The sequence below is a fragment of the Micromonospora sp. WMMA1998 genome, from assembly GCF_027497375.1.
Lineage (GTDB): Bacteria > Actinomycetota > Actinomycetes > Mycobacteriales > Micromonosporaceae > Micromonospora > Micromonospora sediminicola.
In genome coordinates this window covers 6,104,096-6,219,438 of sequence record NZ_CP114911.1, presented here as the reverse complement: position 1 = coordinate 6,219,438, position 115,343 = coordinate 6,104,096, and the positions used below count along the sequence as shown (strand labels likewise).

The window sequence follows — 115,343 nt, the reverse complement described above, 5'->3', positions numbered from 1 at the left end:
GGCGATCACGGAGCGGATGTGGGCCCGGTTCGCGGTGGGCGGGGCCGAGGCGATGAGCAGCGAGCCGGTCGACTGGGCCGGCCAGTTCCGGATGGATCCGACCGACACGCTGGCCGGGCTGCTCGCCGAGTTCGACCGGGTGGCCGCCGGGACCGACGCCCTGGTCGCCACGCTCGACCTGGACGAGGCGCACGCCCTGCCCGACCAGCCGTGGTTCGAGCGCGGCGCCGCTTGGACGGTGCGCCGAGTGCTGCTGCACCTGGTCGCCGAGATCGCCCAGCACGCCGGCCACGCCGACATCATCCGCGAGTCCATCGACGGGGCGAAGACGATGGGCTGACCGGCGACGTGACCCACCTCACGGTCCCGGCGCGCCCGGTGGTGTGACACCGGGCCAGGTGGCGGCGCTGAGGGTCACGAGATGGACGCACCCCGCCTGGACCAGGAAACCGTCGAGCGGCTGCTCGTCGGTTCCGCCGACGGCCCGCGGGCGCTCACCCGTCTCCTCGACGCCGTCCGGGTCCCGCCCGGCACCGGCGAGGTCAGCGGTGAGGCCGCCGCGGTCACCGCGTTCCGGGAGGCGCGGGCCGGCGCGGTCGTGGCGGCGCGGCCGGCCGATCGGCCGCCGATCGGCGTGCCGCGCGCGGCCCGGCCGACCGGCGGCTCCCGGCCGGTGGACCGGCGGCGGGCGGTCCCCCGGGGCGACACCGGGCACCGGCCCGCACGACGGTTCGCCGGGTTGCTCGGCGGCAAGCTCGCGGTCGCCACCGTGCTCGCGTCGCTCGGCGGCGGCGTGGCACTGGCCGCCGCCACCGGGAACCTACCCGGGCCTGGCGGCGACCGGACGCCGGTGGACGGCGCCTCCGGCGGCAGCCGGCCCGTCGCCGGACCGCTACCGGCGACGGGCCCGCGCGGCCGGACCGGCGAGCCGACGCCCACGGCGGCCGACCCGCTCGCGCCGGGGCGGCTCTGCACCGCCTACCACCGCCTGGCGGAGCCGGAGCGCGGGCCCGCCCTGGACACCCCGGCGTTCGCCGGCCTGGTCGCCGCCGCCGGCGGCCCCCGCCGGGTGCCCGGCTACTGCGCCGACCTGCTCCCCGGGGCGGCCGGTCCCGACGAATCCCGCCCGCCCGTCGGCTCCGCGGAACCCGGACCCGACGGCTCCGGACCACCGGGTCCCGCGGGCTCCGGGCCCCCGGGACCGGACGGTTCGGGTCCGCCGCCGCAGCCGACCACCGCCGGCTCCGGCCACCCGCTCGGCCCGGCCGGCCCGCCGACCGGCCGACGCCCGGGCTGACGACCGGCTGCTAACGTGCCCCGGTGACCCCCCGGCGTCGCCGACTGGCGATCCTCCTGCGCCTGGCCGTGGTGCTCGGCGTGGTGGCCGGCATCGTGCTGACCGCGCTCGGCCCGGCCACGATCACCGGCCTGCTGCCCTACTTCACCATCCAGAGCAACGTGGCGGTCGGCGTCTTCGCCGGCTACACCGCCTGGTGCGCGCTGCGCGACCGGCCGGAGCCGCCGAGCGTGCTCAAGGGCGCGGTGACGCTCTACATCACCATCACCGGCACGGTCTACCACCTGGTGCTGGCGAACCCGGCCAGCCCGTTCGCCATGGTCCAGCCGCACCGGGAGCCGGGCGAGTGGTGGGGCAACCAGTTCCTGCACACCGTGGTGCCGCTGCTCGCGGTCGCCGACTGGGCGCTGTTCGACAGGCGCGGGCGACTGCGCCCCCGATACGCCGCCTGGTGGCTGGTCTTCCCGCTGGCGTACCTCGGTTTCGCGCTGGTGCGCGGGCTGGTCGTGCACCGCTACCCGTACCCGTTCCTCGACGCGGGACAGCTCGGCTACGACGGCGTCGGTGTGAGCGCGGTCGGGTTCGCCGTCGTGTTCTGGCTGTTGGGTCTGCTCTTCGTGGGCGTCGACCGGCTGCTCGCCCGACGCCGGGGCGCCGCCCCGGCGCAGGCGGCGCGGGAAGACCCGGCGGTACGGCAGCCCACCGCGTCCGGCTGAACCCCGACCGGTCAGGCGGCACGCCGCACGCCCGTCTCGTCACCGACCCGGGCCCGCCGGCCGCCGCCCCGCTCCCGGCCGAACGTGTCCGTCCGTCCCCAGCGACCCGGCACGTCGAGCAGCTCGATCCGGCCGTAGCCGGCCGGGATCACGGGGTCGACCAGCAGGTTCTCCCCGCACGGCCGGAGCCCGAGCATCGTCGACAGCAGCAACAGCAGGCCGCCGGAGGCCCACGACTGGGGGCGGCCGGCCGCCGGCAGCTGGACCGGGTACTTGGTCAGCCCGCGCGGGTAGCCGGCGATCACCTCCGGGACCGAGCCGCCGAGCGTCTCGGCCGCCTCGAACACGCCGGCGGCGATCTGGGCCGCCTCCGCGTCGAAGCCGTACCGGCGCAGGCCGGCCGCGACGAGCGCGTTGTCCGACGGCCAGACCGCGCCGAGGTGCGCCCCGACCGGGTTGTACGGCCGCTGGCCGTCGGCGTAGGTGCGTACCCCCCAGCCGGAGAAGAGGTCCGGCCCGCACAGGTGCGCGGCCAGCGCGTCGGCCCGGTCCGGCTCGACGATGCCGCTCCACAGCAGGTGCCCGAGACCGGAGGTGAGCGCGTCGACCGGCTGGCAGTCCGGGGTGAGGGCCAGCGCGTAGTAGCCCCGGTGCGGCAGCCAGAAGTCCCGGTTGAACCGCTCGCGCAGGCGCGCCGCGTCGGCCTCCAACCGCTCGGCGTACTCCGGGTCGTCCCAGACCTCCCGGGCCAGCCGGGCGCCCCGGATCCGCGCGTCGTACCCGTACCCCTGAAGTTCGCACGTGGCGCGGGGGTAGGGCGGCACGACGCCGTGCCGGTCGACGATCGCGTCGGGCGAGTTCCGCCAGGTCTGGTTCGCCACCCCGTTGACCGTGTTGCGCGGCTGGTAGCGCAGGTAGCCGTCGCCGTACGGGTCGCCGTAGTCGGTCAGCCAGTCCAGCGCCATCCGGGCCGGGTGCCGCAGCTCCCGGACCAGGTCGGCGTCGCCGGTCCACCGCTCGTACTCGTCGAGCAGCACGACGAAGAGCGGGGTGGTGTCGGCCGCGCCGTAGTAGAGCGCGGTGGGCTGCTCGCCGAACGCGGCCGCCTCGCCGTACCGCAGCTCACAGAGGATCTTGCCGGGTTCCTCGTCGTGGTAGTCGTCGAGCCGGCCGCCCTGCAGCAACGCGAGCATGCGCAGCGTGGCCGGCGTCAGCTCGGGCGTGAACGCCAGCGTCTCCAGGCAGGTGACCAGGGCGTCGCGGCCGTAGAGCGTCATCGCCCAGGGCAACCCGCCGACCGGCACCCGGTCGGTGTACGCCAGCGGCGTGTAGCGCAGCGCGGCCAGATCGGCCAGGGCCTGCCGGTAGGCGGCGCCGAGAGCCTTGCGGTCGGCGACGAGGTGCGGCGCCTGGTCGAACCAGTGCGCGAGGTCCGCGCGCATGTCCGCGCGGACCCGCTGGCGGTGGGACTCGATGTCGGCGCGCAGGTCGCGTCCGCCGGCGCCCTGAATGACCATGGCGACGTGCAGGTCGGTGTGCCACTCGCCGTTCGGCTCGACCCGGATCCGGAACGTCATCCCGCGCCCGTCGACCTCCGCCGGAGCGGTGCTGGTGACGTCCGTCTGCCGGGTGAACCGGTCCCGCTCGTAGCGGATCCGCAGCTGGCGCCGGTCGGTGTCGGCGACGACGACCGGTTCGCGTGACGCGGGTCGCAGGACCTCGGCGGTGTCGGCGAAGTCGCTGCCGATCTCCATCCGCACGGTGAACTCGGCGGGCTCGGCGGAGTGGTTCAGCACCGTGAGTCGCTCGTGGAACGCCTCGTCGACGGAGCGGTGCCGGATCACCGAGACGTCCGCGTCCACGTAGTGGCTGGCGGCGCCGGGGACGAGCACGAAGCGGGTCTCGAAGTAGCTCAGCTCGTCCCGGGACAAGGCGTGCAGCCGCTCCCCGTCGATGGTGAGCACCCACCGGGACAGGAACCGGGTGTCGAAGGAGAACAGGCCGATCGGGGCGGACGGGTCGGGCTCCATGTCGCCCTGCGCGTCGCTCATCGCGAACGCGTTACCGGCGAGGACGTTGACCAGCTCCTGCCTCATCGGGCGGCCCCCCGGTAGGGGAAGCCGGCCACGTCCCGCGGGTGCCGGGCGTCCGGCGGGCCGGGAAAGATCCGGCGCAGGGTCAGCAGCAGCTTCAGCTCGCCCTGCACGGTGAGGTCGTTGCGCAGCAGCGCGGCAGCCGGGTGCAGGCGCCCGGCCGCGATCCGGTCGAAGACCTGCCGGTCGGCGCGGACCACCAGGTCCGCCTCCTCGGCCAGCCGGGCCACCCGGACGTCCTGCCGGTCGATGGTCAGGTACCAGTGCTCGGTGTGACCACCGTCCCGCAGGTCCAGGCGGATCGTGCCGGAGGTGGTCTCGGGCAGCTCCGGGTGCCGGCCGGCCGCCCCTCGGGCCAGGTGCTCCGCGGCGGAGACGCTCATCCGGTCCCCTTCCTCGTCGTGCCGTTCCCGCAGCGTCCCCGGGAGTCGGGTGAGGCGAACTCACCCGGTCCGGGTGAGTCGGGCGGCCGCACCGGGTACCGGACGGGCATGTGGACGACCGGGGACGCCACCGCCGACCGGGTGCTGCTCGCGCTGCTGACCATGCAGCGGGAGTCCTGGGAGCAGGGCATCACCGGGCAGGCGCTGCTCGACCTCGGGCTGCCGGAGGCGGCGGTGCTCGTCGCCGACGCGGCGGTGACCCGCCGGCGGCCGGACGGGCGGCTCGGCGAGTGGGCCGGCTCGGTGGGCGCGGTGAACGGCGCCGCGTGCGGCGAGGTGGTCCGGCACGCCGCCGTCACGACCGGGGACCCGAGGTACGCCGCCGCGTTGGACGCGCAGCTCGACTGGCTGGCGCGCCGGGCGCCCCGGGCCGCCGACGGCACGCTGTTCCACCTGCTCGACGGCCGTCAGGTGTGGGCCGACACGGTCTACATGACGGTGCCGCTGCTGGCCCTGACCGGTCGGACTGAGCTGGCCACCGCGCAGGTGACCGGGCACCGCCGGCGGTTGCACGACCCCCGCACCGGCCTGTACGCGGCCCGCTGGGACGAGGACCGGGGCGAGCTGGACCGGCCGGAGCCCTGGGGCACCGGCAACGGCTGGGTGGTCGCCGGGATCGCCCGGGCGCTGCGCCCGGCGAGGGCCTGGCCGGCCGGGCTCCGCGCCGAGCTGGCCGGGCACGCCGAGGAGGTGCTCACCGCCTGTCTGGCGTACCGGACCGACGACGGGCTCTTCCCCGACGTGCTCGACGACCCCGGCACGTTCCGCGAGGCGAACACGGCCCAACTTCTCGGGTACGCGGCGCTGACCGGGGTGGCCGACGGCTGGCTGTCCCGCTCGTGGCTCGACGTGGGGGCGGACCTGCTGGCCGCCGCCGGCCGCCGCGTCGACGGGTCCGGACGGGTGACCGGGGTCAGCGGCGCGCCGGACTTCGCCGCCCCCGGCACCTCACCCGAGGCGCAGGCCGGTCACCTGCTCGGGCACGCCGCGCTGCGCCGGGCCCGGGACGCGGTCAGCCCAGGATGAGCCCGCGCACGTACGCGGCCTGACCGACGTGCTGGAGGTCGTCGTCGAGCACGCTGACCAGCCGTACGCCGAGGGTGACCGGCGGGTCCCAGTTGTCGTCCACGACCCGGTCCAGGTCGGCCGGCCCCAACCCGCGCAGGTAGGCCAGGCTGCGGTCCACCACCGCCCGGTGGTAGTCGAGCAGCACGCCCCCGTCGTCCGGGCGGACCCCGGCGATCTGCTCGGGGCCGTGGCCGTAGCCGGTGTCGTCCGGGTCGGAACGCAGGCCGCACCGCCGCGCCCAGTCGCCGCCGACCCAGAGCTGCTCCTTGCCCATCACGTCGGCGACGTGGTGGTCCTGGATCCGGGTCAGGTGCCAGACCAGCCAGCCGACCGGGTTCGCCCCGTCCGCCGGGGCCTGCCGCAACTGCTCCGGGCCGAGCCCGTCGAGCGCGCCGGCGACCAGGTCGGGCAGCCGCCCGTACCCCTCGGTCAGCAGATCGTTCACGTCCATGTGCGCCTCACTCCCCGACCGTCTCGCACCGTCTCCCGGGCAGTACCGCCCAGCGGGCGGGGCAAACCTCCGCTCTAGGGTGATCGGGTGGTCGCGGCGCTGGAGCTGTATCTCGACACCGACGCCACCCGGCGGGTCCGGGTGCTGTGGGACCTGCTGGAGTCCGAGGGGGTGCAGAGCATGCGCTCGCTGCTGGCCCAGCGGCACCGCCCGCACGTCTCGCTGGCGGTCGCGCCCCGTCTGGACCCGCGGCAGGTGGCCGAGGCGCTCGCCGGGACGGTGGTCGCCGCGCCGCTGCGGTTGGAGTTCCAGCACGCCGGCCAGTTCGTCGGACGCGTGCTGTGGCTCGGGCCGGCGCCCACGCCGGAGCTGCTGGCCCACCACGCGGACGTGCACGAGCGGCTGGCCCGGGCCGGGGTCGGCGTGGTGGAGCACTACCGGCCGGGCCGGTGGGTGCCGCACTGCACGCTCTCCATGCGGGTGCCGAACCCGCTGATGGGCGCCGCGGTGCGCCGCTGCCTGGAGATCCTGCCGCTGACCGCCACCGTGGTCGGGGCCGCGGTGACCGACCACGCCCGCGACATCTCCCACCCGCTGCCCTGACCGCGACGGCCGGCCGCCCGGCACGGGGCCTAGACTGGGCGGATGAGGTGGAGCCGGTGACCGGCGGGGACGCGACAGGACCCGGCTACGGTCACGGCTGCCTCGCCTACGCCGACCCGGCCGCGCTGCACGCGCTGGAGGTCGACCAGGTCACCGCCGGGCTCGCCGCGGGCGAACAGGTCTGGCTGGTCGGCCCGGAGGAGCCCGAGGTGACGGCCCGGCGGCTGACGGCGGTGCCCGGGTTCACCGCCGCGCGGCGTCGCGGCGACGTGCGGCTGCTCGCCGTCGGCCAGGCCTACCGGCACGACGAGGTGGTCGATCCCGGCACGCAGGTCCGGGCGTACGTGCGGGCCACCACCGAGGCGTTGACCGCCGGCTACACCGGCCTGCGGGTGGTGGCCGAGGCGACCGGCCTGGTGCGCACCGCCGCCCAGCGGGACGCCTTCGCCCGCTACGAGCACCGCATCGACCACTGGATGCGGCACCGGCCGATGTCGGCGGTCTGCGCGTACGACCGGCGGGTGCTGGGCGACGCGGCGATCGCCGAGCTGGCCTGCCTGCACGCGCAGACCAACGCCGAGGTGCTGTTCCGGTTGCACGCCGGCGGCGACGACGCGGCGGTGGCGCTCGGGGGCGAGCTGGACCCGTCCAACCACCTGCTCTTCGCCACGGCGTTGGAGCGGGCCGACCCGCGTCCGGAGGCGGGCCGGCTGGTGTTCGACGCGTCCCACCTGCGCTTCGTCGACCACCGCGGCCTGCTGCGGCTGCGCGATCACGCCCGCCGGCACGACGCCGTGGCGGTGTTGCGCACCCGTCACTCGGCGCCCGCCCGGCTGGTGGAGCTGCTGCGCCTGACCGGGATCCGGGTCGAGGTGGTCCGATGAGGACCGGCGCGGCCGCCGGCCACACCGGCTACTTCCACGAGGCGCTGCTCTACGAGTCCGACGACGAGCTGCTGGCCGTCGTCCTGCCGTTCCTGCGCGGCGGCGTCGAGGCGGGCGAACCCACGGTGGTGGGCCTGGGTGGGCGCAACGCCGACCTGGTCCGCCGGGCGTTGCCCGCCGGCGCCGACGTCACGTTCCTGCCCGGCGGGGACGTCTACGCCCGGCCGACCGGCGCGATCCGCGCCTACCGCGAGTTGCTCGGCTCCTACGTGGCGGCCGGCGCCCGGCAGATCCGCATCGTCGGCGAGCTGCCGGCGGTTCTGTTCGGGGCGACCTGGGACGCGTGGGCCCGCTACGAGTCGGCGATCAATCACGCCTACGACGACTTCCCGCTGTGGAGCATGTGCGCCTACGACCGTCGGGTCGCGCCGCCGCACGTGCTGGCCGACGTGGCGCGGACCCATCCCCGGGTCGCCACCCCGGACGGTCGACACGAACCGACCGGCGTCTACACCGAGCCCGCGACCTACCTGTCCGAGTGCCGTCCCGCGCCGCTCGACCCGGTGCAGCACACGGTGCCGGAGGTCGAGCTGTCCGACCCGACGCCCGCCGGGGCCCGTGCGGCGGTCCGCGCCGCCGACCGGGGCCTGCTCCCGCCCGACGACCTCGACGACCTGGTGATGGCGGTGAGCGAGGTGGTGTGCAACGCGCTGCGGCACGGCACGGCCCCGGTGTGCCTGCGCCTGTGGCGCGCCCCCGACCGGCTGGTGGTGACCGTGCACGACCGCGGCCCCGGTCCGAAGGACCCGTACGCCGGGCTGCTGCCGGCGGGCGACGGGAGCGAGGGCGGCCTGGGCCTGTGGATCAGCCACCAGAGCTGCGACCACGTGACGCACCACCGGGACGCCGACGGTTTCACCATCCGACTGACGGTCGGGAATCCCCACTTCCCGGTCTGACTCGCGGATCAGCGGGCGGGGCGGGGCGAGACGCGCGCGCGGACACGGTACCGTAGCGCCTCATCGTGCCCTGCGGCCTGGCGCTGGCGAACCGACGGAGGATGGCGCATGTCCAACGGTGAGGAACCGTTCGCACCCCACGACGACGTGTCCGCACGCCCCCGGTTCGCTCCGGGGCTGCGCGGCTACGACAAGCGTCAGGTGGACCGGTACGTCGAGCAGATGGACGGCGAGGTGAGCGCGCTGACCGCCGCCCGGGACCGAGCGTACGCGCAGGTGCGGGAGCTGACCGCGCAGGTGCAGCGGGCGCAGGCCGAGGCGGTCGAGCTGCGGGACCGCCCGACGGCGGTGGACCGGGCCTCGTTCCGCGACCTGGGGCCGATGGTCGACCAGATCCTCGACCTGGCCGAGAAGCAGGCCGGCCAGATCACAGAGATGGCTACCCGACGCGCGGAGGACCACCAGGCGCAGGCGGAGAAGGTGCTGACCGCCGCCCAGGAGCAGGCCGCCCGGGATCGGCGCGAGCTGGACGAGGAGCTGTCCGCCCGCCGGGCCGAGCAGGAGCGGGTGGACGAGGAGCGGCGGGCCGCCGCGCAGGCGGAGCTGACCGCCGTGCGCGAGCTGGCGGAGAAGCTGCGCACCGAGGGCCAGGCCGCGCACGACCGGGCCCAGCAGGAGGCGAAGCGGATCACCGAGCAGAGCGCCCAGCAGGTCGAGCAGGCCCGGTCCGCGTCCGAGGCGCTGGTGAAGGCCGCGCGGACCCAGATCCAGCAGGAGGTGCAGGCCACCCGCAGCAAGGCGCAGCAGGAGCTGGCCCAGTGGCAGGCCACCATGGCGCGGGAGCTGGACGAGCGGCGGGCCGCGGCGGAGCAGGAGCTGGCCGACCGGGCGAGCGCCGCCGAGCGGGACATCGCCGCCCTGGTCGCCGAGGCCCAGCAGTACGCCACCGAGGTGCGGGAGCGGGCCGACGAGGAGACCGCGGCGCACCAGGAGCAGCTCGCCACCGTCCAGCGGGAGGTCCAGCAGCGGCAGGAGGCCCTGGCCCGGCTCACGTCCGAGCTGGAGACGGTCGGCACGCAGTTGGAGGAGACCCGCGGCGAGATCGCCGCGATCGAGCGGGCCGGCGCGGAGCTGGAGGAGCGGCTGGTCGGCGTACGCCGGGACCTGGCCGCCGAGACCAAGCGGCTGGACGAGGCGCGGCGCGCGGCGGAGCTGGCCGAGCAGCACGCCAAGGAGACCCGGGCCCGGGTGCAGCGGGAGGCCAAGCGGGTCGCCGACCTGGCCGCGGCGGCGGTGATGGCGGCCGCCGCGGGCGGCGGGGAGACGGCCGAGTACCCGCAGGTGGGCGCGCGTCCGGCCGCCGTCCCGGTGGTGGCGGCCGAGCAGGCTCCGCGCGTCGACGCCGAGCGGGCCGAGGCGGACCCGGGGGACACCGATCGGCCGACCGCCGAGCCCTTCATCGAGCGGCTGGACGGGCCGAGCTTCGACGCCTTCGCCGTGCGGACGCCGGCGCCGCGCCCGGTGCCGGAGGCGGAGACCACCGGTCCGGAAACCGGGGTGCGTGCCCCGGCCTGAGCGGGACGTCGGACCTTGCCACCATCCGTTGCCATATGCAAATATCTGCATCGATGTGTAGGGCAGGATTCGATCCTTCACGGGGGTTGGTGGACATGCGAAAAGCATCCTCGATCGGCGCGGCCGTCATCCTGACCGTCGCCGCGGCGGGTGTCGCGGTGGTCGGTTCGGCCGCACCGGCCAGCGCGAGTTGCAGTCACTCGCACTCCAACGTGGACCCGAAGTTCGGCCAGCTCTTCAACGCCACCAACGTCAACATCCGCACCGGCCCGCACACCACCTGCTCCTCCCGCGGTTACGGCCAGCTGAGCCACAGCGTCGACTTCCACTGCTTCGCCAGCGGCGACCGGGTCAGCGCGAACGGCCACACCACCTACACCTGGACCTATCTCAAGGACACCACCACCGGCGTCTCCGGCTGGGTCGCCGACGCCCTGCTCGACAACCTCGGCGGCAACGTCGCCTGCTGACCGGCCCGCGCGGCGCGGGCCGGGCCGGCAGAATCAGCGGGCATGACCGGAGTCGGCCTGCACCCGCCCGTCGAGCCGTACGCCGTCCACCGCGTGCCGGTCGGTGACGGCCACGTCCTGCACGTGGAGGAGGTCGGGCCGCCGGACGGCGTACCGCTGGTCTTCCTGCACGGCGGGCCGGGCGGCGGCCTGGTGCCGGCGGCCCGGCGGTTCTTCGACCCGGCGCGCTACCGGGCCGTCCTGTTCGACCAGCGCGGCGCGGGCCGCAGCACCCCGTTCGGCGGGCTGGCGGCCAACACCACCTGGCACCTGGTGGCCGATCTGGAGACGATCCGGCGGCACCTCGGGATCGCCTCCTGGATGGTCTTCGGCGGGTCGTGGGGGGCCACGCTCGGGCTGGCCTACGCCCAGACCCACCCGGAGCGGGTGACCGGTCTGGTCCTGCGCGGCGTGCTGCTGCTGCGCCGCGGCGAGCGGGAGTGGTTCTACCAGGGCGGCCTGCGCCACCTGCAACCCGAGGAGTGGGACCGGTTCGTCGCCCCGATCCCGCCGACCGAGCGGGACGACGTGCTGGCCGCCTACCACCGACGGCTGCACGGCCCGGACGAGGCGCAGGCCCGGGCCTGCGCGCGGGCCTGGGGGCGGTGGGAGGCGGTCAACTCGTCGCTGCGGCCCGACCCGGAGCTGCTCGCCCACCTCACCGCCGACGAACAGGCGCTGCCGATCGCCCGGATCCTGTCCCACTACGCGCACAACGGCGGCTTCCTCGCCGAGGGGCAACTGCTCGACGGGGTGGACCGGATCCGCCACCTGCCCGCCGTGATCGTCAACGGCCGGTACGACCTGTGCTGCCCCCCGGTGTCCGCGTACGACCTGGCCCGGCGGTGGCCGGAGGCGGAGCTGCGGATCGTGCCGGACGCCGGGCACTCGGCGGCGGAGCCGGGCATCGCCCGGGAGCTGCTGCGCGCCACCGACCGGATCGCCGACCTGATCGCTGGTCATTCCGAACCGCCGCTGGCAAGATCGGCCGGGTGACGGGTGCGCTCTACGCGGTCAGTGACCTCCACGTGTCGTACGCGGAGAACCGGGCCGTGGTGGACGGCCTGCGGCCGGAGACGGCGGACGACTGGCTGATCGTCGCCGGTGACGTCGGCGAGGTGTTCGCCGACGTCGAGCGGACGCTGCGGCTGCTGCGCGACCGGTTCGCCACGGTCATCTGGGCGCCCGGCAACCACGAGCTGTGGACCCATCCCACCGACCCGGTGACGCTGCGCGGGGTGGCGCGCTACGAGGCGCTCGTCGGGATGTGCCGCGACCTCGGCGTACTCACCCCGGAGGACGACTTCCCGGTGTTCCGGGGCGTCGGCGGGCCGGTCACCGTGGCGCCGCTGTTCGTGCTCTACGACTACTCCTTCCGCGCCCCCGGCACCACCACGAAGGAGGACTCGCTGGCCGCCGCCTACGCCGCCGGCGTGGTGTGCACCGACGAGATGCTGCTGCACCCCGACCCGTACCCGGACCGGGAGTCCTGGTGCCGGGCCCGGCTGGCGGTGACCGAGCGGCGGCTGGCCGCCACCGACCCGGCGCTGCCGACGGTGCTGGTCAGCCACTGGCCGCTGGTCCGCCAGCCCACCGAGGTGCTCTGGTATCCGGAGTTCGCCCAGTGGTGCGGCACCGACCGCACCGCCGACTGGCACGTGCGGCACCGGGCGGCCGTCGCGGTCTACGGGCACCTGCACATCCCCCGCACCACCCGGTACGACGGGGTGCGCTTCGAGGAGGTGTCGCTGGGCTACCCGCGCGAGTGGGGGCGGCGGGGCGGCGAGCCCCGGCCGATGCGACGCGTCCTCGGCGACGACACGTGATCGAGGCGCTGCTGCCGGCCGGCACCGTCGCGGTCGAGGCGTACGCCGACGTGCCCGGCGAGCCGCCGTACCCCGGCGAGGAGGACCTGGTCGCCCGCGCGGTCGACGGCCGCCGTCGGGAGTTCGTCACCGCCCGGCGCTGCGCGCGGGAGGCGCTGGCCGAACTCGGGTACGCCCCGGCGCCGATCCGCCCCGGTCCACGCCGGGAGCCGCTCTGGCCGGCCGGGGTGGTGGGCAGCATCACCCACTGCGCCGGCTACCGGGCGGCGGCGGTGGCTCCGGGCGCCACGCTGGCCGGGCTGGGCATCGACGCCGAACCGCACGAGCCGCTGCCCGACGGGGTCGCCGGCGCGGTCACCACCGCCGGCGAGCCGGAGCACCTGACCGGCCTGCGGGCCGCCCACCCGACGGTGCACTGGGACCGGCTGCTGTTCAGCGCCAAGGAGTCGGTCTACAAGGCGTGGTACCCGCTGACCGGGCGCTGGCTCGGCTTCGAGGACGCGGAGCTGACCATCGATCCGGGCGGCCGGTTCGTCGCCCGGGTGCTGGTCGGCGGCGCCCGCGCCGACGGCGGCCCACCACTGCGCGCGCTCGCCGGCCGTTGGTTGGTCGCACGCGGACTGGTGGTGACCGCCGTCGCGGTGCCCGCCGGTTCGTCCTTGTTTGCCCGGCCCGACCCGGGGTAGGGGCCTGAGGACCTGGTCATTTCGCCGCAGGGAGGACAGGTCCTGATGGAATCCAGCAAGCCCGCCCAGGTCGTCAAGGGTGTCGTCGAAGCCGCCGTCGAGAAGGTCGGCGACGCGCTGACCCCGGACGTGCCGGGCGCGCCGGGCAGCGCGCCGCCGTCGCTCGACGAGCCCACCGCGCCGCACGGCCCGCTGCCGCCCAAGGACGAGCAGGGCGCACCGGAAACCCGCACCCCGACCGGCGCCGAGACCGGCGTCCCGAAGATCGCCAAGGGACAGCAGGGGGCGTATCTCACCACCGCCAACGGTGCGCGGCTGCGCGACACCGACCACTCGCTGAAGGCCGGACCCCGCGGTCCGGTGCTGTTGCAGGACCACCACCTGCGCGAAAAGATCATGCACTTCGACCACGAGCGGATCCCGGAGCGGGTGGTGCACGCCCGGGGCGCCGGCGCGCACGGCGTCTTCGTCGCGAACGGCGCCGCCGAGGAGGTCACCCGCGCCGGGTTCCTGAAGAAGGGCCGGGAGACGCCGGTCTTCGTCCGATTCTCCACCGTGCTGGGCTCGCGCGGGTCGGCCGACACGGTGCGCGACACCCGGGGCTTCGCCACCAAGTTCTACACCGACGAGGGCACGTTCGACCTGGTCGGCAACAACATGCCGGTCTTCTTCATCCAGGACGCGATCAAGTTCCCGGACATCATCCACGCCGGCAAGCCGCACCCGGACCGGGAGATCCCGCAGGCGCAGAGCGCGCACGACACGTTCTGGGACTTCGTCTCGCTGCACACCGAGGCGCAGCACCACACCATCTGGAACATGTCCGACCGGGGCATCCCGCGGTCCTACCGGACCATGGAGGGCTTCGGCGTGCACACCTTCCGCCTGGTGAACGAGGCCGGCGCGACGGTGCTGGTCAAGTTCCACTGGAAGCCGAAGCTCGGCGTGCACTCGCTGGAGTGGGAGGAGGCGCAGCTGATCAACGGGATCGATCCGGACTTCCACCGCCGCGACCTCTACGACGCCATCGAGGCCGGCGCGTACCCGGAGTGGGAGCTGGGCATCCAGGTCTTCCCGGACACGCCGGAGGAGACGTTCGCCGGGATCGACCTGCTCGACCCGACGAAGATCGTGCCGGAGGAGCTGGCGCCGGTGCAGCCGATCGGCCGGCTCACGCTCAACCGGACCCCGCGCAACTTCTTCGCCGAGACCGAGCAGGTGGCGTTCCACGTGGGCCACCTGCCGCCCGGCATCGACGTCACCAACGACCCGCTGTTGCAGGGCCGGCTCTTCTCGTACCTGGACACGCAGCTGACCCGGCTGGGCGGGCCGAACTTCACCCAGATCCCGATCAACCGGCCGCACGCCGACGTCAACGACATGCTCCGCGACGGCTTCCACCAGCAGGCGGTGCACGCCGGGGTGGCGCCGTACCGGCCGAACTCGCTCGACGGCGGCAACCCGTTCCCGGCCGGCGACCGCGAGCACGCGTTCGTCGACGTCCCGGTGACCGTGGCCGAGGCGCCCAAGGTCCGGGCCGCCCCGGCGTCCTTCGACGACCACTTCAGCCAGGTCCGGCTCTTCTGGGCGAGCATGTCGCCGGTGGAGAGGGAGCACATCGTCCGGGCGTACACGTTCGAGCTGGGCAAGTGCTACCACCAGGCGATCAAGGAGCGGCAGCTGCAGAGCCTGGCCAACATCGACCCGGTGCTGTGCGAGCAGGTCGCCACCGGTCTGGGCCTGCCCGCGCCGCAGCCCACCGTGCCGCTGGCGGAGGTGCAGCCCAGCCCGGCGCTGTCCCAGGTCGGCCGGGAGTGGCCGGCCGACGGCCGGATGGTCGGCATCGTCGTCGACGCGGACGGCGACCTGGACGACGTCGCCGAGGTCCAGCGTGCGGTGTTCGCCGCCGGCATGGTGCCGCTGCTGGTCGCCGCGCACGGCGGCACGGTCGGCGGGCTGCCGGTGCAGCGTACGTTCGCCACCGCCCGCTCGGTCGAGTTCGACGCGGTCCTGCTGGCCGGCGCCCCGGCGCCGGCGCCGGACGCGCTGCCGGCCCGCGACGCCAAGGCCGGCGCGGCGGGTTCACCCACCGTCGACCCGCGGGTGCTGCTGCTGGTCGAGGAGGCGTGGCGGCACGCCAAGGCGATCGGCGCGTGGGGCGCCGGCGCGGAGGCGCTGCGGCAGACCGGGGTGGCCGGCTCGCCCGGCGTGGTCACCGGGGACTCCGGCGCGGAGGTGCTCGCCGCCGTGCAGGGGTTGATGGCGGCGCACCGGGTCTGGGAGCGGTTCCCGGCCTCGGTCGCCTGACCGACGCACCGGCGAGGGGCGGTCCGCCACGGGCGGGCCGCCCCTCGCCACTTTTTTCATTGATCTGTCTCACTATTGCAGCACAACATCGCCTAATGCCATGATGGCCGTCGATTTCTTCCCCCTCTTTCGAAGGAACGGTCCCATGGCGCCCTCCCGCCGCACCCTGATCCGGTCCGCGCTCGCCGGATCCGCGCTCGCCGCCCTGCCCGACCTCGCGCTCTCCCCCGCTCCGGCCGCCGCCGCCAGCCCGCCGGGCGACGTGGTCGGGAAGGTCACCGTCGGCTACCAGGGCTGGTTCAGCTGCCCCGGTGACGGCGCCCCGATCGGCGGCTGGTGGCACTGGAGCCGGGACCGGTTCCAGTCCCCCTCACCGGCCAACACGACCATCGTCTCCTGGCCGGACATGCGCGAGTACGACCGCGGCTACGCCACCGCGTACCCGAACCGCGGCGACGGCCGGCCGGCCACGCTCTTCTCCTCCTACGACCAGCAGACCGTGGACACCCACTTCCGCTGGATGCGGGAGCACGGCTGCGACACCGTCGCGCTGCAACGGTTCAACCCGTTCGGCGACGAGGGGCCGACCCGCGACGCCATGGCGGCGAAGGTCCGGTCGGCGGCCGAACGCTTCGGCCGCACGTTCTACGTCATGTACGACGTCACCGGCTGGACGGCCATGCAGTCACAGCTCAAGGAGGACTGGGCCACCCGGATGTCGGCGCACACCGCGTCACCGGCGTACGCCCGGCAGAACGGCCGGCCGGTCGTCTGCGTGTGGGGATTCGGCTTCGCCGACGACGGCCGCCCCTTCGCCCCCGCCGCTTGCCTGGACGTGGTGCGGTGGCTCAGGGCGCAGGGCTGCTACGTGATCGGCGGGGTGCCCACCTACTGGCGGCAGGGGATCAACGACTCCCGCCCCGGCTTCGGCGACGTCTACCGGGCGTTCGACATGCTGTCGCCGTGGATGGTCGGGCGCACCGGCACGCTCGACGGGCTGGACTGGTTCCACGACAACGTCAATGTCCCCGACCTGGCCGACTGCGCCGCCCACGGCATCGACTACCAGCCCTGTGTGATGCCCGGCGACCTGTCCGCCGGGCACCGCCGGCACGGCGACTTCTACTGGCGGCACCTGTACAACATGGTGCGGCTGGGCGCCCACGGCCTCTACGTGTCGATGTTCGACGAGTTCAACGAGGGCAACCAGATCGCGAAGACGAGCGAGACCGGCGCGACCACCCCGGCGGGCGTGGGGATCCGGGCCCTCGACGAGGACGGCACCGCCTGCTCGGCCGACTACTACCTGCGGATCACCGCCGATGGCGGCCGGATGCTGAAGGGACAGTTGGCGCTGACCGCGACGCGCCCCACCCCGCCGGTGGTCGGGGGCGGGCAGCCACCCGCCGGGGACCTGGCGGTCGGTCGGCCGGCGACCGCGAGCAGCCAGCAGAACGGCCCGTACGGCGCCGGCAACGTCGTCGACGGCGACCGGAGCAGCTACTGGGAGTCGGCGAACGGCGCGTTTCCCCAGTGGTGGCAGGTCGACCTGGGCGCGAGCCACCCGGTCACCCGCCTGGTGCTCGCGCTGCCGCCCGGGTGGGAGGCCCGGACCCAGACGCTGTCCGTGCAGGGCAGCGTCGACGGCGCCGACTTCGCCACGCTCACCGGGCCGACCGACGTCCGCTTCGACCCGGCGACCGGCAACGAGGCGACGGTGACGTTCTCCGCCACCTCCGTCCGGCACCTGCGGGTGCGGTTCGCCGCCAACACCGGCTGGCCGGCGGGGCAGCTCGCGCACCTGTCCGCGTACGCCGCGTAGTGCATCGACGCACATCGTTGACGGCTTAGTTAATACTCTTTAATATTTGGTCCACCTCGAGGAAGACCCCTGTCCACCCCCGTCCCCCGGGAAGGCCCCTCGATGCCCAGACCCCACCTCCGGCGCCGCCTCGCCGCCGGTGCGCTCGCGCTGGCCACCACCGCCGCCACGCTCACCCTCGCCCCGTCCGCCGCCGAGGCGGTCGTGCTGCCGAACAACTTCAAGAGCGTCGGCTACCTGCCGTCCTGGAGCGGCAGCGTCAACACCGTCCAGTACGGCAAGCTCACCCACATCAACTACGCCTTCGTGCTGCCCAACGGCGACGGCAGCCTGCGCGCGGTGGAGAACCCGAGCAAGCTCTCCTCGCTGGTCTCGCTCGGGCACGCCAACAACGTGAAGGTCTCCATCGCGATCGGCGGCTGGAACGACGGCGACGACTCCGCGTTCGAGGCGCTCGCCGCCAACTCCGGCGCCCGCGGCGCGTTCGTGAACAACGTGGTCGCCTTCGTCAACCAGTACAACCTCGACGGCGTCGACATCGACTGGGAGTATCCCGACCCGGGGGCGTCGGCCAACAACTACACGCTGCTGATGCAACAGCTCGGCAGCGCCCTGCACAGCCGGGGCAAGCTGCTCACCGCCGCGGTGGTCGCCGAGGGCTACTACGTCACCGGCGTCCCGACCGCCGTCTTCGGCTCGGTCGACTGGCTCAACATCATGGCGTACGACGGCGGCAGCCCGCACGCCAACTACGACTGGTCGATCGCCGCCGTCAACGGGTGGAAGGCACGCGGCCTGCCGGCGGCCAAGGCGGTGCTCGGCGTGCCGTTCTACAGCCGGCCCGGCTACTACACCTACGCCGCGCTGGCCGGGATGGACCCGGCCAACGCCAACCGGGACTGCACCACGGCCGGTGGCGCGCAGCAGTGCTACAACGGCGTCCCGACTGTCAGGCGCAAGACGCAGTGGGCCATGGCGAACGCCGGCGGCATGATGAACTGGGAGCTGTCGCAGGACACCACCGGCTCGACCTCACTGGTCGGCGCGATCTACGACACGGTCACCGGCGGTGGCACGCCGCCCCCGTCCGGGCGCACCGGGCCGATCACCGGCATCGCCGGCAAGTGCGTCGACGTCGCCGCCGCGGGCACCGCGAACGGCACCGCGATCCAGCTCTACGGTTGCAACGGCACCGCCGCGCAGAACTGGACCGTGGCCGGCGACGGCACGCTGCGGGCGCTGGGCAAGTGCCTCGACGTGACCAGCGCCGGCACCGCGAACGGCACGAAGATCCAGCTCTGGGACTGCAACGGCACCGCCGCCCAGGTCTGGCAGGCGCAGAGCAACGGCACGCTGCGCAACCCGGTGTCCAACCGGTGCCTGGACGCCACCGGCAACAGCTCCGCCGACGGCACCCGGCTGCAGATCTGGGACTGCTTCGGCGGCGCCAACCAGGTCTGGCGGCTGCCGGCCTGACCACCCGGCAGGCGTCCCCGCCGCACCGGCGCGGTGCGGCGGGGACGCCTGTCACCAGCGGTTGCGCGCCTCCTCGGCCCAACCGGTCAGGCCGTCGAGATCGACGCGCTCGCCGTCGTCGGTGGCCGCCCAGCCGGTGAAGTGCCCGAAGCACTGGTGCGTCTCCCCGGCCAGCACGAGCAGGTTGGTGCGCGCCACCCGCTCGTGGAACGGGTGGAACGTGACGTCCACCCGGTCGCCGGTGATCCGCCACGGCCGCAGCCAGTCGGACCGGTCGTAGCGCCAGGTGAGATCGGCGCCGATCTTGTGCAGCCGGCCGTCGACGAAGACCGCGTTCTCGGTCGAACCGGTGCCGTCGGTCCACTTCCCGCCCACCTGGATCGCCCGACCCGGGCCACAGCCGGCCGCCCAGTTCCAGCGCACCGCGTAGGGCCACTTGCCGCGCCCGTGGTCGAGCACCGCGAACGAGTCGGCGCCGACCGGGTGGTCCGTGCCGTCGACGCGGATCGAGCCCCGCACCGGGCGGCCGACGTCCTTGACCGTGTACTGGAACCGGCGGGTGCTCCACGGCACCACCACGCCGAGCGACTCGTGCCCCGGCGGCAGCGGCACCACCAGGTCGACCTCGACGTCGGGCGCCGTGGCCCGCACGGTGCTGCCGTCGGCCCCCTGGTCGATGTCGATGGTCAGCCCGCCACCGCGGGCCCGGACCAGACCGGCGCCGCTGACCGGCGGGAACTCCGTACCCCGGGCGAACGGCACGACCGCCTCGGCGACGGTCTCCCGCCGGGTGCGCCGGTCGAGCAGGTAGAGGCTCTGCACGCCGGCGTAGTCCAGCGAGGACGCGACCAGGCCGAGGACGTGTGTCGGGGTGACCACGCCCCAGTGCTCCCACCGCTTGGCCCGGCCCCAGCCGCGCAGGTGGGACCGGTGCAGGGGGCGCCGGCTCCAGCCGACCGCCGCCGGGTTCAGCCGACCGTCCGGCCGGCACAGGTCGACCGGCTCGGTGATCTCCCGCTCGTGCGTCATTGCCGCAGGCTACCGGGCGGCCCGGCGGATCGGCGTCGGCCGTCCCGCCGGGCCACCGGCGGTCAGCGGCCCCGCTTGGCCCGGCAGATCTCCACCGGCAGGGCCGGCGCGCCGTCGACCGGCGCCGGGTCCTCCGGGGTGGCCGCGATGCCACCGGCCGCGATCCGGTCCAGCGTGGCCAGCCCGGCCGCGTCGATCTGCCCGAAGACGGTGTAGTTCGGGCGCAGCGCCGAGTCGGACTGGACCAGGAAGAACTGGCTGCCGTTGGTGTCCGGGCCGGCGTTCGCCATGGCCAGCGTGCCGCGGGCGTAGAGCCGGCGGACCCCGGTGGGGTCGGTCGGCGCCGGCGGCAGGTCCGTGGGCAACTCGTCGCGGTACCGGTAGCCCGGGCCGCCCTCGCCGGTCCCCGACGGGTCGCCGCACTGCAACACCTTCAACGTCGGGTACGCGGTGAGCCGGTGGCAGGGCGTCCGGTCGTAGAACCGGTGCCGGGTCAGGTGCAGGAAGCTCTGCACCGTGCAGGGGGCCTGCTCGCGGTCGAGGGTCAGCCCGATCGGGCCCTGGTTGGTGCGCAGGGTCACCCGTACCGTCCCCCGGTCCGGCGTGCGCCGCGGATCGGGCGGCAGCGGCACCGGCCGGGCGGCCGGCTCGTCCGGCGTCGGCGTGTACGCGCACGGCCCCTTGGTCGGCGCGGGGTCGGCGGCCGGGGCCGCGACGGCGGCGACACCTCCGGCGGCGACCAGCGCGGCGGCGGTCACCGCCACCCCGGCGAGGCGGGCCAGCAGCGGTACGGCGACGTGCGGTCGGGTTTCGCTCGACACGTGGGTCCTCCCTGGACTCGTGGTACCAGAAAGACCGGAGTCTATGGATCCGGTGGCCCGATGTCGACGGTGCGAAAGTCGGTTGCCGGTCCGGCATCGGATCCGGGAGGGTGTCGGCATGACGTTCTGACGGACCGCACCCCGCCCGCAGGCCGAGCCGCCTGCCGTTCGCCGCTCTCCGCCTCTCCCAGAAACGAGCGTCTGTGTCCGTGCACCCCTCCGGGCGGGCCGCCGTGCCCGCCACCGTCTCCGTCTTCTCCTCCCCCGGCAGCTGGATCGAGTCCGCCGCGCTGGACCAGTGCCACCAGGTCGCCGCGCTGGACGGCATGACGCACGTCGCCGCCATGCCGGACCTGCACCCCGGCAAGGGCGCGCCGATCGGCGCCGCGATGGCGTCGACGGTTCTCTACCCGTTCCTGGTCGGCTCCGACATCGGGTGCGGCATCGCGGTGTTCCCGATCGCGCTGCGGCGGGCCGTACCCGAACGGCTGGCCGCGCGGTTCCCCGACCTGGACCGGGCGCTCGACCCGGACCGGGACGCCGAGGACCCGGCCTGGTCGGTGCTGGACGGGGACGTGCCGGCCGGTCACCTGGACGGGCTCGGCACGGTCGGGCGCGGCAACCACTTCGTCGAGCTGGCCCGCGTCGGCCCGGTCCTCGCGCCGGAGCACGCCGACCGGCTCGGCCTGGCCACCGGCGACCTGGTGCTGGTGGTGCACTCCGGGTCACGCGGGCTGGGCGAGCGGATCCTGCGCGAGCACACCGAGCGGCACGGGGCGGGCCCCGCGCCCGACCCGGACGCCTACCTGGCCCGGCACGACGCGGCGGTCCGGTGGGGCTCGCTCAACCGGCGGCTGCTCGCGGCCCGGGTCGCGTACGCGCTGGGCGCCGAGCCGACCGAGCCGGTCGTCGACCAGTGCCACAACCTGGTCGAGATCCGCGACGGGCGCTACCTGCACCGCAAGGGCGCGGCCCCGGGCGACGGCCGGGACGTGCTGGTCGCCGGCACCCGGGGCACACCGTCCTACCTGGTGGCCGCGCACGCCGGCGCGGACGCCAACCACTCGGTCGCGCACGGCGCCGGCCGGAAGATGTCCCGCGCCGACGCGCTGCGCCGCGGCCGCGCCAAGCACACCGTCGAGGAGCTGCGCCGCACGCCGGTCGGGTCGCTGGTGGTGTGCGGCGACCGTCAGCTGCTGTTCGAGGAGGCGCCGACCGCGTACAAGCGCATCGAGCAGGTGATCGGGGACCTGGTGGCGCACGACCTGGCCACGCCGGTCACCACCACGGTGCCGCTGGTCACCTACAAGACCCCGGACGTCGGCGCGGGTCGCCGCCGGAGCCGGCGATGACGGAGCTGTTCCTGTCCGCCGGGCGTGGGCCGCAGGAGTGCGCGTGGGCGCTGGGCCGGCTGCTGTCCCGCCTGGAGGCCGACGCCGCCCGGCGTGGCCTGCGCGTGGTCCGGGTCGAGACGGTGCCCGGTGAGCGCCCGGGCACCCACCGGTCCGCGCTGGTCCGGATCACCGGCGCGGGCGCCGACGAGTTCGCCGTCGGCTGGACCGGCACGCTCTGCTGGCAGGCGGCCAGCCCCTACCGTGCGGGGCACGGGCGGAAGAACTGGTACGTCACCGCCCGGGCGCACCGGGCCGACGTGGCGGCGACCCCGTTCCGCGAGGCGGACGTCGCGATCGTGCCGTGCCGCACCGGCGGGCCGGGCGGCCAGCACCGGAACAAGGCCAGCACCGCGGTCCGCGCGACCCACCGCCCATCCGGCCTGACCGTGGTGGTGGACACCGAACGGCACCTGCACCTGAACCGGCGGATCGCCGTCGACCTGCTGCGCCGGCGGATCGCCGAGGGCGACGACGCGGCCCGGCGCGCCGGCACGACGGCGCGTTGGCGGATCCACGACGAGCTGGTCCGGGGCGACCCGGTCCGGGTGGAGCGACCGTGACCCGGGCGTTCCTGCGGCGGGACGACGTCCGCGACCTGGTCCGCGACCGGCTGGGCCGGGACCGGCGGGTCACCGCGCTGGACCGGCTCACCGGTGGGACCCGCAAGGGCGTGTACCGGATCGGGCTCGACGACGGCGGGTCGGTGGTCCTCTACGTCTGGTCGGCGGCGGAGAACTACTGGCCGGAGTCGGTGACGGTCCCGGACGATCCGTTCACCGAGGCGTCGGGCGCGGACCTGTTCGCCACCAACCACGCCGCGCTCACCGCCGCCGGGGTGCGCGTGCCGCACCTGATCGCGGTGGACCTCGCCGGGCGTCACCTCGACGCCGACGTCGCGCTGGTCGAGGACGCCGGCGGGGTGACGCTGGAGGCGTTGCTGGCCCGCGACCCGGTCCGGGCCGCCGCCCCACTGGCCCGGCTCGGGGACGCGTTGCGGCGGATGCACACCACGGCCGGTCCCCGGTACGGCCGGCTCACCGACGCCCCGGGGGCCTCCGTCGCCCGGGCGGCGGAGGAGGTCGTCCTGGACCGGGCGTTGGCGCACCTCGACGGGGCCGCGGCCCGGGACCCCCGGCCGGCGGCGGCGCGGGACCGGATCGCCGCCCACCTGCGCGAGCTGCGGGAGCGGGTGGCGCCGCGACGGGCGTACGCGCTGGTGCACGGCGAGTTGGGCCCGGACCACGTCCTCGTCACCCCGGCCGGCGAACCGGTGATGATCGACTTCGAGGGCCTGACCTGGTTCGACGTCGAGTGGGAGCACGCCTGGCTCCGGCTGCGCTTCGGCGGCGCGTACCAGGCGCTGCGGCCGGTCGCGCTCGACGCCGACCGGCTGGAGTTCTACCGGTACGCGCAGGTGCTGTCGTTGATCGAGGGTCCATTGCGGATCGCCGGGACCGACTTCCCGGACCGGCGGTGGATGCGCGAGCTGGCCGACCGGAACATCGCCGCGGCGCTCGCCGTGCTCTGAACCGCTCACGCACGGTGAACCGCAGGTCACGGCGCCGTCTCATTTCGCACCGATGAACGCCTGATGAACGGTTCGCCTCTTGACGACCGGGCGGCCCGGTCATTGAATTTCGACGTGGCGAGCTGCCCCGCGCGCGTGTCGTCCACACCGGCCGTCAGCGGGGGCGGGCCGGTCGCCCGAGCCCGTGCCCGCACCGGGGCGCCCGGCCGACACCCGCCCCGGCGGGCCGTCCGATGACCGAGCGACGCCGACGCACACTGCTCAGCGCGGCGCTGCACGCCGTGTCGCACGCCGTCGCCGTCGTCTACTGCCTGACGACGCTCGCCGAGCCGCACCGGCCGCTGATGCTCGGGGCGTACGGCTCCGGCCTGGTCGCCGGCGTCGCCGGCTCGTGGGTCGCGACCCGGGTGACGTCGAAGACCTGGAGCTACCGGGTCTCCTCCACGCTGCTGCTGATCACGCTGGTGGTGGCCGCGGTGGGCGCGCTCGGCGACGGCGGGGTCTCCTCCCCCGCGGCGCTGGGCTTCGTCACCACCGCCGTCTTCGTCGCCAGCTACACCCCGCAGCTGCGCCTGATGCTCGGCTTCGAGGTGCTCATCCTCGGCACCTACCTCCTGGTCGCCGTCGCCGGGCCACCCGCGCCGCGCGGGCACGTCTTCGTCTATCTCGCCGGCATGCTGGTGCTCGTCTCGGTCTGCTCCACCCAGACCCGGGCGCTGGCCCGGCAGCGGTCCCAGCTGCGGGCGCTGGCGTCGCTGGACCCGCTCACCGGCGCGCTGAACCGGCGCGGCCTGGCCGAACTGGCCCGCTTCCTGTTCCGCGCGGGCTGCCGGCCCGGCCCGTCGCTGCTCTGCCTCGACCTGGACGACTTCAAGCTGGTCAACGACCGTCTCGGGCACGCCGCCGGGGACGACCTGCTGCGTCGGGTGGTGGCCGCGACCCGCGAGGTGCTGCGCGGCGGGGACGCCATCGCCCGCATCGGGGGCGACGAGTTCGTGGTGGTGCTCGCCGACGCCGACGCGGAGGCGGCCCGCTCGACGGCGGCGCGGATCGAGGCGACGCTGCGCCCGCTCACCTCGGTCAGCGTCGGCACCGCCACCGCGCCCTTTGACGGCGACACCCTGGACCGGCTCCTGCACGCCGCCGACCAGCGCCTCTACGAGGTCAAGCAGCAGCGGCGACGGCTCATCGCCGACCGGGGCGGACGCGGCTGACGGACGGCGACCACCGGCGCCCGTGGCCGGCGTCCCGGTCCAGGCGTCCGGAGCGCGGCCGCCCGAGGTCCGAGCGTCCGGGGGGTACGGGTCAGGGTCAGGCGACGAAGACGCAGAACGGGTGACCGGCCGGGTCGGCGTAGACCCGCAACGGCTCGTCCGGGTCGTCGACGCGGTCCAGCAGCAGCCGGCCGCCGAGCGCGAGCACCCGTTCGTGCTGCCGGTCCAACTCCGCCACCGACGGCACGGTCAGGTCGAGGTGCAGCTGCTGCGGCACCTCCCCCTCCGGCCAGGTCGCCGCCGGCAACCGCTCGACCTGCTGGAACGCCAGCTGCGGGGCGCCCTCCGAGGTCCGCAGCACCAGCCAGTCACGGCCCCGCCCGTCGGGCTCCCCGGCCGCCCGGGGTTCGTCCCCGGGCCGGTAGACCAGGCCCAGCAACGCGCGGTAGAACTCGGCCACGGCCCGTGCGTCGGTGCAGTCGAGCACCACCTGGCACAGCCGCAGACCCGGTCCGTCGGTCACGGTGACCACCTCCGGACCTCCTCCTGCCCCGGGCGGGCCCGGCCCAATCCGCCCGCCGGGCGTCCGGATACGGTGGGCGCGGCTGCGACGCGGCGAGGGAGGACACCGGATGCGCCTGCACGTGGGCTGTGCGATGTGGACGCACCGGTCGTGGTCGGGGCGGTTCCTGCCGCACCCGCTGCCGGCCCACGAACGGCTTCGCGCGTACGCCGGCTGGTGCGACGCGGTCGAGGGCAACACCACGTTCTACGCGACCCCGAGCCGGGAGACCGTCGCGTCCTGGGCGGAGCAGACCGACCCCGACTTCCGGTTCCTGCCCAAGCTGCCGAAGGCGGTCACGCACGGGCACCGGCTCACCGGCGGCGAGGGCGACCTGCTGGCGTTCCTGGACGCGATCGAGCCGCTCGGCCCCCGGGCCCACATGCTCTGGGTGCAGCTGCCCGGCGCGTTCGCCCCCGACGACGTGCCCGTCCTGGACCGGTTCCTGCGCACCCTGCCCACCACCCACCGGTACGCCGTCGAGGTCCGCCACCCCGCCTTCTTCACCGATCCCGGCGCGGTGCGGGCGCTGGAGGACACGCTCGGCCGGCACGGCGCGGAGTGGGTCCCGTTCGACACCACCGCCTTCTTCCGCACGCCGCCGACCAGCGACGCGGAGCGGGAGGCGTGGACCCGCAAGCCCCGGCTGCCGCTGCGGACCCGCGCGCTGACCGACCGGCCGGTGGTGCGCTACCTCGGCCGCGACGACCCGGCCACCACGGTCGAGGGCTGGCAGCCGTGGCTCGACGTGGTCGTCGCCTGGCTGCGCGAGGGCCGCTCGCCGACCGTGTTCGTGCACACGCCGGACAACGCCGACGCCCCGGAACTGGCCCGACGTTTCCACGACCAGGTGCGCGCCCGGGTGCCCGGGTTGGCGCCGCTGCCCGAACCGGCCCCGGTCGGCCCGGCGACACTGTTCTGACCGCCCGAACCGGTCAGGCCGGCCCAGCCGGTCAGGCCGGCGTCAGCGGCAGCAGCACCTCGAACCGGGTGTCCCCCGGCTCCGACCGCACCCGGATGTCGCCGTGGTGCTTGTTGACCACGATCCGGTACGAGATGTCCAGGCCGAGACCGGTGCCCTCACCGACCGCCTTGGTGGTGAAGAACGGCTCGAAGATGCGCGGCCGCACCTCCGGCGGGATGCCCGGACCGGTGTCCCGGACCTCGACGGTCAGCCGGTCCTCGGTGCGCCCGGTCCGGACCGTCAGCGTGCCCTCGCCGGCCATCGCGGCGAGCGCGTTGTCGATGAGGTTGGTCCACACCTGGTTGAGTTCGGCGGCGTACGCCGGCACGACGGGCAGGCTCCGGTCGTACTCCTTGACCACCCGCACGCCCGCCGGCACCTTCGCCTGGAGCATGACCAACGTGGCGTCGAGCAGGTCGTGCACGTCCACCGTCTGGTAGGGCGCGCGGTCGAGTTGGGAGTACTGCTTGGCGGCCCCGACCAGCCCGGAGACCCGGGTCACCGCGTCGTCGATCTCGCCCATCAGCAACTCGGTGTCGATGGTGTAGGTGATCCAGTGGACCGCCGACTCCAGGTCGTCGCCGCCGACCGCCGCGTCGACCTGGGCGAGCCACCCGCTGTCGATGCCGCCGGCGACCAGCGTCGGGGCCAACTCCCAGGCCCCCCGTACGCCGTGGTCGTCGAGCCAGTCGGCCAGCTCGTCCTCGGCGTCGCTGGCCGCCAGCGGCGACAGGCCCGGCGCGGCGGCGGCCCGCTTCACCGCCTCCTCCTGGAGGGCGACCAGGTCGTGCAGCCGCCGCCCGTCCAACCGCCCGTCGGCGATCATGGCGAGCTTGTGCCGCATCTTCGCGACCCGCCCGCGCAGCGCCGAGGTGGCCCGCACGGCGGCCGCCGCCGGGTTGTTCAGCTCGTGGGTGAGCCCGGCCGACAGCGCGCCCAGGGCCAGCAGCCGTTCCCGCTCGCCGACGATGGTCTGCGTGTTGCGCATCCCGACGAACAGCCCCTCCAGCAGGTGGGTGGCCATCGGGAACCAGCCGCGCATCGCATCCGCGATGATCACCGCCGGCAGGGCGAACACCGCGCAGTCGGTGACCGCGCGGAGGCTGTTCAGGTAGCGCTGCTCGGCCGGGTCCCCGACGTACGCCTGCATCGCGCCGCCGTAGACGCCGGGCTGGCTGGTCCGGCTCAACTCCACCTCGTCGCCCTGGACCCGGCGGTGCATGGCGACCGTGCCGTCGAGCAGCACGTAGAAGCAGCTCGCCGGCTCGCCCTCGACGTAGACCGGCTCGCCGGCGCGGCGCCGCTCCACCCGGCCGTGCTCGGCCAGGTGGGACAGCTGCTCCGGGGTGAGCGACTCGAACAGGAAGAGCCGCCGCAGCTCGTCGACGGTCAGTCGGTCCGTGGTCACTGGGCCTCCTTCGTTCGCGACTGCGGGGCTCGCAAACCCGGCTCACTCCTCGCGCTCATTGCGCCTCCAGGTAGCGGTGCACCAGCGAGACCGCCATCGCGCCCTCGCCCACGGCCGAGGCCACCCGCTTCACCGAGTCGGCCCGCACGTCCCCGGCGGCGAACACGCCCGGCATGCTGGACTCCAGGTGGTAGGGGTCGCGCGGCAACGCCCAGCCCGGCGGCCGGCGCCCGCCCCGGGTCAGGTCCGGGCCGGTGAGCACGAAGCCCCGGCCGTCGCGGGCGACCGCGCCGCCGAGCCAGTCGGTGCGCGGCTCGGCGCCGATGAACACGAACAGCCACGAGGTCTCCACCTCGCGGGTCGCGCCGGTACGCACGTCCCGCAGCGTCACCCGTTCCAGGTGCTCGCCGCCGGCGCCGCCGACCACCTCGGTGCACGGGTGCACCTCGATGGTGTCGATCCGGGCGATCTGCTCGATCAGATAGCTGGACATCGACCGGGTCAGGTCCTCGCCGCGGATCAGCAGGTGCACCCGGCGGGCGTAGCGGGAGAAGTGCACGGCGGCCTGGCCGGCCGAGTTGGCCCCGCCGACGATGTAGACGTCCGACCCGGAACAGCTCGGCGCCTCGCTGGCCACCGAACCGTAGAAGCAGCCCCGGCCGGTCAGCTCGGCCAGCCCGGGCGCCGGCAGCATCCGGTAGGAGACACCGGTGGCGAGCACCACGGTGTGCGCGGCGACGCTGCTGCCGTCGCTGAACCGCAGCACCCGCGCCCCGCCCGCGTCCTCCAACGACACCACCTCGCGCGCGCTGAGCAGCTCCGCGCCGAACCGCAGCGCCTGCCGGCGGGCCCGGTCGGTGAGCTGGGCGCCGGAGACCCCGTCCGGGAAACCGAGGTAGTTCTCGATCCGGCTGCTCTGCCCGGCCTGCCCACCGGTGGCCCGCCGCTCGATCAGCACCGTCCGCAGCCCCTCGGAGGCGCCGTAGACGGCGGCGCCGAGCCCGGCCGGGCCGGCGCCGACCACCACCAGGTCGTAGAACTCGGCCGCCGGCGTGGTGGCCAGCCCGACCTGCGCGGCCAGGTCGGCCGCCGACGGCTGCACCAGCGACTTGCCGTCCGCGGTCACCACCAGGGGTACGTCGTTCGCGGTGACGCCCGCGGCGGTGAGCAGCCCGGCGCCCTCCGGCTCGTCGGCGGGCACCCAGCGGAACGGCACCAGGTTGCGGGCCAGGAAGTCCCGGGCCGTGAACGACGGCGCCGACCAGCGGTGCCCGACCACGCGCAGCTCGGGGGTGGCGGTGGCGCCGTCGGCCGTCCACGCCTCCAGTAGCTGGTCCAGCACCGGGTAGAGCTTCTCCTCCGGCGGGTGCCACGGCTTGAGCAGGTAGTGGTCGAGGTCGACCACGTTGATCGCGTTGATCGCGGCGTCGGTGTCGGCGTACGCGGTGAGCAGCACCCGGCGCGCGGTGGGGAACAGGTCCATCGCGGCCTCGAGGAACTCGATGCCGTTCATCTGCGGCATCCGGTAGTCGGCGATCAGCACCGCCACCTGCTCGCCGCGCAGCCTCAACTCGCGCAGCGCGTCCAGGGCCGCCTCGGCGGAGTCGGCGCGGACCACCCGGTAGCGGTCGCCGTAGCGGCGCCGGATGTCGCGGGCGACCGCCCGGGAGACGGCCGGGTCGTCGTCGACGGTGAGGATCGCGGGGTTGGGCATGGCCCCCACTTAAGCACCACCGGCGGCCGACCCGCACCACCCGCCCGGACGGCCGCCCCTCCCTCACCTCGGTGATCAAGGAGTTCGCGTCGAGCGGAGGCGAAGGGTGTGCGGGGGCGGCGGGAGGTGTGAGGATCGGCGAATGCGTGCGGTGGTGGTCGAGGAGTTCGGGGTGGCGCCGGAGGTCCGGGAGGTGCCGGATCCGGCGCCGGCGCCCGACGGGGTGGTCGTGCGGGTCGGTGCGACCGGGCTCTGCCGCAGCGACTGGCACGGCTGGCAGGGCCACGACCCGGACATCCGCCTGCCGCACGTGCCCGGGCACGAGTTCGCCGGCGTGGTCGTGGCCGTCGGCGCGCAGGTGCGCGGCTGGCGGCCCGGCGACCGGGTTACCGCGCCGTTCGTCTGCGCCTGCGGGCGCTGCCCCTCCTGCCTCGCCGGCGACCAGCAGGTCTGCGAGCGGCAGACCCAGCCCGGCTTCACCGGATGGGGGTCGTTCGCCGAACACGTTGCCGTGCGCGACGCCGACGTCAACCTGGTCCGGCTGCCGGACGACCTGGACGACCTCACCGCCGCCGCGCTGGGCTGCCGGTTCGCCACCGCGTTCCGGGCCGTGGTCGGGCAGGGCCGGGTGGCCGGCGGGGAGTGGGTGGCCGTACACGGGTGCGGTGGGGTCGGCCTGTCCGCGGTGATGATCGCGGCGGCGAGCGGCGCCCGGGTGGTGGCGGTGGACGTGGCGCCCGCCGCGCTGGAGCTGGCCCGGCGCTGCGGGGCCGCGGTCTGCCTGGACGGCGACGCGCTGGGCGGTCCCGGCGAGGTGGCCGCCGCGGTCCGCGAGGCGACCGGCGGCGGCGCGCACCTCTCGCTCGACACGCTGGGCAGCCACGCCACCTGCGTCGCCTCCGTCGAGAGCCTGCGCCGGCGGGGTCGGCACGTGCAGGTCGGGCTGCTGCCCGCGGCGCAGGGCCGGCCCGCGCTGCCGATGGACCTGGTGATCGCGTACGAACTGGAGCTGCGTGGCAGCCACGGCATGCCGGCGCACGCCTACCCGGAGATGCTGCGTCTGGTCAGCGCCGGGGTGCTGCGCCCCGGCGAGCTGGTCACCCGCACCATCGACCTCGCGGCGGCGCCGTGGGCGTTGGCCACCATGGACCGTCCGACCGTCGCCGGGATGTGCCTCATCCGTCCCTGACACGGCAGCGGGCCGGCCCGACGTCGGGAGACCCCGACGCGGACCGGCCCGCGACCGACCGGCTCAGTCCGCCACGGTCACCAAGACGGTACGGGGCGGCTGCTGGTACTGCCCGTGGTTGTCCATGCCGCGGATCGTCACCGTGTACGTGCCGGCCGGGATGACCGGTGACGTGTACGCGAAGTTCGACCCCGGCGAGCCCGGGCTGGTGAGGAACGCCGCGATCCACGGGTAGTTGCCCGCCGTGCCCGGCTTGCTGAACGTGCCGGAGGAGTTCATCCCCTGCCCGGCGCTGTTGGAGATCTGCAGCTCCACCCGCTGCATTCCGACGTCGTCGACCGCCCGGCCGCTCACCACGATCCGGCCGCCGGTGTAGGCCTGCCCCTCGACCGGGGTGACGCTCGGCTCCAGCCTCGGGTCGAGGTCACCCGGGTAGACGAGGTACCGGGCGGTGGCGCCGGTGGTCGACCCGTCCTGCTGCCCCGCCGTGTCCACGGCCCACGCCTCCACGGTGAACGTGCCCTTGGTGGGCAGGTCGATCGCGAGCGTGAACCCGGTGCTCGTCGCGCCGGGCGCGGCCAGCGTCGCGTCGACGGTGGCGAACGCCGCCGCCATCGTGCCGTTGGGCTGCACGTACCGGCCGGTGTCCAGGTCGCGCAGCGCCACCCGGACCGCCCGTACGCCCTTGTCGTCTGTGGCGGTGCCGCTCAGGTCGAGGTGCAGCCGGTCGATGTCCTGGTTCACGCCGGTGAAGCTGAGCAGCCCGTTCGGGAAGGCGTCGCCGGGCACCTGGGCGGTGACGGTGAGCCGGCCCAGGTTGCCGGTGGACGTGGTCAGGCCCAGTTTGTCGGTGGCGCGTACCCGGAAGTCGTAGACGCCCGGGGTGAGCGGCACGGTGGTGAAGGACCAGTCGATCGTCGCCGCGTCGAGGTTCAGCGGGGAGATCCGGTGGTACGCGGCCACCGAGTCGGCCCCCCAGGTGCCGTCCGCCGCCAGCGCCTCGCGGGTGGTGTTGTTGCGCAGGTAGATCTCGACCGACTTCAGGGCGTCGTCGTCGCTCGCCCGGCCGGCGAACGTGACCGTGGCGCCCGGTGCCACGGTCAGCGGCGCGGCGGCGGTCGGCGGGGTCATCGCCACCGGCGCGGTGATCGCCACGGTCGGCGGGACGCCGGTCGCGGAGACCGTCCAGTCCCGGGTGTCGCCACGCAGGTCACTCTGCCCGGCGTTGTCGACGGCGGTGGCGGCCATCCGCCACTGCCCCTCGGCCGGGAGCGTCACCTCGAACTGCCACGTGGTGGAGACCGCGCCGATCACGTCCGGCTCACCCCGGAAGGTGTTGTAGACCGGCGCCACGGTGCCGTCGTCCTGCAGGTAGCGGTTGTCCGAGGTGCGGAACGAGTAGACCAGCGCGTTGACGCCCTTGTCGTCGGTGGCGGTGCCGGTGGCCACGAAGCTCTTCGTCGCGAGCAGGCCGGCGGCCGGCGAGCTGATCCGGGTCGACGGCGGCAGGTCGTCGAAGCGGAACGCCTCGATCTTCTTGATCGCCTTGGTGGTGTCGCCGGCCTTGTTCCGGTCGAACGTCTTCGCCTGCAACTGGTATTCGCCGGCGGGCAGGGACACCGGCAGGGTCCACGTGGTGGAGGTGGCGTTCGGGCTGGCCAGGGTCGCGAGGACGCTGTTCGACGCGCCCCAGGTGGTCAGGTCGTCCTGGAGGTACTTGCGGCTCCTGCGGTCCAGGATCTCCACCTGGACCTTCGCCACGCCGGCCGGGGCGAGCGCCTGGCCGCCGATGGCGAAGGACTCGCCGGCCTGCTTCACCGCGCCCTCGATCGGCGTGGTGATGGTGGTGTCCAGCGGCGACGGTGCGGGCTCCTTGGAGAGGTCGAAGAACGCGACCCGGCCGGTGGTCTTGCCGCCCTTGGTGTTGCCGTCGCCGCCGACGAGCAGGCCGCGCGAGGTGGCGAGCATCGCCTTCTCCCCCTCGTACGAGTTGGAGCCGGGGTTCCACTCCAACGCCGTGCCGGTGATCGGGTCCAGCGCGCCGAGGTGGTCGCGGCGCACCACCTGGTCGCCCAGGCCGTAGCCGCTGAGCCCCTGACCGGTGCCGTAGCCGACGTTGTCCAGCCCGGGCCACGGCACGTTCGAGGTGGGCGACTCCTGCCAGCTGAAGTGCCCGCCCACGTAGACGGCGGTGGCGGTGATCGCGACGGAGTAGATGCTGTCGAAGTGCCGCGAGATCCAGAGCGGTTCGACGTGGTCGTTGCCGGTCAACGGGTACGCGATGGCGGTGTCGTTGATCGGCGGCCGGTCGCCGCCCGAGCCGCTGGTGACCACGAAGTACGAGTCGTCCGGCGCGATGTCGCCGCCGAAGACCCGCTGGATCCCGCCGACGAAGGACAGGTTGTCCTCCCACAGCCGGGTACGCCACGGCAGCAGCGCCTTGCTGGCCGTGCCGATCAGGGCCACGCCGTAGCGGTCCTGCCCGGCGATCTGCCGCCCGGTGTGCACGACCAGCAGCTTGCTGCGGTCGTGGGTGAGCTTGAGCTGCTGCACGGTGAGCATGCCGCCGACCCCGATGCCGCCGGTGAGCGGCAGGTTGAACGCGGTGTCGACCGCGCCGCTGGTGGGGTTGAGCGCGACCAGGCCGCTGCGGGCGACCCCGTTGACGGTGGCGAACTGACCGCCGACGTAGACGGCGGTGGGGCTGACGGCCAGCGCGGTCCCCCGCGCGTTCGCGTTCGCGGTGAACGCCGCGACCGGCGCGCCGGTGGTCGGGTTGAGCCGGGCGATCTTGCGCTTGGTGATCCCGTTGATCGTGTTGAACGAGCCCGTGATGTAGAGCGAGGACCCGTCCGGCGACGCCTCCACGGCGGCGACCGCGCCGTCGATGGTCGGCCGGAAGCCGGTGTCCACCTTCCCGGTGTCCAGGTTGTACGAGGCCAGCGACTTCTGGGCGATCGCCGTCCCGCCGACGTTCGCGATCGAGGTGAAGGTGCCCGCGATGAAGACCCGGTTGCCGATCACCTCGATGTCGGTGATCTCACCGTTGGTGATCTGCGGCGTGTCGGTGCGGGGCGTGGACGGCACCAGCCGGGTGTCCCCGGGGGTGACCTGCGCCCTGGTGGCGACCGTACGGGCGGCGCCGATCGCCGCGCTGCCACCCAACGTCTCCGCGCCGCCGCGCCCGGTGGCTCCGGCGTCCCGGACGGTGACGGTGCCGGCGATCGCCGGCACTCCGGCCACCACGACCGCGCCGGCGGCGAGCACCGCGACCGCGCGACTCCAAACTCGCATCGAGACAACTCTCCCTGTCCGCCGGGACGGCGGCCCTCGGGTGGTTCCCGAGTCCGTCCGTCCGCGTGCCGGACGTCACCGTAGGAGGCAAGGACTTCTCGCGATACGCCGCCGCACCGGTAATCGACCGCCAGACATCAATTCCGCCCACACCGGTGGCCCCCCTCCACCGATCGGCCACCCCCACCCCCACCCCCACCCACCCCGTCGATCATGAAGTTGACCGCTCGATCCGCCCGTTTTGTCACCGCCAACCTCATGATCGACGCCGCGGTGACGGGTGAGGTGGCGCGGCCGGGGGTCGGGGGTCTCCGGCGGAGACGAGCGAGGGCCTGCGGGGGCGACGGGCAGACGACTGACGGAGTGTCAAATGTCGACCGAAAACCTCGGCGGAAAGCGCTCCGAGGAGGGCGCGGATATCCGACCGGGCGGCGCGCGCGCTGCGCAATTGTCGACACAATCGCCGGAGAACGGCGTGATCGGCTCCGGCACGCAGATCACGGGTCGGGCCGTCGGGACGGGACGAGGATTCCTCGTGACGGTATGCCATCGAAGATCACCCTGTCAACGATCCACACCGGACGCAGGTTGAGCTGCGGAAACATACTTCAACGCGCCCACATAGACGTCATCGCCGCACGCATCAGGCAAATCCCTCCACAGTGCGGTGGAGGTGGCGGGAAAGGCGATGACCGACACGGGCGACATCACGGCGGTGGGCGACACGGGCGGCGACCGGGCCGGGCCGCAATCGCATTTCTTACCGGCACACGGGAATTGGCCGAACGTGCCGCCCCGGCCACCGAACGCATCGACTGCCGACACGATTCGGGGATCGGCGGGTGAAGATCGACGGTGACATGATGGGCGAGGTTCCCATCGAGGAATCCTGATCTTTTCCCACCATCCGGCTGACCGCACGGTTCGGCGCGGCGGCTGCCCGCGCCCGGACGCGGCCACCTCACGGCCGGGCAGCGACGAAGGCGGAGGCGATGACGGACGTCCTGCGGACCCGGCGACCGGTGCCCGCCCCACCGGCACGGCCCGACTCCGACCGGCCCGCGCCGGCCACGGCCGCCCAGCGCCAGATGTGGCAGTTGGACCGACTCGACCCGGGCTCGGCCGCCTACCTGGTGCCGCTGGCCTACCGGCTGCACGGCCCGCTCGACGTGGCGGCCCTGTCCGCCGCGCTCGACGACCTGGTGGCCCGGCACGCGGCGCTGCGCACCACGCTCGCCCGGCCGCAGGCACACGCCGGCCAGCCGACCGGGCCGGGCGACGACGATCCGACCCGGGTCGTCCAGGTGGTGCACGCGCCGCGCCCCGGGCTGCTGCGGGTGCACGACCTCAGCGGGCTGCCGAGCTGGCAACGCGACCGGGAGGTCGAGGCCCGACTGCGGGCCGCCGCGCGCGACCCGCTCGACCTGGTACGCGGACCCGTGCTCCGGGCCGACCTGCTGCGGTGTGCGCCGGAGGAGCACGTGCTCCTGCTGACGGTCCACCACGTCGCCGTCGACGAGTGGTCGCTGGGCATCCTCCACGAGGAGTGGGAACGGCTCTACGCCGCACACCGCGCCGGGGTGCCGGCCGGACTCGACCCGGTCACGCACGACTGCCGCGACCACGCGCGGCGGCAGCGGGACTGGCTCGCCGGGGCGGAGGCGGCCGAGCAGCTCGACTACTGGCGCGGGCAGCTCGCGGGCGCCCCGGCGGCGCTGGACCTGCCCGCCCGGGGGCCACGCCCGGCCGTGCCGTCCGACGCCGGCGCCACGCTGAGCGTGCCGCTGGACGTACCGGCCGAGGCGCTGGCCGCGTTCTGCCGGCAGGCGCGGGTGTCGCCGTACATGGTGTTGCTGGCCGTGCTGCACGTGCTGCTGGCCCGGTGGACCGGCGAGCGCGACGTGGTGGTCGGCACGCCGGTGGCCGGCCGGCGCGGCCCGGAGACGCGACAGCTCGTCGGCCTGCTGCTCAACACCGTGGCGATCCGCGCCCGGCTGGACGACGACCCGTCCTTCGCCACGCTGCTGGAGCGGGTACGCACCGCGGTGCTGGACGCGCTGAGCCGGGAGGAGCTTCCCTTCTCCACGGTGGTGCAGACGCTGCGCCCACCCCGACGGGCCGGCTTCAGCCCGCTGTTCCAGGTGATGTTCGTCCACGGCCGGGAGGCGACCCCGCCCCGCCTGGACGGTCTCGAGGTCAGCGCCGTGGAGGTGCCGCCCGCCACCGCGAAGTTCGACCTCACCGTGGCCGTACGGGAGAACGAGCAGGGTCTGCGGACCGTGCTGGAGTACCGCACCGAGCTGTTCGACGACGACGCGATGGCCCGACTCGCCGGGCACTTCCAGACGCTGCTGGCGTCGCTGCTCGCCGACCCGGGGGCGCCGGTCGGCTCGGCCGCGATGCTCACCGCCGGGGAGCACCGCCGGCTGGTCGAGGAGTGGAACCGCACCGCCACCCCGGACGAGCCGGACGAGCTGGTCCACACGCTGATCGAGGAGCAGGCCCGGCGTACCCCCGACGGGGTGGCGGTGACCGACGGCGAGGCCGCGCTGAGCTACCGGGAGCTGCACGACCGGGCCGAGTCGCTGGCGGAGACGCTGCGCGGCCGCGGCGTGGGCGTCGGCAGCCTGGTCGGGGTGCTGCTGCCGCGCGCGGCGCCGTTCACCGTGGCGGTGCTGGCGGTGCTGCGGGCCGGCGCCGCCTACGTGCCGCTGGACCCGGCCAACCCGCCCGCCCGGCTGCGCCACCTGATCGGGGACACCGCCGCCGCGGTGGTGCTCACCTGCGCCGAGCTGGCACACCTCGTACCCGGGGACGTGGCGCTGCTGGTGCCGGGGCCGGCGGAGCCGGTGCCGGCGGCGCAGTCGGTGCGCGGTGGCGGGCCACGACGGCGGGCGCGTCGCCGGCCCACGCCGTCGGCGGACGAGCTGGCCTACGTCATCCACACCTCCGGTTCGACCGGCCGCCCCAAGGGCGTGATGGTCACCCACCGGGGCGTGGTGAACTACGTGCGCTGGGCCGCGCAGGCGTACCGGCTGCGGCCGGGCGACGTCGTCCCGCTGCACTCCTCGGTCGGGTTCGACCTCACCGTGACCAGCCTGCTGGTGCCGCTGGCGGCCGGCGCCACGGTCCGGATGATCGGCGAGCACCTCGGCCCGGCGGCGCTGGGTGAGGCGCTGCGCGACACCACCACGCCGTTCGGCCTGGTCAAGATCACTCCGGCCCAGTTGGAGCTGGTCACCCACCAGCTGCGCCCGGACGAGCTGGCCGGGCGGACCCGGTGCTTCGTGATCGGCGGCGAGAACCTGCGCGCCGACCAGCTGGCGCCGTGGCGGCGGCACGCGCCGGAGACCACGCTGGTCAACGAGTACGGCCCGACCGAGACGGTGGTCGGCTGCGCCGCGTACGAGGTGGAGCCGGGCACGCCCGAGAACGGTTCGGTGCCGATCGGCCGGCCGATCGCCAACACCACGCTGCACGTGCTCGACGCGTGGGGCAACCCGGCGCCGGTGGGCGTGGCCGGCGAGCTGTACGTGGGCGGCGCCGGGGTGGCGCGCGGCTACCTCGGCCAGCCGACCGTCACGGCCGAACGGTTCCTTCCCGACCCCTTCGCCGAGACGCCGGACGCGCGGCTGTACCGCACCGGCGACCTGGTCCGCCGCCGGCTGGACGGCGTCCTGGAGTACCTGGGCCGCACCGACCGGCAGGTCAAGGTGCGCGGCTACCGGGTGGAGTGCGGTGAGATCGAGGCGGCGATCCGGCGGCACCGGCCGGACGTCGACGTGACCGTCCAACTGCGCCACGACGACCCGGCCGACCCCCGGTTGGTCGCGTACCTGGCCGGCGGCGACGGAACCGGTCCGGCGGACCTGCGGGCCGCGCTCGCCGCCGAGCTGCCCTCCTGGCTGGTGCCGGACGCGTTCGTCCGGCTCGACGCGCTGCCGCTGACCGGCAACGGCAAGGTGGACGTCGACGCGCTGCCCGCGCCCGGCCCGGCGGCGGCCACCGCGCCCGCATCCCCGCGACCGGCCGCCGCCGCCGGAACCGAGACCGTCGAGCCGGTCCCGCCCGTCCGGTGGGACGGCGACCGGGTACGCCTGGAACGGCTGGTCGCCGAGGTGTGGCGCGACGTGCTCGGCGTCGACGAGGTGGGGCACCGGGACAGCTTCTTCGACCTCGGCGGGCACTCGATGCGGCTGCTGGCCGTGCTCGACCGGCTGCGCGCCCAACTCGGTGACGTGCTCACCGCCACCGACCTGTTCCGCCACCCCACCGTCGAGTCGCTGGCGGCGTACCTGGTCCCGGTGACGACCGGGGCGGAGCCGGGACCCGCGCCGCAGGCCCCGCCGCGCGCCGGCGCCGCGGTGGCCGCCGGCCCGGCGGAGGCGCTCGTCGCCGTCGTCGGCATGGCCTGCCGGTTCCCGGGGGCGCGCACGGTCGCCGAGTTCTGGGCCAACATCCGCGACGGGGTGGAGTCGGTCCGCGAGTTCACCGTCGAGGAGATGCTCGCCGACGGCGCGGACCCGGCCCGGATCGACGACCCGGCGTACGTGCGCGCCGGCACCCACCTGCCCGGCATCGACGAGTTCGACGCGGCGTTCTTCGGCTTCACGCCCCGGGAGGCGGAGACGCTCGACCCGCAGCACCGGCTGCTGCTCGAGTGCGCCTGGCACGCCCTGGAGCACGCCGGGCACGACCCGTCGCGGCACCCCGGCCGGGTCGGCCTGTTCGCCGGCTCGGGCCGCAGCTCCTACCTGCTCGACCACCTCAACGGCCGGCCGGAGCTGACCGGCGCGCTCAGCGAGCACCAGATCTCCCTCGGCAACGACAAGGACTTCCTGCTCAGCCGCGTCGCCTACCAGCTCGACCTGACCGGTCCGGCGGTCACCGTGGCCACCGCCTGCTCGACCTCGCTGGTGGCCGTGCACCTGGGCCGGCAGAGCCTGCTGGCCGGCGAGTCGGACGTGGTCCTGGCCGGCGGTGTCAGCGTCTTCCCGGCCCAGCGGCGCGGCTACCTGCACCACGACGGCGGCATCTACTCCCCCGACGGGCACTGCCGGCCGTTCAGCGCCGACGCGCGCGGCAGCATCGAGTCCAGCGGCGTGGGCGTGGTGGTGCTCAAGCGGCTGGCCGACGCGGTCGCCGCCGGCGACACGGTCTACGCGGTGATCCGCGGCTCGGCGATCAACAACGACGGGGCCCGCCGCACCGGCTACACCGCGCCGGGCGTCGCCGGGCAGGTCGAGGTGATCAGCAGCGCGCTGGCCGCCGCCCGGGTGGATCCGCGCTCGGTGGGCTACGTGGAGGCGCACGGCACCGGCACCACGCTCGGCGACCCGATCGAGGTGGCCGCGCTGACCGAGGCGTTCCGGCGCGGCACCGACGAGCGCGGCTTCTGCGCGCTCGGCTCGGTCAAGGCGAACATCGGCCACACCGACGCCGCGGCCGGGGTGGCCGGCCTGATCAAGACCGTGATGGCGCTGTGGACGCGGACGCTGCCGCCGACGATCAACGTGGACCGTCCCCACCCGGGCATCGACTTCGCGTCCGGCCCGTTCCGGCTCGACGGCACGGCCCGGCCGTGGCCCGGCGACGGTCCGCGTCGGGCCGGGGTCAGCTCGTTCGGCATGGGCGGCACCAACGCGCACGTGGTCCTGGAGGAGCCGCCGGCGCCGCCGGTCGCGCCGCCGACCCCGCCCGCGCCGGGGCCCCGGCTGCTGACGCTGTCGGCGCGTACCCCGGCCGCGCTGGAGAGCGCCACCCGGCAGCTGCGCGACCACCTCGACGCCCACCCCGGGGTGGCGCTCGCCGACGTGGCGGCGGCGCTGGGCCGCCGGGCGGCGATGCCGCACCGCCGGTACGTGGTCGCGGCGGACCGCGCCGACGCGGTGGCCGCGCTCGACGCCCCGCAGCGCCGCCTCACCGGCGTCCACCCGGGTGGCCGGCGCACGCTGGCGTTCGCCTTCCCCGGGCACGGCGCCCAGCACGTGGCGATGGGCGCCGGGTTGTACCGGGCCGAGCCGGCCTACCGGGCCGTGGTGGACGAGTGCGCCGAGCTGCTCGGCGGGGACCTGGCCCGGGACCTGCGGGCCGTGCTCTGCCCGGAGCCGGGCGGGCACGCGGCGGCGGAAGAGCTGCTGGCCCGCCCCCGGCTGGTGCAACCGGCGCTGTTCGTGACCGGGTACGCGCTGGCCCGGACGCTGCTGGCGCGCGGCGTCACGCCGGACGTGATGGTCGGCCACAGCCTCGGCGAGTACGTAGCCGCCTGCCTGGCCGGGGTGTTCTCGCTGGACGACGCGCTGCGCCTGGTGCGGGTCCGCGGCGAGCTGGTGGACCGCACGCCGGTCGGCGCGATGCTCGCGGTCGCGCTGCCCGAGTCGGCGGTGACCGCGCTGCTCGCCGAGGGCGTGTCGCTGGCCGCGGTGAACGCCCCGCAGCTGTGCGTGGTCTCCGGCGACCCGGCGGCGGTCGGCCGGGTGCGGGAGCGGCTCACCGCCGACGGGGTCGTCTGCCGCCCGCTGCGGGTGGCCCGCGGCTACCACTCGGCGCTGCTCGACCCGGTGCTCGACGAGTTCGCCGCGCACGCCGCCCGGGTCCGGTACGCCGAACCCGAGCGCCCCTACCTGAGCAACCTGACCGGCGGTCCGGTCACCCCGGGGCTGGTCACCGACCCGGCGTACTGGGTGCGGCACCTGCGCGAGCCGGTCCGCTTCGCCGCGTCGGCCGCGTTCCTCGCCGAGCAGGACGCGACGGTGGCCGAGGTGGGGCCCGGGCACGCCCTCGGCGGCCTGGTCCGGCTGGCCGGGCTGCGGCCGGCGCAGGCGGTGGCGATGATGCGGCACCCCCGCGCCGAGGCCGACGACGTCGACACGCTGCTCGACGCGGTGGGCCGGCTCTGGCTGACCGGCGTGCCGGTCGACCGGGAGCGGTTCCCCGGCGACGGGGACCGGCGGCTGCCGTTGCCCGGCTACCCGTTCGAACGGCACCGCTACTGGATCGCGCCGGCGCCCCGCCCCGGCGCGGTCGCCCCGACGCCGCTCGCGACGCCGGCCGAGGCACCGGTGGCCGCACCGGCGGACACCGGCAACCGGCCGGAGCTGGGCACCGCGTACGTCCCGCCGGCCACGCCCGCCCAGGAGTGCGTGGCGGAGATCTGGTCGGACCTGCTCGGCATCCGGCCGGTCGGCGCGCACGACGACTTCTTCGCGCTGGGCGGGCACTCACTGCTCGCCACCCAGGTGGTGGTGCGGCTGCGGGACCGCCTCGGCGTCGCGGTGCCGCTGGAGACGGTCTTCGCCCGACCCACCGTCGCGGGTCTCGCCGCGGCGTTGCCCGCCGGCACGGCCCCCGTGACCTCCGCGCCCGCCGAGGACGGCGCCGCGGCCGGGTCCGCGACCGGGGCCGGCGGCGCGGCAACGCCACCGGCGCCGGTCGCCCCGGCGGCGGCGGCGCTCGCGCGCATCCCCCGCGCCGATCCGGACGCCGGGCCCGCGCCGCTCTCCTCCGGGCAGCACCGGCTGTGGTTCCTCGACCAGGCATACGCGCAGAACGCCTACACCGTCGGCACCACGCTGCTGCTGGAGGGCGCGCTCGACCGGGACGCGCTGCGCACGGCGCTGGCCGGGCTGGTGCGCCGGCACGAGGCGCTGCGGACCGTGTTCCCGACCGGGCCGGACGGCGACCCGGTGCAGCGGGTGCTGCCGGCCGGGCCGGTGGAGCTGCCGGTCGTCGAGGCCCCGGCGGAACCGGACACGTCGGCGCCCGTCAGCATCGTCGAGCCGGCCGTGGCCGAGGCGGTGCCCCGCTGGGTCCACGCCGCCCTCGCCGCCGACGTGCGGCGACCGTTCGACCTGGCCACCGGCCCGCTGTTCCGGGCCGTGCTGCTGCGCGTCGCCGACGAGAAGCACGTGCTGTCGCTGACCATGCACCACGCGGTCTCCGACGGCTGGTCGCTGGGCGTGGTGGCCCGGGAGGTGGCCGCCGGGTACGCCGCCGCCCGCGCGGGACGGCCCGACCCGCTCCCCGAGCTGGCCGTCCAGTACGGCGACTACGCGCGCTGGCAACGCGACCGGCTGGCCGACCCGGACAGCGCGGACCTGCGGTACTGGCGCGCGCAGCTCGACGGGGTGGCCGCCGTGCTGGAGCTGCCCACCGACCGGCCCCGCCCGCCGGTGCAGACGTTCGACGGCGCGGTCCGCACGCTGGTCCTGCCCCGGGAGACCGCCGACCGGCTGCGCCGGTTCAGCCAGGAGCACGGCGCCACGCTGGCGATGACGCTGCTCGCCGCGTACAAGGCGGTGCTGTGGCGCTGGACCGGCCAGCGCGACGTCTGCGTCGGCATGCCGGTCGCCGGCCGGGTCCGGGCCGAGCTGGAGCCGATGGTCGGCTTCTTCGTCACCATGCTGCCGCTGCGCACCGTGCTCGACGGCGAGTGGACCTTCACCGAGCTGCTCCGGCAGGTCCGGCGCACCGCGCTGGGCGCGTACGACCACCAGGAGGTGCCGTTCGAGCGGCTGGTGGACCTGGTCGACGCGCCCCGGGACCTGAGCCGCAACCCGCTGTTCCAGGTGATGTTCAACCTGCTCAACGTGCCCGAGCAGCGGGACGTGGACGCGGCCGGGGTGCGGATGACCCCGTTCGCGGTGGAGCCGGGCATCGCCCAGCAGGACCTGGCGCTGTACGCGTACGAGGTGGCCGAGGGGCTGCGGTTCCGGCTGGAGTACAACACCGCGCTCTTCGACGCGAGCACCGCCCAGCGGATGATCGGCCACCTGGACACGCTGCTCGCCGCGGCGGTCGCCGACCCGGGCGCCCGGCTGGCGGAACTGCCGGTGCTGACCGCCGCCGAGCTGGCCCGGTTCGCCGAGTGGAACGACACCGCCACGCCGGCGGCGTGGGACGCCGCGCCGGACCGGGTGCCGACCCTGGTCGACCTGTTCGCGCACCAGGTGGCCACGAACCCGGACCGGCCGGCCGTGACGTTCGGCGGGACCACGCTCAGCTACGCCGCGCTGGACGCCCGGGCCAACCGGCTCGCGCACCGGCTGCGCCGGGCCGGCGTCGGGCCGGACGTACCGGTCGCGGTCTGCCTGCCCCGCTCGGCCGAGCTGCCGGTCGCGCTGCTGGGCGTGCTGAAGGCGGGCGGCGCGTACGTCCCGGTCGATCCGGAGTATCCGGTGGAGCGGCAGCGGTACGTGCTGACCCACAGCGGCGCGACGGTGCTGGTCACCGACGCGGCCCTGGCCGACCGGTTCGCCGGCTTCGCCGGCGCGGTGGTGACCGCCGGCACGGCCGACGGGCCGGACACCGCTCCCCCGGTGACGGCCGGGCCGGACCACCTGGCATACCTGATCTACACCTCCGGCTCGACCGGCCGGCCCAAGGGCGTCCGGGTGACCCACGGCGCCGTGGTCAACACGCTCGCCGCGATGCGCGAGCGGCCCGGCCTGACCCGCGACGGCACCATGCTGGCAATGGCCAGCTTCGCCTTCGACATGTCCGTGCCGGAGCTGTTCCTGCCGCTGGTGGTCGGTGCCCGGATGCTGCTGGTCGACCGGGACGTCGCCTACGACGCGGCCCGCCTGGCCGCGCTGCTCGCCACCGAGGGCGTCACGCTGGCCCAGGGCACGCCGACGACTTGGCGGCTGCTGATCGAGTCGGGGTGGACCGGCACACCCGGGCTGACCGCCGTCTGCGGCGGCGAGGCGGTGCCCGCGCCGCTGGCCCGGCAGCTGGCCGAGCGGGTCGACGCGCTGTGGAACCTGTACGGGCCGACCGAGGCCGCCGTGTGGGCCACCATGGACCGGATCACGCCGGACGAGACCCGGCCCACGATCGGCCGTCCGATCGGCAACATGCGGGCGCTCGTGCTCGACGCGCGGCTCGCTCCGGTGCCGGTCGGCGTGCCGGGCGAGATCTACCTGGGCGGGCCGGGGCTGGCCCGGGGCTACCACGACGACCCGACGCTGACCGCCCAGCGCTTCGTGCCCGACCCGTACGGCGACGGGCGGCTCTACCGCACCGGCGACCTCGGCCGCCGGCTGGCCGACGGGCGGATCGAGTTCCTCGGCCGGGGCGACTCGCAGGTCAAGGTGCGCGGGTTCCGGATCGAGCTGGGCGAGATCGAGGCGGTGCTGCGCCGGCACGACGCCGTCCGCGACGCGGCAGTGGTGGTCCGCGAGGACGCGGGCGAGAAGTCCGTGGTGGCGTACCTGACCCTGACCGGCGGCCCGGAGCCGGACCCCTCCGGCGAGGTGAGCGCCGACTTCACCGCCGACCCGGCGCCGTGGCGGGCGTTCGTGCGCACCTGGCTGCCGGACTACATGGTGCCGTCGGCGTTCGTGCCGCTGGACCGGATGCCGCTCAACGCCAACGGCAAGGTCGACCGGTCGGCCCTGCCCGCGCCCCGCCGCGAGCGCGCCGAGGTCGGCGCCGGCACGCCGGACACCCCGCTGCGGGAGGCGCTGGCGCGGCGCTGGGCGGAGGTGCTCGGCTACGAGCGCGTCGGCATCGACGACGACTTCTTCGACCTGGGCGGCGACTCGTTCCGCGCGATCAAGGCGCTGGCCGGCACCGACCCGGCGATCAGCGTGCTCGACCTGTTCCGGCACCCGACCATCCGCGGGCTCACCGCGCACCTGGCCGAGACCGGCGGTTCGGCCGGCCGGCTGCTGCACGAGCTGACCCCGGCCCGGCCGGGCACGCCGACCACGCTGACGCTGCTCTGCGTACCGTTCGGCGGCGGCAGCGCGATCACCTTCCAGCCGCTCGCGGACGCCCTGCCGGCCGGGGTGTCGCTGTACGCGCTGGAACGTCCCGGGCACGACCTGAACCGCCCGGACGAGCCGATGCTCGACCTGGACGAGCTGGTGGACCGCTGCGTGGCCGAGGTGGTCGGGCAGATCACCGGCCCGGTGGCGGTGTACGGGCACTGCGTGGGCGGCGCCGAGGCGGTCGAGCTGGCCCGCCGGCTGGAGGCGGCCGGCGTCGAGGTCACCGGCGTGGTGATCGGCGCGCACTTCCCCGCCCCCCGGCTGCCCGGCCGGGTGTTCGGCTGGCTGCGCCGGTGGTTCCCGGTGGAGCGGTGGGCGTCGAAGCGGCGCACGCTGGAGTCGCTGCGCGCGATGGGTTTCTTCACCGAGGTCTTCGACGAAGCGGAGAAGGACTTCGTGATGCGGGTGGTCCTGGCCGACTCGGCCCGGGGCGAGGACTACTACACCGACGTCTACGCGCGGGGCCTGCCCCGCAAGCTGTCCGCGCCGCTGGTCTGCGTGGTCGGCAGCGGCGACCGGGCCACCGAGCTCTACCAGGAGCGCTACCTGGAGTGGGAGTTCTTCGCCGACCGGGTGTCGCTGGCGGTGATCGAGGGCGCCGGCCACTACTTCGCCAAGCACCAGCCGGCCGAGCTGGCCGACGTCATCCTGGCGCACTGCGCCACCACGCCGGACGGCGCCACCACCGGACCCGCGCCGGACGGCGCCAGCGCCGGACCCGCGCCGGACCACGCCAGCACCGGACCCGCGCCGGCGACGCCGGCCACCGCCGGAACCGCGCCGGCGGACGCGGCCCGGCCCGCCGCCGTGCCCGCAAGGGCACGGGCGGCCCGGACCGCCACGGCTCCGGCGGACGTCCCAGCGCGGCGGACGGCGGCCCCCAGCCTGGCGGTATTCTACCTGGTCGCGATCGGTCAACTGGTCTCGCTGATCGGCAGCGGCCTGACCGCGTTCGGCATGGGCCTGTGGGTCTACCAGCGGACCGGGTCGGTGTCGCTGTTCGCCACCGCCACCGTGCTGGCGCTGCTGCCGGCCGTGGTGCTCTCCCCGATCGCCGGCGCGCTGGCCGACCGGTGGGACCGCCGAAGAATCATGGTGCTCGCCGACTGCCTGGCCGCCACTGGCACGGTGAGTCTCGCGCTGCTGCTCTGGTTCGGCCAGCTACGCCTCTGGCACATCCTCACCGCGATCACCGTCACCGCCGTGGCCACCGCGTTCCAGCAGCCCGCCTACCAGGCGGCCGTCACCCAGCTGGTGCCCAAGCGCTACTACGGGCGGGCCAACGGCATCGTCTCGCTCGGCACCGCCACCAGCACCGTGCTGGCGCCGCTGGTGGGCGGCGCGCTGGTGCTCGCCGTCGGGCTGCGCGGCATCGTGGTGATCGACCTGGTCACGTTCGCCGTGGCGGTGACCGTCACGCTGTCGGTCCGCTTCCCCGACACGCTGTTCGTCCGGCGGGAGGAGCCGTTCCGCCGCGAGGTGCTGGGCGGCTGGCGGTTCATCGTCCGCCGGCACGGGCTGGTCGCCCTGGTCGTCCTGGTGGCGTCGCTGAACTACTTCTTCGCCATGGTCGAGGTGCTGGTCACCCCGCTCACGCTCTCCTTCGGCGACCCGGCGGTGCTCGGCCGGGTGCTCGCCGCCAGCGGCGTCGGCATGGTCGTCGGGTCGGTGCTGATGGGCGTCTGGGGCGGCGCCGCCCGGCGGACCACCGGCATCCTGGCCAGCGTCGTGCTGCTCGGCGTCTCGCTGCTCACCGTCGGGCTGCGGCCGGACCCGCTGTTCCCCGCCCTCGGGCTGTTCGGCATGGGCCTGGCCACCGCGCTGGTGAACACGCACTGGCTGGCGATCGTGCAGGCCAAGGTGGGCCTGGAACTCCAGGGGCGGGTGCTGGCCATGGCGCAGATGCTGTCCTGGCTGATGGTGCCGGCCGGGTTCCTCAGCGCCGGCCCGCTGGCCGAGCACGTGCTCGCCCCGCTGGCCCGGCCGGACGGCCCGCTCGCCGGGCTGGTCGGCACCGGTCCGGGGCGCGGCATGGCCCTGGCCGCGATCCTGGCCGGTCTCTGCGCGCTGGCGCTGGCCGCCGGCGGCATCGCGTACCGGCGGATCCGGCGCCTGGAGGACGAGTTGCCGGACAACGACCCGGGCAGCGTCGTGCTCGCCGACAAGGACCGCATCCAGGAGGAGGCGGACCGCCGCCTCGCCGCCGTGGGTGGTTCCCGATGAGCGCGCCCACCCGGCCTGCCGGACCGACCCGCCGCGCCGCCACCCGGCGGGCCGGTGGCGGCAGCGCCACCGTGGACTGTCTGCACCGGATGGTCGGCGCCCAGGCGGCCCGGACCCCGGACGCGGAGGCGGTCCGGCACGGCGACGCCACGCTCTCCTACCGGGACCTGGACGCGGCGGCGAACCGGCTGGCCCGGGTGCTGCTGGCGCGCGGCGTCGGTGTCGGCGACCGGGTCGGCGTCTGCCTGCCGCGTACGCCGGAACTGGTGGTCGCGCTGCTGGCCGTGCTCAAGGCCGGCGCCGCTTACGTGCCGCTGGACCCGGCGTACCCGGCGGCCCGGGTGGCGTTCATGACCGCCGACTCCGGGGCACGGCTGGTGCTGACCCGGGCCGACCTGACCGACCGGTTCGCCGGCCCGACCGTGCTCGTCGACCGGCTCGACCCGGACGGCGACCGCACCGACCCGGCGACGCCGGTCACGCCCGGGGACCTGGCGTACGTCATCTACACCTCCGGATCCACCGGGCGACCCAAGGGCGTCGCCATCGAGCACCGCTCGGCGTCGGTGCTGCTGCACTGGGTCCGGCAGACGTTCGACGACACCGAGCTGGGCGGGATGCTCGCCGCCACCTCGGTCTGCTTCGACCTGTCCGTCTTCGAGATCTTCGGCCCGCTGGCCTGGGGCGGCCGGGTGGTGCTGGTCGACGACGTGCTGGCGCTGGCCGCGCCCGACGCGGACCGGCTGCCGGTGACGCTGGTCAACACCGTGCCTGCGGCCATGGGCGAACTGCTCACCGCCGGGGCGCTGCCGCCGGGTGTGCGCACGGTCTGCCTGGCCGGCGAGCCGCTGACCGCCGCGCTGGCCGCCCGGGTGTGGGCCCGTCCGCACGTCCGCCGGCTGTGCAACCTCTACGGCCCGTCCGAGGACACCACGTACTCGACCTGGGCCGAGGTGCCGCGCGACGGCGATGACCCGCCGATCGGCCGGCCGCTGCCGGGCACCCGGGCGTACGTGCTCGACCCGGAGGGCCGGCCGGTGCCGCCCGGCGAGGCGGGCGAGCTGTACCTGGCCGGCGCCGGGTTGGCCCGGGGCTACCTGGACCGGCCGGCGGAGACCGAGGCCCGGTTCCGGCCGGACCCGTTCCGCCCGGGCGAGCGGATGTACCGCACCGGGGACCGGGTCCGGCTGCGCCCGGACGGGCAACTGGCCTACCTCGGCCGGTTGGACGACCAGGTGAAGCTGCGCGGCTACCGGATCGAGCTGGGCGAGGTGGCCGCCCGGCTCGCCGCGCTGCCCGGCGTACGCGAGGCGACCGCCGCCGTCCGGCCCGGCCCGAGCGGGGACCCGCTGCTGGTCGGCTACCTGGTCGGCGAGCGGCGCGACGACGTCCGCACCCGGCTGGCCGAGGTGCTGCCCGGGCCGCTCGTGCCGGCGGCCGTGGTCTGGCTGGACCGGCTGCCCACGCTGCCCAACGGCAAGGTCGACCGGGCCGCCCTGCCCACTCCGAAGCTCGGAGGTGACCCGGACGGCAACGGTCCGGACGACGGGACGCTCGGCCCGACCGCCGTCGCGGTGGCGACGGTGTGGCGGGAACTGCTCGGGGTGCCGGTGACCGGCCCGGACGACGACTTCCTCGCGCTCGGCGGCGACTCGCTGCTGGCGGTCCGCTGCGCCACCCGGCTGGCCGCCGCCACCGGCCGCCCGGTACGCCCCGGCGACCTCTTCGCCCACCCGACACTCGCCGCGCTCGCCGCCCACCTCGACGCGCCGCCCACCCCGGACGCCGACCTGACGGGTACGCCCGACGGCAGCGGCGCGGACCCGGCCGACGTCGTCGCCGCGGACCCGGCCGACGGCACCCCCGCGGGCCCGGCCGACGGTGTGACGGCGACCGGCGGGCCGGACGGGGGCGGGCCGGCGCCGCTCTCCCCCGCGCAGCGGCGGTTCTGGTTCCTGCACCGGCTCGACCCGGCCGACACGTCCTACCTGCTGGCGTTCGCGGTCCGCTTCGCCAGCCCGCTGGACCCGGAGCGGCTGACCCGGGCGCTGCACCGGGTGGTCGACCGGCATCCCGCGCTGCGCACGGTCCTGCCCGCCGGGCCGGACGGTCCGGTGCAGGTGGTGCGGCCCGACGCCGGTCCCGCTCCCGCCGTCGCGCCGCCGGACCCGGGCGCCCCGCTCGACGGGCGGCTCGCCCGGCTCGCCGCCGAGGTCACCCGTACCCCGATGGACCTGGCGGTGGGGCCGCTGCTGCGGGCGTGCCTGCTGCCCGACGCCGCCGGCCGGGCCGAGGCGTTGCTGCTGGTCGTGCACCACGCCGTCGCCGACGACTGGTCGTTCGGGGTGCTGGTACGCGACCTGGCGTCGGCCTACGACGACCCCGACGCGCCGCCCGGTGAGCCGGCGCCCGGACCGGCCGCCGTCGCCGCCGCGCAGCGCGCCTGGCTGGCCGGGCCGGCCGGACGGCGGGCCGTCGACGAGTTCCTGCGCGAGCTGCACGGCGCCCCCACCGTGCTCGACCTGAAGGAGCCGCGGGGACCCCGCTCACCGCGTCCGGGGACCCCGCTCGACGGTCGGGCGCTGCGGACCAGCGTGGGCCCGGCGACCGCGACGGCGGTACGCGAGCTGGCCCGCGCCCACCGGGCCAGCCTGCACATGGTCGGGCTGACCGCGTTCGCCGCCCTGCTCGGCGCCGCCACCGGCCGGGACGATTTGCTGGTCGGCGTCGCCTTCGCCGGACGCACCAGCGTGGCCGCCGAGCAGAGCGTGGGCTGCCACGTCAACACGCTGCCGCTGCGCCTGCGCCCGGCCCCCGACCGCACGTTCGCCGACCTGCTCGCCGAGGCGCGGCGGGTCACCCTGTTCGCCGCCGCCCGCCAGGACGTCCCGTTCGACCTGCTGGTGGAACGGCTGAACCCGGCCCGCCGGCCGCACCGCAACCCGCTCGTCCAGGTCGCGTTCGGGGTGCAGAACGCGCCGCCGGCCCGGCACCGCAGCGCCGTCGGCGGCGAGTTCACCGGCGTGGAGCTGACACCCGACGCGGCCCGTCTCGACCTGACGCTCTGGCTGGACGACCGGCGGGACGGGCTGGCGGCGCTCTGGACCTACCGCACCGACCTGTTCGACCACGACGGGGTGGCGACGTGGCACCGCCGCCTCACCGCGCTGCTGCGCGCCGCCGCCGTCGACCCCGGGCGCAGTCTGGCCGACTGCGTCGACACCGCTGGGAGTGAGAGATGACCGATCAGACCCGGGTCGCACGGCCCGTATCCCGTCGCGGGCGGGACCGGAACCTGGTGGACGTCCGGCCGGACTGGCCCGGCGGCCCGCTGCCGGCACTGGTTCGCGCCAACGTCCCCGACGTCGACCTGGCCGGCTGGCTGGCCGGGCACCGCGCCGAGGTCGACGAGCTGGCCCGCCGCGCCGGCGCGGTGCTGTTCCGCGGCTTCGCCGTGGCCGGCGCCGACGACTTCCGCACCGTGATGGCGGCGCTCTCCGGTGACGTGCTGTCCTACGGCGAGCGTTCCTCGCCGCGCAGCCGGGTCACCGAGGGCGTCTACACCTCCACCGAGCACCCGGCCGACCAGCCGATCGTGCTGCACAACGAGCAGTCGTACACGGTCACCTGGCCGCTGCGCATCGTGTTCCACTGCGAGGTCGAGCCGGCCGCCGGTGGGCGTACGCCGCTGGCGGACAGCCGTCGGGTGCTGGCCCGGCTGCGCCCGGAGACAGTCGCCGAGTTCGAGCGCCGTGGCGTGCTCTACCGGCGCAACTACCTGCCCGGGATCAGCCTGAGCTGGCAGACCGCGTTCCAGACCGACTCGCGCGCCGAGGTCGAGGCGTACTGCGCCCGCGCAATGATCGACGTGGAGTGGGTGGGCGAGACGCAGCTTCGCACCCGGCAGGTCCGCCCGGCGGTACGGCGGCACCCGGTCACCGGCGAGCGGACCTGGTTCAACCACGCGCTGTTCTTCCACGTCTCGTCGCTGCCCGAGGACGTCAGCGCCGGGCTGCGGGCCGCGCTGGCCGAGGAGGACCTGCCCTACCAGACCGCGTACGGGGACGGCACGCCGCTGCCGGACGAGGTGCTGGCCGAGCTGCGCGCCGCGTACGCCGCGGAGACCCGTTCCTTCGCGTGGCGGCAGGGAGACGTGCTGCTGGTGGAGAACATGCTCGCCGCGCACGCCCGGGAGCCGTTCACCCCGCCCCGGCGGATCCTCACCGCGATGTCCGACCCGGTCGCCGCCCCGGAGCTGACCGGCGCCCCGACGGGTGCGGCGTGAGCGCCCCGGGGCCGCGTCGGCGCGGCAGCGGTGGCGCGGTCGCCGCGCCGGTGACCCGGCGCACGCTCGGCGCTGACGACTTCGTGCTGCTGGTCGAGGCCGCCGTGCCCGACCTCGACCTGGCCGGCTGGCTCGCCGGGCGGCGGGCCGAGCTGCTGGCCGACCTGGACCGGCACGCGGCGGTGTTCTTCCGCGGGTTCGACGTGCGCAGCGCCGACGACTTCGGGCGCGCGGCCCGGGAGATCGGCCCGGAGCTGCTGGGCTACCTGGAGCGGGCCGCGCCCCGGCACGAGGTGGCGGACAAGGTGTTCACCTCGACCGAGTTCAACGCCGCCCAGTGGATCCCGCTGCACCACGAGATGTCGTACTCGCACAACTGGCCGACGCACCTGTTCTTCTACTGCGCGCAGCCGGCCACCGGAGACGGCGGCGCGACCCCGCTGGCCGCCGAGCGGGTGATCACCCCGCTGATCCCGGCCGAGGTGCGGGAGCGGTTCGCCCGCGACGGCGTCCGCTACGTACGCAACTACGGACCGCACCTGGACCTGCCCTGGCAGGAGGCGTTCCAGACCACCGACCGGGCGGAGGTGGAGGCGTACTGCGCCGCCTCGGCGACGGAGTTCACCTGGCTGGGCTCCGACGGGCTGCGGACCGTGGCGCGCCGGCAGGCGACGGCGACGCACCCGCGTACCGGGGAGACGGTGTGGTTCAACCACGCCCACCTGTTCCACGTCTCGAACATGCCGCCCGAGGTGGCCGGCGCGTTGCTGCGCGAGTACGGCCCGGAGGGGCTGCCGCGCAACGCCTACCACGGCGACGGCGAGCCGATCGCCGACGAGGTGGTCACCGGCATCCGCGAGCTGTACCGGCAGCACGCCCTCTCCGTGCCCTGGCGGCGCGGCGACGTGCTGGTGGTGGACAACTTCCTGGCCACCCACGGCCGGGAGCCCTTCACCGGCGACCGGCAGATCCTGGTCGCCATGTCCGACCTCTACGTGAACCGGAGTGTGCTGTGAACGGTTACCGTCTGTCCCCGGTCCAGCGGCTGGCCTGGTCCGGCAAGCAGGACCTGGTCCGGGCGCGGGTCCAGCTGGACCGGCCGCTCGACCCGGCCCGGTTGCAGGCCGCCGTCGACACGGTGGTGGCCCGGCACGAGGCGCTGCGGCTGACCCTGGTGCACCACCCCGGGCTGCGGGTGCCGTTGCAGGACGTGGACGACGACCGTACGGTCACGGTCGGCGCGCAGGGCGAGCTGTCGGTCACCCTCACCGACGACGCGGTGGAGCTGGCCGCCACCCCGCTGATCGCCGACCCGGCCGGCCTGCGCCTGGTCCTGGCCGACCTGGCCCGCGCCTACGCCGGTGACCTGCCGCCGGCCGACGAGGAGGCGTTGCAGTTCCTCGACGTCACCGAGTGGCAGGTGGAGGAGCGGGAGGCGGCCCCGGCCGCAGCGCCGGGAGCGTCGGCCGCGCGGCTGGTCGAGCCGCACGGGGACGACCCGGTCGCCACGGTCACCGCGACGCTGCCCGCCGCCGAGCTGGCCGAGGTCGCCCGCGTCGCGGACGTACCCGTCGGCACGGTGCTGCTCGCCGCCTGGGCGCTCGCGGTGGCCCGGCGGGCCGAGGCGCCGGACGGGGTCGAGGAGGCGGACCTGGTGCTGGCCCGCTGGCACGACGGCCGGCACGCCGAGGGCACCGCCGGCGTGGTCGGCCCGCTGGGCGGCTACGGACCGCTGCGACTGGCGCTGCCGCTGCCGGCGGAACCCGCCGCGCTGCTGGCCGCCGTCCGCGCCGCCGAGGCGGTCGCCGACGAGACGTTCCACCTGGTCGACCCGGTCGACGAGAGCACCGGCGCGGTCGCCGGGTTCGCGCTGGAGCCGGCCGTCGCGCCGGCCGTGGTGGCCGGGCTCGGCGGCACGTCGGCGGACGTGCCCGTCCCGCCGGCGCCGGCCGGGCCGCGGCTCACCGTGGGCACCGGCGGGGACCGGGTGACGCTGCGGGTGACCGGCGGGCAGTGGCTGCTCGACTCGGTGGTGGCGGTGCTGCGCAGCCTGCCGGCGGCGCTGGCCGGCGACGCCCCGCTCGCCGTGCTCGGCGCCGGGGAGGCCGGGTGGCTGGCCGAGGCCGGCGGCACGGTGGGCGCGACGCCGGGGCGTACCCTCGTCGACCTGATCGACGCGGGCCTGGCCGGGATGGACCGGGGCGCCACGGCGGTGTCGGCGGCCGACGGCGCGTACCCGGTCGATGAGCTGGACCGCCGCGCCGCGCGGGTGGCCGCGGCGCTGGCCGCGCGCGGCCTGGCCGGCGCGCCGGTGGGCGTGCTCGCCGCCCGCTCCCGGGACACGGTGGTGGCGTTCCTCGGCGTGCTGCGCGCCGGCGCGGTGTTCGTGCCGCTCGACCCGGACGCCCCGGCGCCGCGCCTGACCGCGCAGCTGCGCGCGGTCGGCGCCGACTGCGTGGTCGGCGTCGGCGGCCCGGCGACGGTGTCCGTCGAGGACCTGGTCGCCGCCGGCGGCGCGACGCCCGCGACCGCGCCGGCCCCGACCGACCCGGCGTACGTCATCTTCACCTCCGGCTCCACCGGCACGCCCCGCCCGGTGCGGGTCTCGCACGCCGCCGCCGCGCACCTGGCCGGCGCGCTGGAGGCGACCGTGTACGCGGGCAGCCCGCCGGGCCTGCGGGTGGCGGTGAACGCGCCGCTGACGTTCGACGCCTCGGTGAAGCAGCTGGTGCAGCTCGCCCACGGCCGCTCCCTCTACCTGGTGCCCGACGACGTGCGCCGCGACGGTGCGGCGCTCGCCGGGGCGTTGGCCGAGCACCGGGTGGACGTGCTCGACCTGACCCCCTCCCAGCTGCGCATCCTGCTCGCCGGCGCGGGCGACGCCCGGTTGCCCGGGTTGCTGCTGCTCGGCGGCGAGGCGGTCCCCGGCGACCTGTGGTCGGCGGTGGCGGCGCGCCCCGGCGTGCGCGCGGTCAACCTGTACGGCCCGACCGAGTGCACGGTGGACACCACCGTCGCGGAGATCCACGCGGACGAGCCGCCGACGATCGGCCGGCCGCTGCCCGGCGTCGCGGTCCGGGTGCTGGACGAGCGGCTGCGCCCGGTCCCGCCCGGCGTGGCCGGCGAGCTGTGCGTTGCCGGACCGCAGCTGGCCGAGGGCTACCCGGGCGACCCGGAGGCGACCGCCCGCCGGTTCGTCGCGCTGCCGCTGCCCGCCGGCGGCGCCGAGCGGGTCTACCGCACCGGTGACCGGGTCCGCTTCGACGCCGAACGGCGGCTGCGCTACCTGGGCCGGCTCGACGACCAGGTGAAGATCCACGGCTTCCGGGTGGAGCCGGGCGAGGTCGCCGCCGTGCTGCGCGACCACCCGGGGGTGGCCGACGCCGGCGTGGTCGCCCGCGACGACGACGGGTACGGCGCCCGGCTGGTCGCCTACGTCCGGCCGCGGTCCGGGTCCGCCCCGCTCGACCTCGGGCGGGTGACCGGGATCAACCCGCACGAGACCCGCTACCTGTACGACGAGATCTTCGTCCAGCGGGTCTACCTGCGCGACGGGATCACGCTGCGTCCCGGCGCGACGGTGCTCGACGTGGGCGCGAACATCGGCATGTTCTCGCTCTTCGTGCACCAGGTCTGTCCGGACGCGACGATCCACGCGTTCGAGCCGGTGCCGGCCGTGGCCGACGCGCTGCGCCGCAACGTCGCCGAGTTCGGCGTGCCGGCCACGGTGCACGCCCACGGGCTGTCCCGGGCCGATGGCGAGGTCTCCTTCACCTACTACCCGGGCTACTCGATGATGTCCGGCCACGCCGCGTACGCCGACCCGGACGCCGAGATCGGCGTGATCAAGCGGTACCTGGCCAACGAGCGCGACGCCGGCGCCGGCGAGCGGGACGTGCTGCTCGACCGGGCCGACGAGCTGCTCGCCGAGCGGTTCGCCGGCCGGGAGCTGACCGTGCCGGTCCGGCCGCTGTCGGCCGTCCTCGACGAGCTGGCCCCGCAACGAATCGACCTGCTGAAGATCGACGTGCAGCGGGCCGAGGCGGACGTGCTCGCCGGGCTGGACGACCGGCACTGGCCGCTCGTCGCGCAGGTCGCCATGGAGGTGCACGACGCACCCGGCACCGCGACGGCCGGCCGGCTGGCCGAACTGGTGGCGCTGCTGGAGGCGCGCGGGTTCACCGTGGTCACCCGACAGGACGACCTGCTCGCCGGCACCGACCGGCACACCCTGCACGCGGTCCGCCCCGAGTACGCCGCCGGCGCGAACGCGACGCCCGCCGAGCCCGCCGGCCCGGCGTCCCCCCACAGCGTTCAGGAGTGGCTCGCACAGCGGCTGCCGGCGCACCTGGTGCCGGCCGCCGTGGTGGTCCTCGACGAGCTGCCGCTGACCCGCAACGGCAAGCTCGACCGGGCGGCGCTGCCGGCGCCCCGGGTGGAGCGGCCGGCGGACGACCCGGCGACGGCACCGGCCAACCGGGCCGAGGAGATCCTGGTCGAGGCGTGGCGCGAGGTGCTCGGCGTGGCCTCGTTCGGCGTCACCGACAGCTTCTTCGCGCTCGGCGGCGACTCCATCCGCAGCATCCAGATGCAGGTCGCGGCGCAGAAGCGCGGGTTGTCGTTCCAGCTCAACGACATCTTCACCCACCAGACGATCCGGGAGCTGGTCGCCCACGGCCGGATCACGCTGGACGGCCTCGTGCCCGAGCCCGCCGCCCGGTTCTCCCCCGTCGGCGCGGCCGACAAGTTTGCGCTCGTCGGCGCGGCCGACCGGGAGCTGCTGCCGGACGGGCTGGCGGACGCGTACCCGATGACCGCGCTCCAGCTCGGCATGGTCTACCACGGCGAGTTGACCGGTGACCCCGCCGTCTACCACAACGTCACCGCGCACGAGGTGGCCGCGCCGCTCGACCCGGCGGCGCTGCGCCGCGCGCTGACCGTCCTGGTGGACGCCCACCCGGTGCTGCGCACCGGCTTCGCGCTCGGCGCGTACGCCGAACCGCTGCAACTCGTGCACGAGCGGGTGCCGGTCGACCTGCCGGTGACCGACCTGTCCGGCCTGGACCCGCAGGCCCGCCGCGACCGGATCGACGCGCTGGTCGCCGAGGAACGTCTCCGCCCGTTCGACCTCACCCGGCCGCCGCTGCTGCGGCTGCACGCGCTGCGCGCCGACGGGGACACGTTCACGCTGCTGGTCGCCGAGCACCACGCCGTCCTCGACGGCTGGAGCCTGCACCTGTTCCTCACCGACCTGCTCGACGCGTACGACCGGGAGCGGGCCGGCACGTCGGCCGCCGCCGATTCGGGGCTGCCGTTCCGGGAGTACGTGGCGGCCGAGCGGTCGGCCCTGGCGGACCCGGCGACCCGGCGGTTCTGGCGCGACGGCGCCGGCGCCGCGCCGCCGTTGCTGGTCGGCGGGGCGCAGCCGAGGACCACCACCACCCAGCGGGTGCCGCTGCGGGCCGGCACCACCGAGCGGGTGGCCGCGGTGGCCCGGGACGCCGGGGTGCCGGTCAAGTCCTGGCTGTTCGCCCTGCACCTGCGCCTGCTCGGCGAGCTGGCCGGCCGGGACGACGTGGTCAGCGGCCTGGTGGTCGGCGGGCGGCCCGAGGGGGAGGGCAGCGACGCCACGCTCGGGTTGTTCCTCAACACGCTGCCGGTGCGGGTCGCGCTGGGCACCCGGTCGGTGGCCGAGCTGGCCGCCGAGGCGTGGCGGGCCGAGCGGGAGCTGATGGGCCACCACCGCTTCCCGCTGGCCGAGATCGTCCGGGTCGGCGGCGCGGGCCCGCGCTTCGACCACTTCTTCAACTGGACACACTTCCCGGCCCGGCCGGCCGGCACGGGCAGCCGCATCGTGGACAGCCGGGGCGTCACCGTGGACGTGGCGTTCAGCCTCGCCGTCGACGCCGAGCTGGACGCCGGCCGGCTCGGGCTGATGGTCCAGTACGACCACCGGCACGTGCCGGCCGAGCGGGTGGACGCGCTCGCCGACGGCTTCCGCCGGCTGCTGGCCGCCGACCCGGCCGCGCCGCTGCCGGCGGTGGCGTCCCCGGCGGCCGGCGGGGACGCGCGGCAGCGGTGGGCGGACCGGGTGGCGGCGGCCTGGCAGGAGGTGCTCGGCGCCGCGCCGCGCGACCCGGCGACCGACTTCGTCACCGCGGGCGGCGACTCGCTGCGCGCGCTGCGTCTGGTCACCGTGCTGCGACAGCGCCACGGCAGTGACCTGACGCTGCCCGAGTTCACCGCGCTGGGCAGCTACCGGGCGCTGGTCGACCGGGTGGCCCGCGGATGACCGGGTTCGGCACGATCGCGGTGCACGGCGACGACGGCCTGGTTCCGGGCGGGTCGGTGGCCCCGCCGATCGTGCAGAGCGCGACGTTCAGCGCGGAGTCCGACGAGCGGTTCACCGAGATCGCCACCGAGGCGCGGGGCAGCGCGTTCTACACCCGCTACGGCAACCCCAACCACGCCCAGGTGGCCGCCGTGGTCGCCGAGCTGGAGGGGGCGGAGACCGGGTTGGTCACGGCGTCCGGGATGGGCGCGATCAGCACGGTCGCGCTGGCCCTGCTCGCCGCCGGCGACCACGTGGTGGTGCAGCGCAGCACCTACGGCGGCACCACGTCGCTGGCCACCGGCCTGCTGGCCCGCTTCGGCGTCACCTGCACGTCTGTGGACCAGACCGACGCGGATGCGTTCGCCCGGGCGCTGCGGCCGCAGACCCGGCTGGTGCTGCTGGAGACGCCGAGCAACCCGCTGCTGGAACTGACCGACCTGGCCGCCGTGGTGGCGACCGCGCACGCGGCCGGCGCGCTGGTGGTGGTGGACAACACGTTCGCCACCCCGGTCAACCAGCGTCCGCTGGACGCCGGGGCGGACCTGGTGTGGCACAGCGGCACCAAGTTCCTCGGCGGGCACTCGGACGTGTCCGCCGGGGTGGTGGTCGGCGGCGCGGAGCTGATCGAGCGGGTGTGGCGCACGGCGATCGTCACCGGCGCCACGCTCGGCCCGGTCGACGCCTGGCTGTTGTTGCGCGGCCTGCGCACGCTGGCGCTGCGGGTGCAGCGGCACAACGCCAACGCGCTCGCGCTGGCCGGGGCGCTGGAGGCCCACCCGGCGGTGGCCCGGGTCCGCTATCCGGGGCTGCCGTCGCACCCCCAGCACGCGCTGGCCCGCCGGCAGATGACCGGCTTCGGCGGGGTGCTCGGCGTCGAGCTGGCGGCCGGGCGGGCCGGCGCGGCGGCGCTGCTGGCCGGGCTGCGCCTGGGCAAGCGGGCGGCCAGCCTCGGCAGCGTCAGCACGCTGGTGGTGCACCCGCGCTCGATGTGGGCCGGCATCGTGGACGCCGAGCAGCTCGCCGCCGCCGGGATCGGCGCGGGCCTGGTCCGCGTCTCCACCGGCATCGAGGACACCGACGACCTGGTGGCCGACTTCCGGACCGCGTTGGAGGGGGTGCCGGCCTGACGGGTCAGGAGCCCAGATAACGCAGGATCGCCAGCACCCGGCGGCTGTACCCGGTCGCGTCGGAGAGGTCGAGCTTGTCGAAGATGGCGTTGACGTGCTTCTCCACCGCGCTCTGCGAGACGTGCAGCCGTGCGGCGACGGCGGCGTTGGTGTGTCCCTGCGCCATGTGGTGCAGCACGTCGCGCTCCCGTGGCGTGAGGCGGCTCAGCGGATCGGCGCGGCTCGTGCCCGACATGAGCTGCCGCACCACCTCCGGATCGAGGGCGGTGGCGCCGGCGGCCACCCGGTCGAGCGCGTCGAGGAAGTCCTCGACCTGGGCGACGCGGTCCTTCAACACGTACCCGACGCCCTCGGAGCGGTCGGCGAGCAGCTGGGCGGCGTAGCGCCGCTCGACGTACTGGGACAGCACCAGCACCGCTACGGCGGGGAACTCGCGGCGGATCTCCAGTGCGGCCCGTAGCCCGTCGTCGCTGTTGGTGGGCGGCATCCGCACGTCGGTGACGACCACCTCCGGACGGTGGCGCGCGACCGCGGTGACGAGCTGGTCGGCGTCACCGACCGCGGCCACCACCTCGTGTCCCTCGTCGGCCAGCAGGCGGGTGAGCCCGTCGCGGAGCAGGATGGAGTCCTCGGCCAGGACTATCCGCACGGCAGCACCGTCCGGATCGTGGTCGGGCCACCCGTCGGGCTGGACACGTCGAGACGGCCGTCGAGAGCCGCCGCCCGTCGGGCGAGGCCACGCAGCCCGCTGCCGGTCGGGTCCGCCCCGCCCCGGCCGTCGTCACGCACCAGCATCTCCACTCCCCCGTCCCCGGCCCCGATCTCAATGTCGATCACGGTAGCGCCGGCGTGCTTCGCGGCGTTGGTGATCGCCTCGCAGGCGATGAAGTAGAGCACCGCCTCGACCTGGCGCGGCGGGCGGTCGACCAGGCCGTGACGGATCCGCACCGGGATCGGCGTCCGCCGCGCCACCATGGTCAGCACCTCGTCCAGCGGGCTGTGGTCGAGCGCCGACGGGTAGACCTGCCAGGCCACCTCCCGCAGCTCGTCGAGGGCCCACTGCACGTCGGCGTGCGCCTGGTCCAGCAGGGCCCGCGCCCGGTCCGGGTCGCGGCTGCGCCGCGCGCGACCCAGGAGCATGCCGAGCGCGACGAGACGCTGCTGCACGCCGTCGTGCAGGTCCCGCTCGATCCGCCGGCGCTCCGCGTCGACCGCCGCCATGACGCCGGCCCGGCTCTCGGTCAGCTCGTCGATCCGGCGCCGCAGCGCGTCTTCGCCGTCGGGCTCCAGCATGCGGCGCGCGAGATGCCGGTCCAGCGCGCCGACGCTGGCGACCGCCTGGAGGTTCACCAGGAGCAGGCCCGCCCCGATCACGAGTTGCAGCAACAGATCGGGCACGGCGACGCCGCCGGTCACGACGGCACGGAGGAGAACGGCCGCGAGCACCACGCCCACGGCCAGCACCCCGACGGTGAGCGCGCCGAGCAGGCCCGGCACGACCCGCAGCGCGAGGTAGCCGACGGCCCGCCGGCCGGTGGCGCGCGGCGGGGCGGGCGCCGGGCGGTTCGCGGCCCAGGCCAGCCGCCGCCGCTCCCACCGGGCGGCCACCGGGGCGTACCGGAGGACGGCGGCGAGGACGCGGCGGCGCAGCACCGGAGCCGGCACGGTGAGCGTCAGCAGCAGGCCGGCCGCGACCAGGGACGCCACCTCGACGACGGCGGAGACGACACCGGCGGCGACGCCGACCACGGGCCGCGCCCACCGGCCGATCCGCACGCCTCCGGTCGGCGCCCCGGTCACCACCATCCGTCCCTCCCCGCCGGCCTGCCGGTGCCGCCGCTCAGCGATCCTCCCCCAGGTGACCCCGGCTGCGGTACACGGTGCCGGATCGCACCGGCCGGTGCGGACCGCCACGCGGAGTCGGATCGCCGGCGACCTCCGCGGCGACCGGACGTCGCCGCTGCCGGAGCAGCCCGGCCACCACGAGCGCGCCGAGCACCAGCGCGCAGACGACGATGACGACGTTCTGGAACGCCCCCGCCCATTCCTCGACCACATGCCAGTTGGCGCCGAGCTGGTAGCCGGCGAGCACGAACACGGTGTTCCAGACGAGGCTGCCGAGCGTGGTGTAGAGCAGGAACCTCCCGATCGGCATCCGTTCCACGCCGGCCGGAACGGAGATCAGGCTCCGGAAGATCGGGATCATGCGCCCGAAGAACACGGTCGCCGTGCCGTGCCGGGCGAACCACGCCTCGGTCCGGTCGAGGTCGCTGAGCTTGACCAGCGGGAGTCGCCGGACGATGGCACGTACCCGGTCCCGGCCGAGCACCACGCCGACCTGGTAGAGGACCACCGCGCCGACGACGGAGCCGAGCGTGGTCCAGGCGATCGCGGCGACCAGGCTCATCCGGCCCTGGCTGGCGGCGAAGCCGGCCAGCGGCAGGATCACCTCGCTCGGGATCGGCGGGAACAGGTTCTCCAGCGCCACCGCCAGCCCGGCGCCGGGAGCGCCGAGGCGCTCGACCAGGTCGGCCGCGAATCCGGCCAGGCCGCCGGTGTCACCGGGCGTCGGCCCGGCGGCGGGGGTCGTGAGGTGCCATGAATCGATCATGTCCCGACGCTATGGCCGTGGCGGGGCGCGGACCATGAGGGTGAACGCATGCCTGAGCGGGTCGACCGGAGCGCGACCCTGGGGTTTTCCGCACCCCCGGTCAGGGTGCCTCGTCGCCGCGTTTCTCCTCCTGCGCCAGCACCGCGTCGCGGCGCTGCGGGTCGGTGCGATCGGCCAGTGCGGCGGCGAGGCGCGGGTCGGCGGAGAGCCGCTCCCGGTTGCGGTGCAGGAACGTGTCGAACCCGGCGGTGTACGGGCAGGCGTCGTCGCCGAGCGCCGCCCCCGGCTCGTACCGGCAGCCGCCGCAGTAGTCGCTGATCCGGTCGACGTGCGTGCCGTCGAACGCCCACGGGTGGGTGTCGATGCGGGCCAGGTCGGCGTACTGGCTCATGCCGACGACGGTGGCGTTCATGACCCAGTCGGCGCCGTCGACGAAGCTGCGCTGGAACCAGTCGGCCAGGTCGGCGGGGCGCCAGCCGCGTTGCAGGCCGTAGTTGCCGAGCACGGTCAGCCGCGCGGTCCGGGGCGCCCAACCGGTGTCGCGGACGCCGGCCAGCACGTCGGCCAGGCAGCGCGCCTCCACCGCGTCGGCGTCGAGGCGGTCGAACCAGTCCGGCAGCGGCCGGGTGGCGGCGAGCCACCCGACGCCGCGGAAGCGCGGCGCGAAGTACCAGTAGAGCTGCCACAGGAACTCGCGCCACCCGAACAGGCCACGGACGAACCGGTGCACCGCCGCGGGCGGCGCCGTGCCGTCCCGGCCGGCGCGCTCGGCGGCCCGGATCGCCGGCTCCGGGTCGAGCAGCCCGAGGTTGAACGAGGACGACAGCACGCTGGACGCGAGGCGGCCGTCGCCGTCGACGAGCACGCCGTCGGTGTCGGCGTACCCGGGCAGCCGGTGGTCGAGGAAGTGCGTGAGCCGGGCCCGCGCCTCGGCGTGCGTGGCCGGGTGGCGGCGCGGCGCGTCCCGGCCGACGAACCGGATCCCCTCCGCCTCCCACCGGTCCAGGTCGCGGCGGACCCGCGCGTCGATGTCGTCCTCGACGATCGCCGGCGGTGGCGGCACGTCGGTCGGTGGCCGCCGGCGGGGCCGGCGGGCCGGGGCCGGCAGGTCGCGCAGCAGGTCGTGGCGGTCCAGCGCGTACCGGTAGAAGTCGGCCATCCGCAGCTGGCCGCGCCGCCGGTCGGCCCAGGCCGCGAAGTCGGCACGGTCGGTGACGAATCCGCGCGGCGGCAGCACGGTCAACCCGTCGACGGTACGGGCGAACGCCAGCGCCGCCCGCGACGCCGGGTGCACCACCTCGACCGGCTCGCCCAGGCCGGCGAGCGCCTCACGGAACGTGTCGGCGCGTACCAGCCGGGCCCGGTCGCCGAGTTCGGCGGCACGGTGTCGCAGCGTGGACAGGATCAGGTGCGCCTTCTGGCGGTGCAGCCGCCGGTGGACGAACAGCGACCGGGTCTCCACCAGCAGGACGCGTTGCGCGTCGTCGTCGAGGAAGTGGGGACCCACCTGGTCCGCCAGGAGCCAGCGCCAGCGTGACATGTCCGGAACATGCCCCTTTCAGGCTCGTCGGAATCGTGCGCGGACGGAGTTGCGGGTCAGTCGCCCCGGACCCGGGGTCGACGGTGGTCAGTCAGTCGCAGGCCGACGCCGCGTACCGCCACCACGGTGACCCCGGTGCCCAACCCGTCGAGCTTGCGGCGCAGCCGCTTGACCAGGGACTGCACGTCGGCCCGGCGCTGCGTCGGCGCGTCGTGCCAGACCGCGCGGTGCAGCTCGGCATAGCTCCACACCCGCACCGGCTCGGCGGTCAGGCAGGTCAGCAGGTCCCGCTCCAGCCGGGTGAGCGCGACCTCCCGGTCACCCCACCGGGCGGTCGAGCGAGCCGTGTCGATCACCAGCGCGCCGTCGGGCACGGTCCGGGCCGCCGTCGCGGTGTCCGGCAGGGGCCCCGGCCGGACACCCTCACCGGGATTGATCAACTCGCGCAGCTCGTCCAGGTCGGCGACGATCAGCAACGGCGCGACGCCGTCCAGCAGCTCGGTGAGCCGCAACCGTTCCGCCGGTGACGGCGTGACGCCGATGACCAGCGAGAAGGGACGGTCCGCCGGGTCTGCGCCGGCGGTCGTCGCGCTCGTGTCGTCGTTCGTCACCGCACCCCACCGTGACAGTCACTGTCAACCGGCCCGCGATCAGAGGGCCTGTTGGTGACAAGTTGCTCACGTACGGTCATTGATCGTCCTTCGGTGTCGATCATAGTGTCCATTCAGGTGGCCGGCGTAGACCCGCACGGCGCCCAGGGGGCCTGGGGGGTTCGTCTCAAACCGGAGTGACCAGTCGGGAGCGCAGCTCCTGGCCCTTCTGTCATGGCTCGACCATCCGCGGGTCATCGGAGGAGGAGGCAGCACCGATGCTGAGACGTCCACACCGAAGGGACCTGGCCCGGCGGCTGGTGAGCGCGGGGGCCGCCCTGGTGCTCGCCGCGACCGCACTGGCCGCCACCGGCACCGGAGCACAGGCGCAGGCCGGTACGGGCGCCGGCGCCACGGCCGGCGACAAGATCCGCCCCGAACTCACCCGGCAGCTCCAGGGCAAGAGCGAGGGCGACTTCTGGATCCACTTCTCCGCCCGGGCCGACCTGGGCAAGGCCGCCGCGACCAAGGACTGGAACCAGCGCGGCGCCGCCGTCGCGGCGGCGCTGCGCAAGACCGCCGCCGACAGCCAGGGGAAGATCCGCGCCGAGCTGGACCGCTCCGGCACGAAGTACCAGACGTTCTGGGCGACCAACGCCATCAAGGTCACCGGCGGCTCGTTGACCATGGCGCAGAACTTCGCCGCCCACGCCGAGGTGGACGGCATCTACGCCCCGGTCGAGTACAAGCTGCCCGAGACCACCCCGGGCACCGACGAGAAGGCGCCCAACGCCCTGGAGTGGGGCATCGCCAACATCAACGCCGACGACGTCTGGTCCCAGTACGGCGTGAAGGGCGCCGGCATCACCGTGGCCAGCATCGACAGCGGGGTGCAGTTCGACCACCCGGCGCTGGTCAACTCCTACCGGGGCAACAACGGTGACGGCACCTTCGACCACGACTACAACTGGTTCGACGCGGCCGGCGAGTGCGCCACCGCGCCGTGCGACTCCGACGGCCACGGCACGCACACCATGGGCACCATGGCCGGCGCGGACGGCGCGAACCAGATCGGCGTCGCCCCCGAGGTCAAGTGGATCGCCGCGAACGGCTGCTGCCCGACCGACGCCGCCCTGATCTCCTCCGGGCAGTGGATGCTGGAGCCCACCGACCTCAGCGGCCAGAACCCGGACGCCAGCAAGCGGCCGAACATCATCAACAACTCGTGGGGCACCACGGCGCCGTCCAACGAGCCGTTCATGGAGGACGTCACCGACGCGTGGACCGCCTCCGGCATCTTCGGCGTCTGGTCCAACGGCAACAACGGCCCGTCCTGCCAGACCAGCGGCTCGCCGGGCAGCCTGGCCAGCAACTACTCGGCCGGCGCGTACGACATCAACAACAACATCGCCAGCTTCTCGTCCCGGGGCACCGGGCAGAACGGCGAGATCAAGCCGAACATCTCGGCCCCCGGCGTGAACGTCCGCTCCAGCGTGCCGACCAACTCGTACGCCAGCATCAGCGGCACCTCGATGGCGGCGCCGCACCTGGCCGGCGCGATCGCGCTGCTCTGGTCGGCGGCGCCCACCCTGGTCGGTGACGTCGCGGCGACGCGAGCCCTGCTCAACGACACGGCGACCGACAAGGCCGACACCCAGTGCGGCGGCACCACGGACGACAACAACGTCTACGGCGAGGGCCGGCTGGACGCGCTCGCGCTCATCGCCGCCGCCCCGATCGGGGACAACGGCACGCTGGCCGGCACGGTCACCGACGCGGCCACCGGCGCCGCGATCGCCGGCGCGACGGTCACCCTGACCGGCGCGGCGGACCGCACGCTGACCACCGGCGCCGACGGCACGTACTCCTCGCTGCTGCCGGCCGGCGACTACCAGGTGGTGGTCTCCGCCTTCGGCTACGCGAGCCGCACCCTCTCCGCGACCGTCACCAAGAACACGACCACGACGCTCGACGTGGCGCTGAGCGCGGTGCCGAGCGTCACCATCGGCGGTCAGGTCACCGACGGGTCCGGACACGGCTGGCCGCTCTACGCGAAGGTGAGCGTCGAGGGCACGCCGATCTCCGACTACACCACGCCCGCCACCGGCCGCTACAGCCTGACGCTGCCGTCCGGGTCGACCTACCGGCTCACGGTGGAGTCGCAGTACGCCGGCTACCTGACCGTCACCAAGGAGGTCACGGTCGGCGCCGGCAACCTCACCGCCAACATCGAGGTGCCGGCGGACCCGGAGGCGTGCACCACGGCGCCCGGCTACACCGTCAGCTCCGACGGCGAGTACGAGACGTTCGACGGCACGGGCGTTCCGGACGGCTGGTCCGTGGTGGACAACGCCGGCACCGGCCAGGTCTGGGAGTTCAGCGACAGCGGTGAGCGCGGCAACCTGACCGGCGGCAGCGGCAACTTCGCCATCATCGACAGCGACAACTACGGCAGCGGCGGGCAGCAGGACACCTCGCTGGTCAGCCCGGTCGTCGACCTGACCGGGGTGAGCGCGCCGGTGATCCGGTTCAACCAGGACTACAACTGGCTGAACAGCGACCGCGCGGACGTGGACCTGAGCCTCGACGGCGGTGCCACCTGGAGCAACGTGCTCCGGCAGGCGGCCGACGTGCGCGGCCCGAAGGTGACCGAGATAGCGATTCCGCAGGCGGCGAACCAGTCGCAGGTGCAGGTGCGCTTCCACTACTACAACGCCAGCTGGGAGTGGTGGTGGGAGGTCGACAACGTGCTGATCGGCAGCAAGCTCGTCTGCAAGCCGGTCGCCGGCGGCCTGGTGCTGGGCCACGTGCGCGACAAGAACGACAACGGCTACGTCAACGGGGCCACCGTGACCAGCAAGGACCGCCCGGCGGAGAAGGCCACCACGGTCGCCACCCCGGACGACACCGAGCTGCCGGACGGCTTCTACTGGATGTTCTCGTCGCTGACCGGCAGGCACCCGTTCACCGCCAGCGCCGGCAACTACGTCAGCCAGACCAAGCAGGTCACGGTCGAGGCGGACTGGGCCACCGCGGCGAACTTCCAGCTCGCCGCCGGCCGGCTGTCGGTGCAGCCGACCTCGCTGACCGGAACGGCCCGGATGCCGAGCGGGAAGGTCAGCAGGACGTTCACCGTGACCAACACCGGCGGGGCGCCGGTCGACGTCGAGTTCGGTGAGCGCGACGGCGGGTTCGTCCTGCAACGGGCCGACGGTTCCCAGCTGTCCGAGCAGGCGCTGCTCGGCTCGACCGGCGCGCCGGCGCAACGGCTGACCGCCGCCACGTCGTTCGCCGCCCGCTCGTCCGGCAAGTCGTCCACGGGCGTGACCCCGGCGGCCGGCCCGCAGGCGGACCCCTGGACCGCCATCCCGGGTTACCCGGCGAACGTGATGGACAACCGGGTCGTCACCGTCGACGGCAAGATCTACTCGATCGCCGGTGGCGACGGCACCACCTCCAGCGCGAAGAACTACCGGTACGACCCGGTCGCGCAGACCTGGTCCGGCATCGCCGACCTGCCCGGCGCCCGCAACGCCGTGACGGCCGGCGTGCTCGACGGCAAGATCATCGTCAGCGGCGGCTGGGGCGCTTCCGGGCCCGACGGCGCCACCTGGTCGTACGACCCGGCGGCGAACACCTGGACCGCGCGGGCGAGCAACCCGGCACCCCGGGCGGCGGCGGGTCAGGCGGTCGCGGGCGGCAAGCTGTACGCGATCGGCGGCTGCACCACGGCCAGCTGCCTGCCGATGTCCAACTCGGTGGTCCGCTACGACCCGGGCGCGGACACCTGGGAGACGTTGCCCGCCTACCCGAAGTCGGTGGCGTTCCTGTCCTGCGGCGGGATCGACGGCACCGTCTACTGCACCGGCGGCAACGACGGGACGGTGTCGCAGAAGGCCGGGTACGCCTTCGACCCGGGCGCCAACGCCTGGACCCCCATTCCGGACGCGCCGGCCGACAGCTGGGCCGCCTCGTACGCGGTGGCGAACGGCAAGCTGCTGGTCGTCGGCGGGTCGCAGGGCGGGGCCATCACCAACGCCGGCTTCGCGTTCGACCCGGCGACCAACTCGTGGGCCAACCTGCCCAACGCCAACGCGCCCCGCTACCGGGGCGGCGCGGCCTGCGGGTTCTACAAGGTCGGCGGCTCGTCGGGCGGCTTCACGGCCACCAAGGACAGCGAGGTCCTGCCCGGCTTCTCGGAGTGCGCCGAGGGTGCGGCCGACGTCAGCTGGCTGACCGTCGACAAGTCGAAGGTTCCCCTGGCGCCCGGTGAGAAGGTCACCGTCACGGTCGGCATGACCGCGAACGTCGACCAGCCGGGCACCTACTCGGCGTCCGTGGTGATCAAGGAGAACACGCCGTACACGGTGCCGCCGGTGGCGGTCACCATGATCGCGCAGCCGCCGACCACCTGGGGCAAGCTGTCCGGGACGGTCTCCGGCAGGAGTTGCCAGGGCGCCACGGCGCCGCTGCCGGGCGCGACCGTCCAGGTCGACTCCTGGGCGAACTCCTACACCTTCACGACCGACGCCGACGGCCGGTACGCCTACTGGATGGACCGGCGCAACAACCCGCTCACGCTGATCGTCGCCAAGGACGGCTGGAAGCCCCAGACGCGCCAGACGAAGATCAACTCCGCCACGCCCACCGTGGAGGACTTCACCCTCTCCCCCACCCGCTGCTGACCCGAACGGCAAACCGATCGGCCCGCCCGGTGCCCCGCACCGGGCGGGCCGCTCCACCTCCACCCACCCCGACCTCGGTCAGGACGGGGTGAGGCGGAAGCCGACTCCTCGGACGGCGTGGATCGTGGCGGGAGCGCCCAGGCGGCCGAGCTTGTGCCGGATCCGGCGGACCACGGAGTGCATGTCGGAGCCCCGGCCGAGGTGGTCATTGCCCCACACCGCCCGGTGCAGCCGGGCGTACGTCCAGACCTGGCCGGGGGTCCCGGCGAGACAGACGAACAGGTCGTGCTCCAGCGGCGTCAGCCCGACCTCCCGCTCCCGCCAGCGCAACACCCGCCGGTCGGAGTCGACGGCCAGGTCCAGCCCCGGCGTTCCGGCGGGCTCGGCGTCCCCGGCCGGGGCGAGCGGTGCCGGCGGCCGGCGGACCAGGTCGAGGAACCGGCGCGCCTGGTTGGCGCTGGAGACGATCAGGAACGATTCGGTGCCGCCGAGCAGTTGGGCGAGCTGCCGGCGCTCGGCCGACGAGGACGCGATGCCGATGACCAAGGACGGTATCCCTGTCATCCGTTCCCACCTTTCCGGCAGGCCGTGGCGCAGCGCCGAGCAATTACCCGCGCCCATTCCGGCGCCGGCGATCGGGCCGTTCACCGGGCGCGGCGGTTGCGGGGCGCCGGGCGCGGCGAACGACGTGAGGCGTGCTGGAGCTGCGGTTTCGTGAGGCTTCGGGGCGAGCTACCGGGGATCATATAGCCGTGCACCGATGATTGGTATAGCAGTTAACGTCGATGTAACTGCGGTCGGCAAGATGACCGGCAGAAATTGCGTCACCGCCTGTCGGGGAGCCGACGGGCCGGTACCGATGAGAACCGGCCCGTACCCCGGTCCAATCCGCGTGACCACGCTCCTGCTCGTCCTGGCCGGCGGCACGCTGACCCGCGCGGACGTGGCCGTCCGTTGTGCCGAGCTGGCCGAGGCGCTGCGGGGCCGGGGCCGCGGCGTGGTGGTCTGCGACGTCTCCGGCGTGACCCGGCCGGACCTGGTCACGGTCGAGACGTTGGCGCGGCTGGGCCTGACCGCGCGCCGGTTCGGGTGGCGTCTGGAGGTCCGTGGCGCGGGCGTCGACCTATGCGACCTGGCCGGCCTGCTCGGGCTGGCCGGCGCCCTCCTCGAGCCGGGCCGGCAGGCCGAAGAGCGGGAACAGGCGGTCGGTGTCGAGGAAGTGGTTGAGCGACGTGATCCGGCCGCCGGAGAGCCCCAACACGATCAGCGACCAGGGCACGTGCCCTGAGTCCGGGTCGCGCCGGTACTGCCCGAACGCCGGCATGCCGTTGGCCGCCACCGGCACCAGGCGGGAGCCGCGGCACCCGCTGCCCGTACCGGTCATCCAGGCCGTGATGTCGTCGGGACCGCGCAGCCACAGCGGCACCGGCGGCATCGACAGGGTCGCGTCCTCGTGCAGCAGCGCGGTGAGCGCCGTCAGGTCGTACGCCTCGAACGCGCGCACGTAGCGGGCCAGCAGCGCCTGCTGCTCCTCGTCGAGGGGACGGCGCGCCTCGGCGCCGGTGTCGGCGGACGCGATGGTGGCCCGGGCCCGTTGCAGGGCGCTGTTGACGCTCGCCACCGAGGTGTCGAGCAGCTCCGCGACCTCCTGGGCCGACCAGGCCAGCACCTCCCGCAGGATGAGCACGGCGCGCTGCTTCGGCGGCAGGTGCTGCAACGCCGCGACGAAGGCCAGCCGGACCGACTCCCGCCCGGCGACCACCTCGGCCGGGTCGCCGGCGGAGGGCAGGACCCGGTCGTCCGGCACCGGGCCGAGCCAGATCTGCTCCGGTCGTGGCTCGCCGGGGTGGGTCGCGGTGCCGCTGCCGGCCGGGCCGAGGTCCATCGGCCGAACCCGCCGCTGCGCGCTGGCGGCCATGTTCAGGCAGACGTTCGTCGCGATCCGGTACAGCCAGGTCCGCAGCGCGGACCGCCCCTCGAACCGGTCGAAGTTGCGCCAGGCCCGGACAAAGGTGTCCTGCACCGCGTCCTCGGCCTCGAAGGCCGAGCCCAGCATGCGGTAGCAGTAGCCGGTCAGCTCCGGCCGGTACGCCTCGAGTTGCGTCTCGACAGGGACGCTCGCCACGTCGCTCACCCCGCCGAAACTAGCCCACATGCTGCGCGAACGCGAACACCCGAAGACCCGGGGCCGGAACACCGATGAGTCCGCCCGTCCCGGCCGGTCCACAGTTCGTCAGCACGGAACACACGAGGAGCACGAGATGAGCACGACGCAGCGCAGCGCCGAGACCACCGCACCGGGGCGGTACGCCGACGTCAACGGCGTCCACCTCTACTACGAGACGCACGGGGCGGGCCGCCCGATGATCCTGCTGCACGGCGGCCTGATGTCGGGCGAGCTGTTCGCGCCGATCCTGCCCACGTTGACCGCCACGCACCAGGTGATCCTGGTCGACCTGCAGGGCCACGGCCGCACCGCCGACGTCGACCGGCCGCTCGACATGGCGCTGATGGCCGACGACGTCGCCGCGCTCATCGACCACCTCGGGCTGGACCGGCCCGACCTGGTCGGCTTCTCGCTCGGCGGCGGCGTCGCGATGCACGTGGCCTTCCGGCACCCGGAGAAGGTGGGCCGGCTGGTCTCCGCGTCGGCGCACATCCGGCGCGACGCCGTCTACCCCGAGATGCTCGCGCAGCAGGGCCAGGTCACCGGCGCGGCGGCCGAGTTCATGAAAGACACCCCGATGTACGAGCTGTACCAGCGGGTCGCGCCGCGTCCGGAGGACTTCCCCCGGCTGCTCGACAAGATCGGCGAGGCGATGGCGCAGGACTTCGACCTCACCGAGCAGGTGCGCGGCCTGCGGGTGCCGACGCTGATCGTCGCCGCCGACGCGGACATGGCCCCGCCGAGCCACTACGTCGAGGTGTTCAGGCTGCTCGACGGCGGCCTGCGGGACGGCGGCTGGGGTGGCGAGGGCCGCCCGGCGGGTGGGCACGCGCTGGCGATCCTGCCCGGCCTGACCCACTACGACATCGACCAGTCTCCGTTGTTCGCCGCCGTCACGCTGGCCTTCCTCGACCAGCCCCGCTGACCGCCGTCGGAGTGGGGTCGATCCGCTCGGACTGCCAGTTGCGCAGCGCGGTCTTGATCCGGCGGTTCTCGGCGGTGGCGATGCGGAGTTGGCGGGTTCGTTCGGTGAGTTCGTAGGTGAGACGGTGCAGGATGGCATCGACGTCCTCGGTGCGGTATCCGCGCCGCAGTGGTGGGCTCAGCGGCAGGTCGATCGTGTCGATCCGGGCGGGCGTGAGCGGTCCGGCGAGGGCGTTGCGGCTGCGGTAGACGGCCATCACCGCTGCCCGATCACCGGTAGGTGCACGTGCTCGGCGAGCACGCCGGCGATGGTGAGCCAGCGGCGGGCGGCGGCGAGCATGGCGGGTGGGCCGCAGACGTGCACGTGCTGGCCGGGCCGGTGGTGATAGGTGGCCAGGGCGATCGCGGTGCCGTGTTCGGCGGGTGCGGCGTCGGGGTCGTCGGAGAAGGCGGGCACGATGGTCAGCCAGTCGTGGGCCTGTTGGAGCTTGTCCAGCGCGATCGCGTCGTACAGTTCGGTGAACGTGCGGGCGCCGACGATCAGGGTGACCCGCCGGCAGCCGGGCGTCGCGGTGATCTGTTCGGTGAGGGCGCGAAGCGGTGCCAGGCCGGTGCCGCCGGCGACCAGGAGCAGATCAGCGTTGTGATCGTCGGTGAGTTCCAGACCGCTGTCGGCGGGCGCCCCGAGGTGCAGCAGGTCACCGGGGCGTACCTCGTGCACGAGGCAGCCGGAGACGGACCCGGCGGGCAGGGCACGGACGTGGAACTCCAGCGTGCCGTCCGGACGGGGCATGGTGGCCGGGGACAGCCACCGCCATCGTCCCGGCCGGCGCGGTGCGTGCACCGGAATCGCCTGGCCGGGTCGGTAGGGCAGCCGTCGCCACGGCCGTACCGTCAGCACGGCGATGCCGTCGGCGGGCCGGTCGTGGTCGATCACCTCGACCGGCCACCACGGCGGACCGTCGCCGACGCGGGCGGCGGTGCGCTCGATCAGTCGCCAGGCCCGCCACCAGCGCAGGCCGGGCGCGGGCAGCAGGGCGCCGCCGATCGCCGCCGCGTGCCACGGTCGCAGGCCGAAGCCGCGGTACGCGGACCCGAGCACCCGCAGCAACGCCACCCGCCCGGCGCGGTCGTCACCGCCTTCGAGCAGCCGCAGCAGGCCGGCGTGCAGGAGCGGTGCGTCGCGTTCCGGCAGCAGCCCCGGGCAGCGGTCCTGCACGGCCGCCCAGAACCGGTGCGCCTCGTCGGTCATGAAAGCTGGCCCGGGCCGAAGCCGGCCGCGTGCAGCGTGGCGTGACCCCAGCGGGCCAACCGGCACGGGTACGGGACACGCTCGCTGCGGCACAGCGGCCCCTGCGGCCAGCGCTCCGGCACGTGCACGCGCACGGCCAACGCCGCGACGAGCACATCCTCGTCGGTGACCGGGGTCGGAACAGGGAAGTCGGCGAGTGGCGCGGACATCGGCGGGTACCTCCGGCGTCGGATCGGATGACGAGATGTCGGGGTGGCGGCGTGAGACGCGGTCATCGGTCGTCCGGGGCGTCCGGGCGGTGGCGGCGGCAGGAGTGGTGCCGGGACTGCCACTGCCGGAGCACCTGACGTGCCCGTTCGCTCTCGAATCTCGCGGTGGTCAACTCGCGGCTCAGGCGGTCGAGTTCGTCCGCCACCCGGTCGAGGTGGTCACGTACCTGACCGGGATCCAGCCCTCGCCAGCGCCGGTCGAAGACCACAGCCCGGACGTGGTACGGAAGCAGGCGTTTCGCGGTGGCGTGGATCATCGCGCCTCCTGTCGAGAGGGGACCGACACCGGGCGGGCACCGGGATGAGGTTCGGGAGGTGGTGCCCGCTCCGGGCGGACGCTGCCGCATCGCGGCAGGCATCACGATGGTCAATTCAATGCTGGCCCAAAGCAATGTTTTGCAGGAGAATGCGAACCAAGGGATGAGGTGCCTTACGCGACAGCAGCGAAGGAGATGACGTGGACGACTCGGGAAGCACCGTCCCGCGTAGGCAACTCGGCAGATATCTGAGGGAGATTCGCGAGGAAGCGCACGTCACGGTGAGCGCGGCGGCCAAGGAACTGGAATGGTCGACCCCCCGGATCTGGCGTTACGAAACGGGCCAGGTCTCCATGCATCCGAACGACGTGGAGGCGATGTGCCGCGTTTACGGCGCGTCCCGCGAAACGATCGAGACGATGCGGGCGCTGGCCCGGGAAACCAAGGCCCACGGCTGGTGGCACAGTTACGGCGAGGCGGTCGAAGACTGGTTCAAGTTGTACGTGGGCCTGGAAGCGGCAGCAACGAAGATCCGCAAGTACGAAGCCGACCTGATCCCAGGACTGCTGCAGACGGTTGAGTACATGCGCGAACTGATTGCGGTCGACCAGCCCGGCCTGTCGGAGACCGAACGTCAAGCGAAGGTCGATGTTCGGCTGCGCCGACAACGATTGTTGGCTCGCGCGGTACCGAAGGCGCCCCACCTGGACCTGGTCCTCAGTGAGGCGGTCCTTCGACGGCCGCTGCGCGACCGGTCCGCAATGGTCCGTCAATTGGACTCACTCGTGGTGAATGGTCGGCGGCACAACATCCGCCTTCGCGTGCTGCCGTTGGACGCAGGACTGTCTCGTTGGGCGTCCACTGGCACCTTCACGATGCTCGACTTTCCGACCGAGGTCCGGGAGCCCGAGCCGACCACGATCTACATGGACGGCCCGTGCGGCGCCGTCTACCTCGACAAGACGCACGAGATGCAGATCTACGAAGATGCTTGGCGTTCACTCGTCGAGCGGGCGCTCGATGAAGACGAATCCCGTGAGCTGATCACGGAGATCGCGAAGGAGATGACCCATGGGACGTGACGGGGTGTGGCGCAAGTCGTCCCGATCCGGTAGCAACGGCGACTGCGTCGAGGTGGCGGGCTTCGCTGACGCGGTGGGGGTGCGGGACACCAAGGATCGGCAGGGGCCGGCGTTGAGCTTCGCCCCGGCGAGCTGGGCCCGGTTCGTCGCGGCCACCCGCGCCGGCCGCTTCGACAACGGGGCCTGACCGGTGACCGCGAGTCGGGTGCCGATGCCTCGGCGCCCGACTCAGCCGGGGCCGTTCAGGCGACCGGCAGTCCGCGAGCCCCTGTCCGGCGGGCTGCCCCACCGCCTTCCCGACACTACGATGCGAGCGTGACTCAGGTTCGGGGTCCGTACCCGATGGTTGCCGCCGTGGTGGTCGTGGTGCTGCTCGGTGCGGGTGTGGCCTGGGGCGTCGACGGCGCGCTGGGCCTCAGTCACACCCCGGCGGACGTGCCACGGGAGACGGCCGTCTCCGCGCCCGTCCGGACCCCGGGGGCGGTGCCGCCGGTGACCTCCGTGCTGGTGCCGGACCAGTCGCGCGCGGTCAAGGCCGCCGAGGCGGTGGCCGACGCGCTCGTCGCCCGGGGGCGGCACCGCCCCACGGTCACCCCGACCCGCACCCCGGCACCCACCCCCGCCCGGAGCCGCCCCGACCCGGGCAGGAGCGGCCCGGACGCGGACCGGCAGCGCGGACCGGACCTGTCGGCAGTCACCACGCTGCGGGCGGACCTGCGGCCCGGCGGCGCGGCCGAGTCGTACACGATCGACGCCGGCCGGTCCGCGCTGACCGTCACCGGCGACCTCGCGGGCGTCACGGCCGGGCTCTACCGGCTGGCCGACCGGATCCGCTCCGGCGCCGAGGTGCTGCCGGCGGCGGAGACGGGCCGCCCGGTCGTGCCCCGCCTGGGGCTGCGGTTGACCGACGCCGGGTCGGTCGGCCGCGAACCGGACCCGGCGGCGTTCGCGGCCGGCGACGACTACAGCCTGAACACCGACGTGGTCGCCCCGGCGCTGCTGCCCCGGGCCCCATGGGTGGACGCCGCCGCGGTGGCCCGGATCGACGCGCAGTTCCGGCAGTTCGTCGACCACGCCGTCGCTCGGGGCTACAACGGCGTCGTGGTGCCCGGCTTCCTGGAGTACGTCACGTTCGCCGGCGTCGGCGACGGGCACGCCGTCTATCCGGCCGGGGACCCGCACGTCGACCGGGCCCGGGCGATGGTCGCGGCCTTCGCCCCGGTCTTCCGGTACGCCGACGAGATGGGGCTGCGGGTCTTCCTGCTCACCGACATGCTCGCGGTCTCGCCGCCGCTGGAGGCGTACCTGAGCCGGACGGTGGGCGGGCTGGACACCACCGACTCCCGGCTCTGGGACGTCTACCGGAGCGGGCTGACCGAACTGTTCGGGAGCATGCCGTTCGTCGCCGGGCTGATGGTCCGCATCGGCGAGGGCGGCGAGGTCTACGCCGGCAGCGGGTGGGACTACACGTCGAAGCTCGCGGTCACCACACCCACCGGCGTCCGCGCCATGCTGCGGGCGCTGCTCGACACGGCGGGACCGGCCGGCAAGGAGATCATCTTCCGCACCTGGACGGTCGGCGTCGGCGCGGTCGGCGACCTGCACACCAACCCCGACGCGTACGCCGAGGTGCTGGGCGGGTTCGACGACCCGCACCTGATCGTGTCCACCAAGTACACGCTCGGGGACTTCTACAGCCACCTGCCGTGGAACACCACCCTGCTCGGCGGCGCGCACCGGCGGATCGTCGAGTTCCAGGCCCGGCGCGAGTTCGAGGGGTTCGGCGCGCTGCCCAACGACCTCGGCCCGCTGCACCGCGACGCGCTGCGCGCGTTCCTCGCCGCGAACCCGCGCGTCGAGGGCGTGTGGAACTGGACCCAGGACGGCGGTCCGCTGCGCGCCGGGCCGATGTCGCTCTACCTGCGCACCGGCTTCTGGCAGCTCTACGACCTGAACACGGACGCGGTGGCGCGGCTGGCCTGGGACCCGGACACCGACCCGGCCCAGGTGACCGCGGAGTGGGCCTACCGGACGTTCTCCGCCGACCCGGCCACCGTCGCGGCGATCGGGCAGGCGATGGCGCTGTCCCGGGCGGCGGTGACCACGGGCCTCTACGTCGGGCCGTACGCGGACACGTCGGTGCGGGCCCTGGGGCTGGAACCGCCGCCGATGATGTGGATCTTCGAGTGGGACATCCCGACCGGTGACTCCGCCGCCCTGGACAGCATCTACGCGGTCGCCCGCGACCGGGTCGACGCGGCGGTCGCCGAGGGCGACGAGGCCGTCGCCACGGCCCGGCGGATGCGCGAGCTGGTGGCCGCCACCGACCCGGCCACGTGGCGGGACGCCGGCCTGCGGCAGCGGTTCGTCGACACGCTCGACTACCAGGTGGACCTGTTCGTCACGCTCGGCGCGTACCGGGCCATGGTGCTGCGGCACGCGCAGTGGCTGGACACCGGCGCCGACACGGCGTACGCGCAGTGGCGGTCGGCCGCCGACGCGTACCGGCAGGCGCGGGACCACCACCGGCAGCGCTACGGCGGGGACCTCGACCTGCCGGCGTACCGCTTCACCGCGGCCGACCTCGGCGCGCAGCGGGCGGACCGCGACCCGGCGATGGCCTGGGTGGCGCGGGCGCTGCTGGTCCTGGTCGTGGCCATGGTCGGGTGGGGTCTGCGGGGGCGCGGGCCGGGCGGCGCGGCGGCCCGGGCCCTGCTGCTCGGCGCGCTGCGCCCGTGGCGGCTGGCCGCGCTGCCGGCGCCCGCGTCCCGGCTGGACCGGGTGCTGGTCTGGCTCGCGCCGGTGGTGGTGCTGGTGGGAAGCCGGCTGGCGTTCACCTGGTTCGCCGCGCCCGCGCACCTGCTGGTCACGCTCGGCGGGTGGGCGCTGTTCGCGCTGGTCGCCCGGCTGACGGTGGGCCGGCGGGACCCCTTCCACCTGTGGGCGGTGCTGGGCGGGGTGGCGGTGCTGCGCAGCGCCCTGCTGCTGACGGTGCTGGCCGGACGCGGGCCGGGCCGCTACTGGTTCGTGTTCTGGACCGCGCCGGCCCGCCGCGCGGTCTACCTGACCGTGGCGGTGGCGGCGTTCTGCTGGCTGTTCGTGGCGACCGCCGTGGTGCTGCGCGACCGCTACGGGCTGGCCCGCCGCCGCGCGGTGGGGCGGACGCTCACCGCCGCCGGGGTGCCGCTGGCGGTGCTCGCCGGGCTGGTCGCGTCGGTCGGCGCGGAACGGGCGCTGACCGTGTGGAACGACCAGACGGCGCTGCTGCCGTGGGGGTTGTCCCGGATCCTCGGCATCACCGTCTACCTGGGCGTCCCGGTGGACCTGCCCGGGTACGCGGCCGGCGCCGGGGTGGTCCTGGCCGCCGCCGGGCTGCTGCTGTCGGTCGGTCGTCAGGTCAGCGGGGACGGCGACTCCGCGCCGGGCAGCAGCAGCCGGGGCGTGCCGGAGCCGTCGGCCGGCACCGACCAGACGTCCGGGCTGCCGTCGTCCTGGCGCAGCGTGTAGGCCAGCGTCGCGCCGTCGAGCCAGGCGGCCTGGTCGTCCACGCTCGCCCGCTCGGCGGTGGCGGTCACCCGCATGGTGCGCAGGTCGAGCACGGACAGCCGCCAGCCCTTCGCCGGGTCGGCGTCGACCGCCTCCTTGAACGCGATCCGGGTGCCGTCCGGCGACAGGGACGGGCACTCGACGTTCTCCCGTACCGTCGTCACGGTCCGGGCGGCGGCGTCGCCCCGGACCAGCCAGCGCTTCCCGGCGGTGGACATGGTGGCGTAGAACGCGGTGTCGTCGCCCGCGAACGTGACGCCCCAGAAGTTGACGTCGGCGCTGCGGTAGGGCCGGCCGTCGCGCCGGATCGCGAAGTCCTCCAGCGTGGTGACGGTCGCGCCGGTACGAGTGTCGAGGAAGCCGGTGCGGGTGGAGAAGCCGCTGCTGGTGTAGGAGTCCCCGCCGACGAACGTGGTCCAGGAGACCATCCGGCCCGAAGCCGACACCCGGGCCCGGTTGGGCAGCCCCGGTACGTCCAACCGCCGGGTCGGGCGCAGCTCCGCGTCGAGCACCACCACCCGGTACGACCACGGGCTGCTCGGGGCCAGGCAGACCCCGGTGCCGGCGGCCGCGTACACCCGCAGGCACTCCGTGTCGGAGACGGCGCGCGGGCCGGCGGGGTCGGCCAGCGCGGCGGTGGAGACGTGCCGGTCGGTGACGGCGAGCAGCCGGGGTCCGGGGCGCAGCGTGACCGCGCGGTCGGCGGCCGACGCGGGCGCCGGGGCGGGGCGCGCCGACACGACGGCGTAGCCGGCGGCCGACGCCCCCAGGACGACCACCGCGGCGGCCAGCGTGGCGAGCTTCGCGCGCATCGACGTCATCGGGGCGACCTCCCGGGCAGCGGGGCGAGCAGGAACACGCTGACCAGCAGCGCGGCGACGACGGCCAGGGCCGCGACGCCGCTGGCCGCGCGCGGGCCCCAGACCTGCCAGGCGAGGCCGAACAGGACCGAGGAGACCAGGTATGCCAGCGCCTGACCGGTCTGCACGAGCGCGATGCCGGTGGTGCGGACGCGGGCCGGCAGCACCGGGCCGGCGAGCGCGATCAGCACGCCGTCGGTGGCGGCGTAGAACAGGCCGTAGAGCGCGAGCGTGAGCACGAGCAGCGGCCAGCCGCGCACCGGGCCGGCGAGCAGCAGGTACGTCCCGCCGAGCGCGACGTAGCCGCCGACCACCACGGGCAGCCGGCCGACCCGGTCGGCCAGCGCGCCGAGCGGGCCGGCGAGCAGCAGGTAGGCCAGGCTGGTGCCGACCGCGAGCAGCGGGAACCAGCGCAGGCCGATGTCCTCGCGCCGTTGCAGCAGCAGGTAGACGAAGCCGTCGCCGATGGTGGCGAGTCCGAGCAGCGCGGCGGCCAGCACCAGACGGCGGGCCGGGCGGTCGCGCAGCAGGCCGGCCGCCTCGCGCACGGTGACCCGCCGCTCGTCCGTCCCGCCGGCGGGAACGGCCGGCGCCGGCCGTTCCCGCACGAAGAGCACGAGCACGACGACGGCCAGGGCGGCCACGCAGAAGCTGGTCACGAAGACCGCGTCGTAGTTCGGCCCGACGGCGAGCAGGACCGCGAACGCGACCAGCGGGCCGAGGAACGCCCCGACGCCGTCCATCGCCCGGTGCACGCCGAACGCCCGACCCAGCGCGTCGGGCGGGGTGGCCAGCGTGATCAACGCGTCGCGGGGCGCGGTGCGGATGCCCTTGCCGAGCCGGTCCACCGCGATCACCGCGCCGATCGCCGGCACCGACCGGCCGGCGAGCAGCAGCCCGAGCTTGGCCACGGCGGAGAGCGCGTACCCGGCGCCGGCGACGAGCTTGCGCCGCCGGAACCGGTCGGCCACGAAGCCGCCGACCACCCGCAGCACGGCGGTGGCGCCGGTGTACACGCCGTCGAGCACGCCGAACGCCAGCGGGCTGAGGTTGAGCCCCAGCACCAGGTACAGCGGCAGCACCGCGGTGACCATCTCGGCGGACACGTCGGTGATCAGGCTGACCGTGCCCAGGGCGAGCACGGTGCCGCCGACCCCGGCCAGGCGGCGGCGCGGCCGGTCCCCGGCGGGCGGGTCGGTCGCCGGCCGGGACACGGTCGACAGGTACACGGGCGGTCCCCTCCGGGTCGACGACGGGACGAGCAGCCATCGTGCGGGCGGCGGCCGGACACCACAACGGACGGTCGGTGCCGGCCAGGCGTGCGGCGGGCGAACGATCCACGAACATCGAGGAGTTTCCCTGCCAGGGCGTGTCGTTCACCCGGCCGTCAACCGCCGGTCCATCGACCTTCCTACATTCCGTGGGCTGTCATCACCCCCATGGAAGGGGCCCTGGATGGGCATTCGACTCCCCCGCCCGCCGGTCACGCTGGGCGCGGCCGTGCTGCTGGTCGCCGCCGGCACCGCCGCCGTGCTCACCGGTCCGGGCGCCGCGTCGGCCGCGAGCGTCACGTTCACCCCGGTCGCCGACACGTACGTGCAGAGCGACGCGGCCGGCACCAACTACGGCACCGCCACGCAGATCGTGGTGGACAACTCCCCGGTCCGCCGGATGTTCCTGCGGTTCACCGTCAGCGGCGTCAGCGGCACGATCACCAACGCCACGCTGAGGCTGCGCACGATCAGCGGCAACGACGGCAGCAACGTCGGCGGCACGGTGCGGGCGATGTCGTCCACCACCTGGTCGGAGACCGGCACCACCTGGAACAACCAGCCGGCCGTCGACGGCGCGACCATGGGCTCGATCGGGTCGGTCGGCGCCGGCAGCTGGTACGAGGTGGACGTCACCGCGGCGGTCACCGGCAACGGCACGTTCAGCTTCGGCGCCACCTCCACCAGCAGCGACGGCGCCTACCACAGCTCGCGGGAGAGCGGCGGCAACGCCCCGCAGCTGGTGATCACCACCGGCAGCACCCCACCGTCGGGTGACCCGGTGCTGGTCGGCGCCGGTGACATCAGCAACTCCGGATCCGGCGACAGCGCCACCGCGGCACTGCTCGACGGCATCCCCGGCACCGTGTTCACCACCGGTGACAACGTCTACAACAGCGGCACCGCGTCGGAGTTCAGCACCTACTACAACCCCACCTGGGGCCGGCACAAGGCGCGTACCCGCCCGTCGCCGGGCAACCACGACTACAACACCTCCGGCGCCAGCGGCTACTACGGCTACTTCGGCAGCCAGGCCGGGCCGAGCGGGCGCGGCTACTACTCGTACGACCTGGGCAACTGGCACGTGGTGTCGCTCAACTCCAACATCAGCATGTCCGCCGGCTCGGCGCAGGAGCAGTGGCTGCGGTCGGACCTGGCCGCCAGCACCAAGCCGTGCACGCTCGCCTACTGGCACCACCCGCTCTACACGTCCAGCTCGAACCACGCGCCGTCGACCGGCACCCGCCCGCTCTACCAGGCGCTCTACGACTACGACGCGGACGTCGTGGTGTGGGGTCACAACCACGTGTACGAGCGGTTCGCGCCGATGAACCCGAACGGCGGCTACGACGCCTCCCGGGGCCTGCGCAGCTTCGTCGCCGGGATGGGCGGGGCCGGCCACTACGGCTTCGGCACCATCCAGCCCAACAGCGAGGCCCGCAACAGCAGCGCGTACGGGGTCCTGAAGTTCACCCTGCACGCCGGCACGTACGACTGGCAGTTCGTGCCGGTGGCCGGTCAGACGTATCGCGACAGCGGCACCGGCAGCTGTCACTGACCCACGCCCATCGCGCCGGCCGGGCTCTCCCGGCCGGCGCGGTGTGCCACCTCCCGTCCCGGGGTACCGCAGAGTCAGGAGCACCGGTGAGGAGGACGAGATGACCGACCCCAGGTACGCACCGATCGGGCTGGCCGCCGCCGGGCGGCTGGTGCCCGACGACGGCGAGACCGGCGGCGGCGAGGTCGTCGGCGCGGACGACGCGGCGGCCGACGCCGCCCGGGCCGGCGCCGACGTGGACCTGTCCACGGCCGAGCGGGACAGCGACGGCACCCCGGTCGGGGCCGCCGACGCCGAGGCCGACCGCGAGCGGGCCGCCGACGAGTGACCGACCCCTGGGCCCCGCCACCGGTCGACGGTGGCGGGGCCGGCCACGTGTTCGCCGGCCCCGGTAATCCCCAGGTCAGCGCGTACGCGCGGCGGTACGGCGGCGGCGCAGGTACGGCAGCGCGAACAGATAGAGGCCGCTGACCAGAAGCAGGGCGAGCGGGAGCAGCGGCACGTAGGAGACCCACACGATCGGGTCCTTCTGGGCCAGCGCGACGAAGGTGATCACGACGGTCACGGTGAAGGCGATGGAGAACCAGCGGTGCAGCTGACGGATGCGCGTGTCCATGGGTGATGGCCTCCCGTCGGTGGCCTCCCCGGCGGGGACGCCCGTGCCGGAAACGCTAGGTCCGCCCACCCGCCCGAGGCTTCTCGATTCCTGACCGGTCCACGCCGCGCCGCCGCACGCCGTACACGCGACGGGTTGCCCGGCCGCCCTACCCTGCCGACAACAGCAGCCGACGCCACGGGGGCAGGCATGCAGATCATCGAACACAGCGTCATCGGCACCCGGTCCGCCGTGCTTCGTCTGCGCCGTCCCGGCAGCCAGTTGCAGTTCCTGGTGTTCCCGATGCTCCACGCGGACGTGACGGGCTCTTCGAGCTGCACGGCTACCGTCCACGCGCCGCGGAGTGGCTCACCGTTCTCGAGCGGTGAGCGCCCACCGCACCGGCGTCACCGGCGGACGGCGCGGGCGAGGTTCACCAGGGCGACGACGGTGGCCGCGCAGGCGGCGGCCATCAGCAGGACCGTCGCCGGCTGGACGGTACGCATGTGGTCGGCGCCGTTCGACAGGGCGAACCGGTACCACCCGACCGCGAGCGGGTTGAGGAGCACCGCGGCGACGGCCGTCCACCCGGTCGCGGGCGACCGCTCCTCGGCGGTCCGGGCCGGCCGGCGGACGGCCCACGTGCCGACGGCGGCGAACGTGACGAGCAGCGTGAGCAGCAGCAGGCCGACCACGGCGGGCAGCAGTTCACGCAACGGCACCAGATGGTCGAGCAACTCCGCGACGAAGCCGGCGCCATCGTGGGTGACCAGGCCGATCCGGAGGCTGTAGTTCGAGAGCGCGACGACCGTGTACGCGATGTGGACGGTCGTCAGGGCGGCGATGGCGGCCAGGGCGGCACGGCGGGCGATCACCGGCCGAGGTTAACGTCCGCTCCGTCAGCCCATGGTGCCCCTGATCTGGCCAGGCAGTCCTCGACCGGCCGAGCGGTCACGGCCACGGACTGGCCCACCGTCCTGGAGCGGTGACCGCCGTCCGACGGCTGGCCGGCGCGTGCACATCCCGAATCCCGGTCAGCCTTCGTCCTACCCTCGCAGGCATGACGATTCAGCGCATGGACAACGTCGGCATCGTCGTGGACGACCTCGACGCCGCGATCGCCTTCTTCACCGCGCTCGGCATGGAGCTGGAAGGCCGGATGCCGATCGACGGGAGCTGGGCGGGACGGGTCGTCGGGCTCGACGACATGCGAAGCGAGATCGCGATGATGCGGATCCCGGACGCGCCCGGCAAGCTCGAACTGGTGCGATACCACTCCCCGACGGCGATCATCCCGGAGCCGAGTGTCGCCCCGGCCAACACGCTGGGCCTGCACCGCGTCATGTTCGCCGTCGACGACATCGAGGAAACGCTCGCCCGTCTCCGCCCGCACGGCGCCGAACTCGTCGGCGAGGTGACGCGTTTCGAGGACGTCTTCCTGCTCTGCTACCTGCGCGGACCGAGCGGCATCGTCGTCGGGCTGGCCGAGCAGCTGACCTGAGTCACCGACGTGTCAGGCCGGTTGGCGCCGTGGAGCCGGGCGGTCGGCGCTCTCCGGTCCCGTTTCCGCTCCGGCCGACAGGGCCAGGTCCGCCACCTCGGCCGCGCACCCCCAGGAGAGCGTCACCCCCGCCCCGCCGTGTCCGTAGGCGTGCACCAGCCGCCCGTCCGCCGGGTCCACCTCGACCCGAGGCCCGCCGTGCCGCGCCGGCCGCAGCCCGATCCGCTCCCCCAGCACCGGCACGTCGGCCAGCCGGGGCACCAGTGCGACGCAGCGACGCCGGATCGCCACCGCCGCCTCCGGGTCGGGCCGGGTGTGCGCCACCCCGGGTTCGTACGTGCCGCCGAGCACCACGTCGTGGCGGCGCGGATGCACGTAGGTGATGCCGGCCGGGTCGTCCTCGTCGCGGACCGAGACGGTCAGGCCGGGGTTCGCCACCAGCAGGACGTGCCCGCGGGCCGGATGGACCGCCGGGTCGTCGGCGAGCCGGCCGGCGGCCAGGCCGGTCGCGTTGACCACCACCGGCGCGACGTCGTACGCCTCGGCGAGCGTGTCCACCGTGCGACGGACCACCCGCCCGCCACCGTTCTGCACCTGCCGGTACAGCCAGGTCAGGTATCGGTTCATCTCCACCGTCGGGGCGGTGAAACGCAACAGCGCGGTGTACGGGGTCCGGGCCGGCTCGGCCACCAGGTCACCGCAGGCGTCCGCCCACCACGGCGGCCCGTCGTACGGGTGGCGCAGCCACATCCGGGTGGGCCGGTCGACCACCCCCGGCACGCCGTCGACCGCCTGGCGGCGCAACTCGGCGTGGGTGTCCCGGGCCCACCGCAGCACCCGGGGGTCCTCGTCGGTGTGGCTCGGGTACCAGACCGCGGCGGCCACCGCGGACACGATGTCCGCCGGGTCGTGCGCGGTCAGCACGGTGACCCGGGCACCCCGCCGCTGGAGGGTGACCGCCGTCGTCATCCCGACGACCCCGCCGCCGACCACCACCACGTCCGCTGCCGTCATCGTCCGCTCCCGTCGCCCGTACCGTCGGTGTTCCGTCGATGGTGACCGCCCGGACGGCGTCCGGTCCAAGACGAATCGGGGAGCCGGCGATAAGCGGCGCTTATGATGGCGGCGTGGCGGAGACCCCGGGCGCCTGGTCGGACCTGCGCCGGCTGCGCTCCTTCGTGGTGCTCGCCGACGAACGGCACTTCACCCGCGCGGCGGCCCGGCTGGGCATCGCCCAGCCCGCGCTCAGCCAGCAGATCCGGGCCCTGGAGCGGCAGCTCGGCGTGCCGCTGGTGCACCGCACCAGCCGGGGCTGCACGCTGACCGAGGTGGGCGCCCGGGTCGCCGACGAGGCCGCCCGGATGCTCGCCGACGTGGACGCCGCCGCCGCCCGCATCCGTGACCTGGTACGCGGCCGGGGCGGGCGGCTGCGGCTGGCGTACACCCGCTCGGCGCGCGGTGGGCGCGTGGACGCGCTGGTCGCCCGCTTCCGGGCCGCCCACCCGGACGTCGAGGTGGTCGCCGAGACGGCCTGGACCGCGCCGAACGTCGCCGGGCTGCTCGCCGGCCGACTGGACGCGGCGTTCGTCCGTCCCCCGGTGGACGAACCGGCACTGGCCTGCCGCGCGGTCGACACCGAGGAACTGTTGCTGGCGCTGCCGGCCGGTCATCCCCTGGCCGCCGGCCGCCGCCGGATCGGCCGCGCCGAGGTGGTCGACCTGCCGGCGGTGATGTGGCCGCGGGAGAACGGGCCGGGCATGTTCGACCGGACCATCGCGCAGGTGTGGCCACGCGGCGGCTTCCGGCTGGTCCGGCAGGAGCCGGACGACGAGCAGTTGCTGCGCGCGGTGGCACAGGGCGACGTGGTAGCGGCCGTGCCGGCCGGTCGGGCCCGGGCGTTGCGGCTGCCCGGCGTACGGCTGCGCCGGTTCACCGCCCCGACGCCCACTGTGGACGTCGGGTTGGCCTGGCCGGCGGAGAGCACCAACCCGGCGCTGCACGCGCTCCTGGCGCTGCTCGACTGAGCGCGGGGCCGATCGGCGTGTCCGCCTCGGTTACGCTCGGGACGCTTGGCCTTGGGGAGGGCTCATGACTGCGGATCCTTCGATGAGCGGCGACTTCACCCGCATGCTCGACGCGACGATGGCGGCACTTCGGACGGTCGGCCCGCCGCCCGGCGACGACGCGGACACACCGGCCGTCGGCGAGGCCGCCGACGGCCAGGTCCGCGCGGAGATGGGGCCGGACGGCCGGCTCCGGTCGCTGCACGTCGAGCCGCGGCTGATGCGGCTCGGCTCCGAGGAGTTGACCGCGCACGTCGTCACCGCGGTCAACGCGGCGATCGACGGGTTGCGTACCACGCTGGCCCCGCAGGTGGCGGACATGTCGCAGCTGCGCGAGCAGTTGCGGGAGGTGCGGGACACCGCGGTGCCCCGGCTCGGGTCGTTCCTCGACGCGCTCACCGAGGCGCAGGAGCGGCTGGCGCGGGGGACACAGCGGTGAGCGGCGACGGGTTCGAGGTGCACCCGCCGCTGATCCGGGCCGCCGGCAAGGGCGTCGCCGACCTCGCCACCCGCTTCTCCGGCGAGCTGGAGGCGTTCGAGGCGCGGATGCGGGGCTACGGCGAGCCGTGGGGCGCCGACGACATCGGCTCGCTCATCGGCATCGCCTACACCGAGGTGGCCAACTACATCGTCGACTGCGTGGGCATGGCGACGGACGAGTTCACCTCCGCCGGCGCCGACATCACCGGCATGGCCGACGCGTACGAGCGGGTCGACGACGACGGCGCGGGCACCATGCGGTCGCTGGCCGGCGAGTTGGGGTGACCGGTGGGACTGCAACTGCCCGGTGAGCTGATCACCGCGCTCGGCTGGATCGGCTACACCTGGCCGGAGGCCGACGAGGTGAAGCTCTTCGAGATGGGCCAGGCGTGGATCGAGTTCGCCGGCCGGATCGGGGCGGCGGCCGGTGAGGCGGACGCGGCGGCGGCACAGGTGTGGACGCAGAACGTGGGGCCGGCGGTGGCCGCGTTCCAGAAGTGGTGGGGCGGCGAGCAGAACGGGCCGCTGGTGCTGCACGACAGCATGCCGGCGGCCGTGCTGCTCGGCGCCGGGCTGATCATCTGCGCGGCGATCGTGCTGGCGTTGAAGATCGCGGTGATCGTGCAACTGGCGATCCTCGCGTTCGAGGTGGCCCAGGCGATCGCCACCGCCGTGGTCACGTTCGGGGCGTCGCTGGCCGAGATCCCGATCTTCCAGGTGATCACCCGGGAGATCGTCGGCGCGCTGATCGACCAGGTCATCGGCCGGCTGCTCGATGCCTAGCCCGAGACGCGGCCGGGGCGCCGCCGCGAAGCCGGCCGCCGGCCGGATCGTCCGCAAGGCGGTCGAGAAGCTGGAGAAGCCGATCGTCCGGGTCACCGGGCCCAACCGGAGCCTGCCCACCAGGGTGGTCCGGGTCGAGCGCCGGGACTTCCACGCCACCGCCCAGTTCCGGCGCAAGATGGCGGCGCTCAAGAAGCTCAGCGACGAGGGCAAGCTCTACAAGGCCACCAACCCGGTCCAGCGGGACAAGAGCATCACCGACGGCTACAAGGAGCGGATCCGGCAGAAGATCTGGGACAAGTACTGGCCGCACGACAAGGACCTCGCCAACCGGCTCAGCCAACGACTCAGCGACTACCACCCCGACCACGTGTGGGAACTGCAGCTCGGCGGGCCGGACACCGTCGACAACCTCAAGCTGCTGCATGGTAGAACCAACACAGACATCGGCTCCCAGATCTGGGGGCAGATCCAGAATCTGCCGGACGGGACCCCCATCCGAATAGAGGTAGTGGATTGACTCCCGATCTTGCGCAGCTGCTCGACGAACTCCGCGCCGACCTGGCCGAGGAGGAGCCGGCCAGCCTCGCGTACGCGCGGATCGGCGGCCCGGCCGACGAGGGTGACGTGCCGGCGGAGCTGCCGACCGGCCTGCGCGAGTTCCTGCTCGTCGCCGACGGCCTGCGGGCCGGCGCGATCGAGCTGGCGCCGTCCGGCCGGCTGGCCGCGGTGCAATACTTCCTCGACTACGCGCCCGACTTCTCCCCCATCCCCCAGGACAAGGCCGGCTGGCTGGTCGTCGGCACCCGCAGCGACGAGCCGATCTTCCTGGAGCGCGCCACCGGCGCGGTCTGGTACTTCCCCCCGACCGGCACCGAGTGGTTCATGGGCGACGCCTTCGCGGAGCTGGCCCCCGACCTCGACTCGTTCGTGCACTACTACGTCCTCGGCCCCGGCTACGCCGAGCTGGTCACCGACGACGACCAGTGGTATGCGTTCCTGCACCGGCAGGGCCTGCTCGACGAGGCGGACGAGGACGACGGGGCACAGCCGTGACCGTCACCCGCGAGCAGCTCACCGCACTCTGGGGTGAGCGGGGCGTCGTCTACTTCCCCGACCAGCGCTTCGACGCCGTCCTCGGGCCGCTCGGCCCGGAGGTCTTCCCGCCCGACGGCGCGCTCCCGGTCGAGGTGCCGGTCCTGTTCACCGTGGACGTCACGGTCCCCGACGTCGAGCTGTTCTCCACCCTGGCGATCGAGCTGGGCGACCAAAGCCCCCGCCCGTACGTCGTGCTGGGCTGCTCCCCGGAGGATCCCGCGCTGCTGTTCTGCCTGGACGCGGGCACCGGCGAGGTGCTCCTGCTCGACCTGGACACGCCCAACCTGGAGACGGTGAACCACACCTTCGCCGCGTTCGTGGAGTTCCTCTACCGGTTGGGGCAGCTCATCGCGACCGACCCGGGCGGGCGGGAGCGGGCCGCCCGGGCGGCGGCGATCCGCGCGGACCTGCGCACGGTCGACCCGGCGGCGTTCGCCGACCCGGAGTCCTGGTGGGCCATGGCCTTCGACGAGCTGGAGTCCACCGCCTGACCGGCGCCGTCACCTCGACCCCGAACCGATGGTGACCACCCGCGCCCAGTCGGGCGGCGCCGCCGACACCCGGTCGCCGTGTTCGCTCCACCGGGTGTGCCGGGGAAAGAGCCCCACGACCGTCCGGCAGGCCGGCCGCGCGGCGGGCCACGGCGTCTGCCCGTCGGTCAGCACGACGACGACGTCGGGCCGGCGGCTGTCCCGCAGCGCCCGGGCGAAACCGGTACGCAGGTCCGTGCCCCCGCCACCGACCAGCGGAAGGTCCTCGGCCCGGCACAGCGCCAGCACCCGGTCGGCGGCGGCGTCACAGGGCAGCACGCTCACCAGGTCACGACGACCACCGACGGCCCGGGCGATCGCGGTGACCTCCAGCAGCGCGCTGCCCAGCTCGCTGTCGCTGACCGAACCGGAGGTGTCGACGACGACGCAGACGCGTGGCGGTCGGCGGCGCAGCGCCGGCAGGACGACTCCGGGGACGCCGGTGGACCGCCGCGACGGGCGGCCGTAGGTGTAGTCGTCGCCCGCGCCGGAGGCGGAGACCGCCGACCGGACGGCCGCGCCCAGAAGCTCCCGCCAGGGCTGTGGCGGATGGAACACCTCCTCCGCCCACCGTCGCCACCCCCGGGGCGCGGTCCCGGGGCGGCCGGTGATGCCCTCGGCGACGCGGAACCGCACGGCGTCCCGCTCCTGCTCGGTCAGCCCGTGCGCGCCGTCCGGCCCCAGGTCCCACTCCCGGTCGAGCCCGTCGGCGCCGCTGCCGCAGTCCAACCAGGCCAGGTGCTGGGTGAGCGGGCCGAGCCGGAACCGCCGCAGGTACTCCTCCATCAGCTCGCCGTCGGGCAGCCGCAGGTCGCGGGGTTCGACGGCGCCCTCGGGCTTGACCAGCCCGTCGCCGTACGCGTCGTCGTTGATCTCGCAGTCCGCGGCGATGTTGATCCGCAGCCGCTCCGCCGGCCCGGTCAGACCCTGCTCCCGTACCACCCGGTCACCTCGACCGTGGTGGTCCCGCAGCAGGTGGGACACCTCGTGCACCCACACGCCGGCGAGGTCCTCGACCGGCGTCCGGTCCACGAACAGCGGTGAGACGTAGCACCGCCAGTGCCGGTCCACGGCCATGGTGGGGACGCGCCGGGACTCGACCACGTGCAGCGCGAACAACGCCGTCGCGAGGTAGGGGCGGGCCCGCGCGGCGTAGAGGCGCGCGGTGAGCAGCTTGTCCCGGTCGAGGACCGTCGCCGCGGCGGTCACCGGCGGGCTCCGGTGGTCGCCGCGACCCGCTCTGCCGTCTCGTCGGCCCGTCGGGCCAGCGACGCCACGGGCATGACCCGGTCGATCACCGCCGGCACGTCCCAGTCCTCGCGGCGCAGCCTGGCCAGCGTGGTCGCCGGGACGACCACCAGGTCCGGCGCGCCGGTCTCCACCGCGCGGCCGAGCACCGTCCAGGCCGCGTCCCAGCGGGACCGGTCCGGGCGTCGGCGTACCGCCTCCACCACCGCGTCCAGCACCGCCTGGCGCAGGTCTCCCCGCTCGGGCAGGACGGCGGCGGCCGGGTCGGCCAGCAGTTCCTCGGGGTCGGGCAGGTCCATCCGGTCCAGGCTGGCCAGCAGTTCCAGCCCCGGACCGTCGCCGACCGCACCCCGGACCAGGGTGGACAGCACGTCCCGGGAGGTGCCCGCGGCCTGCGCGAAGGCGATCAGCCGCAGCGCCATCTCCCAGCTGCGCGGCGACGGCCACGCGCCGCCGCGCCCGGCCTCGCTGGTGGGCAGCCGGTGCACCAGCGTGGGGCGCGCCGACAACAGACCGCACACCGCCCGCCGGGCGTACTCGACGGCGTCGGTCAGCCGCGCCGGGTCGAGCCGGGGCATCGTGGCACGGGGCCACGTCCCGCCGAGACCCCGGACGACGACCTCGTGGTCGTGGCTCCACTGCAGGTGCACGAAGCGGTTGGCCAGCGGCGGGCTCAGCTCCCAGCCGTCCGCGGCCGCGCTGCGGGGGTTGGCGGCGGCCACGATCCGGACCTCCGGTGGCAGGCGCAGGCTGCCGACGCGCCGTTCGAGGACGAGGCGGAGCAGGGCCGCCTGCACCGCCGGCGGGGCGGTGGACAGCTCGTCCAGGAACAGCAGCCCCCGGCCGGCGCGGACCAGGCGGACCGCCCAGTCCGGTGGCGCCATCGGCACGCCCTGGGTCGTCGGGTCGTCGCCGACCACCGGCAGTCCGGCGAAGTCGGACGGCTCGTGCACGCTGGCGATGACGGTGGTCAGGGGCAGGTCCAACGCGGCGGCGAGCTGGGTCAGCGCGGCCGTCTTGCCGATGCCGGGGGCGCCCCAGAGCAGCACCGGCAGGTCGGCCGCCACGGCGAGGGTCAGCGCCTCCAGTTGCGGATCGGGACGCGGCTCGGTGGCGGTGTCACCGAGCAGGGTGAGCAGGTCGGCGGCGACGTCGAGCTGCGTCGACGGCGGGCAGGCGGGCATGGTGGAGCGAGCAGGCATGGTGATCACCGTGGTTGTGCGGGGCCGGGTCGCGGCCGGGGTCAGCGGGCGTGGGCGTGGCGGGGGCGGGAGCGTCGCGCCGGGGCGGCCCGCCGCCGGTCCCGCGCGGACGGGGGCGGGCAGTGCCCGGCCAGTCCGGCCCGGAACAGCCCGTGCGTGATCCGCCGCAGCGCGGCGGTCTCCAGTTCGGTCCTCAGGTCGCCGGGGCGCAGCAGCGCGTCCGGCCCGAGCAGCGCCTCGACGGTCGCCACCGCGCCGGCCAGGTCGCCGTGGTCCAGGCGCGCCCGGATCTCCGGGAGGGACCCGGGACGGCGGTGCGCCTCGTCGACGGCCCGCAGGCAGGGCAGCGGCGTGCCGGTCAGCGCGGCGAGCAGTTCCTCCCGGCGGATCTCCGCCGGGTCGTGGTCCAACGCCGTGAGGACCCCGTCGACCAGGGCTATCCGATGCCGGGCACCTCGACAGGTCACCAGGCCGGGCGGGTCCGCGGGCCGACCGGCGACCGCGGGGACGGGCCGACTCTCCGGGGCCAACGCCGACGCGACCAGCGGGTGCAGCCGCTCCGCCTCGATCAGCCCGTGGCGTAGCAGGTCCAGGTCGGGCGACGTCCAGGTCGCCGCGTCGGGCAGCGCCGGCACCTCGGCGACCCGGCCCGGCCGGACCGGTCGGGCGGTCCACCCGCCGGTTCCGTCGGCGGCCAGGAGCAGCCGGCGACGCGGTCCGAGCCGCACCGACACCGCCCGACCCGCCGGGTCCTCCGTCCGCAGCAGCCTCGCCGCCTCGTCCGGCCACCGGTGCACCGCGTACCCCCGCGGCGGCACCGGCGGGCCGAACGCCGGCGCCTCGTCGGCCGGCCGGTCGGCGCCGGACCGGGTCCGCAACTCGGGGGCGCGGCGCGCGTCCCACAGGTGGCGGTGCAGGTCCAGTCGGTAGCGGCGGTCGGGGCGGGGGTGCGGGTGGGCGCGGACGTCGTCGCCCGGCCCGCTCCACACCGCCAGGCTGATCCGCTGCCCGGCGTCCGCCCAGGACGGCGGCGTCCGCGCCACCAGGTGCACGGCGCCGGCCCCACCAACGGGACCGTACCGCGCCAGCGAGACGGTCAGCCCGGGACGCAACAGCCCGTCCGGGGCAACCCTCGGCAGGTGCCAGCGCAGCAGGTCGGGCGCCAGATGTCGAAGGTCGGAACGGAGCCGGGCGGCCAGCTCCCGACCGTGCCGGTCGGTCACCGCGCGCAGGCTCAGGTCCACATCGACACGCGCCGCCGCACAGGCGCCGGCCCAGTCACCGACCCGCCGACGCTCGGTCGCGGTCTGGATCATCGACGGCGGGACGGCGTACTCACGCACCCGCAGCCAGAGGGAGAGACGGGATTCCGCGTTCGCGGCCGGGGAGCGCATCAGCACTCACCTTGCGCGAACCGGGCCCCCAATCTGCACGAGAGAGTCATCGCGGTGGAGCGTAACCGCGCGCCCGCGTGACCGCCAGTGCTAATCCGCCTGTCCGACCATCAGGGAGGGCGCCGCCGGCTCGTCGCGGTCCGCACCGCGGAGGCCGACGACGAGCAGCAGGTACGCGGTGAGTTCCACCGCCACGGTCAGCGCCGGCACCGGTTGCGGCATGGCCGACGTGGGCGTGACGGCGTGCCAGGCGAACAGTTCGGTTCCCTCGCCCGGGAAGCCGGACAGTGGCACGGCACCGATGCTGCTGTCCGTCAACGGCAGCGCGACCACCGCCAGCAGGGCAGCGCCGGCCGCCGCCAGCAGCCGGCCGTGCCCGGCCAGCAGGGCGGCCAGCGCCAGCGCGAGGGTGGCCAGGGCCACCGACGGCACCACCGCGAGGATCACGGCGGACACCGGGTCGGCACCGTCGACGTCGGAGGCGGGGGCGGGGTCGCCGGTGGCCAGGTCGCGCCAGATGTCGACGACCCGGACGACCGCGTACCCGACGACCGGTGCCGCCGCCGCGCCGGCGGCGACCACCCAGCGGGGCGGGACCGGGCCGCGCCACCGGAGCAGCAGCACGACCAGCGCGCCGAGCGTCGCCCAGTAGGCGGTGAGCCCGGCGTCGAAGCCGGCTGTCAGCTCCACCCGGACCTCGTCCGGCCGGAGCACCTGCCAGCCGATGTCGGCCGAACCCGGTTCCGGCGGCATGGTCCGCAGCGCGTCCGCGGCCAGCAGGGCCAGCGCCGCCGGCGTCGCCAGCGCCGCCCACCGACCGACCGGGAGCCCGCCGACGACCGCGTACGCGAGGAGCAGCACCAGGGCGAGCACCTCGGCGCCGCGCCAGACCGGCCGGGCCACCAGCACACCGACGACGTGCAGGGCCACGCACACCACGGCGGCGCTCAGGAGCAGGGGTCCACGACGCACCCGGCGGATCTTGTCACAGGGGACGGTCGGCCGCTGCCCCCTCGACCCGTCAGCTGCCGGCCGGCACCTGGTCCTTGACGTCGTCGTAGCCGACCGCGCCGGGCGCCTCGGCCGGCGCGTAGATCACCCGGATCACGCCGGTCGGGAACACCTCGGTCGCGGTCACCCGCAGGTGGTAGGCGCCATCGCCCTCGTCGAACAGCCGACGACCCTTGCGCGCCGCGACCGGGTGGATCAGCAGCCGCAGTTCGTCGACCAGACCGGCGGCGAGCAGCTGCTGCACCACCGAGATCGAGCCGGGGATCAGGATGCCCTTGACGCCGGCGTCGGCCTTCAGCGCGGTCACGACGTCGACGAGGTCGCCGTCGACCAGCTCCGAGTTGCGCCAGGAGAACTCCAGCGGCTGCCGGGAGACGACCACCTTGCGCATGTCGCCGAGCTGCTTGGCGAACGGCGCGTCCTCGCCACCGGCGGCCTCCCGGTCGGGCCACGCGCCGGCGAAGCTGTCGTAGGTCTCGCGCCCGATGAGCAGCACGTCGGAGGTGTCGTAGTCCTCCGTCACGGCGCGGCCCATGTTGTCGTCGAAGTAGGGGAAGTGCCAGTCGGGATCGATCTCGGCGACGCCGTCGGCCGAGATGAACAGCGTGGAGATGACCTTGGCCATCGCAGTGCTCCTTCGCGTCAGGGATGTCGACGGGTAGACCGCCGCAGCATGCCAAACTCATCGGCCGCGACGGGGGACGTCGGCGCCGGGCACCACCCAAAGCCGTCGGACCGGTCCGGCATGATCGACGGCCGTGACCGATCATTCGCTTTTGATTGACCGCCTGACCCGTCGGGTACGCGCGGACGAGCCCGACGCGCCGCTGCCCCCGCCGCTCTCCGCCGCCCGGATCGCCGAGGCCGAGCGCAGGCTGGGATTTCCGCTGCACCCCTTGCTGGCCCTGATCTACCGGGAGTTCGCCAACGGCGGGTTCGGGCCCGACTACCAACTGCTGAGCCTGGTCGACGGGCCGACCGACGAGCAGGCGGTCGACTCCTATCTGGAGGCCCGGGCGGCTCCCGGGGGCAGCGAGTGGGCCTGGCCCGAGGGGGTCCTGCCGATCCTCGACTGGGGTTGCGGCATGTACGCGTGCGTCGACTGCCGCACCGAGGAGGGCACGGTGCTGCTCTTCGAGCCGAATCCCGGCGATCCGGACCTGGCGTGGTGGGTGGACTCGCCGAGCCTGGCGCAGTGGCTTGACCACTACGTGGAGGACACCGGCTGGTGGGTACGCGCGGAGGACGGCGACGACGTGGGCGAGATGCCGCCGTGGCCCCACGCCCGGGCCCGCGCCGCCGGGTGACGGCAGGCGGGCCTGTCGGTGGGGCCTGCCACGATGCCGGCATGGAGCCGACGGAGGTCGTTCAGGAGTTGTGGGATCGGATGCAGGCCCGTAACTGGGTCGGGCTCGGCGAGTTGCTGGCCGACGATCTGGTGGTGGAGTGGCCGGTCAGCGCCGAGCGGATCGTGGGGCGGGACAACTACGTCCGGGTCAACGCGGAATATCCGGAGGGCTGGTCGATCCGGGTGCTCCGGATCGTGGCCGACGGGGGCTCGGTGGTCTCCGAGGTCGAGGTCCCGCACGATGCCGTGGGGCTGCACCGCGTGGCGTCGTTCTGGACGGTGCGGGACGGCCGGGTGATCGACGGCCGGGAATACTGGACCTGTCCGGGTTCGGATCCCGCGCCGGCGTGGCGGGCCCGCTGGACACAGCGGGCGGGCAGCTGATCAGGAATCGAGAAGCGGCCGGCCGGTGCCACGCCATACCGTTTCCCTCGAGCGGTCGGCGCCACGCGGACCGCGGTCGACGAGGGGGAATCCAGATGTCCGAGGGCTTCAGCGCCGAGGAGCGCGCCGCGATGAAGGAGCGCGCCGCCGAGCTGCGCGCCGAGGGTAAGAAGGGCGCCAAGAAGGCGGACGAGTTGCAGGCGCTGCTCGACCGGGTCGCGCAGATGGCGCCGGACGACCGCGAGCTGGCCGAGCGCGTGCACGTGACGATCACCGCCGCCGCCCCGGAGCTGTCGCCGAAGACCTGGTACGGCATGCCCGCGTACGCCAACGCGGCCGGCAAGATCGTCGTCTTCTTCCAGGACTCGGGGAAGTTCAACTACCGCTACTCGACGGTGGGTTTCCAGGACGCGGCCAACCTCGACGAGGGTGACTTCTGGCCGGTGGCATACGCCCTGACCAGGTGGAGCCCGGAGGTGGAGAAGAAGCTCGCGGACCTGGTGCGGGCGGCGGTCTCCTGACGCCGCCGCCCCGCTAGGCCGGCGGCGCGCCCAGGGCCAGCGCCGCGACATCGCGGGCACAGCCCCAGGACAGCATCACGCCGTTGCCCGCGTGACCGTAGTTGTGCACGACGAGCGCACCGCCGCGCCGTTCGGCCTCCACCCGGGGCGCCGAGCGGCCGGGACGCAGCCCGACCGTGTGCTCCAGCACCTCGGCGCCGGCCAGGGCGGGCTCGATCGCGGCGCACCGCGCGAGGATGTCGGCCGCCTCGGCCGGGTCGGGCGTGGTGTCGTCGCTGCGCCGCTGCGCGCCGCCGAGCACCACGTGGTCGCCGTGCGGGAAGATCGACGCCCAGGTCGGCGCCATCGGCGCCTCCATGAAGAACCGGTCGAGCCCGGGGTTGCGCACCACGATCCGAGGGCCCCGCACCGGGTGCAGGTCGGGATCGCCGGTCAGGGCCCGCGCCGCCAGCCCGGTGCAGTTGACCACCACCGGGGCCAGGGCCGCCGCCTCGTCGAGCGAGCCGACCGGCTCCTCGCGGACCGCACCGCCCGCCTCCCGAAGGCGGCCCAGGAGGTACGCCAGGTAGACCGGCATGTCGACCAGGGGCAGGCGGACGGCGAACGCGGTGCCGAAGCCGGCCGGCCGCTCGTCGTCGGCGAGCGGCCGGAAACCCGGCGTCCGCTCGGCGAACGGGGGCGTGGCCCCGGCGGGTCGGGCGGCGAGCGTGCCGTCCCGCACCGCCACGCCCGGCATCGGCTCGGCGCGCAACACCCGCAGCGTCTCGTCGGTCCACGCGTACTGCGGGTCGTCGGGCGGCGACAGGTTCGGCCCGACCATCGCCGAGGCCAGCGCCGAGGTCGTCCGCGCGGGCGGCGCGGCGGTGCGCACGAGGACCCGGGCGCCGCCCTCCGCCAGCCGGATGCCGGTGCTGAGGCCGATCACGCCGGAGCCGAGGACGACGACGTCCGGACGTACGGTCATGGCGGACCTCCATCCACTCGGCGGCACGGGCCGCGAAGCCGATTCTGCCCGGCGCGAACCGACCCGTTGGCCCCCGATCCGGGCGCCGCCGCTGGGGCGCGGTCGGTCTCACCGCTGCCAGGAGTCGAGGCCCCGGACGGTGGCGCGAGCGAAGTCGTCGGTGAGGTCGGGGTTGTTGCTGGTGCCCTCCCAGCCCTGGTCGTGCACGACGGACACCGCGTCCGCCACCTTGACCACCGTGATCTGACTGGTGGTGGTGCCGCCGGTACGGGTGCCGTCCAGGCCGGTCGCCGGCCGGGTCAGCGTCACCAGCAGGGCGTCGTCGCCCACGCCCGCCATGGGCTCCGACCGGACGGTGACCGTGACCTCCGACTGAGGGAAGCTGCGGCACGACGTCACCGCCGCACGGACGCGGCGGAGATAGTCCGTGGCGCCGGTGTCCTCGAACGCGAAGACGGTCTGGTGGAGCGTGCCGTAGGGAACGTTCTCGGGCCGGTCCTTCGGCTGCTTGTAGATGGCGGTCATGGCGGCGCTCGCGGTGACCGAACGCCCGCCGCTGGCGAACTCCTCGGCGCACAACCGGGGCAGGGCGTCGGTCACCTCCATCGGCTGCGAGGCGCTCTTGCGCAGTTCGCCGGGAAGGTCGACGAAGGCGGACCGGGGAATCGTCACGGGCCCGCGGCCGGACGACGAGGGCGAGGGCGTGCCGGAGGTCGTCGGTGTCGGGGCAGGCGTGGAGGTCGGGCCCTGCCCCGCGTCGCCCCCGCCGTCGGCACACGCGCCGACCAGCAACGCGGTGGCGAGCAGCGGCAGACCCAGCATCCGTCGGTTGCGCCGTCCCGGTTCCGTCACATCGACCTCCGTGTCGCGCCGTCCCCTCGACCTGCCCGTTGCCGCTGCGCGCGAAACCGGCACCTGCTGTCCCAACGCGCCAGCGGCACCCGGCGCCACCCTGAACTCAGTAGGAAAACGTACGCTTGCGCAAACGAGCGTTTGTTGTACGGTGACGACATGCCTTCCCCCGCCACGTCGGATCCGGACCTCGACCACGCCTTCGCCGCCCTCGGCGACCCGGTGCGTCGCGCGTTGGTCACCCGGCTCGCCCGCGGCGAGGCCACCGTGGGCGAGCTGGCCGAGCCGTTCGACCTGACCCCGCAGGCGATCTCGCACCACGTCGGCGTGCTGCGGCGCTGCGGCCTGGTCGAGCAACGACGCGACGGCACCCGGCGGCCGTGTCGGCTCCGGGTCGACCAGCTCGCGCTGCTCGGCACCTGGATCGACGACCAGCGCCGGGCGTGGCACGACCGGCTCGACGCCCTCGCCGCCCACCTGCGGGACGACGAGCCATCCGAGAAAGGTGAGAGGAATGTCCCGACCGAGCCAGCGTGACCTGGTGGCCGAGTATTTCGCGGGCTTCCGGGCGAGCGACCACCGACGCATCCTCGCGACGCTCACCGAGGACGTGGAGTGGGTCATCCACGGCCACCGCACCACCCGGGGCCGGGCGGAGTTCGACGGTGAGATCGAGAACCCGGCCTTCACCGGCAGTCCGCGACTAGACGTCCAGCGGGTGCACGAGGACGGTCCGGTCGTCGTGGCCACCGGCGAGGGTCGGGGGGTCAGCGTCGACCACGGGCCGTTCCGCTTCGCCTTCAACGACCTGTTCACCTTCCGCGACGGCCTCATCGCCCGCGTCGACTCCTACGTCGTCCCGCTGCCCTGACACGCATCGACCCGGCTGCTCGGGGCGCCTCAGTGGCAGACCGTGAGCAGCCGCGCGGCGACGCAACAGGCAACGGTCAGGGCCAGCAGCACGGCGGCGACGGCCCGCAGCGCCACCTCCACCGCGCCCCGGTTCCGCCAGGCCACCGGCAACGCCTGCTCCACCAGCACCGCCGCCAGCCAGGCGAGGAGGACCAGCAGGAACGCGACGTCGTACCGCTCGTCGCCGAAAGCGCTCGCGTTCCCGCTCCCGCCGTAGTTGGGGCAGTCCCGCGCGTCGAGGACCGGGTCGAGGATCACCAGCGCGACCGCGACGGCGATGCCACCCCCGACCAGCGCCCGGAAGCCACCGGCCCACGCCGGCCGCCGGCCGCCACCCCCCTCGCCGGGCGCTCCCGACCGTTCGCCCGTGGTCACGACGCCGGTGTCCGCCCGCTCCCGTCGAGATCCGCGCGGCTGAACAACGCGTGCAGCGTGACGCCCTCGGCGGCCAACGCCTCGACCCCGCCCTCCTGACGATCGATCACGCAGACGGCGGCGTCGACCCGGGCGCCCAGGTCGCGCAGGTCCCGGGTGGAGAGCACGACCTGCCCGCCCGAGGTCACCACGTCCTCCACCACGAGCACCGTCCGGCCGTTCACCGCCGCGCCCTCGGCCAGGCGGGCCGTCCCGTAGGGCTTCGCCGTCTTGCGCACGAACGCGCAGGGCAGGCCGGTGTGGCGGCCCAGCGCGGTCACCACCGCGATGCCCCCCATCTCCAGGCCGGCCAGCACCTCGGTCCCGTCCGGCACCAGGCCGGCCAACTGCTCCGCGAGCGCGTCCAGCAGCACCGGGTCCGCCTCGAACTGATACTTGTCGAAGTATTCGTGGGCGATCCGGCCGGACCGCAGGGTGAAGTCACCGGTGAGTCGGGCGGTGGCCACGACCTGACGCGCGAGATGGTCACGTTTCACGTCACGGATCCTGGCACGCGACTGTCGTTTCCGTACAAGACAGGGGCGTGCGCGGATTCCTAGCATGGCCGCATGCGTGATCTTGTGTACACCGGTTTCATGTCCCTGGACGGCGTCGTGGACTCCCCCGGCGGCGGGCCGGGCGAGGACCACCGCAGCGGCGGGTGGGTGGTCAAGGACATCGAGTTCTCGCCGGAGGCCTCCTCGCTCAAGGGCGAGGAGCTCGCGGACACCACGGCGCTGATGTTCGGCCGGCGCAGCTACGAGGCGTTCGCGCCGACCTGGCGCGACTCGGAGGACCACGCCGCCTACCGGGAACTGCCGAAGTACGTGGTCTCCACCGGCCTGGCCGAGGACGCCCTGGTCGACGACTGGGGCCCCACGACGGTCCTGCGCTCGACCGACGACGTCGCCGCGCTGAAGCGGGGCGAGGGCGGCGCCATCTTCATCCACGGCAGCGCGGAACTCGCCCGCCGCCTGTCCGAGGCCGGCCTGATCGACCGCTACCACCTGCTCGTCTTCCCGGTGCTCCTCGGCGCCGGCAAGAGCCTGTTCGGCCAGGCCGACCGGGACAAGCAACTGCTGCGGCTGCGGGACTCCGCCACCTACCCGAACGGCATCGTCAAGCTGATCTACGACGTCACCCGCTGACCCAGGTCCAGGGCGATCGCGCCGCCGTCGCCCGCGCGTAACTGCCGCGCCGTGCGCCCCACGTAGCGGCGCAGCGCGCGGGCCAGGTGCGGCTCGTCGACGTACGCGAGCCGCGCCACCGCCTCGGCGACCGGGATGCCGGCGGCCAGCAGCGTGGCGGCCTCGCGGGCCCGCTCGATCTGCCGGACCGCGCCCTGGGTCAGCCCGGTAGCGGCCCGGAACCGGCGCTCCACGGTGCGCGGGGAGGCGTACGGCGGGTCGCCCCGACGCACCTCGGCCACCAGCGGGTCCCGGACCACCGCGCCGGCGCGCACGAGCCGGTCGACCAGGGCTTCCGCGTCGTCCGGGCCGGGCGTCTCCCACCGGGCGCCGTCGAGCCGAAACGTGTGGCGGGTGACGTCGGGCAGCTCGGCGCCGCGGTCCACCAGGGCCGGCGTGGGAACGATCCGCAGCGCCGTGCCCACGGCGAACTCGATGCCGACGAAGGTCGCACCCTCCGGCACCGGCGCCGTGCCGGTGCCGGTCTCCGGGCCGGAGACGCTCGCGTACGCCCGCCCGTCGCGCTGCCAGAAGACCAACCCCCAGCACGGGGTCGCCACCGAGGTCATCTCCGCGACCCGGTCGCTCGCGCAGGTCCAGACGGTGTCGACCCACGCGGAGTCGGACGCCCGGGTGGTGAACCGCAGCTCCACGGCAGGAGGATACGGCGGCCGCCGCCCTACCGGGCGGCCGACTCCTGGCCGTTGCGCCGGTCGGTCGCCCCGTCCCGGGACGGGTAGCCGAGCACCTCGGCGAGGTCACCCGCCGCCCGGAGGTAGGCGGCGTGGATGTCGTCGTCGAAGTGGTTGCGCCAGTCCCCCGCGGTGCCCTTGCGGTAGTGGGAGATGCGCCCGGGGGTCTCCTTGTCCTTCTTCATCTTCGTGAAGCTGTAGCGGGCGAGGAGCGCCTCCAGCTCGGACGGCGGCAGGACGATCCCGCAGTGGCGCATCAGGCGGTCGACCTCCTCCGCCTGCCCGTCGCCGGTCAGGTCCTCATAGCGGAACAGACGGAACGTCTCGGACGGCGGCGCCACCGCCCAGGACCGCATCTGCCCGAACTGCTTCTTGTCCCGGAGGCGGTCGATGACGTACAGCATCCCCTCCTTCTTCGGCAGTTCCTGCAGGGCCTTGCGGGCCTGCGGGATGTCACCCATCGGGGCGTGCGAGTTCCGCAGCGAGAAGTAGCTCGACACGACCACGTCGCGCGGGTCGCGGATCACGAAGAACGCCCGGTACGTGCCGGCCTTCGGGACGGCCTCGAAACGCTTGTAGGAGAGGAAGATGGCCAGGCCCACCCGGCCGGCCGGGACGGGCGCGGTCGCGCCGCCCTTGTAGAAGCGGGGGTCGTAGGGCAGCAGACCGGAGTGCCGGTAGACGGTCGGATCGCTGAACAGCGCCTTGATCCACTGACTGCCGGTCTTCCGCACGGTGCAGTGGAAGATGTTGTCGAACTCATTCCGGGCGACCACCGGAACGGAGAGCCGCATGCGCGCGTTGCGCGCGTCCATCTGCGCCCGCCGGGCCGCGACGCGCATGGAATTCGGCGTATTGTGCTTGGCAAATTCGACGGCGCGATTGATCACTTTTCCAAACCCAATCCGCACCCTGCGGCGCAGGGGCAACACGGCGTTTTCCGCGCGCGTCACGCAGGTGGGATCCGCAGTCCCCGCCTGCTCCGCCTGCGCCCCGACGCGCCGCTAGGAATATCCCCGACCGTCCAATTAATGTCAATCCCGACAACCTGGGAGTCGGCTGAAAATCCGCAATTTCCATAGGAATTGCGGGAGACGACTCCCCGGGTCGACGGGTGCGCCGCCGCGGGCTCCGCGAGCGTCGGCCACCGCAGGACGTCGTGCTCGACCTCGTCGGACTCGGGGCCGAGCGGTGGTTGAGCGCGGCGGGCGCCCGGGACCTCTACGCGACGATGCGCCATGAGCGGGCCCGACGAGCGGCGGAGCCGTGGACGCGGTGGGAGGGCCCGGTGGGTTCGTCGATGCCGACGACCTGGCGGCACCATCCGGGGCTGGCGCGGGCGTACGCGACGGCCGCCGTCGCGGGAAGCCACGGGGCGAGCGGGGTGGGCACGTCGACGCGCGGGATCGGATGGATGCCGCCACGCGCCGGGAGCGCCTGCCGGGTGTGTCGGTCCGGGCGTACCGGCGCGCGGTCCGGGGCGTGCTGCACCTGCAACAGCGCACCGACGTCCTGGCCGCCGAACGCGACCGGGAGGCCGCGGTGGCGTTCGGCAAGACGCGGCTGGCGCACCTGGTGACCGAGGAGGACTTCGTCGCATGTCCGGCCACTGCCGCGTTCACCGCCTACAACGTGGCCCGGTTGGGCCATGCGGACGCGGTTCACGTCGGGGCGCCAGACCCGGCCGATGGACACGTTGGCGGAGGAGTTGCTGTCCGGGGCGCTGGCCGCGCCGACGCTGCGGCCCCGGGTGCTGGCCTCGGTGCTCACCCGCTGGCGGGTGCTGGACCTGCTCGACGACGCGCAGTGCGGCGAGCTGATGGGCCGCTACTACGAGCAGCTCGCCGCGTCGGCGCGGTTGCTCCGGGCCGGCTTCGACGCCCGGCAGAGCGGGCGGCTCACCGACCTTCCGCCCCGTCCCCGTGTCGACCACGGGTCGCCGTGCTCGTCGGCCCGGCGCGCGGTCGGTCTCCGCCCGCGCGCCGTTCCGGTTCAGCAGTTTCTCAGGCAGCGCACGAAGAGGTGCTCGTGACCGTCGCCCGGGTCGACGCCCAGGTCGGTGGCGCTGGACCGGAAGACCACGCGGCTGCCGTTGGCCGAGGCGACCCCGTCGAAGCTCGCGCGGTTGCCGGTCGTGCCGTCGGCGCCGGCGCTGACCGCGGTGGTCCGGCCGGTGCTGAGGTCCCGCACGAACACGTCGTTGGTGTTGCCGTTGACGTCCCGGGCGACCAGGTCCGTGGCCTCGGAGTAGAACGTCACGTACCGGCCGCCGGCGGCGAGTCGACCGGAGTAGCTGAAGCTGTCGCCCGCGCCGGCGCCCCTGCGGTTGGCGGTCACCAGCGTGGTCGTGTCGGCGATCAGATCGCGGACGTAGACGTCGCCCCGGTCGTTGGTGTCCGCCGCGACGTACGGCGAGGACGACTCCCAGGAGACCCGGGTGCCGTCCCGGTTGATGCTCGGATTCGTCGCGTCCAGGAGGCCGTCGCCCGTGGCCGGTAGGTTCGCCCGGACGGTGGCGCCCGAGACGAGGTCGTGCACGAAGACGCCGGTGCTGGTGCCGCCGTCGCCGACCCAGTCGCCGGCGCCGCTGAACACGACTCTGGTGCCGCTGCCCGAGATGGCGACCTGGAACGCCGACAGGTCCGTCCCGCCGTCGGCCTGGACGCTGACCCGGGTGGTCCGGCCGGTCCGCGTGTCGTGGACGAACGCCGCCTGGCCGTTCAGCGGGGCGCCCGCGTCGTCGACCTCGCCGTACGCGGTCGTGGTGAACGCGACCCAGCGACCGTTGTCGGAGATCGTGGCGGCGCTGCTCAGGCCCCGGATCTGCCGGTCGCCCGCGAAGACGCTGGCCCGGGTGGTGACGCCGGTGTCGCGGTCGTGCACGAAGACGTCGCGCTCGTTGTTGGTGTCGCCGGGTATGAGGTTGGACGCGTACGAGGTGAAGGCCACGTACCGGCCGTTGCCGGAGACGGCGGCCGTGTACTCGGCCCAGTCGTCGGCCGGCTGCCCACCCGTGCCCCCGCTCACCAGCGTGGTCGTGCCGGTGAGCGTGTCCCGGACGAAGATGTCGGTGGCGTCGTTGACGTCGCCGGGGACCAGGTTGTCCGAGGTGGAGGCGAACGCCACGTATCGGCCGTCGTCGGAGATGTCGGAGCCGCCGACCCCACCGTTGCCGGGTGCGCCGTCCGGCGCGGCGTCGATCAGGGTGAGCGTGCCGGGCTCGGCCGCGTACGCGGGCGCGGGCGTGAGGATCAGGACGGCGAGGCCGGCGGTGGCCAGGCAGGCCCGGGTTCTCCTGGGGGTGTGCATGGCCGCAGATGCTAGCGATCCGGGACGGTCGGTGATGCCCCGTCAGGCCACTTCGGACCGTCGGATCGTCTCGGCCACCGCGCCGAGGTCGTCGTTCATCTGGTGGTCCGCCCCGGGCAGCCGGTGCACCCGGGCCTGCGGGACGGCGCGGGCCCAGAGGTCGGCGTGCGCCGGTGGGGCGGTCTCGTCGCGCAGCCCGTGGAAGATGTGCACCGGCACGTCGCCTGGCAGTCGCGCGCCGAGGTCGGGCGGCAGCGTGAACTGGTCGCCGGGCCAGCCACCCGCGCCGACGAACGGGGCGGCGATCAGCACGACTGCCCCGAGTGCCCGCTCCGGCGCCCGTTCGGCGAGCGTGTTGACCAGGATCGTCCCGCCCACCGAGTGCCCGACGACGATCACGCCGTCATCCAGGGTGGTCAGCTCCCGCCGGACGGCCGCGCTCCACGCGGCGTACGTCGGGTCGTCCTCGTCCGGCATGCGGGGGTAGCGGATCTCGTAGCCCGGGCCCAGCTCCCGCCGCAGGCTGTCGACCAGCTTGTCGTCCCACTCGTCGTGCGTGCCGGCGCCGGCGCCCTGGACGAACAGGATCTGCCGTGGCTGCGTCACCACACCCTCCCCCGGGTCGCTCAACGTCGGCCGTGCGACGTCCATCCTCGCCGGTGCAACCGTTCGATGCCGTCCAACAGCAGGTCCAGCGCGAACTCGAACTCGAACTGGTCGTCGCAACCCGGCCCCACGACGGAGTCGTCGTCGTGCGCCGCCGCCGCCGCGACCGCGGCGAGGTGCGGGAAGCGGGCGGCGGCCTCCGGCGGCAGGGCGGCCGGCGGGCCGGACTCGACGGCGCCGGACCGTCCGGCGCGCCGGGCGTCGTCGAACAGCTCCTGGCTGAAGCCCAGGACCCGGCTGCCCATCGCGTGCATCACGTGGTGGGCGAGGTCGACCGAGAGGCCGCCGGCCCGCAGCGTCCCGACCACCGAGTCGAGGTACGCGAGGACGGCCACCGTCGCCGTGTTCCGTGTCTCGATCGCGAGGGGCGCCCAGGGGTGGCGCCGCATCACCTGTCGCGCCGCGAGGACGCGGCGGCGCAGCGCGGGCTTCCAGTCGGTGTCGGGCTCCGGCGGCTCGATCTCGCCGACCACGACGTCGATCATGCCGTCGAGCAGCTCGTCCTTGTTGGCCACGTGCTTGTAGAGCGCCATCGGCACGACGCCCAGGTCCTGGGCGAGGTTGCGCATGCTGAGCGACTCGATCCCGGCCCCGTCGGCGAGCGCGACGGCGGCGTGCAGGATCCGGTCCCTGCTCAGCGGCGTGCGACGCAGCACGTCTGCCTGCTCGGCCATCTCGTCCCCGTCCTCCGGTGGCGGTGTCTGCACCCTAACCGTCTTGACAGGTGTACGCCGTACACCCATGCTGACAAGGCAGGTGTACGCCGTACACCGGAAAAGGAGTCACGATGAAGGCGATCGTCCAGGACCGGTACGGCCCACCGGAGACCCTCACGCTCGCGGAGGTCGACACGCCGACGCCCGCACCTCACGAGGTGCTGGTGCGGGTCGAGGCCGCCGCGCTCAACGCCTACGACTGGCACGCCGTGCGGGGCGACCCGTGGCTGGCACGCCTGGCGATGGGACCGGCCCGACCCCGGGCCCGCATCCGTGGCCGCGACGTCGCCGGCCGGGTCGAGGCGGTCGGCGCGCGGGTGCGCGGGTTCCGCCCGGGCGACACCGTCTTCGCCGACCTGGGTGACGCCAACGGCGCGTTCGCCGAGTACGCGTGCGTGCCCGAGGACGTGGTCGCGCCGTCGCCGACGAACCTCACCCCGCAGCAGGCGGCCGCCCTGCCGCTGGCCGGCACCACCGCGCTGATGGGGCTGCGCGACGTCGGGCGGGTCGAGCCCGGCCACCAAGTCCTCGTCAACGGGGCGTCCGGCGGCGTCGGCACCCTGGCGGTCCAGCTGGCCAAGGCGTTCGGCGCCACCGTCACCGGCGTGTGCAGCACCCGCAACGTCGACCTGGTCCGCTCGCTCGGCGCCGACCACGTCGTCGACTACACCCGGGAGGACTTCACCCGCCAGGGGCACCGCCACGACGTCCTGCTCGATCTGGTCGGCAACCGCTCGCTCCGCGCACTCCGCCGCGCGTTGACCCCGACCGGGACGCTCGTGCTCTCCGGTGGAGGGGTCTACCACGGCGGCAGCCTCGTCGGTCCGGTGTGGCTGATCGCGCACGGACGACTGCTGGCCCCACTGGTCCGGCAACGGGTCGCGGTGCTCACCACGACGCCGAGCCGGCCTCACCTCGACCTGCTGCGCGCCCACGTCGAGGCCGGCCGTCTCACCCCGGTGGTCGACCGCACCTATCCGCTGCGCGAGGTGCCGGAGGCCATCCGCTACCTGGAGGGCGAGCACGCGCGGGCGAAGGTCGTCATCACCGTAGGGAGCACGCGGACCGGCGGGTGAAGCGGGTCACCGTAATCGGGACGACGGCGGGCCGCCCGGCCGCCTAGCGTGAGTGCCACGCAGTCCGCTGGCTCCCGACCCGCCGGAGAGGACGATGACCGGTCGACCCGCCCCCGTCCCTCCGCCGTCGGCGGCTCCTCCCCCTCGGCACCTCCTCGCGCGGCTCAGGGCGCTGCCGCTGCCCGGCTTCGTCCTGGTCCACCTGGCGCTCTACTGCGCGTTCCTCGGCATCGGCACCGTCGTCGGTTACCGCCGGCTGGCCAACGACCCGAGCGTCGAGGGGTTCGTGGTCGAGGCGACCCTCGCCGCCGCCTACATCGGGCTGGCCTCGGTCCTGCCGTTCGCGGTCGCGCTCGGGGTGCTCTTCCTGTTCCGCGACGTCGGACCCGTCTGCTTCCGGGCGGCCGCCGTGGTGCTGTGCTGCCTGCCGTCCGTCTGCACGCCCGAACCGCGGCAACTCGCCTACTACCTGCCGATCCAGGTGCTGGTGGCGCTGCTGGTCAGACAGCCGTACGACCCGGACCGGGACCGGGTGGGAGTCCATCACCAGGGGTCGGGGACGGGCGCCCCACCGCCGATCGGCGGCCCACCCGGTCGATGAAATGTTGATACATTCGCGCTTCGCCAAGCATCGACAAGAGGATTGAGCATGGCCGACACGGGGGCCGGATCGGAATTCGGATCGACGGAGGAGCAACCCGAGCCGTCGCAGGCGCCGCCGGCGCCACCACCACACGCGCCACCCCCGGCAAGCCAGCCGTACGGGCCGCCGATGGCGGTCCCTGCGTACGGACCGCCGTTCGGGGCCGGAGCGCCGGGACCGGGCCAGGCCCATCGTGGCCTGATCATCGCCGTGGTCACGCTGGGCGTCCTGCTGTTACTGGCGTGCACCGGCCTGGTTGGCGGCGCCTTCCTGCTGCGCGCCGGCGCCGACGATCCGGCCGAGCCCCTGCCGGCCACCTGGCCGTCGACCACGACCGGCAGTCCGCCGGCGCCCGACCCGACCGGGAGCGCGGAGCCGGCGCCGCAGGGACCCCAGGCCAGCGACTTCGCCGCCGCCGAGATCACCGACCTGAACAACGTGTGCGACGGCGTCCTCTACTACCCGCAGTCGCCGAAGCGGACCGGGAAGGCCCCGCACCCGGTGGCGCTGCTCATCGGTGACACCCCGGGCGGGCAACGCCGCCAGGACAACGGCTACTACTACGACGAGGGCCTGTCCAAGCAGGTGGAGCGGATCTGGGCGGCGGAGGATCCGAAGACCGTGCAGATGGTCGCCTGTCTCGACCGGGTGAGCACCGGCGCGACGATCCGCAAGTGCCGCTACGACGACCCGAAGCCGGACACGTTGACGCTGCTGAAGGCCACCTACCGCCTCCGGGTCTACGAGGTGGCGACCGGCCGCAGGCTGCTCGACAAGACCCTGGGCGGCGACGACCAGGCCTGCCCGTACGTCGTGCTGGTCGGCGCGGAAAAGAAGATCTACGCCGAGGTCAGCGACCGGTCGCTGCTCGCCGCGCTGCGCAACCTGGTGAAGCGGTAGGGCCACCGGGCGGTCGGTGCTCGCCGGCCGCCCGGTCGCCGTCGGCGGGCAAAGCCGGATGCCGGCCGTCCCGTTGTGGTGTTCACTGTCTCCCCGTGGATCGTCAACGGCTCAGCAGCATCGCGCACTCGCACCACCCGATCGCGGCGCCGATCGCCGGCGTCAACGTCAACCGGCTCCTGCGCCGGGCCGACCGGCGGCCGTCCGCCCGCATCCTCGACCTCGGCTGCGGCGAGGCGGCCTGGGCGCTGCAGGCCCTCGCCCACCACCCCGACGGGCACGCCGACGGCGTCGACATCAGCCGGTACGCCCTGGAGCGCGCCGCGACCGCCGCCGCCGAACGCGGCCTCGCCGACCGGCTCACGCTGCACGAGCGCGACGCCCGCGCGTACGTGCCGGACGGCGACCACGACCTGGTGATGTGTGTCGGGTCGACGCACGCCTTCGACGGATTCGCGGGGACGCTGCGGCTGGCCGGGCGACACGTGCATCCGGACGGGATCCTCCTGGTCGGCGAGGGCTTCTGGCAGACCCCGCCGACCCCGCAGGCGCTGGCGGCGCTGGACGCGAAGCCGGAGGACTTCACCGATCTCGCCGGCTTGGTGGACGTCGCCGAGGAGGTCGGGTGGACCCCGGTGTACGCGCACGTCAGCGACGCCGCCGAGTGGGACCACTACGAGTGGTCCTGGGTCGGGTCGCTCACCGAGTGGGCGCTCGACAACCCGGGCCACCCGGACGCCGCGGAGGCGCTGGCGGTCGCGCGCGAACACCGGGACCAGTGGCTGCGTGGATACCGCGACGTGCTCGGTTTCGCCACCCTGGTCCTGCGTCGCGCCTGAGGCCGGCTCACCTCCGGCGGGGAATGTGCCCGTTACGTCGATCCGATCCCGGTTTCCGCCGCGTCGTCGATGTTCGGGTGCGACGATGAACGGCGTGGGAACCGCCAAGACCGCCATGCCTTCCATCTCGCCGCTGTCCGGCGAGCCGATCAAGCGTGCCGACGCCGAACGGCTCGCGGGGGTGCTGAAGGCATTCGCCGACCCGGCCCGACTGCGGCTGCTCAGCCTCATCCAGTCCGCCCCGCAGGGCGAGGCGTCCGTGAGTGACCTGACCGCCCCGCTCGGGCTGTCCCAGCCGACGGTGAGTCATCACCTCCGGATCCTCACCGAGGCCGGCCTGCTGGAGCGCGAGAAGCGCGGGGTGTGGGCCTACTACCGGGTGGTCCCCGCCGCGGTCGCCGCGATCGCCGACCTGTTGACCCCGCCCCGCAAGCGGGCGACGAAGAAGGCTCGCTGAGCGAAGCCGCTGGTGAGCGGCCGCTTCGACGGACGGTCCGCCGGGCGGGAGCGGCCGGCGGCCGGCCCGCCCGGAAGCACGCCGCCACCCGTCGGGACTCCCCGTCACTCCCGGAATGTGCTCTAATTACCGGCGTCGATGTTTGCGATAACATCGGTGACCGGCAGGCCACCACCGTCGGCGCTCCCGACCCGCCGCCTGCACGATCTCCGTCCCGAGGTCGTGGTTCCAGCGGTTGAGTCGACGCCGCGACTGTTAGCGTTTACATCGACGGCAATCCACCACCCGCGAGACTTCTCGCCGGCACGGACGGTCCGGGAGCCTCGCGTACCCGAGGAGCCGTCATGGTCATCTCCCGTCTCCGGCCCGGCCGGGCCGGACGCTCCCATCCGCCCGTCGCGCCCGCCGCGGCCGGCCCGGTCGCCGGCGGTCCGGGGCGACGGAGAGCGACGTCAGCCCGGTCCCGGCATCGGACCAGACGCCGGATCGCCCTGGTCGCCAGCCTGCTCGCGCTGGTGGGGTTGTTCCCGGCGATCGCCCGGGCCGACAACCCCATCGTGCAGACGATCTACACGGCCGACCCGGCGCCGCTGGTCCACAACGGCCGGGTCTACCTCTACACCGGCCACGACGAGGACAACTCGACCTGGTTCACCATGAAGGAGTGGCGGGTCTTCTCGTCCGACGACATGGTGAACTGGACCGACCACGGCTCCCCGCTCACCATCGCCAGCTTCAGCTGGGCCAAGTCCGACGCGTGGGCCGGCCAGGCCGTCTACCGCAACGGCAAGTTCTACTGGTACGTGCCGATGACGGTTCGGGCGACCGGCCAGATGGGCATCGGGGTGGCGGTCTCCGACAGCCCGACCGGCCCGTTCCGGGACGCCATCGGGCGCCCGCTGGTGAGCAACGGCGAGATCGACCCCACCGTGTTCATCGACGACGACGGCCAGGCGTATCTCTACTGGGGCAACCCGCGCCTGTGGTACGTGAAGCTGAACGCGGACATGACCTCGTACTCGGGCAGCCCCACGCAGATCCCACTGACCACGGCGGGCTTCGGCACCCGGACCGGGGACGCGAACCGGCCGACCCTCTTCGAGGAGGGGCCCTGGGTCTACAAGCGCAACGGCCTCTACTACCTGGTCTACGCGGCCAAGTGCTGCTCGGAGTTCATCGCCTATTCCACCGCGCCCGGCCCGCTGGGGCCGTGGACCTACCGCGGAACGGTGATGCCCACCCAGGGCAGCAGCTTCACCAACCACCCCGGAATCGTCGACTTCAAGGGTGGTTCGTACTTCTTCTACCACAACGGGGCACTACCGGGCGGGGGCGGCTTCACCCGCTCCGTGGCGGTGGAGAAGTTCTCCTACGGGGCGGACGGTTCCATCCCGACGATCAGCATGTCCACCGCCGGCGCCCCGCAGGTCGGCACGTTGAACCCGTACGTCCGGCAGGAGGCCGAGACGATCGCCTGGGGTTCCGGGGTGGAGACCGAGCCGAGCAGCGCCGGCGGGATGAACGTCGGGTGGATCGACAACGGGGACTACATCAAGGTCAAGGGCGTGGCCTTCGGCGCCGGCGCGGCCTCGTACACCGCCCGGGTGGCCTCGGCCGCCGGCGGGGGCACCATCGAGGTCCGCCTCGACAGCGCCACCGGCACCGTGGTGGGCACCTGCCGGGTGTCCGGCACCGGGGGGTGGCAGACCTGGACCGACACCACGTGCGCGGTCAGCGGCGCCACCGGCACCCACGATCTCTACCTGCGGTTCACCGGCGGCAGCGGCTCGCTGTTCAACGTCGACCACTGGCGGTTCACCCCGACCGGCGGCGGCACGCCGCCGACCAGCCCGCCGCCGCCGACGACCCCACCGCCCACCACCCCGCCGCCGACCACCGACGCCTGCACCGCGAGCTACCGCACCACCAGCACCTGGTCCGGTGGCTTCCAGGGCGAGGTGACCGTCACGGCCGGCGCCGCGGCGATCAACGGTTGGACCGTGGGCTGGAGCCTGGCCGCCGGGCAGAGCGTCAGCCAGATCTGGGGCGGCACGTTGAGCACCAGCGGCTCCGCCGCGACCGTGCGCAACGTGTCCTACAACGGCTCCGTGCCGGCCGCCGGCTCGACCACGTTCGGCTTCCTGGCGAACGGCTCCCCGTCGACGCCGTCCCTGACCTGCACCAGTCCCTGAGAGGAACAGTCATGCGAACGAGGGCAGGAGCGTGGCTCGCCGCGCTGGCCATGACGGTCGCCGGCCTGCTGGTCCCGGCCGGTCCGGCGGGCGCGGAGTCCAACGGTGGGGTCCGGGTGATGCCGCTGGGTGACTCGATCACCGAGGGCACCCAAGTCCCCGGCGGCTACCGGATCGGTCTGTGGCAGCGGCTCGCCGCCGCCGGCTACCGGGTCGACCTGGTCGGTTCCCAGTTCAACGGACCGGGCAACCTCGGCGACCACGACCACGAGGGTCACCCCGGCTGGCGGATCGACCAGATCGACGCGAACATCACCGGCTGGCTGACCAGCTACCGGCCGCGCACCGTCTTGCTGCACATCGGCACCAACGACATCCTCCAGAACTACAACGTCGCCGGCGCGCCGAACCGGCTCTCCGCGCTGATCGAGCGCATCACCACGACCGCACCCGACGCCGACGTGTTCGTGGCCCAGATCATCCCGCTGGCCAACCCGGGCCAGGAGTCGGCGGTACGCACGTTCAACGCCGCCGTCCCCGGCATCGTCCAGGCCAAGGTGAACGCCGGCCGGCGCGTCCACCTGGTCGACCAGCACTCCGCGCTGACCACCGCCGACCTGATCGACGGCGTCCACCCGACCGCCACCGGCTACGACAAGATGGCCGCCGTCTGGTACCGCGCGCTCCAGTCGGTGTCCGGCAGCATCGGTACGCCGGGCAGCGGCGGGGGCACCTACCAGAACGTGCAGGTGGTGAACACCGGCTCGGGCCGGTGTCTGGACGTGCCGAACGGCAGCACCACCAACGGCACCGCGGTGCAGCTCTACGACTGCTGGGGCGGCACCCCGCAGCGCTGGACCTACACCGCCGCCAAGCAGTTGCAGGTGCTGGGCGGCAAGTGTCTGGACGCCAGCGGGCGGGGCACCGCCAACGGCACCAGCGTGATCGTCTGGGACTGCACCGGTCAGGCCAACCAGCAGTGGAATTTGAACGCGAACGGCACGATCAGCGGGGTCCAGTCGGGGCGCTGCCTGGACGCCGCCAACTACGGCACCGCCAACGGCACGAGGATCAACCTCTGGGACTGCCACGGCGGCGCCAACCAACAGTGGAGCATCCGCGGCTGACGCCTCCGGGCCGGCGGGTGTCGCATTCGCGGCACCCGCAGGTTCTCGCCGACGTCGCGGGTCGGCGGGTCGTTCCGGATCGACCACCGGGACGGCCCGCTCGTGACCCGACCGCCCGACTGGCGCTAGGCTCCGCCGCCATGGCGAACGCGACGTGGCTCGGTGAATCGGCCTCTCACCCGCAATGGTCGGGCCCGGCGGACGACTGCCCGGCCGCGTCATGAGGCAGCCCGGCCGCCGCGCCCGCGACCTCGGCATCGTGGTCGGACCACTACCGACCGGGCGTCACAACGCAATCACCGACGTCGCCGGCGTGCTGGTGGGGCACACCACCGTCGACGACGGTGTCGACCTGCACACCGGCGTCACCGCGGTCGTGCCGGCGCAGCTCGGCCCGCGGCGGTGGTCGCTGCCCGCGGCGGTGTACACCGGCAACGGGTACGGGAAGCTGGTCGGCTCCACCCAGGTCGACGAACTCGGCGTGCTGGAGTCGCCGATCGTGCTGACCGCCACGCTGTCGGTCTTTCGCGCCGCGGACGCGGTGCTGACCTATCTGATGCGGCGCCGACCGGACGGGCTGTCGTTCAACCCGCTGGTCGGTGAGACCAACGACGGTCACCTGTCGGACATCCGTCGACGTCCGATCACCGAACGGCACGTGCTCGACGCCATCGACCGGGCGTCCGGAGGACCACCCCCGGAGGGATGTGTCGGTGCCGGCGCGGGCACCACCGCACTGGGCTACAAGGCGGGCATCGGCACCTCGTCCCGGGTGGTACGCGCGGCGGACACCTCGGTGACCGTCGGCGCTCTGGCGCAGGCCAACTTCGGCGGTGTGCTGACCGTGCTGGGCGTCCCGCTGCCGGTCGACGAACTGGTCCCGCAGGCCGACCACACCGAACCGTCCGGCAACTCGTGCATGATCGTGGTGGCCACCGACGCGTGCCTGGACGCCCGGCAGCTCGGGCGGCTCGCCCGTCGGGCGGTCTTCGCCATGGGTCGGGTCGGCGCCGCGTACGCCAACGGCAGCGGCGACTACGCGATCGCCTTCAGCACCGCGGAACCGGACCGACCGGCCGTTCCCGACGCGCAGCTCGACCCGATCATCGCCGCGGTCCTGGACTCGGTCGAGGAGGCACTGCTCAACTCGCTCTTCGCCGCCACCACCGTCGTCGGGACGGGTGGTCGTACCAGCCATGCCGTACCGCACGAGATCGCTGTGCGACGGCTGGTCGCCGCCGGCCGGCTTCCCGCACCCGGTGGGAGCGGGAGGCCCGGCACCGGCGGTGGCTCAACGGCCCCGTGGCGTCGGTAGGCCACCGGACCCTCAGTACGTCCGAATGTTGCGCAACGCCACCCGCAGGTTCTCGCCGATGTCGCGCGCCAGCGGGTCGGCCGGGCCAAACGCCCGGACGGCCCGCTCGTGACTGGACCGCAACAGGTCCAGCCCGGCGCGGGCGTCACCGGCCATGAACAGCGAGACGCCGAGCGTCTTGGCGGTGGCGAGGGTCTGCGCGTGGTCCTGGCCGAGCTTGCGCCGCTGACGTCGCAGGGTGTCCTCCAGCAACGGTAGGCCCTCGCCCCACTGGTGCATGACCACCAGCGCGCACCCGAGGTTGTAGGCGTAGACCAGCGTGACCGGGTCGCCGGCGCCCAGGCTGGTCGCGGCACGATGGTGGGCCTCCCGGTGCCGCTGGGCCGACTCGTCGACCCGACGCAGGCGGAACAGCGCGGATCCCCACCGGTCCAGGGTGCGCAGCGTCTCGGGATGGGCCGGGCCGAGCTGCCGCTGGCAGTCGGCGAACAGCGTGCGCCAGGCGAACTCGGCGTCCGCGTACCGGCCGGCCTCGAAGAGGGCCAGGCCGGAGCGCGCGCGCCGCTCCAGGTCGGCGGGGATCGGTCGGGATCGGGACGGCAGGAATCTCACGGCTCCTCCTGTGGTCACATCGCTGCGACCGCCCCGAGTCTATCGACAGTCGCCTACCTCGGGTGGCGCGCCGGACACGGGGGAGGCCGCTGGGGCAACGACCGCGTCCAGCTCGGCGCGCACGTCGGCGGGCAGGTCCAGGGCCGCGCCGGCGACGTTCTCGCGCAGGTGCGCGGCCGCGGACGTGCCGGGGATCAGCAGGATGTTCGGCGACCGACGGCGCGGTTGTCGTGCACCTACCGGATCAGCTCGGCCGGAGTGCGAGGCGGCGGCCATCCGCCGCGCTCGTCCCGACCGGCGCCGACCTTGGTGACGATGTGCAGGTCGTCGGGGTAGGACGCGAGCGCCTCACGGGTGATCTCGTTGGCCACCTGCGTGCCGGGGAAACCGGCCGTGTCGATTGTGCCGGACGCCCAACCCGACGGCGGCCCGCAGCACCGCGACGGCGTCGTCACGGTCCTCGGGCGGACCGGACAGCGCAGACTCGGGGGCACTCCGCGTCGGGTAGGGCGCTCCCGGTCAGCGGCCCGGACGCCCGGTCGGCTCGTTGCTGGGTCCGACGACGGTCTGGATCCATTCGTTCAGCGGCGCCGCGCCCTGCCAGACGTCCCGCACCGCGTCCATCGCCTTCGGCGTGCTCATCCAGGCCGCGCGCTCGAACTCCCGGACGACGACGACGCCCTTCCACTTGAGCGACTCGGCGCGCGGGTGCTCCTTGGGGAAGCCTGTCGGCACCCGCTTGAGCGCCGGCTCCCGACCACCGCCGACCGGCAGGCCACGGGCCGCGAGGTCGACGACGACCTGGTCGAACTCGGGCCCGTGTGTGGGGTGGTCCAGCGCCGAGCGAAAGCGTTCCAGCTGGTCACGCGCCAGCACCATGGCGCCGCACGCCAGGCGCAGGCCGGCGGCTTCCAGCCGCAGGAAACAACCAACGCCGCCGACGGCCCGAGACGTGGTGGTGACACCCATCCAGGTCTTGTACGGCGACTTGTCGGGCGAGAACCGCACGTCGCGCTGCGGTCGGAAGGTGCGCAGGGGGCCGAATTCGGGTTCGAGGTCGCGCATCAACTGCTCGACCGGCGTCTGGACCGTCGCCTCCCAGGTGGCCTTGTGCGCCTCCCAGTAGT

General features: G+C 74.4%; 100 protein-coding genes (2 of these 100 running past the window's edge). 57 read left to right on the top strand and 43 right to left on the bottom strand.

Annotated elements, in window-relative coordinates:
• From O7600_RS28995 to O7600_RS28985, 3 genes are all read left to right on the top strand, one after another.
• Positions 1 to 340, top strand: the 3' portion of a protein-coding gene (locus O7600_RS28995) for a DinB family protein (RefSeq protein WP_281591535.1). Its footprint begins 167 nt before the window's first position; 340 of the gene's 507 nt are visible here — the last part of the coding sequence; its start codon lies beyond the left edge, outside the window; its stop codon occupies positions 338 to 340.
• A gap of 81 nt (positions 341 to 421) precedes the next feature.
• Positions 422 to 1,297, top strand: coding sequence for a hypothetical protein (locus tag O7600_RS28990; RefSeq protein ID WP_281591534.1), 876 nt, complete (start codon positions 422 to 424; stop codon positions 1,295 to 1,297).
• Positions 1,298 to 1,320: 23 nt separating this feature from the next.
• Positions 1,321 to 2,013: a Pr6Pr family membrane protein gene (locus O7600_RS28985; protein ID WP_281591533.1), complete on the top strand. Its 693-nt coding sequence runs from the start codon at positions 1,321 to 1,323 to the stop codon at positions 2,011 to 2,013.
• 11 nt (positions 2,014 to 2,024) lie between these two features.
• On the opposite strand, the gene O7600_RS28980 is transcribed toward O7600_RS28985, so the two are convergent.
• Together O7600_RS28980 and O7600_RS28975 are read right to left on the bottom strand one after the other, a co-directional pair.
• A complete protein-coding gene (locus O7600_RS28980) occupies positions 2,025 to 4,109 on the bottom strand; it encodes a glycogen debranching N-terminal domain-containing protein (RefSeq protein WP_281591532.1) in 2,085 nt (694 codons plus the stop codon).
• Positions 4,106 to 4,489 (bottom strand): SCP2 sterol-binding domain-containing protein, encoded by a 384-nt coding sequence (locus O7600_RS28975; protein ID WP_281591531.1) that lies wholly within the window; start codon positions 4,487 to 4,489, stop codon positions 4,106 to 4,108. The genes O7600_RS28980 and O7600_RS28975 overlap by 4 nt, the downstream gene beginning before the upstream one ends.
• A 108-nt stretch (positions 4,490 to 4,597) precedes the next feature.
• Between O7600_RS28975 and O7600_RS28970 the strand changes: the two genes are divergently transcribed.
• A complete protein-coding gene (locus O7600_RS28970) occupies positions 4,598 to 5,575 on the top strand; it encodes a glycoside hydrolase family 88 protein (RefSeq protein ID WP_281591530.1) in 978 nt (325 codons plus the stop codon).
• Here the strand turns inward: O7600_RS28970 and O7600_RS28965 are convergent.
• Positions 5,562 to 6,068: a DinB family protein gene (locus O7600_RS28965; protein WP_281591529.1), complete on the bottom strand. Its 507-nt coding sequence runs from the start codon at positions 6,066 to 6,068 to the stop codon at positions 5,562 to 5,564. The genes O7600_RS28970 and O7600_RS28965 overlap by 14 nt on opposite strands.
• 87 nt (positions 6,069 to 6,155) lie before the next feature.
• Between O7600_RS28965 and O7600_RS28960 the strand changes: the two genes are divergently transcribed.
• From O7600_RS28960 to O7600_RS28910, 11 genes are all read left to right on the top strand, one after another.
• Positions 6,156 to 6,671 carry a 2'-5' RNA ligase family protein gene (locus O7600_RS28960; protein ID WP_281591528.1) on the top strand — a complete coding sequence of 172 codons (516 nt, stop codon included), beginning with the start codon at positions 6,156 to 6,158 and terminating at the stop codon, positions 6,669 to 6,671.
• A 56-nt stretch (positions 6,672 to 6,727) separates the two neighbouring features.
• Positions 6,728 to 7,555, top strand: coding sequence for an MEDS domain-containing protein (locus O7600_RS28955; protein ID WP_281591527.1), 828 nt, complete (start codon positions 6,728 to 6,730; stop codon positions 7,553 to 7,555).
• On the top strand, positions 7,552 to 8,514 hold the full coding sequence (locus O7600_RS28950; RefSeq protein WP_281591526.1) for an anti-sigma factor RsbA family regulatory protein: 963 nt from the start codon (positions 7,552 to 7,554) through the stop codon (positions 8,512 to 8,514). Before O7600_RS28955 ends, O7600_RS28950 begins: the two co-directional genes overlap by 4 nt.
• 108 nt (positions 8,515 to 8,622) lie before the next feature.
• Positions 8,623 to 10,089 carry a hypothetical protein gene (locus tag O7600_RS28945; protein ID WP_281591525.1) on the top strand — a complete coding sequence of 489 codons (1,467 nt, stop codon included), beginning with the start codon at positions 8,623 to 8,625 and terminating at the stop codon, positions 10,087 to 10,089.
• Between the two features lie 95 nt (positions 10,090 to 10,184).
• On the top strand, positions 10,185 to 10,559 hold the full coding sequence (locus O7600_RS28940) for a hypothetical protein (protein ID WP_281591524.1): 375 nt from the start codon (positions 10,185 to 10,187) through the stop codon (positions 10,557 to 10,559).
• A gap of 42 nt (positions 10,560 to 10,601) precedes the next feature.
• On the top strand, positions 10,602 to 11,594 hold the full coding sequence (gene pip / locus O7600_RS28935; protein WP_281591523.1) for a prolyl aminopeptidase: 993 nt from the start codon (positions 10,602 to 10,604) through the stop codon (positions 11,592 to 11,594).
• Entirely contained in the window at positions 11,591 to 12,424 is an 834-nt protein-coding gene (locus O7600_RS28930) for a metallophosphoesterase (RefSeq protein WP_281591522.1), read from the top strand. Before pip ends, O7600_RS28930 begins: the two co-directional genes overlap by 4 nt.
• Positions 12,421 to 13,110 carry a 4'-phosphopantetheinyl transferase superfamily protein gene (locus O7600_RS28925; RefSeq protein WP_281591520.1) on the top strand — a complete coding sequence of 230 codons (690 nt, stop codon included), beginning with the start codon at positions 12,421 to 12,423 and terminating at the stop codon, positions 13,108 to 13,110. Before O7600_RS28930 ends, O7600_RS28925 begins: the two co-directional genes overlap by 4 nt.
• Before the next feature lie 45 nt (positions 13,111 to 13,155).
• A complete protein-coding gene (locus tag O7600_RS28920; RefSeq protein WP_281591519.1) occupies positions 13,156 to 15,417 on the top strand; it encodes a catalase in 2,262 nt (753 codons plus the stop codon).
• 145 nt (positions 15,418 to 15,562) lie between these two features.
• Positions 15,563 to 17,239, top strand: a complete 1,677-nt coding sequence (locus O7600_RS28915; RefSeq protein ID WP_281591518.1) for a discoidin domain-containing protein — start codon at positions 15,563 to 15,565, stop codon at positions 17,237 to 17,239.
• Positions 17,240 to 17,341: 102 nt separating this feature from the next.
• Complete coding sequence (locus O7600_RS28910) at positions 17,342 to 18,715, top strand: glycosyl hydrolase family 18 protein (protein ID WP_281591517.1); 1,374 nt, start codon at positions 17,342 to 17,344, stop codon at positions 18,713 to 18,715.
• A 51-nt stretch (positions 18,716 to 18,766) separates the two neighbouring features.
• Here O7600_RS28910 and O7600_RS28905 read toward each other — a convergent pair whose 3' ends face one another.
• Together O7600_RS28905 and O7600_RS28900 are read right to left on the bottom strand one after the other, a co-directional pair.
• On the bottom strand, positions 18,767 to 19,744 hold the full coding sequence (locus O7600_RS28905) for a DUF2804 domain-containing protein (RefSeq protein ID WP_281591516.1): 978 nt from the start codon (positions 19,742 to 19,744) through the stop codon (positions 18,767 to 18,769).
• A gap of 62 nt (positions 19,745 to 19,806) precedes the next feature.
• Positions 19,807 to 20,565 (bottom strand): peptidylprolyl isomerase, encoded by a 759-nt coding sequence (locus O7600_RS28900; RefSeq protein WP_091578725.1) that lies wholly within the window; start codon positions 20,563 to 20,565, stop codon positions 19,807 to 19,809.
• 203 nt (positions 20,566 to 20,768) lie between these two features.
• Here O7600_RS28900 and O7600_RS28895 point away from each other — a divergent pair, with 203 nt between their 5' ends.
• The 4 genes from O7600_RS28895 (at position 20,769) to O7600_RS28880 (ending at position 24,701) form a co-directional block, all read left to right on the top strand.
• On the top strand, positions 20,769 to 21,917 hold the full coding sequence (locus tag O7600_RS28895) for an RNA ligase RtcB family protein (RefSeq protein ID WP_281591515.1): 1,149 nt from the start codon (positions 20,769 to 20,771) through the stop codon (positions 21,915 to 21,917).
• Positions 21,914 to 22,519 (top strand): peptide chain release factor H, encoded by a 606-nt coding sequence (gene prfH, locus O7600_RS28890; protein WP_281591514.1) that lies wholly within the window; start codon positions 21,914 to 21,916, stop codon positions 22,517 to 22,519. Before O7600_RS28895 ends, prfH begins: the two co-directional genes overlap by 4 nt.
• Complete coding sequence (locus O7600_RS28885; RefSeq protein ID WP_281591513.1) at positions 22,516 to 23,487, top strand: phosphotransferase; 972 nt, start codon at positions 22,516 to 22,518, stop codon at positions 23,485 to 23,487. Before prfH ends, O7600_RS28885 begins: the two co-directional genes overlap by 4 nt.
• Before the next feature lie 233 nt (positions 23,488 to 23,720).
• The gene (locus O7600_RS28880; protein WP_281591512.1) at positions 23,721 to 24,701 is read left to right on the top strand and encodes a GGDEF domain-containing protein; all 981 of its coding nucleotides are present in this window, start codon (positions 23,721 to 23,723) and stop codon (positions 24,699 to 24,701) included.
• Positions 24,702 to 24,798: 97 nt separating this feature from the next.
• Here the strand turns inward: O7600_RS28880 and O7600_RS28875 are convergent, their stop codons facing one another.
• Positions 24,799 to 25,224, bottom strand: coding sequence for a VOC family protein (locus O7600_RS28875; RefSeq protein ID WP_281591511.1), 426 nt, complete (start codon positions 25,222 to 25,224; stop codon positions 24,799 to 24,801).
• Positions 25,225 to 25,357: 133 nt separating this feature from the next.
• On the opposite strand from O7600_RS28875, the gene O7600_RS28870 reads away from it, so the two are divergent.
• Complete coding sequence (locus O7600_RS28870; RefSeq protein WP_281594293.1) at positions 25,358 to 26,185, top strand: DUF72 domain-containing protein; 828 nt, start codon at positions 25,358 to 25,360, stop codon at positions 26,183 to 26,185.
• Positions 26,186 to 26,216: 31 nt separating this feature from the next.
• On the opposite strand, the gene O7600_RS28865 is transcribed toward O7600_RS28870, so the two are convergent.
• A complete protein-coding gene (locus O7600_RS28865; protein WP_281591510.1) occupies positions 26,217 to 27,635 on the bottom strand; it encodes an ATP-binding protein in 1,419 nt (472 codons plus the stop codon).
• A 55-nt stretch (positions 27,636 to 27,690) separates the two neighbouring features.
• Complete coding sequence (locus O7600_RS28860; RefSeq protein WP_281591509.1) at positions 27,691 to 29,349, bottom strand: FAD-dependent oxidoreductase; 1,659 nt, start codon at positions 29,347 to 29,349, stop codon at positions 27,691 to 27,693.
• Between the two features lie 142 nt (positions 29,350 to 29,491).
• Between O7600_RS28860 and O7600_RS28855 the strand changes: the two genes are divergently transcribed.
• Positions 29,492 to 30,538: a zinc-dependent alcohol dehydrogenase family protein gene (locus tag O7600_RS28855; RefSeq protein WP_281591508.1), complete on the top strand. Its 1,047-nt coding sequence runs from the start codon at positions 29,492 to 29,494 to the stop codon at positions 30,536 to 30,538.
• 63 nt (positions 30,539 to 30,601) lie between these two features.
• On the opposite strand, the gene O7600_RS28850 is transcribed toward O7600_RS28855, so the two are convergent.
• On the bottom strand, positions 30,602 to 33,832 hold the full coding sequence (locus O7600_RS28850) for an Ig-like domain-containing protein (protein WP_281591507.1): 3,231 nt from the start codon (positions 33,830 to 33,832) through the stop codon (positions 30,602 to 30,604).
• Positions 33,833 to 34,824: 992 nt separating this feature from the next.
• On the opposite strand from O7600_RS28850, the gene O7600_RS28845 reads away from it, so the two are divergent.
• Genes O7600_RS28845 through O7600_RS28820 form a run of 6 tightly spaced genes read left to right on the top strand, consistent with a single transcriptional unit; the run spans position 34,825 to position 58,573 of the window.
• Positions 34,825 to 46,827 (top strand): non-ribosomal peptide synthetase/type I polyketide synthase, encoded by a 12,003-nt coding sequence (locus O7600_RS28845; RefSeq protein WP_281591506.1) that lies wholly within the window; start codon positions 34,825 to 34,827, stop codon positions 46,825 to 46,827.
• Positions 46,824 to 50,069: an amino acid adenylation domain-containing protein gene (locus O7600_RS28840; protein ID WP_281591505.1), complete on the top strand. Its 3,246-nt coding sequence runs from the start codon at positions 46,824 to 46,826 to the stop codon at positions 50,067 to 50,069. Before O7600_RS28845 ends, O7600_RS28840 begins: the two co-directional genes overlap by 4 nt.
• On the top strand, positions 50,066 to 51,112 hold the full coding sequence (locus tag O7600_RS28835) for a TauD/TfdA family dioxygenase (RefSeq protein ID WP_281591504.1): 1,047 nt from the start codon (positions 50,066 to 50,068) through the stop codon (positions 51,110 to 51,112). The genes O7600_RS28840 and O7600_RS28835 overlap by 4 nt, the downstream gene beginning before the upstream one ends.
• Positions 51,109 to 52,128: a TauD/TfdA family dioxygenase gene (locus O7600_RS28830; protein ID WP_281591503.1), complete on the top strand. Its 1,020-nt coding sequence runs from the start codon at positions 51,109 to 51,111 to the stop codon at positions 52,126 to 52,128. The genes O7600_RS28835 and O7600_RS28830 overlap by 4 nt, the downstream gene beginning before the upstream one ends.
• Positions 52,125 to 57,404 carry a non-ribosomal peptide synthetase gene (locus O7600_RS28825; RefSeq protein WP_281591502.1) on the top strand — a complete coding sequence of 1,760 codons (5,280 nt, stop codon included), beginning with the start codon at positions 52,125 to 52,127 and terminating at the stop codon, positions 57,402 to 57,404. Before O7600_RS28830 ends, O7600_RS28825 begins: the two co-directional genes overlap by 4 nt.
• Positions 57,401 to 58,573 (top strand): aminotransferase class I/II-fold pyridoxal phosphate-dependent enzyme, encoded by a 1,173-nt coding sequence (locus tag O7600_RS28820; protein WP_281591501.1) that lies wholly within the window; start codon positions 57,401 to 57,403, stop codon positions 58,571 to 58,573. The genes O7600_RS28825 and O7600_RS28820 overlap by 4 nt, the downstream gene beginning before the upstream one ends.
• A 4-nt stretch (positions 58,574 to 58,577) precedes the next feature.
• Here O7600_RS28820 and O7600_RS28815 read toward each other — a convergent pair whose 3' ends face one another.
• The 5 genes from O7600_RS28815 to O7600_RS28795 form a co-directional block, all read right to left on the bottom strand.
• Positions 58,578 to 59,222: a response regulator transcription factor gene (locus O7600_RS28815; RefSeq protein WP_281591500.1), complete on the bottom strand. Its 645-nt coding sequence runs from the start codon at positions 59,220 to 59,222 to the stop codon at positions 58,578 to 58,580.
• Positions 59,213 to 60,379: a histidine kinase gene (locus O7600_RS28810; RefSeq protein ID WP_281591499.1), complete on the bottom strand. Its 1,167-nt coding sequence runs from the start codon at positions 60,377 to 60,379 to the stop codon at positions 59,213 to 59,215. The genes O7600_RS28815 and O7600_RS28810 overlap by 10 nt, the downstream gene beginning before the upstream one ends.
• A gap of 34 nt (positions 60,380 to 60,413) precedes the next feature.
• Entirely contained in the window at positions 60,414 to 61,184 is a 771-nt protein-coding gene (locus O7600_RS28805; RefSeq protein ID WP_281591498.1) for a DedA family protein, read from the bottom strand.
• A gap of 100 nt (positions 61,185 to 61,284) precedes the next feature.
• Positions 61,285 to 62,724, bottom strand: a complete 1,440-nt coding sequence (locus O7600_RS28800) for a cryptochrome/photolyase family protein (RefSeq protein ID WP_281591497.1) — start codon at positions 62,722 to 62,724, stop codon at positions 61,285 to 61,287.
• Positions 62,725 to 62,780: 56 nt separating this feature from the next.
• Positions 62,781 to 63,335: a winged helix-turn-helix domain-containing protein gene (locus tag O7600_RS28795; protein ID WP_281591496.1), complete on the bottom strand. Its 555-nt coding sequence runs from the start codon at positions 63,333 to 63,335 to the stop codon at positions 62,781 to 62,783.
• Between the two features lie 257 nt (positions 63,336 to 63,592).
• Between O7600_RS28795 and O7600_RS28790 the strand changes: the two genes are divergently transcribed.
• A complete protein-coding gene (locus O7600_RS28790) occupies positions 63,593 to 67,999 on the top strand; it encodes a S8 family serine peptidase (protein WP_281591495.1) in 4,407 nt (1,468 codons plus the stop codon).
• Positions 68,000 to 68,077: 78 nt separating this feature from the next.
• Here the strand turns inward: O7600_RS28790 and O7600_RS28785 are convergent, their stop codons facing one another.
• Both O7600_RS28785 and O7600_RS28780 read right to left on the bottom strand, forming a co-directional pair.
• Entirely contained in the window at positions 68,078 to 68,563 is a 486-nt protein-coding gene (locus O7600_RS28785) for a winged helix-turn-helix domain-containing protein (protein ID WP_281591494.1), read from the bottom strand.
• Between the two features lie 559 nt (positions 68,564 to 69,122).
• Entirely contained in the window at positions 69,123 to 70,154 is a 1,032-nt protein-coding gene (locus O7600_RS28780; protein ID WP_281591493.1) for a sigma-70 family RNA polymerase sigma factor, read from the bottom strand.
• Between the two features lie 106 nt (positions 70,155 to 70,260).
• Between O7600_RS28780 and O7600_RS28775 the strand changes: the two genes are divergently transcribed.
• Positions 70,261 to 71,091, top strand: a complete 831-nt coding sequence (locus O7600_RS28775; RefSeq protein WP_281591492.1) for an alpha/beta fold hydrolase — start codon at positions 70,261 to 70,263, stop codon at positions 71,089 to 71,091.
• Here O7600_RS28775 and O7600_RS28770 read toward each other — a convergent pair.
• The 4 genes from O7600_RS28770 to O7600_RS28755 all read right to left on the bottom strand — a co-directional run bounded on the left by O7600_RS28770 (position 71,060) and on the right by O7600_RS28755 (position 72,868).
• Entirely contained in the window at positions 71,060 to 71,347 is a 288-nt protein-coding gene (locus O7600_RS28770) for a hypothetical protein (protein WP_281591491.1), read from the bottom strand. The two genes, O7600_RS28775 and O7600_RS28770, sit on opposite strands and share 32 nt — an antisense overlap.
• The gene (locus O7600_RS28765) at positions 71,347 to 72,342 is read right to left on the bottom strand and encodes an FAD-binding oxidoreductase (protein ID WP_281591490.1); all 996 of its coding nucleotides are present in this window, start codon (positions 72,340 to 72,342) and stop codon (positions 71,347 to 71,349) included. Before O7600_RS28765 ends, O7600_RS28770 begins: the two co-directional genes overlap by 1 nt.
• Positions 72,339 to 72,551, bottom strand: a complete 213-nt coding sequence (locus O7600_RS28760) for a hypothetical protein (RefSeq protein WP_281591489.1) — start codon at positions 72,549 to 72,551, stop codon at positions 72,339 to 72,341. The genes O7600_RS28765 and O7600_RS28760 overlap by 4 nt, the downstream gene beginning before the upstream one ends.
• 62 nt (positions 72,552 to 72,613) lie before the next feature.
• On the bottom strand, positions 72,614 to 72,868 hold the full coding sequence (locus O7600_RS28755; RefSeq protein ID WP_281591488.1) for a DivIVA domain-containing protein: 255 nt from the start codon (positions 72,866 to 72,868) through the stop codon (positions 72,614 to 72,616).
• 200 nt (positions 72,869 to 73,068) lie between these two features.
• On the opposite strand from O7600_RS28755, the gene O7600_RS28750 reads away from it, so the two are divergent.
• The 3 genes from O7600_RS28750 (at position 73,069) to O7600_RS28740 (ending at position 77,457) form a co-directional block, all read left to right on the top strand.
• On the top strand, positions 73,069 to 73,950 hold the full coding sequence (locus O7600_RS28750; RefSeq protein WP_281591487.1) for a helix-turn-helix transcriptional regulator: 882 nt from the start codon (positions 73,069 to 73,071) through the stop codon (positions 73,948 to 73,950).
• A 4-nt stretch (positions 73,951 to 73,954) separates the two neighbouring features.
• The gene (locus O7600_RS28745) at positions 73,955 to 74,137 is read left to right on the top strand and encodes a DUF397 domain-containing protein (RefSeq protein WP_281594292.1); all 183 of its coding nucleotides are present in this window, start codon (positions 73,955 to 73,957) and stop codon (positions 74,135 to 74,137) included.
• Between the two features lie 128 nt (positions 74,138 to 74,265).
• Positions 74,266 to 77,457, top strand: coding sequence for a hypothetical protein (locus O7600_RS28740; RefSeq protein ID WP_281591486.1), 3,192 nt, complete (start codon positions 74,266 to 74,268; stop codon positions 77,455 to 77,457).
• Here the strand turns inward: O7600_RS28740 and O7600_RS28735 are convergent.
• Positions 77,343 to 78,317, bottom strand: coding sequence for a hypothetical protein (locus tag O7600_RS28735; protein WP_281591485.1), 975 nt, complete (start codon positions 78,315 to 78,317; stop codon positions 77,343 to 77,345). The genes O7600_RS28740 and O7600_RS28735 overlap by 115 nt on opposite strands.
• Entirely contained in the window at positions 78,314 to 79,585 is a 1,272-nt protein-coding gene (locus O7600_RS28730; protein ID WP_281591484.1) for an MFS transporter, read from the bottom strand. Before O7600_RS28730 ends, O7600_RS28735 begins: the two co-directional genes overlap by 4 nt.
• Positions 79,586 to 79,811: 226 nt before the next feature.
• Between O7600_RS28730 and O7600_RS28725 the strand changes: the two genes are divergently transcribed.
• Together O7600_RS28725 and O7600_RS28720 are read left to right on the top strand one after the other, a co-directional pair.
• On the top strand, positions 79,812 to 81,185 hold the full coding sequence (locus O7600_RS28725; protein ID WP_281591483.1) for a DNRLRE domain-containing protein: 1,374 nt from the start codon (positions 79,812 to 79,814) through the stop codon (positions 81,183 to 81,185).
• Positions 81,186 to 81,285: 100 nt separating this feature from the next.
• Positions 81,286 to 81,513, top strand: a complete 228-nt coding sequence (locus O7600_RS28720; RefSeq protein WP_281591482.1) for a hypothetical protein — start codon at positions 81,286 to 81,288, stop codon at positions 81,511 to 81,513.
• A 75-nt stretch (positions 81,514 to 81,588) separates the two neighbouring features.
• Here the strand turns inward: O7600_RS28720 and O7600_RS28715 are convergent, their stop codons facing one another.
• On the bottom strand, positions 81,589 to 81,801 hold the full coding sequence (locus O7600_RS28715) for a hypothetical protein (protein ID WP_281591481.1): 213 nt from the start codon (positions 81,799 to 81,801) through the stop codon (positions 81,589 to 81,591).
• A 386-nt stretch (positions 81,802 to 82,187) separates the two neighbouring features.
• The gene (locus tag O7600_RS28710; protein ID WP_281591480.1) at positions 82,188 to 82,655 is read right to left on the bottom strand and encodes a hypothetical protein; all 468 of its coding nucleotides are present in this window, start codon (positions 82,653 to 82,655) and stop codon (positions 82,188 to 82,190) included.
• Positions 82,656 to 82,840: 185 nt separating this feature from the next.
• Here O7600_RS28710 and O7600_RS28705 point away from each other — a divergent pair, with 185 nt between their 5' ends.
• On the top strand, positions 82,841 to 83,281 hold the full coding sequence (locus O7600_RS28705; RefSeq protein ID WP_091578827.1) for a VOC family protein: 441 nt from the start codon (positions 82,841 to 82,843) through the stop codon (positions 83,279 to 83,281).
• A 12-nt stretch (positions 83,282 to 83,293) separates the two neighbouring features.
• Here O7600_RS28705 and O7600_RS28700 read toward each other — a convergent pair whose 3' ends face one another.
• Entirely contained in the window at positions 83,294 to 84,295 is a 1,002-nt protein-coding gene (locus tag O7600_RS28700) for an FAD-dependent oxidoreductase (protein ID WP_281591479.1), read from the bottom strand.
• Positions 84,296 to 84,408: 113 nt separating this feature from the next.
• Between O7600_RS28700 and O7600_RS28695 the strand changes: the two genes are divergently transcribed.
• The 7 genes from O7600_RS28695 (at position 84,409) to O7600_RS28665 (ending at position 88,196) form a co-directional block, all read left to right on the top strand.
• The gene (locus tag O7600_RS28695) at positions 84,409 to 85,305 is read left to right on the top strand and encodes a LysR substrate-binding domain-containing protein (RefSeq protein ID WP_281591478.1); all 897 of its coding nucleotides are present in this window, start codon (positions 84,409 to 84,411) and stop codon (positions 85,303 to 85,305) included.
• A 64-nt stretch (positions 85,306 to 85,369) separates the two neighbouring features.
• A complete protein-coding gene (locus O7600_RS28690) occupies positions 85,370 to 85,783 on the top strand; it encodes a YbaB/EbfC family nucleoid-associated protein (RefSeq protein WP_281591477.1) in 414 nt (137 codons plus the stop codon).
• Complete coding sequence (locus tag O7600_RS28685; RefSeq protein ID WP_281591476.1) at positions 85,780 to 86,109, top strand: hypothetical protein; 330 nt, start codon at positions 85,780 to 85,782, stop codon at positions 86,107 to 86,109. Before O7600_RS28690 ends, O7600_RS28685 begins: the two co-directional genes overlap by 4 nt.
• Before the next feature lie 3 nt (positions 86,110 to 86,112).
• Positions 86,113 to 86,607, top strand: coding sequence for a hypothetical protein (locus tag O7600_RS28680; protein ID WP_091578845.1), 495 nt, complete (start codon positions 86,113 to 86,115; stop codon positions 86,605 to 86,607).
• Positions 86,600 to 87,127, top strand: coding sequence for an endonuclease (locus tag O7600_RS28675; RefSeq protein WP_099161792.1), 528 nt, complete (start codon positions 86,600 to 86,602; stop codon positions 87,125 to 87,127). The genes O7600_RS28680 and O7600_RS28675 overlap by 8 nt, the downstream gene beginning before the upstream one ends.
• On the top strand, positions 87,124 to 87,663 hold the full coding sequence (locus O7600_RS28670) for an SUKH-4 family immunity protein (protein ID WP_281591475.1): 540 nt from the start codon (positions 87,124 to 87,126) through the stop codon (positions 87,661 to 87,663). The genes O7600_RS28675 and O7600_RS28670 overlap by 4 nt, the downstream gene beginning before the upstream one ends.
• On the top strand, positions 87,660 to 88,196 hold the full coding sequence (locus tag O7600_RS28665) for an SUKH-4 family immunity protein (RefSeq protein WP_281591474.1): 537 nt from the start codon (positions 87,660 to 87,662) through the stop codon (positions 88,194 to 88,196). Before O7600_RS28670 ends, O7600_RS28665 begins: the two co-directional genes overlap by 4 nt.
• A 9-nt stretch (positions 88,197 to 88,205) precedes the next feature.
• On the opposite strand, the gene O7600_RS28660 is transcribed toward O7600_RS28665, so the two are convergent.
• The 5 genes from O7600_RS28660 to O7600_RS28640 all read right to left on the bottom strand — a co-directional run bounded on the left by O7600_RS28660 (position 88,206) and on the right by O7600_RS28640 (position 93,715).
• Complete coding sequence (locus O7600_RS28660; protein WP_281591473.1) at positions 88,206 to 89,444, bottom strand: VWA-like domain-containing protein; 1,239 nt, start codon at positions 89,442 to 89,444, stop codon at positions 88,206 to 88,208.
• On the bottom strand, positions 89,441 to 90,685 hold the full coding sequence (locus tag O7600_RS28655; RefSeq protein ID WP_281591472.1) for an AAA family ATPase: 1,245 nt from the start codon (positions 90,683 to 90,685) through the stop codon (positions 89,441 to 89,443). Before O7600_RS28655 ends, O7600_RS28660 begins: the two co-directional genes overlap by 4 nt.
• 41 nt (positions 90,686 to 90,726) lie before the next feature.
• Entirely contained in the window at positions 90,727 to 92,079 is a 1,353-nt protein-coding gene (locus O7600_RS28650) for a hypothetical protein (protein WP_281591471.1), read from the bottom strand.
• Positions 92,080 to 92,169: 90 nt separating this feature from the next.
• Positions 92,170 to 93,051 (bottom strand): hypothetical protein, encoded by an 882-nt coding sequence (locus O7600_RS28645; protein ID WP_281591470.1) that lies wholly within the window; start codon positions 93,049 to 93,051, stop codon positions 92,170 to 92,172.
• 49 nt (positions 93,052 to 93,100) lie between these two features.
• Positions 93,101 to 93,715, bottom strand: coding sequence for a dihydrofolate reductase family protein (locus O7600_RS28640; RefSeq protein WP_281591469.1), 615 nt, complete (start codon positions 93,713 to 93,715; stop codon positions 93,101 to 93,103).
• A 151-nt stretch (positions 93,716 to 93,866) separates the two neighbouring features.
• Between O7600_RS28640 and O7600_RS28635 the strand changes: the two genes are divergently transcribed.
• From O7600_RS28635 to O7600_RS28625, 3 genes are all read left to right on the top strand, one after another.
• The gene (locus O7600_RS28635; RefSeq protein ID WP_281591468.1) at positions 93,867 to 94,397 is read left to right on the top strand and encodes an SMI1/KNR4 family protein; all 531 of its coding nucleotides are present in this window, start codon (positions 93,867 to 93,869) and stop codon (positions 94,395 to 94,397) included.
• Positions 94,398 to 94,438: 41 nt separating this feature from the next.
• Positions 94,439 to 94,822: a nuclear transport factor 2 family protein gene (locus tag O7600_RS28630; protein ID WP_281591467.1), complete on the top strand. Its 384-nt coding sequence runs from the start codon at positions 94,439 to 94,441 to the stop codon at positions 94,820 to 94,822.
• Positions 94,823 to 94,917: 95 nt separating this feature from the next.
• Positions 94,918 to 95,343: a hypothetical protein gene (locus O7600_RS28625; protein ID WP_281591466.1), complete on the top strand. Its 426-nt coding sequence runs from the start codon at positions 94,918 to 94,920 to the stop codon at positions 95,341 to 95,343.
• A 13-nt stretch (positions 95,344 to 95,356) separates the two neighbouring features.
• On the opposite strand, the gene O7600_RS28620 is transcribed toward O7600_RS28625, so the two are convergent.
• Together O7600_RS28620 and O7600_RS28615 are read right to left on the bottom strand one after the other, a co-directional pair.
• The gene (locus tag O7600_RS28620; protein WP_281591465.1) at positions 95,357 to 96,307 is read right to left on the bottom strand and encodes an FAD-dependent oxidoreductase; all 951 of its coding nucleotides are present in this window, start codon (positions 96,305 to 96,307) and stop codon (positions 95,357 to 95,359) included.
• Between the two features lie 108 nt (positions 96,308 to 96,415).
• Positions 96,416 to 97,159, bottom strand: coding sequence for a hypothetical protein (locus O7600_RS28615; RefSeq protein WP_281591464.1), 744 nt, complete (start codon positions 97,157 to 97,159; stop codon positions 96,416 to 96,418).
• Between the two features lie 159 nt (positions 97,160 to 97,318).
• Here O7600_RS28615 and O7600_RS28610 point away from each other — a divergent pair, with 159 nt between their 5' ends.
• Both O7600_RS28610 and O7600_RS28605 read left to right on the top strand, forming a co-directional pair.
• The gene (locus tag O7600_RS28610; protein WP_281591463.1) at positions 97,319 to 97,696 is read left to right on the top strand and encodes a metalloregulator ArsR/SmtB family transcription factor; all 378 of its coding nucleotides are present in this window, start codon (positions 97,319 to 97,321) and stop codon (positions 97,694 to 97,696) included.
• A complete protein-coding gene (locus O7600_RS28605) occupies positions 97,674 to 98,030 on the top strand; it encodes a nuclear transport factor 2 family protein (RefSeq protein WP_091578880.1) in 357 nt (118 codons plus the stop codon). Before O7600_RS28610 ends, O7600_RS28605 begins: the two co-directional genes overlap by 23 nt.
• Positions 98,031 to 98,059: 29 nt before the next feature.
• On the opposite strand, the gene O7600_RS28600 is transcribed toward O7600_RS28605, so the two are convergent.
• Complete coding sequence (locus O7600_RS28600) at positions 98,060 to 98,446, bottom strand: hypothetical protein (protein ID WP_281591462.1); 387 nt, start codon at positions 98,444 to 98,446, stop codon at positions 98,060 to 98,062.
• Entirely contained in the window at positions 98,443 to 98,982 is a 540-nt protein-coding gene (locus O7600_RS28595; protein WP_281591461.1) for a phosphoribosyltransferase family protein, read from the bottom strand. The genes O7600_RS28600 and O7600_RS28595 overlap by 4 nt, the downstream gene beginning before the upstream one ends.
• 72 nt (positions 98,983 to 99,054) lie before the next feature.
• Here O7600_RS28595 and O7600_RS28590 point away from each other — a divergent pair, with 72 nt between their 5' ends.
• Positions 99,055 to 99,633, top strand: a complete 579-nt coding sequence (locus O7600_RS28590; protein WP_281591460.1) for a dihydrofolate reductase family protein — start codon at positions 99,055 to 99,057, stop codon at positions 99,631 to 99,633.
• Here O7600_RS28590 and O7600_RS28585 read toward each other — a convergent pair.
• From O7600_RS28585 to O7600_RS28575, 3 genes are all read right to left on the bottom strand, one after another.
• Positions 99,615 to 100,325, bottom strand: a complete 711-nt coding sequence (locus O7600_RS28585) for a helix-turn-helix domain-containing protein (RefSeq protein ID WP_281591459.1) — start codon at positions 100,323 to 100,325, stop codon at positions 99,615 to 99,617. The genes O7600_RS28590 and O7600_RS28585 overlap by 19 nt on opposite strands.
• A 26-nt stretch (positions 100,326 to 100,351) precedes the next feature.
• Complete coding sequence (locus tag O7600_RS28580; protein WP_281591458.1) at positions 100,352 to 101,254, bottom strand: sulfotransferase domain-containing protein; 903 nt, start codon at positions 101,252 to 101,254, stop codon at positions 100,352 to 100,354.
• Positions 101,255 to 101,585: 331 nt separating this feature from the next.
• A complete protein-coding gene (locus O7600_RS28575) occupies positions 101,586 to 101,936 on the bottom strand; it encodes a hypothetical protein (protein ID WP_281591457.1) in 351 nt (116 codons plus the stop codon).
• Positions 101,937 to 102,051: 115 nt separating this feature from the next.
• Between O7600_RS28575 and O7600_RS28570 the strand changes: the two genes are divergently transcribed.
• A complete protein-coding gene (locus O7600_RS28570) occupies positions 102,052 to 102,396 on the top strand; it encodes a hypothetical protein (protein ID WP_281591456.1) in 345 nt (114 codons plus the stop codon).
• Here the strand turns inward: O7600_RS28570 and O7600_RS28565 are convergent.
• Genes O7600_RS28565 through O7600_RS28555 form a run of 3 tightly spaced genes read right to left on the bottom strand, consistent with a single transcriptional unit; the run spans position 102,357 to position 105,013 of the window.
• Entirely contained in the window at positions 102,357 to 103,673 is a 1,317-nt protein-coding gene (locus O7600_RS28565; RefSeq protein WP_281591455.1) for a hypothetical protein, read from the bottom strand. The two genes, O7600_RS28570 and O7600_RS28565, sit on opposite strands and share 40 nt — an antisense overlap.
• Before the next feature lie 42 nt (positions 103,674 to 103,715).
• Positions 103,716 to 104,279: an alpha/beta fold hydrolase gene (locus O7600_RS28560; protein ID WP_281591454.1), complete on the bottom strand. Its 564-nt coding sequence runs from the start codon at positions 104,277 to 104,279 to the stop codon at positions 103,716 to 103,718.
• A 20-nt stretch (positions 104,280 to 104,299) separates the two neighbouring features.
• A complete protein-coding gene (locus tag O7600_RS28555; RefSeq protein WP_281591453.1) occupies positions 104,300 to 105,013 on the bottom strand; it encodes a TetR/AcrR family transcriptional regulator C-terminal domain-containing protein in 714 nt (237 codons plus the stop codon).
• Positions 105,014 to 105,126: 113 nt separating this feature from the next.
• On the opposite strand from O7600_RS28555, the gene O7600_RS28550 reads away from it, so the two are divergent.
• The 8 genes from O7600_RS28550 (at position 105,127) to O7600_RS28515 (ending at position 113,604) form a co-directional block, all read left to right on the top strand.
• On the top strand, positions 105,127 to 106,131 hold the full coding sequence (locus O7600_RS28550) for an NAD(P)-dependent alcohol dehydrogenase (RefSeq protein WP_281591452.1): 1,005 nt from the start codon (positions 105,127 to 105,129) through the stop codon (positions 106,129 to 106,131).
• Between the two features lie 94 nt (positions 106,132 to 106,225).
• Positions 106,226 to 106,732: a hypothetical protein gene (locus tag O7600_RS28545; RefSeq protein WP_281591451.1), complete on the top strand. Its 507-nt coding sequence runs from the start codon at positions 106,226 to 106,228 to the stop codon at positions 106,730 to 106,732.
• 171 nt (positions 106,733 to 106,903) lie between these two features.
• Positions 106,904 to 107,674 carry a hypothetical protein gene (locus O7600_RS28540; RefSeq protein WP_281591450.1) on the top strand — a complete coding sequence of 257 codons (771 nt, stop codon included), beginning with the start codon at positions 106,904 to 106,906 and terminating at the stop codon, positions 107,672 to 107,674.
• Positions 107,675 to 107,769: 95 nt separating this feature from the next.
• The gene (locus O7600_RS28535) at positions 107,770 to 108,513 is read left to right on the top strand and encodes a class I SAM-dependent methyltransferase (RefSeq protein ID WP_281591449.1); all 744 of its coding nucleotides are present in this window, start codon (positions 107,770 to 107,772) and stop codon (positions 108,511 to 108,513) included.
• Positions 108,514 to 108,598: 85 nt separating this feature from the next.
• Positions 108,599 to 108,970 carry a metalloregulator ArsR/SmtB family transcription factor gene (locus tag O7600_RS28530; RefSeq protein ID WP_281591448.1) on the top strand — a complete coding sequence of 124 codons (372 nt, stop codon included), beginning with the start codon at positions 108,599 to 108,601 and terminating at the stop codon, positions 108,968 to 108,970.
• A gap of 344 nt (positions 108,971 to 109,314) precedes the next feature.
• Positions 109,315 to 111,162, top strand: a complete 1,848-nt coding sequence (locus O7600_RS28525; RefSeq protein WP_281591447.1) for a family 43 glycosylhydrolase — start codon at positions 109,315 to 109,317, stop codon at positions 111,160 to 111,162.
• 11 nt (positions 111,163 to 111,173) lie between these two features.
• Positions 111,174 to 112,289: a ricin-type beta-trefoil lectin domain protein gene (locus O7600_RS28520; RefSeq protein ID WP_281591446.1), complete on the top strand. Its 1,116-nt coding sequence runs from the start codon at positions 111,174 to 111,176 to the stop codon at positions 112,287 to 112,289.
• 220 nt (positions 112,290 to 112,509) lie between these two features.
• A complete protein-coding gene (locus O7600_RS28515; RefSeq protein ID WP_281591445.1) occupies positions 112,510 to 113,604 on the top strand; it encodes a P1 family peptidase in 1,095 nt (364 codons plus the stop codon).
• Between the two features lie 12 nt (positions 113,605 to 113,616).
• Here the strand turns inward: O7600_RS28515 and O7600_RS28510 are convergent, their stop codons facing one another.
• The 3 genes from O7600_RS28510 to O7600_RS28500 all read right to left on the bottom strand — a co-directional run.
• Positions 113,617 to 114,216: a tetratricopeptide repeat protein gene (locus O7600_RS28510; RefSeq protein ID WP_281591444.1), complete on the bottom strand. Its 600-nt coding sequence runs from the start codon at positions 114,214 to 114,216 to the stop codon at positions 113,617 to 113,619.
• Positions 114,217 to 114,452: 236 nt separating this feature from the next.
• On the bottom strand, positions 114,453 to 114,671 hold the full coding sequence (locus tag O7600_RS28505) for a hypothetical protein (RefSeq protein WP_281591443.1): 219 nt from the start codon (positions 114,669 to 114,671) through the stop codon (positions 114,453 to 114,455).
• A 64-nt stretch (positions 114,672 to 114,735) separates the two neighbouring features.
• Positions 114,736 to 115,343 carry the 3' portion of a DUF2461 domain-containing protein gene (locus O7600_RS28500; protein ID WP_281591442.1) on the bottom strand. Its footprint extends 73 nt past the window's final position, so the window shows 608 of its 681 coding nt (coding positions 74-681); the start codon falls outside the window, past its right edge; its stop codon occupies positions 114,736 to 114,738.

Bases quoted from the DNA above. Each gene is read 5' to 3' on its own strand.
- O7600_RS28770 (WP_281591491.1), bottom strand. From the start codon at position 71,347: ATGGCCGTCTACCGCAGCCGCAACGCCCTCGCCGGACCGCTCACGCCC.
- O7600_RS28625 (WP_281591466.1), top strand. From the start codon at position 94,918: ATGTCCGAGGGCTTCAGCGCCGAGGAGCGCGCCGCGATGAAGGAGCGC.
- O7600_RS28780 (WP_281591493.1), bottom strand. From the start codon at position 70,154: ATGTGGGCTAGTTTCGGCGGGGTGAGCGACGTGGCGAGCGTCCCTGTC.
- O7600_RS28850 (WP_281591507.1), bottom strand. From the start codon at position 33,832: ATGCGAGTTTGGAGTCGCGCGGTCGCGGTGCTCGCCGCCGGCGCGGTC.
- prfH (WP_281591514.1), top strand. From the start codon at position 21,914: ATGACGGAGCTGTTCCTGTCCGCCGGGCGTGGGCCGCAGGAGTGCGCG.
- O7600_RS28570 (WP_281591456.1), top strand. From the start codon at position 102,052: ATGGACACGTTGGCGGAGGAGTTGCTGTCCGGGGCGCTGGCCGCGCCG.
- O7600_RS28880 (WP_281591512.1), top strand. From the start codon at position 23,721: ATGACCGAGCGACGCCGACGCACACTGCTCAGCGCGGCGCTGCACGCC.
- O7600_RS28655 (WP_281591472.1), bottom strand. From the start codon at position 90,685: ATGCCTGCTCGCTCCACCATGCCCGCCTGCCCGCCGTCGACGCAGCTC.
- O7600_RS28565 (WP_281591455.1), bottom strand. From the start codon at position 103,673: ATGCACACCCCCAGGAGAACCCGGGCCTGCCTGGCCACCGCCGGCCTC.
- O7600_RS28905 (WP_281591516.1), bottom strand. From the start codon at position 19,744: ATGACGCACGAGCGGGAGATCACCGAGCCGGTCGACCTGTGCCGGCCG.
- O7600_RS28965 (WP_281591529.1), bottom strand. From the start codon at position 6,068: ATGGACGTGAACGATCTGCTGACCGAGGGGTACGGGCGGCTGCCCGAC.
- O7600_RS28700 (WP_281591479.1), bottom strand. From the start codon at position 84,295: ATGACGGCAGCGGACGTGGTGGTGGTCGGCGGCGGGGTCGTCGGGATG.
- O7600_RS28835 (WP_281591504.1), top strand. From the start codon at position 50,066: ATGACCGATCAGACCCGGGTCGCACGGCCCGTATCCCGTCGCGGGCGG.
- O7600_RS28605 (WP_091578880.1), top strand. From the start codon at position 97,674: ATGTCCCGACCGAGCCAGCGTGACCTGGTGGCCGAGTATTTCGCGGGC.
- O7600_RS28525 (WP_281591447.1), top strand. From the start codon at position 109,315: ATGGTCATCTCCCGTCTCCGGCCCGGCCGGGCCGGACGCTCCCATCCG.
- O7600_RS28545 (WP_281591451.1), top strand. From the start codon at position 106,226: ATGACCGGTCGACCCGCCCCCGTCCCTCCGCCGTCGGCGGCTCCTCCC.
- O7600_RS28860 (WP_281591509.1), bottom strand. From the start codon at position 29,349: ATGCCCAACCCCGCGATCCTCACCGTCGACGACGACCCGGCCGTCTCC.
- O7600_RS28970 (WP_281591530.1), top strand. From the start codon at position 4,598: ATGTGGACGACCGGGGACGCCACCGCCGACCGGGTGCTGCTCGCGCTG.
- O7600_RS28800 (WP_281591497.1), bottom strand. From the start codon at position 62,724: ATGTCACGCTGGCGCTGGCTCCTGGCGGACCAGGTGGGTCCCCACTTC.
- O7600_RS28755 (WP_281591488.1), bottom strand. From the start codon at position 72,868: ATGATCCACGCCACCGCGAAACGCCTGCTTCCGTACCACGTCCGGGCT.
- O7600_RS28705 (WP_091578827.1), top strand. From the start codon at position 82,841: ATGACGATTCAGCGCATGGACAACGTCGGCATCGTCGTGGACGACCTC.
- O7600_RS28950 (WP_281591526.1), top strand. From the start codon at position 7,552: ATGAGGACCGGCGCGGCCGCCGGCCACACCGGCTACTTCCACGAGGCG.
- O7600_RS28785 (WP_281591494.1), bottom strand. From the start codon at position 68,563: ATGACAGGGATACCGTCCTTGGTCATCGGCATCGCGTCCTCGTCGGCC.
- O7600_RS28790 (WP_281591495.1), top strand. From the start codon at position 63,593: ATGCTGAGACGTCCACACCGAAGGGACCTGGCCCGGCGGCTGGTGAGC.
- O7600_RS28940 (WP_281591524.1), top strand. From the start codon at position 10,185: ATGCGAAAAGCATCCTCGATCGGCGCGGCCGTCATCCTGACCGTCGCC.
- O7600_RS28980 (WP_281591532.1), bottom strand. From the start codon at position 4,109: ATGAGGCAGGAGCTGGTCAACGTCCTCGCCGGTAACGCGTTCGCGATG.
- O7600_RS28765 (WP_281591490.1), bottom strand. From the start codon at position 72,342: ATGACCGACGAGGCGCACCGGTTCTGGGCGGCCGTGCAGGACCGCTGC.
- O7600_RS28520 (WP_281591446.1), top strand. From the start codon at position 111,174: ATGCGAACGAGGGCAGGAGCGTGGCTCGCCGCGCTGGCCATGACGGTC.
- O7600_RS28735 (WP_281591485.1), bottom strand. From the start codon at position 78,317: ATGACGTCGATGCGCGCGAAGCTCGCCACGCTGGCCGCCGCGGTGGTC.
- O7600_RS28910 (WP_281591517.1), top strand. From the start codon at position 17,342: ATGCCCAGACCCCACCTCCGGCGCCGCCTCGCCGCCGGTGCGCTCGCG.
- O7600_RS28675 (WP_099161792.1), top strand. From the start codon at position 86,600: ATGCCTAGCCCGAGACGCGGCCGGGGCGCCGCCGCGAAGCCGGCCGCC.
- O7600_RS28990 (WP_281591534.1), top strand. From the start codon at position 422: ATGGACGCACCCCGCCTGGACCAGGAAACCGTCGAGCGGCTGCTCGTC.
- O7600_RS28845 (WP_281591506.1), top strand. From the start codon at position 34,825: ATGACGGACGTCCTGCGGACCCGGCGACCGGTGCCCGCCCCACCGGCA.
- O7600_RS28590 (WP_281591460.1), top strand. From the start codon at position 99,055: ATGCGTGATCTTGTGTACACCGGTTTCATGTCCCTGGACGGCGTCGTG.
- O7600_RS28920 (WP_281591519.1), top strand. From the start codon at position 13,156: ATGGAATCCAGCAAGCCCGCCCAGGTCGTCAAGGGTGTCGTCGAAGCC.
- O7600_RS28975 (WP_281591531.1), bottom strand. From the start codon at position 4,489: ATGAGCGTCTCCGCCGCGGAGCACCTGGCCCGAGGGGCGGCCGGCCGG.
- O7600_RS28550 (WP_281591452.1), top strand. From the start codon at position 105,127: ATGAAGGCGATCGTCCAGGACCGGTACGGCCCACCGGAGACCCTCACG.
- O7600_RS28630 (WP_281591467.1), top strand. From the start codon at position 94,439: ATGGAGCCGACGGAGGTCGTTCAGGAGTTGTGGGATCGGATGCAGGCC.
- O7600_RS28610 (WP_281591463.1), top strand. From the start codon at position 97,319: ATGCCTTCCCCCGCCACGTCGGATCCGGACCTCGACCACGCCTTCGCC.
- O7600_RS28715 (WP_281591481.1), bottom strand. From the start codon at position 81,801: ATGGACACGCGCATCCGTCAGCTGCACCGCTGGTTCTCCATCGCCTTC.
- O7600_RS28540 (WP_281591450.1), top strand. From the start codon at position 106,904: ATGGCGGTCCCTGCGTACGGACCGCCGTTCGGGGCCGGAGCGCCGGGA.
- O7600_RS28530 (WP_281591448.1), top strand. From the start codon at position 108,599: ATGAACGGCGTGGGAACCGCCAAGACCGCCATGCCTTCCATCTCGCCG.
- O7600_RS28810 (WP_281591499.1), bottom strand. From the start codon at position 60,379: ATGGTGGTGACCGGGGCGCCGACCGGAGGCGTGCGGATCGGCCGGTGG.
- pip (WP_281591523.1), top strand. From the start codon at position 10,602: ATGACCGGAGTCGGCCTGCACCCGCCCGTCGAGCCGTACGCCGTCCAC.
- O7600_RS28805 (WP_281591498.1), bottom strand. From the start codon at position 61,184: ATGATCGATTCATGGCACCTCACGACCCCCGCCGCCGGGCCGACGCCC.
- O7600_RS28820 (WP_281591501.1), top strand. From the start codon at position 57,401: ATGACCGGGTTCGGCACGATCGCGGTGCACGGCGACGACGGCCTGGTT.
- O7600_RS28725 (WP_281591483.1), top strand. From the start codon at position 79,812: ATGGGCATTCGACTCCCCCGCCCGCCGGTCACGCTGGGCGCGGCCGTG.
- O7600_RS28775 (WP_281591492.1), top strand. From the start codon at position 70,261: ATGAGCACGACGCAGCGCAGCGCCGAGACCACCGCACCGGGGCGGTAC.
- O7600_RS28620 (WP_281591465.1), bottom strand. From the start codon at position 96,307: ATGACCGTACGTCCGGACGTCGTCGTCCTCGGCTCCGGCGTGATCGGC.
- O7600_RS28640 (WP_281591469.1), bottom strand. From the start codon at position 93,715: ATGGCCAAGGTCATCTCCACGCTGTTCATCTCGGCCGACGGCGTCGCC.
- O7600_RS28945 (WP_281591525.1), top strand. From the start codon at position 8,623: ATGTCCAACGGTGAGGAACCGTTCGCACCCCACGACGACGTGTCCGCA.
- O7600_RS28855 (WP_281591508.1), top strand. From the start codon at position 29,492: ATGCGTGCGGTGGTGGTCGAGGAGTTCGGGGTGGCGCCGGAGGTCCGG.
- O7600_RS28840 (WP_281591505.1), top strand. From the start codon at position 46,824: ATGAGCGCGCCCACCCGGCCTGCCGGACCGACCCGCCGCGCCGCCACC.
- O7600_RS28870 (WP_281594293.1), top strand. From the start codon at position 25,358: ATGTGGACGCACCGGTCGTGGTCGGGGCGGTTCCTGCCGCACCCGCTG.
- O7600_RS28720 (WP_281591482.1), top strand. From the start codon at position 81,286: ATGACCGACCCCAGGTACGCACCGATCGGGCTGGCCGCCGCCGGGCGG.
- O7600_RS28515 (WP_281591445.1), top strand. From the start codon at position 112,510: ATGAGGCAGCCCGGCCGCCGCGCCCGCGACCTCGGCATCGTGGTCGGA.
- O7600_RS28555 (WP_281591453.1), bottom strand. From the start codon at position 105,013: ATGGCCGAGCAGGCAGACGTGCTGCGTCGCACGCCGCTGAGCAGGGAC.
- O7600_RS28690 (WP_281591477.1), top strand. From the start codon at position 85,370: ATGACTGCGGATCCTTCGATGAGCGGCGACTTCACCCGCATGCTCGAC.
- O7600_RS28650 (WP_281591471.1), bottom strand. From the start codon at position 92,079: ATGCGCTCCCCGGCCGCGAACGCGGAATCCCGTCTCTCCCTCTGGCTG.
- O7600_RS28915 (WP_281591518.1), top strand. From the start codon at position 15,563: ATGGCGCCCTCCCGCCGCACCCTGATCCGGTCCGCGCTCGCCGGATCC.
- O7600_RS28760 (WP_281591489.1), bottom strand. From the start codon at position 72,551: ATGTCCGCGCCACTCGCCGACTTCCCTGTTCCGACCCCGGTCACCGAC.